This is a genomic window from Variovorax sp. 22077, assembly GCF_052044195.1.
In the GTDB taxonomy this organism is placed as follows: Bacteria; Pseudomonadota; Gammaproteobacteria; order Burkholderiales; family Burkholderiaceae_C; genus Variovorax; species Variovorax atrisoli.
On sequence record NZ_JBQEQC010000020.1, the window covers coordinates 1 to 111,549 of the forward strand.

105 protein-coding genes and 1 tRNA gene (1 of these 106 only partly in view) are annotated in these 111,549 nt (G+C 67.0%); 65 read left to right on the top strand and 41 right to left on the bottom strand.

Annotation, left to right across the window (positions count from 1 at the left end):
* The 6 genes from ACTJLF_RS24875 to ACTJLF_RS24900 form a co-directional block, all read left to right on the top strand.
* A partial coding sequence (locus ACTJLF_RS24875) for a hypothetical protein (protein ID WP_440884085.1) occupies positions 1-368 on the top strand: 368 nt, incomplete at its 5' end.
* Positions 369-466: 98 nt separating this feature from the next.
* Positions 467-718, top strand: a complete 252-nt coding sequence (locus ACTJLF_RS24880; RefSeq protein ID WP_440884086.1) for a hypothetical protein — start codon at positions 467-469, stop codon at positions 716-718.
* Positions 719-973: 255 nt separating this feature from the next.
* Entirely contained in the window at positions 974-2,389 is a 1,416-nt protein-coding gene (locus ACTJLF_RS24885; RefSeq protein WP_440884087.1) for a protein kinase domain-containing protein, read from the top strand.
* An 18-nt stretch (positions 2,390-2,407) separates the two neighbouring features.
* Positions 2,408-3,571, top strand: coding sequence for a UvrD-helicase domain-containing protein (locus ACTJLF_RS24890; RefSeq protein ID WP_440884088.1), 1,164 nt, complete (start codon positions 2,408-2,410; stop codon positions 3,569-3,571).
* Positions 3,568-5,016 carry a hypothetical protein gene (locus ACTJLF_RS24895; protein WP_440884089.1) on the top strand — a complete coding sequence of 483 codons (1,449 nt, stop codon included), beginning with the start codon at positions 3,568-3,570 and terminating at the stop codon, positions 5,014-5,016. The genes ACTJLF_RS24890 and ACTJLF_RS24895 overlap by 4 nt, the downstream gene beginning before the upstream one ends.
* 198 nt (positions 5,017-5,214) lie before the next feature.
* A complete protein-coding gene (locus ACTJLF_RS24900; RefSeq protein WP_440884090.1) occupies positions 5,215-5,808 on the top strand; it encodes a 2'-5' RNA ligase family protein in 594 nt (197 codons plus the stop codon).
* Here ACTJLF_RS24900 and ACTJLF_RS24905 read toward each other — a convergent pair.
* Entirely contained in the window at positions 5,778-6,200 is a 423-nt protein-coding gene (locus tag ACTJLF_RS24905; protein WP_440884091.1) for a VOC family protein, read from the bottom strand. The two genes, ACTJLF_RS24900 and ACTJLF_RS24905, sit on opposite strands and share 31 nt — an antisense overlap.
* Before the next feature lie 59 nt (positions 6,201-6,259).
* Here ACTJLF_RS24905 and ACTJLF_RS24910 point away from each other — a divergent pair, with 59 nt between their 5' ends.
* Positions 6,260-7,072, top strand: coding sequence for a helix-turn-helix domain-containing protein (locus tag ACTJLF_RS24910; RefSeq protein ID WP_440884092.1), 813 nt, complete (start codon positions 6,260-6,262; stop codon positions 7,070-7,072).
* Here the strand turns inward: ACTJLF_RS24910 and ACTJLF_RS24915 are convergent.
* From ACTJLF_RS24915 to ACTJLF_RS24930, 4 genes are all read right to left on the bottom strand, one after another.
* Positions 7,030-7,617 (bottom strand): nucleotidyltransferase family protein, encoded by a 588-nt coding sequence (locus tag ACTJLF_RS24915; RefSeq protein WP_440884093.1) that lies wholly within the window; start codon positions 7,615-7,617, stop codon positions 7,030-7,032. The two genes, ACTJLF_RS24910 and ACTJLF_RS24915, sit on opposite strands and share 43 nt — an antisense overlap.
* 84 nt (positions 7,618-7,701) lie before the next feature.
* Positions 7,702-9,033 carry a sulfatase family protein gene (locus ACTJLF_RS24920; RefSeq protein WP_440884094.1) on the bottom strand — a complete coding sequence of 444 codons (1,332 nt, stop codon included), beginning with the start codon at positions 9,031-9,033 and terminating at the stop codon, positions 7,702-7,704.
* Between the two features lie 133 nt (positions 9,034-9,166).
* On the bottom strand, positions 9,167-10,162 hold the full coding sequence (locus ACTJLF_RS24925; protein ID WP_440884095.1) for a Bug family tripartite tricarboxylate transporter substrate binding protein: 996 nt from the start codon (positions 10,160-10,162) through the stop codon (positions 9,167-9,169).
* A 197-nt stretch (positions 10,163-10,359) separates the two neighbouring features.
* Complete coding sequence (locus ACTJLF_RS24930; RefSeq protein ID WP_440884096.1) at positions 10,360-11,376, bottom strand: Bug family tripartite tricarboxylate transporter substrate binding protein; 1,017 nt, start codon at positions 11,374-11,376, stop codon at positions 10,360-10,362.
* A 131-nt stretch (positions 11,377-11,507) separates the two neighbouring features.
* On the opposite strand from ACTJLF_RS24930, the gene ACTJLF_RS24935 reads away from it, so the two are divergent.
* Together ACTJLF_RS24935 and ACTJLF_RS24940 are read left to right on the top strand one after the other, a co-directional pair.
* Positions 11,508-12,449, top strand: coding sequence for a LysR substrate-binding domain-containing protein (locus tag ACTJLF_RS24935; protein WP_440884097.1), 942 nt, complete (start codon positions 11,508-11,510; stop codon positions 12,447-12,449).
* Positions 12,446-13,678 carry a DUF418 domain-containing protein gene (locus ACTJLF_RS24940; protein WP_440884098.1) on the top strand — a complete coding sequence of 411 codons (1,233 nt, stop codon included), beginning with the start codon at positions 12,446-12,448 and terminating at the stop codon, positions 13,676-13,678. The genes ACTJLF_RS24935 and ACTJLF_RS24940 overlap by 4 nt, the downstream gene beginning before the upstream one ends.
* On the opposite strand, the gene ACTJLF_RS24945 is transcribed toward ACTJLF_RS24940, so the two are convergent.
* Positions 13,651-14,271 carry a LysE/ArgO family amino acid transporter gene (locus ACTJLF_RS24945; protein WP_440884099.1) on the bottom strand — a complete coding sequence of 207 codons (621 nt, stop codon included), beginning with the start codon at positions 14,269-14,271 and terminating at the stop codon, positions 13,651-13,653. The two genes, ACTJLF_RS24940 and ACTJLF_RS24945, sit on opposite strands and share 28 nt — an antisense overlap.
* A 107-nt stretch (positions 14,272-14,378) precedes the next feature.
* Between ACTJLF_RS24945 and ACTJLF_RS24950 the strand changes: the two genes are divergently transcribed.
* Positions 14,379-14,843, top strand: a complete 465-nt coding sequence (locus tag ACTJLF_RS24950) for an Lrp/AsnC family transcriptional regulator (protein ID WP_145761847.1) — start codon at positions 14,379-14,381, stop codon at positions 14,841-14,843.
* Here ACTJLF_RS24950 and ACTJLF_RS24955 read toward each other — a convergent pair.
* The 4 genes from ACTJLF_RS24955 to ACTJLF_RS24970 are packed head-to-tail and all read right to left on the bottom strand — an operon-like array spanning position 14,840 to position 19,665.
* The gene (locus ACTJLF_RS24955) at positions 14,840-15,247 is read right to left on the bottom strand and encodes a YbaN family protein (protein ID WP_440884100.1); all 408 of its coding nucleotides are present in this window, start codon (positions 15,245-15,247) and stop codon (positions 14,840-14,842) included. The genes ACTJLF_RS24950 and ACTJLF_RS24955 overlap by 4 nt on opposite strands.
* Positions 15,248-15,254: 7 nt before the next feature.
* Positions 15,255-16,349 carry a mechanosensitive ion channel family protein gene (locus ACTJLF_RS24960; protein WP_019653452.1) on the bottom strand — a complete coding sequence of 365 codons (1,095 nt, stop codon included), beginning with the start codon at positions 16,347-16,349 and terminating at the stop codon, positions 15,255-15,257.
* Positions 16,349-18,595, bottom strand: coding sequence for an FUSC family protein (locus ACTJLF_RS24965; RefSeq protein WP_440884101.1), 2,247 nt, complete (start codon positions 18,593-18,595; stop codon positions 16,349-16,351). Before ACTJLF_RS24965 ends, ACTJLF_RS24960 begins: the two co-directional genes overlap by 1 nt.
* A 2-nt stretch (positions 18,596-18,597) precedes the next feature.
* A complete protein-coding gene (locus ACTJLF_RS24970) occupies positions 18,598-19,665 on the bottom strand; it encodes an inositol monophosphatase family protein (RefSeq protein ID WP_019653450.1) in 1,068 nt (355 codons plus the stop codon).
* A 111-nt stretch (positions 19,666-19,776) separates the two neighbouring features.
* Between ACTJLF_RS24970 and ACTJLF_RS24975 the strand changes: the two genes are divergently transcribed.
* Both ACTJLF_RS24975 and cysE read left to right on the top strand, forming a co-directional pair.
* On the top strand, positions 19,777-20,535 hold the full coding sequence (locus tag ACTJLF_RS24975) for an RNA methyltransferase (protein WP_019653449.1): 759 nt from the start codon (positions 19,777-19,779) through the stop codon (positions 20,533-20,535).
* 57 nt (positions 20,536-20,592) lie between these two features.
* Complete coding sequence (gene cysE / locus ACTJLF_RS24980; RefSeq protein ID WP_309939305.1) at positions 20,593-21,396, top strand: serine O-acetyltransferase; 804 nt, start codon at positions 20,593-20,595, stop codon at positions 21,394-21,396.
* Between the two features lie 28 nt (positions 21,397-21,424).
* Here cysE and cadR read toward each other — a convergent pair whose 3' ends face one another.
* Entirely contained in the window at positions 21,425-21,895 is a 471-nt protein-coding gene (gene cadR / locus ACTJLF_RS24985; protein WP_019653447.1) for a Cd(II)/Pb(II)-responsive transcriptional regulator, read from the bottom strand.
* Between the two features lie 70 nt (positions 21,896-21,965).
* Between cadR and ACTJLF_RS24990 the strand changes: the two genes are divergently transcribed.
* The gene (locus ACTJLF_RS24990) at positions 21,966-24,311 is read left to right on the top strand and encodes a heavy metal translocating P-type ATPase (protein ID WP_440884102.1); all 2,346 of its coding nucleotides are present in this window, start codon (positions 21,966-21,968) and stop codon (positions 24,309-24,311) included.
* Positions 24,312-24,421: 110 nt separating this feature from the next.
* Positions 24,422-25,675 carry a cation:proton antiporter gene (locus ACTJLF_RS24995; RefSeq protein WP_019653445.1) on the top strand — a complete coding sequence of 418 codons (1,254 nt, stop codon included), beginning with the start codon at positions 24,422-24,424 and terminating at the stop codon, positions 25,673-25,675.
* Between the two features lie 6 nt (positions 25,676-25,681).
* Here the strand turns inward: ACTJLF_RS24995 and ACTJLF_RS25000 are convergent, their stop codons facing one another.
* Together ACTJLF_RS25000 and ACTJLF_RS25005 are read right to left on the bottom strand one after the other, a co-directional pair.
* Positions 25,682-27,028: a heavy metal sensor histidine kinase gene (locus ACTJLF_RS25000; protein WP_440884103.1), complete on the bottom strand. Its 1,347-nt coding sequence runs from the start codon at positions 27,026-27,028 to the stop codon at positions 25,682-25,684.
* A complete protein-coding gene (locus tag ACTJLF_RS25005; RefSeq protein WP_019653443.1) occupies positions 27,025-27,702 on the bottom strand; it encodes a heavy metal response regulator transcription factor in 678 nt (225 codons plus the stop codon). Before ACTJLF_RS25005 ends, ACTJLF_RS25000 begins: the two co-directional genes overlap by 4 nt.
* Positions 27,703-27,863: 161 nt before the next feature.
* Between ACTJLF_RS25005 and ACTJLF_RS25010 the strand changes: the two genes are divergently transcribed.
* From ACTJLF_RS25010 to ACTJLF_RS25035, 6 genes are all read left to right on the top strand, one after another.
* Positions 27,864-28,238, top strand: a complete 375-nt coding sequence (locus ACTJLF_RS25010) for a hypothetical protein (protein WP_019653442.1) — start codon at positions 27,864-27,866, stop codon at positions 28,236-28,238.
* 99 nt (positions 28,239-28,337) lie between these two features.
* Positions 28,338-29,717, top strand: a complete 1,380-nt coding sequence (locus tag ACTJLF_RS25015; RefSeq protein ID WP_440884104.1) for a TolC family protein — start codon at positions 28,338-28,340, stop codon at positions 29,715-29,717.
* A 26-nt stretch (positions 29,718-29,743) separates the two neighbouring features.
* Complete coding sequence (locus ACTJLF_RS25020) at positions 29,744-31,138, top strand: efflux RND transporter periplasmic adaptor subunit (protein WP_440884105.1); 1,395 nt, start codon at positions 29,744-29,746, stop codon at positions 31,136-31,138.
* Positions 31,139-31,148: 10 nt separating this feature from the next.
* Positions 31,149-34,370, top strand: coding sequence for a CusA/CzcA family heavy metal efflux RND transporter (locus ACTJLF_RS25025; RefSeq protein ID WP_440884106.1), 3,222 nt, complete (start codon positions 31,149-31,151; stop codon positions 34,368-34,370).
* Positions 34,360-35,271 carry a cation diffusion facilitator family transporter gene (locus ACTJLF_RS25030; protein ID WP_184605175.1) on the top strand — a complete coding sequence of 304 codons (912 nt, stop codon included), beginning with the start codon at positions 34,360-34,362 and terminating at the stop codon, positions 35,269-35,271. Before ACTJLF_RS25025 ends, ACTJLF_RS25030 begins: the two co-directional genes overlap by 11 nt.
* A gap of 60 nt (positions 35,272-35,331) precedes the next feature.
* On the top strand, positions 35,332-35,730 hold the full coding sequence (locus ACTJLF_RS25035) for a hypothetical protein (RefSeq protein WP_020722989.1): 399 nt from the start codon (positions 35,332-35,334) through the stop codon (positions 35,728-35,730).
* Between the two features lie 27 nt (positions 35,731-35,757).
* Here ACTJLF_RS25035 and mog read toward each other — a convergent pair whose 3' ends face one another.
* Both mog and yjgA read right to left on the bottom strand, forming a co-directional pair.
* Complete coding sequence (gene mog / locus ACTJLF_RS25040; protein ID WP_405054337.1) at positions 35,758-36,327, bottom strand: molybdopterin adenylyltransferase; 570 nt, start codon at positions 36,325-36,327, stop codon at positions 35,758-35,760.
* An 85-nt stretch (positions 36,328-36,412) separates the two neighbouring features.
* The gene (yjgA, locus tag ACTJLF_RS25045) at positions 36,413-37,069 is read right to left on the bottom strand and encodes a ribosome biogenesis factor YjgA (protein ID WP_019653435.1); all 657 of its coding nucleotides are present in this window, start codon (positions 37,067-37,069) and stop codon (positions 36,413-36,415) included.
* A 95-nt stretch (positions 37,070-37,164) separates the two neighbouring features.
* On the opposite strand from yjgA, the gene pmbA reads away from it, so the two are divergent.
* Entirely contained in the window at positions 37,165-38,535 is a 1,371-nt protein-coding gene (gene pmbA, locus ACTJLF_RS25050; protein ID WP_440884107.1) for a metalloprotease PmbA, read from the top strand.
* A 40-nt stretch (positions 38,536-38,575) separates the two neighbouring features.
* The gene (locus tag ACTJLF_RS25055; RefSeq protein WP_132750583.1) at positions 38,576-39,523 is read left to right on the top strand and encodes a helix-turn-helix domain-containing protein; all 948 of its coding nucleotides are present in this window, start codon (positions 38,576-38,578) and stop codon (positions 39,521-39,523) included.
* A gap of 12 nt (positions 39,524-39,535) precedes the next feature.
* On the opposite strand, the gene ACTJLF_RS25060 is transcribed toward ACTJLF_RS25055, so the two are convergent.
* Positions 39,536-40,759 carry an MFS transporter gene (locus ACTJLF_RS25060; protein ID WP_354407700.1) on the bottom strand — a complete coding sequence of 408 codons (1,224 nt, stop codon included), beginning with the start codon at positions 40,757-40,759 and terminating at the stop codon, positions 39,536-39,538.
* Between the two features lie 11 nt (positions 40,760-40,770).
* Positions 40,771-40,947, bottom strand: a complete 177-nt coding sequence (locus ACTJLF_RS25065) for an alpha/beta fold hydrolase (RefSeq protein ID WP_354322519.1) — start codon at positions 40,945-40,947, stop codon at positions 40,771-40,773.
* A 264-nt stretch (positions 40,948-41,211) separates the two neighbouring features.
* Between ACTJLF_RS25065 and ACTJLF_RS25070 the strand changes: the two genes are divergently transcribed.
* The 9 genes from ACTJLF_RS25070 (at position 41,212) to ACTJLF_RS25110 (ending at position 50,680) form a co-directional block, all read left to right on the top strand.
* Positions 41,212-42,498: an ABC transporter substrate-binding protein gene (locus tag ACTJLF_RS25070; protein WP_051127534.1), complete on the top strand. Its 1,287-nt coding sequence runs from the start codon at positions 41,212-41,214 to the stop codon at positions 42,496-42,498.
* Entirely contained in the window at positions 42,498-43,382 is an 885-nt protein-coding gene (locus ACTJLF_RS25075) for a carbohydrate ABC transporter permease (protein ID WP_132797793.1), read from the top strand. The genes ACTJLF_RS25070 and ACTJLF_RS25075 overlap by 1 nt, the downstream gene beginning before the upstream one ends.
* Positions 43,383-43,411: 29 nt before the next feature.
* Positions 43,412-44,224, top strand: a complete 813-nt coding sequence (locus ACTJLF_RS25080) for a carbohydrate ABC transporter permease (protein ID WP_440870876.1) — start codon at positions 43,412-43,414, stop codon at positions 44,222-44,224.
* 35 nt (positions 44,225-44,259) lie between these two features.
* Positions 44,260-45,363 (top strand): ABC transporter ATP-binding protein, encoded by a 1,104-nt coding sequence (locus ACTJLF_RS25085; protein ID WP_354407706.1) that lies wholly within the window; start codon positions 44,260-44,262, stop codon positions 45,361-45,363.
* A 48-nt stretch (positions 45,364-45,411) separates the two neighbouring features.
* A complete protein-coding gene (locus tag ACTJLF_RS25090) occupies positions 45,412-46,461 on the top strand; it encodes an NAD(P)-dependent alcohol dehydrogenase (protein WP_126184511.1) in 1,050 nt (349 codons plus the stop codon).
* 114 nt (positions 46,462-46,575) lie between these two features.
* Positions 46,576-47,421: an SDR family oxidoreductase gene (locus tag ACTJLF_RS25095; protein WP_440884108.1), complete on the top strand. Its 846-nt coding sequence runs from the start codon at positions 46,576-46,578 to the stop codon at positions 47,419-47,421.
* Entirely contained in the window at positions 47,418-48,755 is a 1,338-nt protein-coding gene (locus ACTJLF_RS25100) for a flavin-containing monooxygenase (protein ID WP_440884109.1), read from the top strand. The genes ACTJLF_RS25095 and ACTJLF_RS25100 overlap by 4 nt, the downstream gene beginning before the upstream one ends.
* Positions 48,756-48,782: 27 nt before the next feature.
* Positions 48,783-49,685: a bile acid:sodium symporter family protein gene (locus ACTJLF_RS25105; protein WP_440884110.1), complete on the top strand. Its 903-nt coding sequence runs from the start codon at positions 48,783-48,785 to the stop codon at positions 49,683-49,685.
* A complete protein-coding gene (locus ACTJLF_RS25110; RefSeq protein WP_354407714.1) occupies positions 49,682-50,680 on the top strand; it encodes an SDR family oxidoreductase in 999 nt (332 codons plus the stop codon). Before ACTJLF_RS25105 ends, ACTJLF_RS25110 begins: the two co-directional genes overlap by 4 nt.
* Here ACTJLF_RS25110 and ACTJLF_RS25115 read toward each other — a convergent pair.
* The gene (locus ACTJLF_RS25115; RefSeq protein ID WP_132750593.1) at positions 50,664-51,575 is read right to left on the bottom strand and encodes a LysR family transcriptional regulator; all 912 of its coding nucleotides are present in this window, start codon (positions 51,573-51,575) and stop codon (positions 50,664-50,666) included. The two genes, ACTJLF_RS25110 and ACTJLF_RS25115, sit on opposite strands and share 17 nt — an antisense overlap.
* Before the next feature lie 102 nt (positions 51,576-51,677).
* On the opposite strand from ACTJLF_RS25115, the gene ACTJLF_RS25120 reads away from it, so the two are divergent.
* Positions 51,678-52,436 (top strand): sulfite exporter TauE/SafE family protein, encoded by a 759-nt coding sequence (locus ACTJLF_RS25120; protein ID WP_019653420.1) that lies wholly within the window; start codon positions 51,678-51,680, stop codon positions 52,434-52,436.
* Positions 52,437-52,446: 10 nt separating this feature from the next.
* Here ACTJLF_RS25120 and ACTJLF_RS25125 read toward each other — a convergent pair whose 3' ends face one another.
* The 19 genes from ACTJLF_RS25125 to ACTJLF_RS25215 form a co-directional block, all read right to left on the bottom strand.
* A complete protein-coding gene (locus ACTJLF_RS25125) occupies positions 52,447-52,917 on the bottom strand; it encodes an NUDIX domain-containing protein (protein ID WP_354407716.1) in 471 nt (156 codons plus the stop codon).
* Between the two features lie 2 nt (positions 52,918-52,919).
* On the bottom strand, positions 52,920-53,369 hold the full coding sequence (locus ACTJLF_RS25130; RefSeq protein ID WP_019653418.1) for a GatB/YqeY domain-containing protein: 450 nt from the start codon (positions 53,367-53,369) through the stop codon (positions 52,920-52,922).
* Positions 53,370-53,477: 108 nt separating this feature from the next.
* Positions 53,478-53,690, bottom strand: coding sequence for a 30S ribosomal protein S21 (gene rpsU, locus ACTJLF_RS25135; RefSeq protein WP_007833691.1), 213 nt, complete (start codon positions 53,688-53,690; stop codon positions 53,478-53,480).
* Between the two features lie 237 nt (positions 53,691-53,927).
* Positions 53,928-55,157: an NAD(P)/FAD-dependent oxidoreductase gene (locus ACTJLF_RS25140; RefSeq protein WP_354407718.1), complete on the bottom strand. Its 1,230-nt coding sequence runs from the start codon at positions 55,155-55,157 to the stop codon at positions 53,928-53,930.
* Complete coding sequence (locus tag ACTJLF_RS25145; RefSeq protein ID WP_019653416.1) at positions 55,154-55,942, bottom strand: YaeF family permuted papain-like enzyme; 789 nt, start codon at positions 55,940-55,942, stop codon at positions 55,154-55,156. Before ACTJLF_RS25145 ends, ACTJLF_RS25140 begins: the two co-directional genes overlap by 4 nt.
* Positions 55,942-57,072: a sterol desaturase family protein gene (locus ACTJLF_RS25150; RefSeq protein ID WP_440884111.1), complete on the bottom strand. Its 1,131-nt coding sequence runs from the start codon at positions 57,070-57,072 to the stop codon at positions 55,942-55,944. The genes ACTJLF_RS25145 and ACTJLF_RS25150 overlap by 1 nt, the downstream gene beginning before the upstream one ends.
* 68 nt (positions 57,073-57,140) lie before the next feature.
* Positions 57,141-58,031 (bottom strand): ABC transporter permease, encoded by an 891-nt coding sequence (locus ACTJLF_RS25155; protein WP_354407721.1) that lies wholly within the window; start codon positions 58,029-58,031, stop codon positions 57,141-57,143.
* Between the two features lies 1 nt (position 58,032).
* Complete coding sequence (locus ACTJLF_RS25160; RefSeq protein WP_132750596.1) at positions 58,033-58,950, bottom strand: ABC transporter permease; 918 nt, start codon at positions 58,948-58,950, stop codon at positions 58,033-58,035.
* 152 nt (positions 58,951-59,102) lie between these two features.
* Positions 59,103-60,368, bottom strand: a complete 1,266-nt coding sequence (locus ACTJLF_RS25165; RefSeq protein ID WP_020722987.1) for an ABC transporter substrate-binding protein — start codon at positions 60,366-60,368, stop codon at positions 59,103-59,105.
* A 73-nt stretch (positions 60,369-60,441) separates the two neighbouring features.
* Positions 60,442-61,569 carry an ABC transporter ATP-binding protein gene (locus ACTJLF_RS25170; RefSeq protein WP_019653411.1) on the bottom strand — a complete coding sequence of 376 codons (1,128 nt, stop codon included), beginning with the start codon at positions 61,567-61,569 and terminating at the stop codon, positions 60,442-60,444.
* 86 nt (positions 61,570-61,655) lie between these two features.
* Complete coding sequence (gene cobA, locus ACTJLF_RS25175; protein ID WP_354407723.1) at positions 61,656-62,465, bottom strand: uroporphyrinogen-III C-methyltransferase; 810 nt, start codon at positions 62,463-62,465, stop codon at positions 61,656-61,658.
* The gene (ybiB, locus tag ACTJLF_RS25180; protein ID WP_440884112.1) at positions 62,462-63,373 is read right to left on the bottom strand and encodes a DNA-binding protein YbiB; all 912 of its coding nucleotides are present in this window, start codon (positions 63,371-63,373) and stop codon (positions 62,462-62,464) included. The genes cobA and ybiB overlap by 4 nt, the downstream gene beginning before the upstream one ends.
* A gap of 176 nt (positions 63,374-63,549) precedes the next feature.
* Entirely contained in the window at positions 63,550-66,345 is a 2,796-nt protein-coding gene (locus ACTJLF_RS25185; RefSeq protein ID WP_440884113.1) for a nitrate reductase, read from the bottom strand.
* Positions 66,346-66,348: 3 nt separating this feature from the next.
* Complete coding sequence (gene nirD, locus ACTJLF_RS25190) at positions 66,349-66,747, bottom strand: nitrite reductase small subunit NirD (RefSeq protein WP_132750600.1); 399 nt, start codon at positions 66,745-66,747, stop codon at positions 66,349-66,351.
* A 29-nt stretch (positions 66,748-66,776) separates the two neighbouring features.
* A complete protein-coding gene (gene nirB, locus ACTJLF_RS25195) occupies positions 66,777-69,230 on the bottom strand; it encodes a nitrite reductase large subunit NirB (protein WP_440884114.1) in 2,454 nt (817 codons plus the stop codon).
* 124 nt (positions 69,231-69,354) lie between these two features.
* A complete protein-coding gene (locus tag ACTJLF_RS25200) occupies positions 69,355-70,161 on the bottom strand; it encodes an ABC transporter ATP-binding protein (RefSeq protein WP_019653405.1) in 807 nt (268 codons plus the stop codon).
* Between the two features lie 158 nt (positions 70,162-70,319).
* The gene (gene ntrB, locus ACTJLF_RS25205) at positions 70,320-71,249 is read right to left on the bottom strand and encodes a nitrate ABC transporter permease (RefSeq protein ID WP_354407732.1); all 930 of its coding nucleotides are present in this window, start codon (positions 71,247-71,249) and stop codon (positions 70,320-70,322) included.
* 10 nt (positions 71,250-71,259) lie between these two features.
* Positions 71,260-72,504, bottom strand: a complete 1,245-nt coding sequence (locus ACTJLF_RS25210; RefSeq protein WP_019653403.1) for a CmpA/NrtA family ABC transporter substrate-binding protein — start codon at positions 72,502-72,504, stop codon at positions 71,260-71,262.
* A 358-nt stretch (positions 72,505-72,862) separates the two neighbouring features.
* Positions 72,863-74,128 carry a nitrate- and nitrite sensing domain-containing protein gene (locus ACTJLF_RS25215; RefSeq protein ID WP_440884115.1) on the bottom strand — a complete coding sequence of 422 codons (1,266 nt, stop codon included), beginning with the start codon at positions 74,126-74,128 and terminating at the stop codon, positions 72,863-72,865.
* 128 nt (positions 74,129-74,256) lie between these two features.
* Between ACTJLF_RS25215 and tsaD the strand changes: the two genes are divergently transcribed.
* The gene (tsaD, locus tag ACTJLF_RS25220; RefSeq protein ID WP_019653401.1) at positions 74,257-75,318 is read left to right on the top strand and encodes a tRNA (adenosine(37)-N6)-threonylcarbamoyltransferase complex transferase subunit TsaD; all 1,062 of its coding nucleotides are present in this window, start codon (positions 74,257-74,259) and stop codon (positions 75,316-75,318) included.
* Here tsaD and ACTJLF_RS25225 read toward each other — a convergent pair.
* Together ACTJLF_RS25225 and ACTJLF_RS25230 are read right to left on the bottom strand one after the other, a co-directional pair.
* On the bottom strand, positions 75,254-76,012 hold the full coding sequence (locus ACTJLF_RS25225) for an alpha/beta hydrolase-fold protein (RefSeq protein WP_440884116.1): 759 nt from the start codon (positions 76,010-76,012) through the stop codon (positions 75,254-75,256). The genes tsaD and ACTJLF_RS25225 overlap by 65 nt on opposite strands.
* Before the next feature lie 190 nt (positions 76,013-76,202).
* On the bottom strand, positions 76,203-76,574 hold the full coding sequence (locus ACTJLF_RS25230) for an Hsp20/alpha crystallin family protein (RefSeq protein WP_019653399.1): 372 nt from the start codon (positions 76,572-76,574) through the stop codon (positions 76,203-76,205).
* Positions 76,575-76,696: 122 nt separating this feature from the next.
* Between ACTJLF_RS25230 and ACTJLF_RS25235 the strand changes: the two genes are divergently transcribed.
* The 25 genes from ACTJLF_RS25235 (at position 76,697) to ACTJLF_RS25355 (ending at position 100,726) form a co-directional block, all read left to right on the top strand.
* Positions 76,697-77,998, top strand: a complete 1,302-nt coding sequence (locus ACTJLF_RS25235; protein ID WP_440884117.1) for a branched-chain amino acid ABC transporter substrate-binding protein — start codon at positions 76,697-76,699, stop codon at positions 77,996-77,998.
* A 30-nt stretch (positions 77,999-78,028) separates the two neighbouring features.
* A complete protein-coding gene (locus ACTJLF_RS25240; RefSeq protein WP_019653397.1) occupies positions 78,029-79,189 on the top strand; it encodes a pyridoxal phosphate-dependent aminotransferase in 1,161 nt (386 codons plus the stop codon).
* Between the two features lie 207 nt (positions 79,190-79,396).
* Positions 79,397-79,663, top strand: a complete 267-nt coding sequence (rpsO, locus tag ACTJLF_RS25245; RefSeq protein WP_007837783.1) for a 30S ribosomal protein S15 — start codon at positions 79,397-79,399, stop codon at positions 79,661-79,663.
* Between the two features lie 204 nt (positions 79,664-79,867).
* Complete coding sequence (gene pnp, locus ACTJLF_RS25250) at positions 79,868-82,192, top strand: polyribonucleotide nucleotidyltransferase (RefSeq protein ID WP_440884118.1); 2,325 nt, start codon at positions 79,868-79,870, stop codon at positions 82,190-82,192.
* Positions 82,193-82,297: 105 nt separating this feature from the next.
* On the top strand, positions 82,298-83,296 hold the full coding sequence (locus ACTJLF_RS25255; protein ID WP_019653395.1) for an NAD(P)H-quinone oxidoreductase: 999 nt from the start codon (positions 82,298-82,300) through the stop codon (positions 83,294-83,296).
* A 20-nt stretch (positions 83,297-83,316) separates the two neighbouring features.
* Complete coding sequence (tpiA, locus tag ACTJLF_RS25260; protein ID WP_186475929.1) at positions 83,317-84,081, top strand: triose-phosphate isomerase; 765 nt, start codon at positions 83,317-83,319, stop codon at positions 84,079-84,081.
* A 37-nt stretch (positions 84,082-84,118) separates the two neighbouring features.
* On the top strand, positions 84,119-84,520 hold the full coding sequence (gene secG, locus ACTJLF_RS25265) for a preprotein translocase subunit SecG (RefSeq protein ID WP_019653393.1): 402 nt from the start codon (positions 84,119-84,121) through the stop codon (positions 84,518-84,520).
* 119 nt (positions 84,521-84,639) lie between these two features.
* A tRNA-Leu gene (locus ACTJLF_RS25270) sits at positions 84,640-84,724 on the top strand.
* Positions 84,725-84,791: 67 nt separating this feature from the next.
* Positions 84,792-85,151: an NADH-quinone oxidoreductase subunit A gene (locus ACTJLF_RS25275; RefSeq protein ID WP_026346262.1), complete on the top strand. Its 360-nt coding sequence runs from the start codon at positions 84,792-84,794 to the stop codon at positions 85,149-85,151.
* A 15-nt stretch (positions 85,152-85,166) separates the two neighbouring features.
* The gene (locus ACTJLF_RS25280; protein WP_007837763.1) at positions 85,167-85,646 is read left to right on the top strand and encodes a NuoB/complex I 20 kDa subunit family protein; all 480 of its coding nucleotides are present in this window, start codon (positions 85,167-85,169) and stop codon (positions 85,644-85,646) included.
* Positions 85,647-85,659: 13 nt separating this feature from the next.
* A complete protein-coding gene (locus ACTJLF_RS25285) occupies positions 85,660-86,271 on the top strand; it encodes an NADH-quinone oxidoreductase subunit C (RefSeq protein ID WP_019653391.1) in 612 nt (203 codons plus the stop codon).
* A 5-nt stretch (positions 86,272-86,276) separates the two neighbouring features.
* Complete coding sequence (locus ACTJLF_RS25290; protein WP_019653390.1) at positions 86,277-87,530, top strand: NADH-quinone oxidoreductase subunit D; 1,254 nt, start codon at positions 86,277-86,279, stop codon at positions 87,528-87,530.
* 10 nt (positions 87,531-87,540) lie between these two features.
* Positions 87,541-88,089 carry an NADH-quinone oxidoreductase subunit NuoE gene (locus tag ACTJLF_RS25295; RefSeq protein ID WP_309939251.1) on the top strand — a complete coding sequence of 183 codons (549 nt, stop codon included), beginning with the start codon at positions 87,541-87,543 and terminating at the stop codon, positions 88,087-88,089.
* A complete protein-coding gene (gene nuoF, locus ACTJLF_RS25300) occupies positions 88,089-89,429 on the top strand; it encodes an NADH-quinone oxidoreductase subunit NuoF (protein ID WP_440884119.1) in 1,341 nt (446 codons plus the stop codon). Before ACTJLF_RS25295 ends, nuoF begins: the two co-directional genes overlap by 1 nt.
* A gap of 17 nt (positions 89,430-89,446) precedes the next feature.
* The gene (gene nuoG, locus ACTJLF_RS25305; protein WP_440884120.1) at positions 89,447-91,618 is read left to right on the top strand and encodes an NADH-quinone oxidoreductase subunit NuoG; all 2,172 of its coding nucleotides are present in this window, start codon (positions 89,447-89,449) and stop codon (positions 91,616-91,618) included.
* The gene (gene nuoH, locus ACTJLF_RS25310) at positions 91,615-92,694 is read left to right on the top strand and encodes an NADH-quinone oxidoreductase subunit NuoH (protein ID WP_019653386.1); all 1,080 of its coding nucleotides are present in this window, start codon (positions 91,615-91,617) and stop codon (positions 92,692-92,694) included. Before nuoG ends, nuoH begins: the two co-directional genes overlap by 4 nt.
* A gap of 17 nt (positions 92,695-92,711) precedes the next feature.
* Positions 92,712-93,233, top strand: a complete 522-nt coding sequence (gene nuoI / locus ACTJLF_RS25315) for an NADH-quinone oxidoreductase subunit NuoI (protein ID WP_019653385.1) — start codon at positions 92,712-92,714, stop codon at positions 93,231-93,233.
* Positions 93,234-93,271: 38 nt separating this feature from the next.
* Complete coding sequence (locus tag ACTJLF_RS25320) at positions 93,272-93,922, top strand: NADH-quinone oxidoreductase subunit J (RefSeq protein ID WP_019653384.1); 651 nt, start codon at positions 93,272-93,274, stop codon at positions 93,920-93,922.
* Positions 93,919-94,227: an NADH-quinone oxidoreductase subunit NuoK gene (gene nuoK / locus ACTJLF_RS25325; protein WP_019653383.1), complete on the top strand. Its 309-nt coding sequence runs from the start codon at positions 93,919-93,921 to the stop codon at positions 94,225-94,227. The genes ACTJLF_RS25320 and nuoK overlap by 4 nt, the downstream gene beginning before the upstream one ends.
* A gap of 7 nt (positions 94,228-94,234) precedes the next feature.
* Positions 94,235-96,268 carry an NADH-quinone oxidoreductase subunit L gene (nuoL, locus tag ACTJLF_RS25330; RefSeq protein ID WP_019653382.1) on the top strand — a complete coding sequence of 678 codons (2,034 nt, stop codon included), beginning with the start codon at positions 94,235-94,237 and terminating at the stop codon, positions 96,266-96,268.
* Positions 96,269-96,292: 24 nt separating this feature from the next.
* Positions 96,293-97,771: an NADH-quinone oxidoreductase subunit M gene (locus tag ACTJLF_RS25335; protein WP_019653381.1), complete on the top strand. Its 1,479-nt coding sequence runs from the start codon at positions 96,293-96,295 to the stop codon at positions 97,769-97,771.
* A 24-nt stretch (positions 97,772-97,795) separates the two neighbouring features.
* Entirely contained in the window at positions 97,796-99,283 is a 1,488-nt protein-coding gene (nuoN, locus tag ACTJLF_RS25340; protein ID WP_019653380.1) for an NADH-quinone oxidoreductase subunit NuoN, read from the top strand.
* A 15-nt stretch (positions 99,284-99,298) separates the two neighbouring features.
* Positions 99,299-99,604, top strand: a complete 306-nt coding sequence (locus tag ACTJLF_RS25345) for a DUF2818 family protein (RefSeq protein ID WP_019653379.1) — start codon at positions 99,299-99,301, stop codon at positions 99,602-99,604.
* A 28-nt stretch (positions 99,605-99,632) separates the two neighbouring features.
* Positions 99,633-100,244 (top strand): NUDIX hydrolase, encoded by a 612-nt coding sequence (locus tag ACTJLF_RS25350; RefSeq protein WP_354407750.1) that lies wholly within the window; start codon positions 99,633-99,635, stop codon positions 100,242-100,244.
* Positions 100,245-100,252: 8 nt separating this feature from the next.
* A complete protein-coding gene (locus tag ACTJLF_RS25355) occupies positions 100,253-100,726 on the top strand; it encodes a DUF1178 family protein (RefSeq protein WP_019653377.1) in 474 nt (157 codons plus the stop codon).
* A 43-nt stretch (positions 100,727-100,769) separates the two neighbouring features.
* Here ACTJLF_RS25355 and ACTJLF_RS25360 read toward each other — a convergent pair whose 3' ends face one another.
* Positions 100,770-102,554, bottom strand: coding sequence for an ABC transporter transmembrane domain-containing protein (locus tag ACTJLF_RS25360; RefSeq protein ID WP_126184484.1), 1,785 nt, complete (start codon positions 102,552-102,554; stop codon positions 100,770-100,772).
* A 76-nt stretch (positions 102,555-102,630) separates the two neighbouring features.
* On the opposite strand from ACTJLF_RS25360, the gene ACTJLF_RS25365 reads away from it, so the two are divergent.
* From ACTJLF_RS25365 to ACTJLF_RS25380, 4 genes are read left to right on the top strand one after another with little or no spacing between them, the layout of a single operon-like run.
* Positions 102,631-103,170 carry a MarR family winged helix-turn-helix transcriptional regulator gene (locus tag ACTJLF_RS25365; RefSeq protein ID WP_019653375.1) on the top strand — a complete coding sequence of 180 codons (540 nt, stop codon included), beginning with the start codon at positions 102,631-102,633 and terminating at the stop codon, positions 103,168-103,170.
* Positions 103,163-104,638 (top strand): efflux transporter outer membrane subunit, encoded by a 1,476-nt coding sequence (locus ACTJLF_RS25370; protein ID WP_440884121.1) that lies wholly within the window; start codon positions 103,163-103,165, stop codon positions 104,636-104,638. Before ACTJLF_RS25365 ends, ACTJLF_RS25370 begins: the two co-directional genes overlap by 8 nt.
* A gap of 58 nt (positions 104,639-104,696) precedes the next feature.
* Positions 104,697-106,019, top strand: a complete 1,323-nt coding sequence (locus tag ACTJLF_RS25375; protein ID WP_132750614.1) for an HlyD family secretion protein — start codon at positions 104,697-104,699, stop codon at positions 106,017-106,019.
* A 53-nt stretch (positions 106,020-106,072) separates the two neighbouring features.
* Entirely contained in the window at positions 106,073-107,635 is a 1,563-nt protein-coding gene (locus ACTJLF_RS25380) for a DHA2 family efflux MFS transporter permease subunit (RefSeq protein WP_019653372.1), read from the top strand.
* 115 nt (positions 107,636-107,750) lie between these two features.
* On the opposite strand, the gene ACTJLF_RS25385 is transcribed toward ACTJLF_RS25380, so the two are convergent.
* The gene (locus ACTJLF_RS25385; RefSeq protein ID WP_440884122.1) at positions 107,751-108,974 is read right to left on the bottom strand and encodes an AGE family epimerase/isomerase; all 1,224 of its coding nucleotides are present in this window, start codon (positions 108,972-108,974) and stop codon (positions 107,751-107,753) included.
* Between the two features lie 266 nt (positions 108,975-109,240).
* Between ACTJLF_RS25385 and ACTJLF_RS25390 the strand changes: the two genes are divergently transcribed.
* The 3 genes from ACTJLF_RS25390 to ACTJLF_RS25400 form a co-directional block, all read left to right on the top strand.
* A complete protein-coding gene (locus tag ACTJLF_RS25390) occupies positions 109,241-110,011 on the top strand; it encodes an ABC transporter ATP-binding protein (RefSeq protein ID WP_019653370.1) in 771 nt (256 codons plus the stop codon).
* Between the two features lie 87 nt (positions 110,012-110,098).
* A complete protein-coding gene (locus ACTJLF_RS25395) occupies positions 110,099-110,806 on the top strand; it encodes an ABC transporter ATP-binding protein (RefSeq protein WP_440884123.1) in 708 nt (235 codons plus the stop codon).
* A gap of 80 nt (positions 110,807-110,886) precedes the next feature.
* Positions 110,887-111,549 carry the 5' portion of an ABC transporter substrate-binding protein gene (locus tag ACTJLF_RS25400; protein ID WP_019653368.1) on the top strand. The gene runs 534 nt beyond the window's last position, so only the first 663 of its 1,197 coding nucleotides appear in the window; the start codon lies at positions 110,887-110,889; its stop codon lies beyond the right edge, outside the window.

Consider the following 111,549-nt stretch of genomic DNA (forward strand, 5'->3'; position numbering starts at 1 on the left):
AACCTACGTCAGCGGAGACCGGCCGCTTCGCAAGCAGCGCGACCATGATGTCTAAGCGAATTATGGCCGGGCGTTCTACGCCCCAATCTTCCCGCCGCAGCGGCGGCAGCAGCAACAGCAGCAGCTCCACCACCAACACGCGCGGCACCACCACCAAGCCCACGGCGCCCACCCCGACGCCCGACGAGGCGAGGGAACTACTCGAAATCAAACTGGCGCAGCTGAACTCGCTGCTGTGGTGCTGTTATGGCGACGGCAATGGATGGTTCGACGAGGCGGGGGAGAAGCATCGGGACAACATGCTCTGGATTGCTGCGGATTTGGCGCGGGAGGCGGAGATGTTGTTGGAGGTGAGTAGCGGGGGATAGGGATTCGACCGGGGTCGGCTGACGGGCCCGGGCATCCCACAAAGACGGGATGCTCTAGAACTTTCCTCTCCGCTAATGTCGCGCTGAGGAGGGTTCTCATGCCGATTCCAAACTCGCTCTACGGGCAACAACATGCCCTGATGTGCGGCGCACTGCCAATGGCATTTCCCATGCGCAACTCCTGGTTCTGTTATTCGTTCGGCCGATGGCTGCAATCGTGGCCAAGAGAGGAAGTTCGTGTAAGTCCCCAGTTTGCCGAAATCGACAAACTGCATAGCAAGGACTTTCGACGGCGCGGCCAGCAAGAAATCGTCGCTACTTCCGATGACTTCAGCGGTGACCGCGTGTGACTCGTGGGTCGCATGGTCAGTCATGCCCAAACTGTCGGCGGCTAGATGGCGGCGCGTGCAGCGGGCATGGCGTCCGCAAAGAAGGGCTTATCGGGCTCCACGGCACAAATGGCAGGGAATCGCAAGGGCCGCTAAGCACTGATGACGGTTCCGCATCTGAATTTTGGGGTTCAACGCGATCACGAAGAATTCATGCAGCGGAGTTCCTAATCCTTCAGCTGTCGAAGGCCAATATTTTTAATGCAGGAGTGAGACGTGCCAGCCCTTGAAGAAGAGCTTATTGAAAATCTCAAAGAACGCCTAATCAAGCATCTGGAATCTACCGGTGGCTATGAGTCGGTTGATTTTATTGATGCGGGAGGTTCGGCGGCAATATTCAAAGTTCAAAGAAAGCGCGAACTCAGGGCCGTTAAAATTTTCAATCCTGAACTGTTTGATGGGGGCCACGCCGCTGCGAGCAAGCGACGGCTCGATGTGCAACGGCGGTTAATTGATCACAAATGCCCCAGTCTTATTCAGACCTACTTTGCTGATGAATCGCAGGGCACGGCGATTGTTGAAATGGAATTTAACGATTGGCCACAGCTTTCGAGAAAACTTGGTGATGTCCCAGATGACGCCATCGGTCGGCTTATGGGGCAGCTTGTCGATGCAGTCAAATATCTTGAAGGCATGAATATTGTTCATCGTGACATCAAGCCAGAGAATATTCATGTATCCAGCGACTTCCAAGAGTTAAAGTTACTTGATTTGGGTGTCGCCAGAGATTTTGATAACTCTGACGAGAATAATGCCGCAATAACCGATGCAGGCGTGGGTCGACCTTTTCTTGCAACTGCGCAATATAGTTCGCCGGAGTACTTATTTCGACTCGATGAGCCCACAGAAAAACTATGGAAAGGCTTAAATTTCTATCAGGTTGGCGCGGTTTTGCACGATCTAATTAAGAAGGAGGCGTTATTTCAACATGAAATTCTCCTCGAGAATCGATGGCTGGTTGCTCGCGCGGTTCTCACGAAGCAGCCCAGTTTTTCCGATGCCGATACGAAGCGCCTTGTAGCAGAAAAGGCTCTTGCACTTCGCTGTTTGACCAAGGACCTCGACACTCGTTTATCCTTGGTTGGTTGGGATGAATTTCAATTTAACAAGGTCGAAGATCCATTGGTTGCCCTGAAGAAAAAATTGTCCAAAGGACTGGGGCATTTGGGGGCGGTCTCAAAAACAACTTCTGCTGCGCGACTTTCTTACGAGCGACAGGAGTACTGCACTCGAATATTTGAGAGAGTCCGCACTGAATTAATTGCAGTCTGCGGAACGGAGCTTCCGGTAACCATGATTACCGATTATGCGATCAGTCCAGCGAATATTGCATTCACTGTCAGCCCGGGAAAAACAATTCTCATTCGAATCGATGCTGACATTTCCTGGAAATCTGGGATCTATGAAAAATCTGCCTTAATGGAGATTGGGGCAATGTTTCTTTCGAATTCATCCACAGCTAGGCATCCAGACACTCCGATGAAGGCTTGCTTGGAGATGAGCATCGGAGCTAACGAGGACGAAATAGTAACAGCTATCGCAAACAATATTGCTGAACTGATAGGCCTCGCAATTTCGCGTATTGAGGCGGCGGGCGGAGATGCAAACATGCTTCAAGGCATTTCGATCTAACCAAGGAGAGCGGAAAAAATGAAATCGAGTTGGTGGCGGAAAAAGGATGAGCTGGTTCCGGAGCAAATAGAATTTATTAATTTGCCACCTGAGGGGCGCTATTCGTTGATCGGTCCACCTGGCTCTGGAAAAACTAACTTATTGCTGTTGCGGGCCCAGTTCCTGGCAGGTAATGGTGAAAAAAACGTTTTAATCATTACATTTACAAATTCTCTTTGCGACTTCATTCGATCGGGAATTGGGAAATCAGGGCACATCTCCCCGAAGCAGGTGATGACGTTCCACTCGTGGGCGGGAAATTACATTATTGACCAGTTAGGCGTTAGCAAGAAGCCTAAGGGGAGTTCTTTTGATGAGGCGACTCGAGCCGAAATTTTTGAAAAACTGAAGGAGGCGAACTTAAAGCGACCTTCGGAGAAGATGTATAGCGCGATATTTGTCGACGAGGCTCAGGATCTCTCGGCAGATGAACTGGAGCAATTACTCTGTCTGAGCGATAAAATCTGCATCTGCGGCGATGATAAGCAGGGTATTTATGATCAAAATGGTCTGTCTATTGCGAAGAAATTAAAACTGGAAAAGCATGAGCTGACGAGTCACTTTCGCATCGGTCAGCGAATTGCTCAAGTAGCAGATAGATTGATCCCACCTCCCAGAGGAGCTACGGGGCTTGCCGCTCGAGCGAACTACAATGAAAAGCTACAAGGCAAGTCGACTGCTGAGCTGCATCCAAAGGATAGCCGCGACGAGCAGTTCGCTAAGATGGAAGAGCTAATTCGTGTTCAATTGGTGGCGTTCAACGATGACAATATCGGCGTGTTCGCCGGAACCAATGAGGCGATCGCGGAACTGAAGAAGCGATTCGACAAAACCGACCTTGCCGACTTGGTCGCCTACCACGGCCAGGAAGGGGGGGGGTCATTTTCGTCAGATGCACGAATTCATGTTATGACTCTCCATGGCTCGAAAGGCACAGAGTTCCGGGCGGTGCACATCTTCGCTGCAGAAGAGCTTCATGGGTTTCCCCTTCGCCGAACCAAGTTGGCTTATACAGGTATCACCAGAGCGCGCACGGCGTTGAACGTGTTTCGGACGGGGCCGACTAGTACAGCCATCGAGAACGCCTTTGCGAAACCTGCGCTCATGGACATGGATGCCCTCTTTGAGGAAGACGACGCATGACCGAAGTGATTCGATGGTTCGCCGTCAGTAGGGAAGATTTACTGGATGTGCTTCTCGGCGAAGCATCGCCGAACGGGCTGTCTTTCAGCACCCCGCCTCTGCGGGACCTTCAAGCAGGGAGGCTCGCGCTTGGGTACCTGGATGACGGGGCTGTGTCCCCAATGTCTGGCCCTTCCTTGGTTATTGTTGAGGACGAATCCTCCATCGAAACGATGTCGTGGCTCCGTGCTTTCGCCGACGAAGCCTTTCCCATAAGCCAGTTCGCGCGAGTAGTGAAGCTCAGTGACTGGGTTACGTTCTCGTCGAAGAGAAATAGCTCGACCCAAGTTGGGGACTTTTATCCGGAGCGGTGGGCTTCCGTCTCGGTTGGCGAGGTGCTGGCACAAGCAGAGTCAGACGTCGATTTGCGGAACATGCCGCTGTCCCGCCTCGCAAGCTCACTGACATTGCCTGTTGGACGAGCCTCCCACCTATTTGGCCGCGGCGACGCGACGCAGCAGTGCATGGACAGGCTTCGGACCGTATCGAGCGATTTGAGGTTCGCCCGTAGACCAGTAACCGTTTCTCAACTCACTCCTATCTGGGCTCTATGTAACGCCAAAATTGAGGCCCACTTCGAGGCGCATGAGTCAGTTCTCGCGGTGGCTGATGCGGCGAGCAGATTTTTTCGCGACCAAGTCGACGTGTCTGTAGAAGCAGGCCTTTTCCTAGAGGGATATACGGGGCTCCGAAGCGATTTTGCGGAAGAGCGCGTTATGGCGTTCAACAAACTCGCCGACGATGTTCTCAGATTCCCAGCCCCGCAGTTGGCGTCGTCTGGCGCGTTCGTGCTCGCGGCTGCTGCCTTCATGGTGGGGCGCAGCACGTCTCATGCGTTTCTATTGAATCGCTTTCGAAGGGCAGCGCCTGCGGCATTTGCTTGGTTTGGTCTAGTAGCCGCCTTTGCAGGGTCGCGCTACTGGGATGGTGCTTGGCTGCGCGCCGTCAAAGGTGCGGAGCGTCTTCTCAAGCCACGGTTCGAATGGACCGACACCCCATCAGCTGACATTGGATGGGCGGAGTTTGCATGGCTTGCTGGTTCGCTCGACGACTTGGACCTGCTGATAGAACTGCCCAAGATGCTCCCGCGCACACTTGGGGTCGAGGTCGTACCAGGTGTTGTGCTGCAGGTTCGCTTAGTCCAAGGAAGCGGAGGTGATGATGCGCGCGTTATTCCTGAGACCTCTGCGAGGGAGCGTGCGTTGACGGATGCAATCAACCAAATCTTCGAAGTTGCCCAACAAGTTCGAGGACACGAGGTGCGCAAGGAGTCCTCCGAGCGTGGTCGCTATGTTGTGCGGGACCCAAAATCTCAACAATCACTCGACCTTGAGAACCGCTCAACCGTCACCACGGGCAAAGCGTCCCGAAGCAAAAAGGGCAAGCGCGACGCAGAGAGCACTTAAATTTGATTTCCATGCAGCCCTAACCTAGGCCCTTACTGGGCCACTTCCGGGTGGAAATCAACAGCGCTCGCCATCTGTCCTTCTTCCGAGAGCCGCCGCAGTGGTGGCGTCAGTGCCGTGCAGAAACGCGACGGAATGGGGATGCTGGGGACGCGGTGCCGGCAAGCATTGCCCCTCCACCTAGTGTTCAATGGCGCGATGGACATCGAGCCCTTCACCCCCGCCGACGCCGCACGCCGCGCGCGCTTGGAAATGCCCATGCTCTACGCCTGGCTAAAGCCCGACGAACCAGTGCAGGCCGCCATCGCCGAGCACCGCGCGCAGTGGGTCTGGCGCACGCAGCCCAAGCCCAGCTTGCCTAAGCCGAATCGGTTGCACATGACGCTGTGCCACATCTCGCCGCACGGCGATGCTGCCGTCGAAGGCATCCGGCAGGCATTGGGCGAACTGCGCATGGAAGAGGGCTTCGATCTGCTGCTGGATTGGTCCGGCGTGTGGCCGCACAACGGCATTGCCGTGGTGCGCCCGCAGCCGAACGCCGCGCTCGATCGGTTGCAGCAAGCCGTGGTGCGTCAGCTCGCACCGTGGCTGTCGGGGCGCCATGACGACTGGGCGCCGCACATCACCATCGCCCGCAAGGCATCGGGGGCTGCCGCGCCGCCCATGCCGCCTGTTCGCTGGCCGGTGCGCGAGTTTCTGTTCGTTCGTTCGTGGCTGAAGACGCGGCCCGTGTGGCACGAGGTGCTGGCGTCCTATCCGCTTCAGTCTTCCGGCAGGAATGCCTCGTTGTAGACCACTTCCCACAGATGCCCGTCCAGGTCCTGGAAGTAGCCTGCGAAGCCGCCCCAGAAGGTCTTCTGCGCGGGCTTCACGATGGTCGCGCCGGCGGCCTCGGCCTGCGCCATGGTGGCTCGCACCTCGGCTTCGCTGTGCACGTTGTGGCCGATGGTGAAGTCGGGCGAGGCGCTGCCGCGGCGCGCGATGCCGCTGTCGTGCGTCAGGCTGTCGCGCGGCCACAGCGCCAGCTTCAGGCCGGGCTGCAGGTCGAAGAAGGCGACCGCGCCGTGTTCGAATTCCTGGCCGATGATGCCCGGCGTCGCCAGGCCCAGGCCGTCGCGGTAGAAGCGCAGCGCGCGCTCCAGGTCGTCTACGCAGATGGTGAGAACGGAAATACGGGCTTTCATGCGGGAGGCTCCTGCTTCGCAGTTGTTGTTCAATGGAAGCCCCGAGATTGCTCCACGCCATGTCCGCCGACTTGAACAAAACGGCCACGCCGCCGCTCGCGCAGGAGGTCGGCCGTTATGCCGAAGTCCCGGTGCCGCCTTCCTTGCGCGGCATCTTTGCCTGCCAGTGGATGCATGTGCTGCCCGCTGATGCCGGCAGCATGCCGCCGCTGCTTGTGGTGCCCGATGGCTCGATCGACTTGCAGTGGATCGATGGCGCGGTGCGCGTGGCCGGCCCCGACCGGCAACCGCATGCCGAAGCGCTGCGGCCCGGCGCGCGGGTGCTGGGCCTGCGCTTCCACCCCGGTGCGGCGGCCGCGTGGCTGGGCATCGACATGAGTGCGCTCGCGGATCGCCGCGTTGCTCTGCGCGATCTGTGGGGTGCGCGCGCGGCGGCATGCCTCGCCGCGGATTCGCCCTCCCAGTTCTTGCACAGGGTAGCTGCGCTGTCGCAGCCGACCGCGAATCTCGCGCCCGATGGCGCAATGGCCGAGGCCTTCCGCTTGCTGCAGTCCGGCATGGCCCCTGAAGACTCGCCGCTGCGCTGGCTCTCCGAGCGCCTGCAGCAGCCCGAGCGCACGCTGCGCCGCCGTTTCGTGAAGCACTTCGGCTACGGCCCGCAAACCCTGGCGCGCCTGCTGCGCTACCAGCGCTTCCTGCAGTTGGCGCGCGCGGAGCCATCGACGCCGCTGGCGCAGTTGGCTGCCGAGGCCGGTTACGCCGACCAGCCGCATCTGGCGCGCGAGAGTCGTCGGCTGGCGGGCCGCCCGCCCTCAGCGCTGCCGCGCGATCAGGCTTCCACCACTTTGACCTTCGGCCAGCGGGACGCGTAGTTCTTCTGCAGCACGCGCTGGCGATAGGTGTCCAGGCTCACACGCGCGGGGTTGCGGCGCACGACGCAGCCGAACAGGTCGCCGAGGCCGTGCGGCGCGATGACGGTGATCGAATCGTCTTCATTGAGAGTCAGCCCGACGCAGGTGGCGTATTCCGGCCACGACGCCACCGCATCGTGCAGCGAGCACAGCGGCTCGACGGCATGCCCGAAGTGCCCCTCGAACCAGCAATGCACCGCTGCCTGGTTGGTGACTTCCCAAGGTGTGCCGTGCAGGGCGGAGCGCAAGCGATGTTGAATCTCTGTGTCGCGCTCGGGCGTGAGGTCCGTCGCGTCGAAATACGCGACATCCACGTCGGCCAGGGGTGTGGGTGTCGAGTAGCGGTGCAAGGCGTCCCACACCAGATTGCGTACCGCACCGGCCCCGATGCACCACGAGGCCAGGCCTTGGTCACGCACCGCGCGCAGGGCGGGTGCGAACCACGGGGAGCGTCTCGCAAGTTCGCGAAGGCGCTCCTCCAGTTCTTCGGTTGATGGTGTCGGCATACAGGTCCAGCTTCCCTTGCCGCAGAGATGCCGCTCCGCGTCTCTGAGCAAAGCGCAGAATGGTAGCCCTGCCGCCGTCGCCGATCACCTCTGCGGCATATCCTTGACCGAATACCCCAGGCTCACAGTCGCATCCTCCGGAATCGCCGGCATCGTCGCATTCCAAGCCTGCCAGTCCGCCCGCATCGCAGCCAGCCGCTCCGGCTCCTTCTTCGCCAGGTTCGCCCGCTCGCGTTCGTCGCCGGGGATGTTGAACAGGTACTCGTTGCCGTCGACCTTCAGGTACTTCCAGTCGCCGTCGCGCAGTGCCTCTTGTCCGCGGTGGTTCATGCGCCAATGCAGGGGGCGGCGGAAGGTTTGCTTCGCGTCCTTCAGCACGGGCATGAGCGAGACGCCGTCCAGCGGGTAGTCGGGGTGCGCGGCCACGCCGGCTGCTTCGAGCATGGTGGCCGACCAGTCCATGGTCATGCACAGCTGGGCGCTCTCGCCGCCCTTGCCGATCACTGCGGGCCAGTGCGCGATCCATGGCACGCGGATGCCGCCTTCGGTCAGGTCCATCTTGCCGCCGACGAGCGGCCAGTTGTCGGAGAAGCGTTCGCCGCCGTTGTCGCTGGTGAACACGACCAGGGTGTTGTCGGCCATGCCGTGCTTCTTGAGCGCGTCCATGATCCAGCCGATGCCTTCGTCCATGTGATGGATCATGCGGCGGTACACGTGGATGTTGCCGCCGGCCAGGTCGAACAGGTTGTTCTTGATGTTCGGGGCCTTGGCCGCGTCGTCGCGGGTTTCCCAGGGCCAGTGCGGAGCGGTGTAGTGCAGGCTCAGGAAGAAGGGGGCGTCGTCCTCTTTCTTCTGAAGTTCCGCCATGCGCTCGACGTAGTCGACGGCGCGCTTCGAAAGGATGTCGGTGAGGTAGCCGTCTTCCTGCTTGTCTTCCTCGCCGAACCACAGGTCGTGGCGGCCGGTGGAGTCGCAGTGGGTGAAGTAGTCGACGCCGCCCGACATGGGGCCGAAGAATTCGTCGTACCCCGAGCGCAGGGGGCCGAAGGCGGGCGGGTAGCCCAGGTGCCACTTGCCGATGAGGGCGGTCTGGTAGCCGCTGGCCTTCAGCAGCGAGGGCAGGGTGGGGTGGTCGGTGGGCAGGCCCAGGGTGGTGCTGCCACGGCTGCGGCTGTTGATGGGCTCTTCGGCCGCGCCGCGCAGGCGGTACTGGTAGCGGCCGGTGATCATGCCGAAGCGGGTGGGCGAGCACACGGGCGAGTTGGAGTAGCCCTGGGTGAGCTTCAGGCCGTTGGCGGCCAGGCCGTCGAGCACGGGCGAGACGGGGCCGAACACCGCGTCGCGGCCGCCGTAGCAGCCGAGGTCGGCATAGCCGAGGTCGTCGGCCACGATGAAGATGATGTTGGGTCTGGTCATAAGTTGATCGCGCCTTCGAGGCTCGGGGTCTGTTCGGGGAACACCGCGGAACCGGCTCTGCCGGGCCGCCGGTGTTGCCCCCTGCAAGGGGGTTGGCGAAGCGACACGAAGTGCGCGAAGACTGGGGGTTTGCTTAAGGTTGGTAACCGGACTTCTGCACCACGGGCGCCCACTGCGCGCGGTAGGCCTTGAGCATCGCGGCGGTCTGCGCCTGGGTGCTCACCACGGGCGTCATGCCCGAGTCCTTGAACTTGCGCTGGGTGTCTGCGTCCTGCATGACTTCGCGGATCACCACCGCGAGGCGCTCGACCTTTTCCTTGGGCATGCTGGCCGGCGCGAAGAAGGTGTTCCAGCCGGTGGCGGCGAGGTCGAGGCCGGCCTCCTTGAAGGTGGGCACGTCGGGCACGAAGGGCGAGCGCTTGGTGCCCGAGATGGCGAGGATGCGCGCCTTGCCCGCGGTGTGCTGGGGCACGACGACGTCTTCGGTGTCCACCGCGATAGGGATCTGTCCGCCGATCAGGTCGTTCAGCAGCGGGGCCGAGCCGCGGTAGCCGATCACCTGGGTCTGCACCTTGGCCTTCTCTCCCACCATGAGGCCGAAGAAGTGCGGCAGGCTGCCGGTGGCCGGCACGCCGACGTTGGCCTGGTTGGGGTTGGCGCGCATCCAGGCCAGCAGGTGGTTCAGCTCGCGCACGGGCAGGGTGGGCGACACGGCGAGCGCGAAGTTGTAGTCGTTGACGTACGACACGGGCACGAAGTCGTGGTCGGGGTCGTAGTTGTTGTCCTTGAAGACCAGGGGCGCCACGATCATCACGGCGGGGTTGGCGAGCATCAGCACGTTCTGGCTGGCGGGGGTGGTCTTCACCTGCTGTGCGGCGAGGCGGCCGCCCGCGCCGGGCTTGTTGTCGACCACCACGGGCACGCCCAGGCGGGCGGTGAGCTTGTCGCCCACGATGCGCGCCACGCGGTCGGTGGCGCCGCCGGGGGCGTAGCCCACCACGATGCGCAGGGGCGTGTCAAACTTCACCTCGGCGGCCGTCGCGCCGGTAGCGACAGCCGTCGCGAGGCCGGCGATGGCCAGCAGACCGGCAAGGCGGCGGGTGATGGGGCGGAATGGGGTCGGCAGCATGTTGGGCAGGTCCTTGTGTCGTCGTTCAGGCGATGGCTATCGATGGCAATCGAGTATGGCCGCGGGATCCGCAGTTGCGGACGATTCTGAAGAGGCCGCGCTCGATTGTTCAAATCAACCATTCACCGGAATTACCCTTCCTCCGCAGCTGTTCTGCCTGTGCCTGTCTTCCCTGTCTTCCTTGTCTGCCGCCGTTTTCAGTCGACCTTCATGCCGGTGGCCTTCACGAAGCGGCCGTAGCGCGCCTGGTTGGCGGCCAGGTGCTCGCTGGCGGCGGCGCCGGTTTCTCCGAGCGGCACCATGTCGAGCGTGGCCAGGCGCGACTTGATCTCGGGCAGCGCCATCGCCTTCTGCAGCGCGGTGCGCAGGGTCTGCGCAACCGGCTCGGGCGTGCCGGCCGGCAGCATCGAGACATAGAGCACCTCGAATTCGAGGCCCTTCAGGCCCAGTTCGCCCACGGTCGGCACCTGGGGCAGCAGCGGCGAGCGCTGCTTGCCGGTCACGGCCAGGGCGCGCAGCTTGCCCGACTGCACCTGCGGCAGCAGGCCCGGCGTGGCGAGGATGCCGGCCTGCACCTCGTCGCCCATCAGCGCCAGCACGGCGGGCGCGTTGCCCTTGTAGGGCACGTGCGTGATCTTCGCGCCGGTGTCGCTCGCGAAGATCTCGGCGGCGATGTGGCCCGGGCTGCCGTTGCCGGCCGAGCTGAAGGTGGCGGGCTCGGTCTTGGCCTGTGCAATGAAGTCGGGCAGCGTCTTCGCCTTCACGCCGGGCGCCACGCCGAAGGCCAGGCCCGAGGAGCTGAAGATCATCAGCGGCTTCAGGTCCTTGGCCGCGAAGGGCATCGAGGCGTACAGGTGCGGGTTGATGGTGAAGGTGCTGTCGATGCCCAGCAGCACCGTGTAGCCGTCGGCCGGGCTCTTGGCGACCAGGTCGGCGCCGATGTTGCCGCCCGCGCCGGGTCGGTTGTCGACGATGAAGGGCTGCTTCAGGTCCTTCTGCATCGCGTCGGCCAGCGCACGGGCCAGGATGTCGATGGGCCCGCCCGCCGGGAAGTTGACGAGCAGCCGCACCGCCTTGGTGGGGTAGGGCGCGTCGGCGGCCAGGGCCTGCACGGGCGCGGCGGCGCCGAAGGCAAGGGCGGCGCAGGCCGCCAGGGCAGCGGCGAGGCGGCGGCGCGTGCCGCCGAAGGAGTTGCTGGGCGAACCGGTGGTCATGTCGTCTTGTCTCCGTTGTCCGGGCAACTCTAGGTGCGCGGCGGGGGCGGCACAACTGAAAGCTCTTCTGCCAGCTATTCCAGTTGGTTATATTGAAGCGGCCATTGTCCTGAGGAAACGCCGTGTCAGACATGAACTTTGGGCGCCTGAAGATGCGCCACCTGCAGTGCCTCGTGATGGTGGCGCAGGAGCGCAACCTGGTGCGCGCGGCCAAGGCGCTGTCGCTCACGCAGCCGGCCGTCTCCAAGACGGTCGCCGAGCTGGAAGAGATCGTCGGCCGCCAGTTGCTGCTGCGCCGCCGGCGCGGCGTGGAGCTAACCCCGGCCGCCGAGGTGCTGGTGCGCCATGCCGTCTCGGCGCTGCGCGGTCTGCGCGAAGGGCTGGGCCTGGCCATGGACCAGCCCGAGGCTGACCAGTTGCGCGTCGCCGTCGGTGCGCTGCCGAACATGGTGGCCAACCTGCTGCCCGAGGCCGTGGCCACGCTGCATGAATCGCAGCCCGCGCTGCGTGTGCGCGTGGTGAGCGGCACCAACGCCCAGCTGATGACTCAGTTGCGCCAGGGCGAGATCGACCTCGTGCTCGGCCGCCTCGCGCAGGCCTCGGCCATGGCCGACCTGGCCTTCGAGCAGCTCTACAGCGAGCCGCTGCTGCTGGTGGCGCGGCCGGGGCATCCGCTGGCGGCGCGGCGCAAGCCGCCGCTCGACGCGCTGGCGGGCCATCCGCTGGTACTGCCGGTGTCGGGCACGTTGATACGGCACACGGCCGACGCATTCCTCATCGCGCAGGGCATGGCGCTGCCCGGCCGGCTGGTGGAGGCGACGGACACCAGCTTCGTGCTGGGGCTGCTCCAGCGCTCCGATGCGGTTTGGTTCGCGCCGCAGGGGGCTGTCGAAGGGCTGGTCGAGCGCGGCGAACTCAAGCGGCTGGCCATCGACACCACCAGCACCGAAGGGGCGGTGGGGCTCACCATGCGGCGTGGCGACGAGCCGGCCGAAGGCACGCAGCTGCTGATCGAGACCATCCGCGAGATCGTTGCGGCAAGGCACCGAGCGATCGAGGGAGTGCAGGCATGAGCGGCAGCGAAAAGACGATGCCCGGCGAGCGCCAATCGCTGGTCGACGCCCTGCGCGGCTTCGCGCTGCTGGGCATCCTCGTGGTGAACATCGCGAGCTTCTCCTCTACTTACTACGGGGTTGGCATACCCGACCCGATGGCGCAGTCGGTGCTCGAACGCGCGGCGCTGCTGGTGCGCACGCTGGTGTTCGAGACCAAGTTCTACCTGCTGTTCTCCTTTCTCTTCGGCTACAGCTTCACGCTGCAGATGCAGTCGGCCGAGCGCGGCGGCAAGGCTTTCACGCCGCGCATGGGGCGGCGGCTGGTGGGGCTGTGGGTGCTGGGCCTGGTGCATGCGGTGGTGCTGTACCACGGCGACATCCTCACCACCTACGCGGTGCTGGGAGCGGTGTTGCTGATGCTGCGGCGTCGCAGCGACGTGTTCATGGCACGCGCCGCGGTGTTCCTGGTGCTGGCGACTTCGCTGCTGTGGGCGGGCATCGGCTACCTGCTGGTGAAGGCGGGCGTGTCGAACGACACGCGCACGGCCTATGCGGATGCCGTCGCGGCGCTGGCAGCGTATCGCGGGACGCCCTTCACCGTGATCGTGCAGCACTTGCGCGAGCTCTCGCAGATCTGGTGGATCACCGGGCTGGTGCAGGCGCCGACGGCCCTGGCGATGTTCTTCGCGGGCTTCATCGCGGGGCGGCGCGAGCTGTTCGCCAATGCCGATGCGTATCGGCCGCTGTTCAAGCGCCTGCTGCGCTGGGGGCTGGTCATCGGGCTGCCGGGCGCTGCGGTGTACGCCTTTCCTTCGATCCGGCTGGACAACCCGGTGCGCGAGCTCTACGGCCTCGCGGCCACGCTGCTCACCGCGCCATTCCTCACGGCAGCCTATGCGGCCGGCCTGGTGCTGCTGATGCTGTCGCCGCGCGGCCGAGTGATCGAAGACGTGCTCGCACCGGCCGGCCGCATGGCGCTGACCAACTACCTGATGCAGTCGCTGGTGTGCGCATGGCTCTTCCTGGCCTACGGCCTGCGCTGGATCGGCAACGTGGGGCCGACGGCCGCCACCGGCATCGCCTTCGCGATCTTCGCGGCGCAACTGGTGCTGAGCCGCTGGTGGCTGGGCCGCTTCGTCTACGGGCCGGTCGAGTGGGTGCTGCGCGCGTTTACGAACCTGGACCTTCCGCCGATGGGGCGCAAGCCCGAGGCTCCAGGTCAGCGCGGCAGCAACGTCGACAGCTGATACACCGCGAAGGCCAGCAGGATCGCGCCCGACAGCCGGTTGATCCACTGCATGGTCTTCGCGCTGAGCTTGTGCCGCACCGACGACACCATCGTCGACAGCCCCAGCCACCACAGCGCGGAGCCCAGGAACACGCCGAGCACCATGGTCGCGGCCTGGGTGCCGCCGGCGGTGCTGCCGGTGGAGATGGAAGCGAACACCGCGACGAAGGACAGGATCGTCATCGGGTTCGCCAGCGTCAGCACGAAGACCGAGAGCGTGGCCCTCAGCGGCGTGGTGGCGTCGGCGGCCTGACGGGCCTGCGTGGCGACCGGCGCGCGAAGAAGCTGCACGCCCATCCAAGCGAGAAATGCCGCGCCGCCCAGCGCCAGCGGCACGCGCGCGGCCACCATCGAGGCGATGACGGCCGACACGCCCAGCGCACCGATGGCGCCATAGAACGCGTCGGCCAGCGCGGCGCCGAGCCCGCTGAGAAAGCCGATGGTTCGGCCGTGCGCGAGGGTGCGCTGGATGCAGAGCAGGCCGATGGGGCCGACAGGTGCAGCGATGGAGAGTCCGATGACGAGGGCCTTGAGGAAGAGGGTAGAGTCCATTCGTAAATTGTCTTTACGACGTGGCCTGAAGAGAATGGCGAAGCTCAGGCGGAATGCGCTTTTCGCCTTAAATTCAAGACGAATCGATCGACTGAAGCCTGAAATCCATGGAAATCGACAGCAAGAACTGGCAGATCCTCGAAGTGCTGCAGGCTGATGCGCGCACCTCGCTCACCGCGCTGGCGCGGCAGGTCGGCCTGTCGGTGCCCTCGACCTCGGAGCGCGTGAAGCGGTTGGAAGAAGCCGGCGTGCTCGCCGGCTATCGCGCCGTGGTGCCGCCGCGCCATGTGGGCTACACGGTGATGGCGCTCGTCGGCATCACCACGCCGCAGCCCGACAAGGCGCGGCTGCTGAAGCTGCTGGAGGGCAGGCGCGAGGTGCTCGAATGCTTCCACGTGACGGGGCAGGACTCGTACGTGCTGAAGGTGGCCGCACGCGACATCGAGCACCTGGAAGCCTTCGTGAGCAGCATCAACCACCTGGGCGAGACGCGCACGTCGATCGTGATGTCGGTGCCGATTCCGGCGCGCCCCATCGCCGCGCCCGAACTGGAAAAGCCGCCGCGCCGCTAGGCCGGAGGCAGCGGCCGCGACCAGAGCCACGCCAGCACGCAGGCCATGCACCCGATGGCCAGGCCGGCGAGCCACGCGCGGTGCGCGGTGAACGAGACGATCACCGCGCAAGCCGCCATCGTCACGGTCGCGCTCCACTTGGCGCGCCGGCTCACGGTGCGGCCGTTGGCCCAGTTGTGCAGCAGCGGGCCGAAGAGGTGGTGGTTCAGCAGCCAGGCATGCAGCCGGGGCGAGCTGCGCGCCGCGGCCCAGGCGGCCATCAGGATGAATACCGTGGTCGGCATGCCCGGCACGACCACGCCGATGAGGCCCAGCACCAGGCACAGCACCGCGAAGGCATAGAGCAGCGCTCGCGTGAGCGCGGACTTGCGTTCGGGCGCGGGGGCCGGCTCGGGCTTGTTCAAGGCAGGGTCAGGCCGGGGCCTGTCCCGGTTGCGGTTGCTGCGGCAGCTGCTCGCGCTCGGGCAGCCCGTCAGCCGTGATGCGCATCTTCGGCAGGAACTGCGGGTACTCGCGCTGCATGAAGTCGATGAGGCCTTCGCGCACGGTGCAGCGTAGATCGAAGGTCAGGCCCGAGGTGGCGGCGGTGCAGAGCACGCGGATCTGCATCGTGCGCTCGGTGGCGTCGGTCACACGCAGGTTGAAGAAGCGGCCGTCCCACTCGGGCGCGGCCTTCACGATGCGCTCGACCTCTTCGCGCAGCGGCGCGAGGGGCATGCCGTAGTCGACGTAGATGAACACCGCGCCCAGCAGCTGTGCCGAATGCCGCGTCCAGTTCTGGAAGGGCTTCTCGATGAAGTAGGTGAGCGGCAGGATCAGGCGGCGCTCATCCCAGATCTTCACGACCACGAAGGTGCCGGTGATTTCCTCGACGCGGCCCCATTCGCCTTCGACCACCAGCACGTCGTCGATGCGGATGGGCTGCGCCAGCGCGATCTGCAGGCCGGCGATGAGGTTGCTGAACACCGGCTTGGCCGCCAGACCGGCCACGATGCCGATCACGCCGGCTGAGGCCAGCAGGCTTGCGCCCACCTGGCGCGCGCCCGGGAAGGTCATGAGCATCATCGCGCCGCCGGCCACGACCACCACGGTCATCGCGGTGCGCGCGAGCACGCGCGTCTGGGTGAGCACGCGGCGGGCCTGCAGGTTGTCGGCGACGTCGGAAGGATGCTGCGCCAGCACGCCTTCCGCGAAGCCGCTGATGGCCTTCACTGCCAGCCAGGTGGTGGCGGCGATGAGCAGCAGCCCGGTGAAATGGCGTACGTTGCCGATGAAGCGCAGGTCGTCCGGCGCGCCCTGCCACACCATGGTGAGCGCGACCAGCGGGAACACGAGCCGGGCGGGCGCCCTGCAGTTGACCACCATCGCATGGATGGCCGGCGCGGGGCGGGTGATCCGCCTGAGCACCATGCCGACGATGCGGTGCGCGAGAAGAGAGAGGGGGACTGCGATCAGGGCGGCAAGCCAGGTGCCGAACCAGGGGTGGGCAAGTATCTCTTTGGTCATCAGGCGGGAGTCGTCTTCGCTTGTTCTGTTGTCTCGTTCAGAGGTTGAAGAATGCGCGCTGCGTCGTCGCGCAGCTGCGTGGCGAGTGCCGTGGCCAGGTCGAGCCGGCGAAGCAGCCAGGGGCTGATGTCGTTGTCGAACGGGTCGGGCAGCGGGATCGGGCCGCCGACTGTGGTCGAACCGGCACTCTCGGGGTGGGAGGGACCGGTGGTTGGAATAGTTCCGATGGCGGCCTCGATGCGCTGCGCGGTGCGGCCGATGGGGCCTTCCACCTCGGCGGGCGTGAGGCGGTCGCGCCGCAGCACCAGCATCGACTTCACCGCGCTGAGCTGCGCGAGCAGCTGGTAGCTGTGGGCCTGAAGGTGTTCCAGCGGCTCCAGTGGCGGCTGCACCGCGCGCGGCTCCGACAGCGAGCGCTGCGTGGCCTGCACCAGCGCCGATAGGCTGTCGTAGGCCTCGCGGCGCGCGAGGCGCCATTCGAGCTCGGGGCTGCTGTCGATGGCCTTGAGCTGGCCCAGGCCCAGTGCCAGCCGCGCATGGCGGGCCTGCGCGGTGAGCACGCGTGCGACCAGCGCCGGCAGCTGCGTGCGCTCCCACGAGGGCAGCACGTAGCAGAAGGCCCAGGCGAGCGCGGCGCCGATGAGCGTGTCGGCGATGCGCTCGAACAGCGCGAAGATCGGCGCCACGCCCACGTTCAGCATGTGGGCCTGCACCAGGCCCAGCACGGTGGCGGCCACCGCGGTGATCAGGTAGCGCCGCACGGCGAAGCTGTGCGCGATGGCCTGCGACACCGTGACGATGACCAGCAGCCATAGCGCCGATGGATGCGCCGACAGCAGCCCCACCGCGAGCACGCAGCCCAGCAGCGTGCCGGCCACGCGGGCGTTGCGCCGCTCCAGCGTCTGCGAGAGGCTGCCGCGCAGCACCACCACGATGGTCAGCAGGATCCAGTAGTCGTGCGAGCCCCACGGCATCGACACCGCGATGGCGTAGCCGGCCGCGATGGCGAGGGCGGCGCGGATCGCGTGGCGCAGCGGGGGCTGGTCCCAGCTCCAGAGCGTGAAGAAGGGGCGCAGCGACCAGTCGGTGGGGCTCACGAAGAGCTGCCAGTTGGCACGCACCACGGCCAGGTTGGGCTCGGCGTCGCCGCGCGCCATGGCCGACAGGCGCAGCACCTCGTCGTTGATGTGGCCGATGCGGCTGGCCAGCCCGCGCGCGAGCATCGCGGCGGTGGGGCCGATGTGGCCGCCGCCGGCGGTGCCGTCGTCCGCCGAGACGTGGATGGCCGCCAGGCGCGGGCGGCGGTCGGCCACCGCGTCGGGCTGGCGGCCGAACATGAGCGCGTCGGCCAGGGCGACGGTCTCGTCGGCCAGCTCCTCGAGCACGCGGCGCATCTCGACGAGCGCCTCGGCATGCGCGGGGTGGGCGCGCAGGGTGTCGAGGTCGAGCTCGCTGGCCAGCAGCTGGTCGCGCATCTCGAGCACGATCACCAGCATGGCGGCAAGCCGCTGGCGGCGCGGGGTGCGCGGCGATTCGAGCACGATGTCGCGCGTGGCCTGCAGCTGGTCGGCCAGCGCGGCCTGCTCGCGCAGCAGCCGCCCCAGCATGGGAGCGGGCGTGTCGCGCACGTCGCGGGTCTCGTCCTGCGGCAGGAACTGGCTGGCCTCGGTGCGCATGAGCGCGGCCAGCGAATACAGCACGTCGGCGATCGACTGGGTGCGGAAGCGCCCGTTGAGCGCCAGGTTGGCCAGCGTGGCCCAGATCACGTACAGCCCCGCGCCCAGCCCGAAGTGCCAGGTGCGCTTGATGGCGTCGGCCATGTCGGGCGGCGCCTGCGTGGCCATGGAGAACACCATCGAGAACATCACCGCGATGGCGATCGGGATGCCCCGCTTGCCCCAGGCCATGGCCAGGAAGGCCATGAAGGTGGCGGGCACCAGCAGCAGCCCGAGGCGGATGGGGGCGCTGTGCAGCATCTGCACCGCGAAGAACAGCGGCAGCCCGATGAGCGGCGCGGGCAGCATCTGCAGGAACTTGCCGCGGCGCGGGCCGGGCAGGTCGGGCGGCGCGGTGACGATCACGCCGGTGGCGGCGGCCGAGGCCGCCATGGTGCCCAGCCAGAAATGCATTCCGCCGGAGATGAAGAGCAGGCCCAGCGCGACGGTGAGCCCGCTCGCGACGTAGTGGCTCAGCGCGATGCGCAGAGCAGCACGGACCCGGGGCGCGGCGCTGCTGGGCCCCTGCATCGTCACTTGGCGGAGGAGTTGCCTTCGGAAGGCGCGCCGTTGGCGGGTGCCTCGCGGCGCACGCGCGTGAGCTTGCGCGGAGCGGGTGCCGCCGCCGGCGCGGCCGGGGTTTCGGCTTCGGCTGCCTCGTCGGCGAAGCCCGGCACCGTGCTGCGGGCGTAGAGGTCGGCCGAGGCGTCGGCCGCGGTGCCGGCGCTCGCCTTGGCGGAGGCCGAGACGGCGCGCACGCGGTCGCTGGCGCGCAGCTTCTCGTCGACGGTGGCGAACTTGGAGTACTTGGACAGCAGCGGCACCAGCTGGCCGTACACGCGCGGGGCGCCGGCCAGGCATTCGCGCTGGTCGATGAACTCGGGCTCGCCCGTGAAGTTGCCGATCAGGCCGCCGGCCTCGGTGACCAGCAGCGAGCCCGCGGCCACGTCCCAGGGGTTCAGGCCGGTCTCGAAGAAGGCGTCGGTGAAGCCCGCGGCCACGTAGGCCAGGTCGAGCGCGGCGGCGCCGGGGCGGCGCAGGCCGGCGGCGCGGGGCATCATGTCCGCCATGATGGCCAGGTACTGCTTGAAGTTGTCGCCGGTACGGAAGGGGAAGCCGGTGGAGATCAGGCACTCGTTGAGGCGGGTGCGCTTCGAGACGCGGATGCGGCGCTCGTTCATGTAGGCGCCGCGGCCCTTGGTGGCGGTGAAGAGGTCGTTGCGGGTGGGGTCGTACACCACGGCCTGCTCGATCTTGCCGCGCACCGACAGCGCGATCGACACGCAGTAGACCGGGAAGCCGTGGATGAAGTTGGTGGTGCCGTCCAGCGGATCGATGATCCAGACGTAGTCGGAGTCCTTGGCGCCGTACTGGCTGCCGGATTCTTCCGCGAGGATGCCGTGCCCCGGGTACGCGCCGAGCAGCGTCTCGATGATCGCTTGCTCGCTGGCGTGATCGACTTCGGTGACGAAGTCGTTGACCTGCTTCTGGGAGATGCGCACGGCCTCCACGTCGAGGGCGGCGCGATTGATGATGGCGCCGGCGGCGCGTGCGGCCTTGACGGCCACGTTGAGCATGGGATGCAGGTTGGGGGACGACATTGGATTGTGGGAAGAACGGTGGGGAGGGCCCCCGGAGACGGCCCGGCGATGCGGGCGGCGAGAATCGGGGGATTTTACCGGCTCCGCCCGTTAGTGTCCGCCAACCCCCCCATGCGCACCCGTTTCATCCTGATCCAGACCAGCCACGCCGGCAACGTGGGCGCCGCCGCCCGCGCCATGAAGACCATGGGTTTTTCCGACCTGGTGCTGGTGGCCCCGCGCTGGGCCAACGTGCTGCGGCGCGAGGAAACCATCCAGCGCGCGAGCGGCGCGCTCGACGTGCTGGCCAACGCCCGCATCGTCGAGACGCTCGACGAGGCCCTCGACGGCGTGACCCACATGTGCGCCACCGCCATGATTCCGCGCGACTTCGGTCCGCCCACGCGCTCGCCCCGCGAGCACCTGGAGCCCCTGGCGGAACAGGGCGACCAGCACGTGGCCTTCCTGTTCGGCTCCGAGCGTTTCGGCATGCGCAACGAGGACGTCTACCGCTGCAACGTGGCCCTGAGCATTCCCACCGACCCGAAATTCGGCTCGCTCAACCTGGGCGCGGCCATCCAGGTGATCGCCTACGAATGGCGGCTGGCGCTGGGCGGCTACGAGGTGCGCGAGGCCGTCCAGCCCGTGCAGGCGGCCGACGCGCAGGCCGTGGCCGGCATGCTCGACCACTGGGAGCGCTCGCTGGTGGAGATCGGCTTCCTCGACCCCGGGGCGCCCAAGAAGCTCATGCCCAGGCTGCAGCAGCTCTTCAACCGGGCCCAGCCCACGCCGGAGGAGATCCACATCCTGCGCGGCATCGCCAAGGCGATGAGCGACGCGACCCGGCCGCCCAGGGCGGACAAGGGCGGCAAGACGCCCGAGAGCGACTAAAACCTTATCGTTCGTACGCAAAGACACCCGGCCTTAGACTGCGCGGCCCCTATCGATATAACGACAACAGACAGAAGGCATAAGGCAGCGATGTTCTCCAGACTGCGCGCCGACATCCGGTGCATCCTCGAACGCGACCCGGCCGCTCGAAGCGCCTGGGAAGTGATCACGGTCTACCCCGGCTTCCACGCCGTGGTTCTGCATCGCTGGGCACACGCCTGTTGGACCCATGGCTTCAAGTGGCCCGCGCGCGCCATCGCGCACTGGGCCCGCTGGCTGACCGGCATCGAGATCCACCCCGCCGCCAAGATCGGCGAGCGCGTGTTCTTCGACCACGCCATGGGCGTCGTCGTGGGCGAGACGGCCGAGATCGGCGACGGCTGCACCATCTACCAGGGCGTGACGCTCGGCGGCACCTCGCTCTACAAGGGCACCAAGCGGCACCCGACGCTGGGGCGCGACGTGGTCGTGAGTGCCGGGGCCAAGGTGCTGGGCGGCTTCGTCGTGGGCGACGGCGCCAAGATCGGCAGCAACGCGGTGGTCATCAAGCCGGTGCCGGCCGGTGCCACGGCAGTGGGCATCCCGGCGCGGATCATCCCGTCGAAGGCGGGCGAGAGCGCCGACGTGGCCGCGCCGCAGAAGTTCTCCGCCTACGGCATCACGCAGGACGACGATCCGCTGAGCCAGGCCATGCGCAGCCTGATCGAAAACGCATCGAGCCAGGAGCACCAGATCGCGCTGCTGTGGCAGGCCATCGAGAAGCTCTCGGCCCAGCCCGGCAGCAAGGACTGCGTTCCGGGCGAGGCCGCGCGCGACCAGAGCTTCGAGGCCGACAAGCTCACGCAGCTGATCGGCAAGTAGAAGAAAGAAAGCCGCGCAGGAGTCGCGCTCAGCCGCCGCGCTTGGCCGGGGCGTGCAGCGCGCCGTGCACGTGGCCCGCATGCTGCCCGAAGGTCTCGGGCGCGAGCGCCGCGGTGTCGAGCTCCTGCAGGATGCCGCAGGCGTTCGCCGATTCGGGGCCGCAGCACTGCTGGCGCAGCGCCTTCAGCTGCTTCTCCAGCGTCTTCAGCTCGGCGATGCGCGCGGCCACGTGGCCGATGTGGTCGTCCAGCAGCCGGTTGACCTCGCCGCAGTCTTCCTGGGGCGCATCGCGGAATTTCAGCAGGCTGCGGATCTCGTCGAGCGTCATGTCCAGCGAGCGGCAGCGGCGGATGAAGCCCAGGCGCTGGGCGTGGTCCTCGTCGTAGATGCGGTAGTTGCCCTCGGTGCGCGCGGGCTCGGGCAGCAGTCGTTCGCGCTCGTAGTACCGGATGGTTTCGACCGGCGTGTTCGCGACCTTGGCCAGTTCTCCGATTTTCATGATGCGGCAAATGGACGAGTGGACATGAGCGGTTGACTCTACACCTGCTTCAGGGTTTCCAATCGATTCCATGACGAACCAGAACGCCCTGAATCCGGCCGTGCCGCGCTCGCACGCGCACTCTCATCCGCATGCACACGAGGAGGGGCACGGCCACGATCACGGCCATGGACATGACCACGCCCACGAGCATCCGAAGGCCAAGCCGGCCGACGCCTGCTGCGGCTGCAGCAGCACCGCCGGCCACGGCCCGATTCCGCTGGCGCCCGATGCCGGCGACGTGCCAACGGGCGCCTTGCTCTTTCGGATTCCCACCATGGACTGCGCGGTGGAGGAGTCCGAGATCCGCCGCGCGCTGGAGCCCATCGCGGGCGTCAAGGCGCTGCGCTTCCGCCTCGGCGAGCGCACCATGGCCATCACCACCGACGACGGCGTGCTGCCCGAGGCGCTTGCCGCCATCCGCAAGGCGGGCTTCAAGCCCGAGCCGCTGAATGCGCCGGGCGCGCAGGCCGCTCCTGCAGCACCCGCGAAGATCGCAGGCATGAGCGCCGGGCTCGCGCGGCTGGTCGCGGCGCTGGTGCTGGCCATCGCGGCCGAGTCGGTTTCGTTCATGGGGCTGGAGGGCCGGGGCTTCATGGTGTTCGAGATGGCACTGGCGCTGGGCGCCATCGGCCTCGCGGGCCTCGACACCTACAAGAAGGGCTTCGCGGCGCTGGTGCGCGGGCGCCTGAACATCAACGCGCTGATGGCGGTGGCCGTCACCGGTGCCTTCATCATCGGACAGTGGCCCGAGGCTGCCATGGTGATGGCGCTCTACGCGATTGCCGAACTCATCGAGGCCCGTGCCGTGGACCGCGCGCGAAACGCCATCCAGAGCCTGCTGGCCCTCGCGCCCGAGCAGGCCGAGGTGAAGCAGGCCGACGGCAGCTGGAAGACGGTGATGGCGAGCGAGGTGCCGCTGGAGGCCATCGCGCGCATCCGCCCCGGCGGGCGCGTGCCGCTGGACGGCATCGTCACCGAGGGCACCAGCGCCATCGACCAGGCGCCCGTCACCGGCGAGAGCATTCCGGTCGACAAGACCGTCGGCGACCAGGTGTTCGCCGGCACCATCAACCAGACCGCTGCGCTCGAATTCCGCGTGACGGCCGTGGCCGCCAACACCACGCTCGCGCGCATCATCCACGCGGTCGAGGAGGCGCAGGGCTCGCGCGCGCCCACGCAGCGCTTCGTCGACCGGTTCGCCGCCATCTACACGCCCGCCGTCTTCGTGCTGGCGCTGGCCGTCGCGGTGCTCACGCCGTTCTTCATGGACTGGACCTGGACGCAGGCCATCTACAAGGCGCTGGTGCTGCTGGTCATCGCCTGCCCGTGCGCACTGGTCATCTCCACCCCGGTCACGGTGGTGAGCGCACTGGCCTCGGCTGCGCGGCGCGGCATTCTCATCAAGGGCGGCACGTACCTCGAAGAGGCGCGCAAGCTCAAGGCGGTGGCACTCGACAAGACCGGCACCATCACCGAAGGCAAGCCGAAGCTGGTGGCGTCGTCGCTGGTCGGCGAATCCTCGGCCGGCAACCAGGCGGCGGTGTTCGCCATTGCCGCCAGCATCGCGGGCCGCTCCGACCACCCGGTGTCGAAGGCCATCGCCGAAGGGTTGAAGGGCGGGCAGGGCGAAGTCGCCGACTTCACCGCGCTGCCCGGCCGCGGCGTACAGGCCGTGCACGCGGGGCAGGCGTACGTGCTGGGCAACCATCGCTTGATCGAGGAGCGGGGGCTCTGCACCCCGTCGCTCGAAGCCGAGCTCCAGCGCCACGAGGAGGCCGGCCGCACCGTCACGCTGCTTGCTTCGAACGAGGCCGTGCTCGCGCTCTTCGCCGTGGCCGACACCATCAAGGAATCGTCGCAGGCGGCGGTGGCCGAACTGCGCTCGCTCGGCGTGGTGCCCGTGATGCTCACCGGCGACAACATCGCCACCGCCAGGACCATCGGCGCCCACGCCGGCATCGAGGACGTGCGCGGCAACCTGCTGCCCGAGGAGAAGCTCGACGCCATCAAGGCCATGCAGCAGCGCTACGGCGCGGCGGCGATGACCGGCGACGGCATCAACGACGCCCCCGCGCTCGCGCAGGCCGACATCGGCTTCGCGATGGGCGGCGCCGGCACCGACACCGCGATGGAAGCGGCCGACGTGGTCATCATGAACGACGACCTGCGCCGCATCCCCGAGACCATCCGCCTCTCGCGCCGCGCGCACTCGGTGCTGTGGCAGAACATCACCCTGGCGCTGGGCATCAAGGCCGTGTTCTTCGTGCTCGCGGTGTTCGGCAGCGCGACGATGTGGATGGCGGTGTTCGCGGACATGGGCGCGAGCCTGCTGGTGGTGGCGAACGGGCTGCGGTTGATGCGCACGCCGAAGTGAGCGAGGGGGCGCAGGGGCAGTCCGGGAGGGCCAGGCCCGGCTGGCTGCGCGAGGTGGCTTGGGACTAACATAGGCCGGATATCCCTTCCTTCTCCAGCCAGAGTCCTTCGATGTCCGTCACCTCGCTCCTGCTGCAGCTCATCGTCATCCTGGTCACCGCGCGGCTGTGCGGCTGGGTCCTTCGCCACGTCGGCCAGCCCGGCGTGGTCGGCGAGATGGCGGCGGGGCTGATGCTCGGGCCGGTGGTGATGGGGGCGCTCTTTCCCTCGCTGCATGCGCAGCTCTTCTCGAAGGAGTCGCTTCAGGGGCTGTCTTCTCTTTCCACGCTGGGGCTGGTGCTCTTCATGTTCGTCGTCGGCCTGGAACTGCGGGCTTCCAAGGGGGTGCGCGAGCAACTGCGCTCCGCGGGCTACGTGGGCGTGCTGAGCGTGGTCGTGCCGATGGCGCTGGGCATCGCGATCGCGCCGGCGCTGCATCCCGCGCTGGCGCCGGCCGGCGTGGGCTTCTGGCCCTTCGCGCTTTTCATTGCGGCGGCGCTGTCGATCACCGCCTTTCCGGTGATGGCGCGCATCCTGAAGGACCGCGGCATGACGCGCACGCCCTTCGGGCAGCTCTCGCTGAGCGCGGCGGCCGTGGTGGACGTGTTCGCCTGGATCCTGCTGGCGGTGGTGATCGCGCTGGTCGGCGCGGGAGAGGGCTACCAGGGGCTGCTGAAGACCACGCTGGGCATGGCGGTCGTGCTGGCGGCGTTGTTCCTCGGGCTCAAGCCGGCCTTCGCGTGGCTGCTGCGCGTGAAGGCGCCAGAGGGCGAGCCTTCGACCACCGTGATGGCGGCGCTGATGATCGGCCTGCTGGCGACCTCGCTGGTCACCGAGTGGCTGCACCTGCACGCGGTGTTCGGTGCATTCCTGTTCGGCGCCTGCCTGCCGCGCGACGACCGCCTGCTGAAGTCGCTCACCGAGCGCATCGAGCCGATCTCCATCGTGGTGCTGATGCCGCTCTTCTTCGCGCTCGCCGGGCTGGGCACCACGGCCAACGCCTTCTCGGGTGCGAGCCTGGGTGCGATGCTGCTGATCGTGGGCGTGGCCACCGTGGGCAAGATCGCCGGCGGCGCGGCCGGTGCGCGCATGGCGGGCTACGGATGGCGCGACAGCCTCGCCACCGGTTCGCTAATGAATGCGCGCGGGCTGATGGAACTCATCGTCATGAAGATCGGCCTCGACGCGGGCCTCATCGGCCCGGAGCTCTTCACCATGCTGCTGGTAATGGCGCTGGCCACCACCGCGATGACGGGGCCGCTGATCAACCTTTTCATCGGCCGCAAGCAGGCTGTGGCGGCGGACGCCGCGCACGCGAAGCCCTGAGTTCGGTCAGCGCTTGGCCACAGTGAAGCCAATGCGCGTCTCGCCGCCACGGCTCGCGGCGAACACCCGCCCGCCGTGCATGCGGGCGATGGCTTCCACGATCGACAGGCCCAGGCCGTGGTGGCGCGTGGAGCCGTCGCGGGCCTGCGCGGCGCGATAGAAGCGCTCGAACAGGCGGGGCAGGGCGGCCGGGTCGATGGGCTCGCCCTTGTTGACCACGGCCACGGCGAACTCCGTGGCGCCTTGCTCTGCGACTTCTTTGGCGATCTCTTCGGCGATCTCGATGCGTATGGTCGAGGCGGGCGTGGCGAAGCGGATCGCATTGCCCAGCAGGTTGAAGAGCGCGCGGCGCACGAGTGCTGCGTCCACGTCGGCCATGGCGTCGCCGCGCACTTCTGCGCGCAGGCCGGATTCCTCGAGCATCGCGTCGTAGAAGTCGATCACGTCTGCGGCCTGCGCGGCGAGGCTCGTCACCGCCCGGGTGCGCATGGGCGCGCCGCGCTCGGCCTGCGAGAGGAACAGCATGTCAGTGACGATGCCCGAGAGCCGGCCGACCTCCTCGAGGTTGGAGGCGAGCACGGTCTGCAGCTCCTCGTTGCTGCGCGGGCGAGTGAGCGCGAGTTCGGTGGAGCCGATCAGGTTGGCCAGCGGCGTGCGCAGCTCGTGCGCCACGTCGGCATTGAAGGACTCGAGCTGCACGTAGGCGCGCTGCACCCGCAGCAGCAGTGCGTTGAACTGGGTGATCCAGGGGCGCAGCTCCTGCGCGAAGTCATCGGCGTCGATCGGCTGGTTGGCCTTGTCGGGCGCCATCGCCGCGGTGCGCTCGGTCAGCGTCTTCAGCGGCTTCAGGCCGCGGCGCACCAGCCACATGCCTGTAAGCGAGACCAGCGCGGTGCCCAGCACCACGGCGCCCAGCAGGGTCCACGCGAGGCGGCGCAGCAGCTGGGCTTCCTGCGCGGTGTTCACGCCGATGCGAACGGCGAGCTGGGTGGTGGTGCCGGCCTGCGTCCATAGCACCTGCACGTCGCGCAGCATCCACTTGCCGCCGGCCAGCGGACGCGATTCGAAGAGCTGCCTGCCGCCGGCGGAGATCGACAGGGTCACGTCGTCCTGCATCGAGAAGAAGTCGTCGAGCTTGTGGCGAAGGAAGACGAGGTCGCCGCCTTTTTCCGCCTCCTGCAGCAGGTGCTGCACCAGCACGGCCTTGTTGGAGAGTTCCTCTTCCTGCTTCTGTCCGAAGTTCCAGGCCGTGACGAGATAGATGGCGAAGCAGATCACGCTCAACCCGAACAGGGTCTGCGCGGCGAGCCAGAGCGACAGCCGGCTCTGAAGTGATCGCGGCCGGGGGCTCAATGCCAGGAGCGGTCTTCGAGCACGTAGCCCATGCCGCGCACGGTGTGCAGCAGCTTCACGTCGAAGGGGTCGTCGAGCTTGCTGCGCAGCCGGCGGATGGCCACTTCGACCACGTTGGTGTCGCTGTCGAAGTTCATGTCCCACACCTGCTCGGCGAGCGTGGTGCGCGAGAGGATCTGGCCGCGACGGCGCAGCAGCACCAGCAGCAGCGTGAATTCCTTGGCCGTGAGATCGAGGCGCATGCCGTTGCGCATGCACTTGCGGCTGATCAGGTCGACCTCGAGGTCGGCCAGCCGCAGCACCGTGGATTCCTGCGCCTTGCCCCGGCGCAGGAGGGCCTGCACGCGCGCCAGAAGCTCGGAGAAGGAGAAGGGCTTGACCAGGTAGTCGTCCGCGCCCTGCTGCAATCCGAGCACGCGGTCTTCGACCTTGTCGCGCGCCGTGAGCACCAGCACCGGCACGTTCTTCGTACGGCGAAGGGCCTGGAGAACCGAGAAGCCGTCGATGCCGGGAAGCATCACGTCGAGCAGGATCAGCGCGTAGTCGCCTTCGGTGGCGAGGTACTTCCCCTCGATGCCGTCTCGGGCTACGTCGACGACGTAGCCGTTCTCCTCGAGCCCCTTCTTGAGGTAGTCGCCCAGCTTGGGCTCGTCTTCTATGACCAGGATACGCATTGCCGGATCGTATCGAAGCCCTCATGGAATCAGGGTTACGTTTCGGTAATACGCTTGACGGACAAAGCCTCGCCTTCGCGTCGTACAGTGCGCCGGGCCTGCGCCCCGAAGGGCCATTGCCACGAGGGCCGACGCAGGCCGCCGATATACTTTTTGCCTCCATGCGCCGCTGGTTCCTCATCTTCATGCTTGCCCTGCTGCCGTTCCAGTTCAGCTGGGCGTCGGCGTCGGCGTACTGCCAGCATGAGCGCGATTCGCGGCCCGACCACTGGGGCCACCACGAAAGCGAGACGCGCGGCACCGACCGCAGCCACAGCGGCGAAGGCGCGCAGAAGAACTCCAGCACCCAGCCCAATGCCGTGGTCGGCGACTGCGCCGTCTGCCAGTTCGGCCATGCCCAGCACGCCGATGCGCTGGACGAGCCCGCGCAGTCGCCAGCGCACGAGCCTCAGCCGCTGCGTGCGACGGCCGACGAGCGCTTCGCCTCGCACGTCTCCGACGTTCCGGTGCGCCCCGACTGGTCTCTCGCCGCCTGATTCGGCGAGAGAACACAACCCCTTCCTGATACCCACCATCAGCTAGCCGAGCTCTCGCCGAATTCGTCCGTCCGTTGTTTCGCAACCCAGGAGAATTCGATGCGCACGCTCTTCGTGCCGCTGGCCGTGCTGGCCATGGCGGCGCCCCCGGCTTTTTCACAGGTCGCGCAGGTCGCGCAGGCCTCGTCGGCCGGGCCCCTTCATTCACAGTCTTCAATGTCCGCGCCGTCGGGCACGGCCGCTGCCCGCGTGCAGGAGCCCGCGGGCCCGCTCACGCTTCGCAGCGCCGTTGCCATGGCGCTGCAGGCCAACCCCGGCCTGTCTTCCGCGCTGCGCGAACAGGAGGCGACCGAGGCCGCTATCGTGCAGGCCGGCGCCTGGCCCAATCCCACGCTCGACGCGCAGCTCGAAGACCTGCGCCGCGACAACCGCACCACCACGCTGCAGCTGAGCCAGCCCATCGAGCTGGGCGGCAAGCGCGCGGCCCGCGTCACGGCGGCCGAGCGCGCGCGCGACCAGGCCACTTCGGCCCTGGCAGGGCGCCGCGCGGAGATCCGCGCGGCCACCGTCACCGCCTTCTTCGACGTACTCACCGCGCAGGAGCGCCTGCGGCTCGCGCAGGATTCGGTCGGCCTCGCGCAGGCTGCCACCCGCGCAGCCGCCAACCGCGTGGCGGCGGGCAAGGTCTCGCCGCTGGAGGAAACCAAGGCGCGCGTGGCCGAGGCCGGCATCCGCGTCGAACTGATGCAGGCCGAGGGCACGCTGCGCTCCGCTCGCCAGCAGCTCGCAGCGCTGTGGGGCAACCCGAGCCCGCGTTTCACGCAGGTGGATGGCGCGGTCGACCAGTTGCCCGCGATGGCCTCCGCGCAGGACATCGCCAACCGGCTGGCCGATGCGCCTGTGGTGCGGCAGGCCCGGCTGGAGGTCGAGCGGCGCAAGGCGCTGGCCGAACTGGAGCGCGCCAGGCGCATCCCCGACGTGACCGTCTCGCTCGGCGCCAAGCGCGTGCCGGCCTCCGAGGGCGAGAACGGCGGCAGCCGGCGCAACCAGGTGGTACTGGGCCTGTCGGTGCCGCTGCCGATCTTCGACACGAACCGGGGCAACGTCGCCGAAGCCCTGAGCCGCGAGGAAAAGGCGCGCGACGACCTCGCCGCCGCCGAGCTGCAACTGGGCACCGACGTGGCGCAGGCCACCGAGCGCCTGCGTTCCGCGCATGCCACCGCCGAGACGCTGCAGCGCGACGCGCTGCCCGGCGCCGAGAGCGCCTACAAGGCCGCCACCAAGGGCTTCGAGCTGGGCAAGTTCAGCTTCCTGGAGGCGCTGGATGCGCAGCGCACGCTGTTCCAGGTGCGCGCGCAGTACCTGCTCGCGCTGGCCGATGCGCACCGCGCCGCGGGCGAACTCGACCGGCTGCTGGGCAATGAAGGCGAAGCCATCCCGGCCGCGACGCTGACCACCACCACGCCCGCCGCACGCTGAAAAGCAATCAAGGAATTCCACAGATCATGAACACAGAAGAACGCAAGAACTTCGCCGAGCGCATCGGCAAGAAGCAGCTGATCGCCATCGCGGCCGTGCTCGCACTGGGCGTGGGTGCCGGGGCGCTGATCCTGCGCAGCGCGCCTGCCAAGCCCGAGTCGGCCGGCCATTCGGAAGCCGCCGGCCATGGCGACGGCGAGCACCACGAGGAGGGCGGCCACAAGGAAGAGGGCCACAAGGAGGCCAAGGCGGGCGAAGACCACGACCACAGCCACGGCGAGGCCAAGGGCCACAGCGACAAGGAGCACCACGCCGAGGAGGGCAAGGGCGAAACCAAGGCTGCCGCGGGCGAAGCCAAGGGCGAGGAGAAATCCGCCGCGCACGAGGAAGACGAGGAGAAGATCGCCTTCACCGACGACCAGATCAAGGCCGCCGACATCTCCGTCGAAAGCGCCGGCCCCGCGCGCATCAAGCTGTCGCTGCAGCTGCCCGGCGAGATCAAGTTCAACGAAGACCGCACGGCCCACGTGGTGCCGCGCGTGGCGGGCGTGGTCGACAGCGTCTCGGCCAACCTGGGCCAGGAAGTCCGGCGCGGACAGGTGCTCGCGGTGCTGTCGAGCCCGGGACTTTCGGAGCAGCGCAGCGAGCTGCAGTCGGCGCAGCGCCGGCTGGAGCTGGCCCGCACCACCTACGAGCGCGAGAAGAAGCTGTGGGAGGAAAAGATCTCGCCGCAGCAGGACTACCTGCAGGCCGAGCAGGCCATGCAGGAGGCACGCATCGCCGTGGCCAACGCCAACCAGAAGCTGCTGGCGCTGGGCGCCACGCCCGGCGCGTCGGCGCTGGGCCGCTACGAACTGCGCGCGCCTTTCGACGGGATGGTGGTCGAGAAGCACATCTCGCTCGGCGAATCGGTGGGCGAGGCGGTCAACGTCTTCACCATCTCCGACCTGTCGACTGTGTGGGCCGAGATCAGCGTGGCAGCCAACAACCTGAACCTGGTGCGCATCGGCGAGCAGGTGAAGATCCGCTCGACCGCCTTCGACCAGACCGCGACCGGCAAGGTCTCGTACGTGGGTTCGCTGATCGGCGCGCAGACGCGCACCGCCACCGCGCGCGTCACGCTGACCAACCCCGAGCGCATCTGGCGCCCGGGCCTGTTCGTGAACGTCGAGCTGGTGGCCTCGGAGACCGAGGCGCCGGTGACGGTTGCGGCCGACGCGGTGCAGACGGTGGAAGACAAGCCCACGGTGTTCCTGCGTGTGCCCGGCGGCTTCATGCCGCAGCACGTGCAGACGGGGCGCAGCGACGGCAAGCGCGTCGAGATCGTCGGCGGGCTGAAGCCCGGCGCAGCCTACGCGGCCAGCGGCAGCTTCGTCGTGAAGTCGCAGCAGGGCAAGAGCTCGGCCACGCACACCCACTGAGGAAGCCCGCATGTTCGAACGAATCATCCGCTTCTCCATCGAGCAGCGCTGGCTGGTGCTGCTCGCCGTGTTCGGCATGGCGGCGCTGGGCATCTTCAGCTACCAGAAGCTGCCCATCGACGCCGTGCCCGACATCACCAACGTGCAGGTGCAGATCAACACCGCCGCGCCCGGCTACTCGCCGCTGGAGACCGAGCAGCGCGTGACCTACCCGATAGAGACCGTCATGGCCGGCCTGCCGGGGCTGCAGCAGACGCGCTCGCTCTCGCGCTACGGCCTCTCGCAGGTGACGGTGATCTTCAAGGACGGCACCGACATCTACTTCGCGCGGCAGCTCGTCAACGAGCGCATCCAGTCCGCGCGCGAGAGCATGCCGCGCGGCATCTCGCCGGTGATCGGGCCGATCTCCACCGGCCTCGGCGAGATCTACCTCTGGACCGTCGAGGCCGAGGAGGGCGCCAGGAATGCGGAAGGCAAGCCTTACTCGCCCACCGACCTGCGCGAGATACAGGACTGGATCATCAAGCCGCAGCTGCGCAACGTGCCGGGCGTGACGGAGATCAACTCCATCGGCGGCTTCGCCAAGGAGTTCCAGATCGCACCCGACCCGGCCAAGCTGCTGGCCCATGGCCTGACGATGAGCGACATCGTGCTCGCGCTGGAGCGCAACAACGCCAACGTGGGCGCGGGCTACATCGAGAAGCGCGGCGAGCAGTACCTCATCCGCGCGCCCGGGCAGGTGAAGTCGGCGGAGGACATCGGCAACGTGATCCTGGGCAACGCCAACGGCATCCCGCTGCGCGTGCAGGACGTGGCCGAGGTCGGCATCGGCCGTGAGCTTCGCACCGGCGCTGCCACCGACAACGGCCGCGAGGTGGTGCTGGGCACGGTGTTCATGCTGATCGGCGAGAACAGTCGCACCGTGTCGCAGGCCGTCGACAGGAAGATGCAGGAGATCAACCGCACGCTGCCCGCCGGCGTGAAGGCCGTGACGGTGTACGACCGCACGGTGCTGGTCGACAAGGCCATCGCCACGGTGAAGAAGAACCTGTTCGAGGGCGCGGTGCTGGTCATCGCGATCCTGTTCCTGTTCCTGGGCAACATCCGCGCGGCCATCATCACCGCGCTGGTGATTCCGCTGTCGATGCTCTTCACCTTCACCGGCATGGTGAACCAGAAGGTCAGCGCCAACCTCATGAGCCTGGGCGCGCTGGACTTCGGCATCATCATCGACGGGGCGGTGGTGATCGTGGAGAACTGCGTGCGGCGCCTGGCCCACGCGCAGGCCCACAAGGGACGGCCGCTCACGCGCAGCGAGCGCTTCCACGAAGTGTTCGCTGCCTCGCAGGAGGCGCGGCGCGCGCTGCTGTTCGGCCAGCTGATCATCATGATCGTGTACCTGCCGATCTTTGCGCTCACGGGTGTCGAGGGCAAGCTTTTCCACCCGATGGCCTTCACCGTGGTGATCGCGCTGCTGGGCGCGATGATCCTGTCGATCACCTTCATCCCTGCCGCCGTGGCGCTGTTCATCGGCAACAAGGTCAGCGAGAAGGAGAACCGCCTGATGCTGTGGGCCAGGCGCGCCTACGAGCCGCTGCTGGCGCGCGTGATGTCGGCCAAGCCGCTGGTGATCACCTTCGCGGTGGTGGCGGTGGTGCTGTCGGGGCTGCTGGCCACGCGGCTGGGCACGGAGTTCGTGCCGAGCCTGAGCGAAGGCGACTTCGCCATCCAGGCGCTGCGCATTCCGGGCACCAGCCTCACGCAGTCGGTGGAGATGCAGAAGCAGCTCGAACGCACGCTGAAGCAGAAATTTCCGGAGATCGAGCGCATGTTCGCGCGCACCGGCACGGCGGAGATCGCCTCCGACCCGATGCCGCCCAACATCTCCGACGGCTACATCATGCTCAAGCCCGAGAGCGAGTGGCCCTCGCCGAAGCGTTCGCGCGCCGAGGTGCTCGCGGCAGTGCAGGAAGAAGTGGAGAAGCTGCCGGGCAACAACTACGAGTTCTCGCAGCCCATCCAGCTGCGCTTCAACGAGCTGATCTCGGGCGTGCGAAGCGACGTGGCGGTGAAGATCTTCGGCGACGACATGGACGTGCTGAACAAGACCGCGGCAGAGGTTGCCGGCGTGCTCAATGGCATCGCCGGCGCAGCCGAGGTGAAGGTGGAGCAGACCACCGGCCTGCCGATGCTCACGGTGAACATCGACCGCAGCAAGACCGCGCGCTACGGCCTCAACGTGGGCGACGTGCAGGACGCGATCTCCGCCGCCATCGGCGGGCGCGAGGCGGGCACGCTGTTCGACGGCGACCGGCGCTTCGACATCATCGTGCGCCTGCCCGAGGAACTGCGCACCGACCTCGAAGCCATCAAGCGCCTGCCGGTGGCCCTGCCCAAGGGCGCGGGCGCCGAAACCCTGCGCACCAGCTTCATTCCGCTGGGCGAGGTGGCCACGCTCGACATCGCGCCGGGCCCCAACCAGGTGAGCCGCGAGGACGGCAAGCGCCGCATCGTGGTCAGCGCCAACGTGCGCGGCCGCGACCTGGGCTCCTTCGTTGCCGAGGCCGAGGAGGCGATGGGCAAGGTGAAGATTCCCGCGGGCTACTGGACCGTGTGGGGCGGGCAGTACGAGAACCTGGCCTCGGCCACTCAGCGGCTGCAGGTCGTGGTGCCGGTGTCGCTGCTGCTGGTGTTCACGCTGCTGTTCGCGATGTTCGGCAACATCAAGGACGGGCTGCTGGTGTTCACCGGCATTCCGTTCGCGCTCACGGGCGGCATCGTGGCGCTGTGGATGCGCGGCATTCCGCTGTCGATCTCGGCGGCGGTGGGCTTCATCGCGCTGTCGGGCGTGGCCGTGCTCAACGGGCTGGTGATGATCTCCTTCATCCGCAACCTGCGAGAGGGCGGCCTGCCGCTGGACGCGGCCATCCGCGAGGGCGCGCTCACGCGGCTGCGGCCGGTGCTGATGACCGCGCTGGTCGCCTCGCTGGGCTTCGTGCCGATGGCCATCGCCACCGGCACCGGCGCCGAGGTGCAGCGGCCGCTGGCCACGGTGGTGATCGGCGGTATCCTGTCCTCGACCGCGCTGACGCTGCTGGTGCTGCCGCTGCTCTATCGCATCGCGCACCGGCGCGACGAGGAGGAATTGCAGGTGCAGCAGCAGTCCCACGGCGCACCGCTCGATCCTTCAGGTCCTACAGATCCTTCACTGCGAGGTTCGCATGGCACATGAGCATTCGCACGCCACCGGCGGCAACGAGAAGGCGCTTCGCTGGGCGCTGCTGCTGACCTCGGTCTACCTCGTCGCCGAGGTGGTGGGCGGACTGGTGTCGGGCAGCCTCGCGCTGCTGTCCGATGCGGCGCACATGTTCACCGACACGGTGGCGCTGGCGATATCGCTGGTGGCCATCCGCATCGGCAAGCGGCCGGCCGACAGGCGGCGCACCTTCGGCTACTACCGCTTCGAGATCCTGGCGGCAGTGCTCAACGCGGTGCTGCTCTTCTTCGTGGCGATCTACGTGCTGTACGAGGCGTACAGGCGCATCTCGCAGCCGGCCGAGATCCAGTCGACCATGATGCTGCTGGTGGCCGCGGGCGGCCTCTTGGTCAACTTCATCGGCATGCGGCTGCTGGCGTCGGGCAAGGAAGAGAGCCTCAACGTGAAGGGCGCGTACCTGGAGGTGTGGGCCGACATGCTGGGCTCCGTCGGCGTGATCGTCGGCGCCATCGTGATCCGCTTCACGGGCTGGGGCTGGGTCGACTCGGTGATCGCCGTCGCCATCGGCCTCTGGGTACTTCCGCGCACCTGGCGCCTGTTGCGCGAGAGCCTCAACGTGCTGCTCGAAGGCGTGCCCGACGAGGTGGACCTGCCGGCAGTCGAGAGCGCGCTGCTGGGCAGCGACGGGGTGGCGAGCCTGCACGACCTGCACGTGTGGGCGCTGTCCAGCGGCAAGGTGAGCCTGAGCGTGCACGTGGTCTGCACGCCGGATGTGGGCGACCTCGCGCCGCTCGTGCAGCGGCTGCGCGCGATGCTGGCCGAGCGCTTCGACATCCACCACTCGACCGTGCAGGCCGAGCGGGTGCCCTGCGAGCTGGCGGCGGAGAGCCACGGCTTCGGTCCGGCCCCGGCCTGAACCCGCGACAGCGGGGCGGCGGATATCGGACAATCTGCCCGATTCAGGACACGCAGATCGATGAGCCGCAACCCCAAGTCTTCTTCCGCATCGAACCGAACGGCCGAGGCCCGCGCGCCGCAGCGCCGCGCGATTCATGGGGGATCGTCGACCCGGGTGCCGATGGCTTTCGACGTGGGCGCGGTTGCTGCGCCTGCCGCAGTGTCCGCCTCGCCGCGCAGCACCTGGCGGTCGACCGTGGTCGGTTTCGCGATCGGCTTCGGCGTCGTGCTCGCGTTCGCCATGAAATGGCTCATGAGCTACCAGATCGACACCGCGCAGGAGCGCCAGGAGCAGCACAAGGCGATGCGCGCCGCCGCCGTGCGCTGCTACGAGCTCACGTCGAACTCGGCCATCAACGCCTGCCTGAAGGACATCGAGGCGAAGAGTGCCCAGGCGAGCGTCCAGGCGGCCCGTTGAGGGCGCCGGCAAACCGCTCTTGAAGCCTCAGCGGGCGCGGATCGCCGACTTCGGCCTGAAGGCCTTGCAGACCGAGTCGTCGGTTTCGAGGTAGGGCCCGCCGATCAGGTCGATGCAGTAGGGCACCGCCGCGAAGATGCCCGGCACCACCTGGGCGCCCTCGGCGTCCTTCAGGCCTTCGAGCGTCTCGGCGATCGACTTGGGCTGGCCGGGCAGGTTGATGATCAGGCTCCTGTCACGGATCACCGCCACCTGGCGCGAGAGGATCGCGGTGGGCACGAAGCGCAGGCTGATCTGGCGCATCTGCTCGCCGAAACCCGGCATTTCCTTGTGGGCCACGGCCAGCGTGGCCTCGGGCGTCACGTCGCGCAGGGCGGGTCCGGTGCCGCCTGTGGTCAGCACCAGCGAGCAGCCTGCGTCGACCAGTTCGATCAGCGTGGCGCTGATGCGCTCGGCCTCGTCGGGAATAAGTCGGGGCTCGAATTCGATGGGGTTCTTCAGCGCGCGGCCCAGCCATTCCTTCAGCGAGGGCAGGCCCTTGTCTTCGTAGGTGCCGCTGGAGGCGCGGTCGCTGATGGAGACGATGCCGATGCGCACCGGGTCGAATGCGCCTTCGCTCATTGGAATACCTTCGTTCTTCGCACTGCGGTGCGAGCTTGCTCGGGGCGGCCCGGCGCGGCGCTCATGCGTCTTCCTCGCGGTCCTGCGCGGCGGCAGCGGCTGCGTGGTCGTCGCTGCCGTGCACGGCCAGCTGGGCGCGCACCAGCTGGAAGATCTCGCGGTAGGCCTTGCCCTGGCGGGGGGCTTCGCCGGCGGGGCCGGTCTTCATGTCCTTGCGGGCCTGGCGGACGAGGGCGCGCAGCTGTTGCGAGTCGGTGGCGGGGTGGGTCTCGATCCAGCCGCCCAGCGCGTCGTCGTCGGCGATCAGGCGGTCGCGCCAGCGCTCGGCCTCGTGCAGGGCCGCCACTTCGGCTGCGGGCACGGTGTTCTGCTCCAGCAGGGCCTGCTTCACGGCTTCGAGCACCTCGGGCTCCAGCTTGCGCATGAGCTTGCCGATGTACTGCATCTGGCGGCGCTTGCCCTCGAAATTGGTGATCCGCCTGGCCTCGGCGATGGCTTCGACCAGTTTCTCGTCGAGCTGGAGGGCGTCGAACAGGCCGGCGCGCAGGGTGAGCAGCTCGGCGCCCAGCTTCTGCAGCTCTTCGCTTTCGCGCTTCAGGTCGGTGCGGCTGGCGTCGTCGGAGCCCTTGAGCTCGCGCTTGAGCTCGAGGTCGAGCTCGCTGCCTTCGGCCACGAAATGGCCGCGGACGTAATAGCCTTTTTTGGGTTTGCGGGACATGGGATGGATTCTGGGCCGCGCCGTGCGGCGTTGCAACGCGCGGCGGGAATCTGCTGAAAACGGGAAATGGGGGGCGCAAGTATCATAGCCACCACATGACGACATCCTCCTCGCGCGCCGATTCCGGCTTCGCCTACAGCCGTTCCTTCTTCGAAAACCTGGTCGACACCGCATTGGCGCACGCCAAGAAGCTCGGTGCCACCGACGCCGGGGCCGAGGCCTCCGAGGGCTGCGGCCTGAGCGTCTCGGTGCGCAAGGGCGAGCTCGAGAACGTCGAGCGCAACCGCGACAAGTCGCTGGGCGTCACAGTCTACGTGGGCCACCGCCGCGGCAACGCCAGCACCTCCGACTTCTCCGAGGCGGCCATCGCCCAGACCGTCCAGGCAGCCTACGACATCGCCCGTTTCACGGCCGAAGACCCCGTCAGCGGCCTGCCGGACGAGGAGGACATCGCCAAGGAACACCCCGAGCTCGACCTGTTCCACCCCTGGGACGTGACCAGCGAGCAGGCCGCGAAGCTGGCCCTGGAATGCGAAGAGGCCGCCTTGTCGACCGACAAGCGCATCACCAACAGCGAGGGCGCGGGCGTCTCGGCCCAGCAGAGCCACTTCTTCAGCGCCCACACGCACGGCTTCCGTGGCGGCTATGCCAGCTCGCGGCACTCCATCTCGGTGGCGCCGATCGCCGGCAAGGGCGACGACATGCAGCGCGATGCCTGGTACAGCTCCATGCGCTCGGCCGACGAACTGGCCAGTCCGCAGGCCGTGGGCCGCTACGCCGCCGAGCGGGCGCTCAGCCGCCTGAAGGCGCGCAAGATCAAGACCGTCGAATGCCCGGTGCTGTTCGAGTCGCCGCTGGCCGTGGGCCTGCTGGGCTCGCTGGTGCAGGCCGTGAGCGGCGGTTCGCTCTACCGCAAGAGCAGCTTCCTGCTCGATTCGCTGGGCAAGCCCGTGCTGCCGGCGCACGTCGACGTGGCCGAAGACCCGCACCTGCTTCGCGGCAAGGGCAGCGCCCCCTTCGACGACGAGGGCGTGACCACCCGGGCGCGCAAGGTGGTCGACGCCGGCCGCCTCGAAGGCTATTTCCTCTCGACCTACTCGGCACGCAAGCTGGGCATGAAGACCACCGGCAACGCCGGCGGCTCGCACAACCTGACCCTGAGCTCGCGTCTGACCAAGCACACCGACGACCTCGACGCCATGCTCGCGAAGCTGGGCACCGGCCTCTTCGTGATCGAACTGATGGGGCAGGGCGTGAACTACGTGACCGGCGACTATTCGCGCGGCGCCAGCGGCTTCTGGGTCGAGAAGGGCAGGATCGCCTTCCCGGTGCAGGAGATCACCATCGCCGGCAACCTCAAGGACATGCTGCTGGGTATTGAAGCCATCGGGGCCGATGCCTACACTTTCGGCGCCAAGACCACGGGATCGGTCCTGGTGAGCCGCATGAAGGTCGCCGGCGCCTGAAGGCTGCGCCGCACGGCCTGCGCGCGAAGGCTGGTCGAACATGAGGCACAACACGGCGCGAAAACCCGAACTCGAGCACGAACTGATGCGCGACCCGCGGCTGGGCTTCGAGCCGGCGGGCGGCAGTTCGGTACGGTGCCTGCAGCACGGCGTGCCGTGGCCCTTCGACTGCTGGCACTACCACGACGAATACGAGCTGCAGTGCATCAACCGCAGCAGCGGCGACGCCTTCGTCGGCGACCACATCGGCCGCTTCGAGCCCGGCTATGTCGCGCTCGTGGGAGCGCGGCTGCCCCACACATGGATCTCGCACGACGTGCCGCCGGAGGGCATCGCCGAGCGCAGCATGGTCATCCACTTCCGCGACGAGCCGCTGCGCAAGGGCGCTGACCTCTTCCCCGAGCTCGAGGCGGTGCTGCCGATGCTCGACCGGGCCAAGCTGGGCATCGAGTTCTTCGGCATCGGCGACCTCGTGCGTGACCGCTTCCAGCGGGTGCAGCAGCAGGAGGGCATGGCGCGGCTCTCGGCCTTCATCGGGCTGTTGCACGAACTGGCCCGCTGGCCGGACTGGCGCCAGATTTCGAGCACCGCCGACCCGGCCGGGGAAGACCCGAGCGCCAACACCCGCATGCGCCGCGTGCTCGACTACCTCGACCGGCACCTGACCGAGGAGCTCTCGCTGCCGGCCGTGTGCGCCGTGGCCAACATGGCCGAAAGCAGCTTCTCGCGCTGGTTCCACCGGCACATGGGCGCGACCTTCACCGACTTCGTCACGCGGCTGCGCGTGGCCAAGGCCTGCGAGATGCTGCAGGTGTCCGACCGGCTGGTGAGCGACATCTGCTACGAGGTGGGCTTCGCGAACCTCGCCAACTTCAACCGCCGCTTCCTGCAGCTCAAGGGCATGACGCCCTCGGCCTACCGCCAGCAGGCGCAGGACCGCTTCGGGCTGCGCACCGCGCGCAACACGCCGCTCGCCACCGCGGACTGAGCCGTTCCGGCCTCAGGCGGCCGTGTCCCGCGGCGTCAGGTGCCGGGTCAGCGCCCAGAACAGCAGCGCCGTGCCGCTGACGAGTGCCCCGGCCAGGCAGACGCCGTTCCAGCCCGCATGGGCGTACACCATGGTCGAAGCCATCGATCCGGTGGCGGAGCCGATCGAATAGAAGATCATGTACCCGGCCGTCAGCCGGCTCTGCGCCTCGGGCCGCACGCGGTAGATCAGGCTCTGGTTGGCCACGTGCACCGACTGCAGGCCGAAGTCGATGACGATCACGCCCGCCACCATCGCCCAGATCGACCACGGCAGCATCGCGATGAGCCCCCACGACAGCAGCATCGCGCTCAGGCCGATGAAGGTGGTGTGCTGCGCGCGGCCACGATCCGCCTGCCGGCCGGCACGCGCGGCGCCCAGGGCTCCGGCCGCGCCCGCGAGGCCGAAAAGCCCCACCTGCGTGTGCGACAGCGAGAAGGGCGGTGCGGTCAGCGGCAGCACCATCGGCGTCAGCATCATGGTGATGGACATGAAGATCAGCATCGCGAGCACGGCCCGGATGCGCAGCACCGGCTCCTGCGCGAAAAGGGCGAAGACCGAGCGGATCAGCTGCGGGTACGCAATGCCCGGCACGGGCCGCGTGCTGGCCGGCAGCGCCGTCCACAGCAGGCCGGCGACCACCAGCGTGGCCGCCGCCGATGCCAGGTAGACCGAGCGCCAGCCGAAGAAGTCGGACAGCGTGCCCGACACCGCCCGTGCCAGCAGGATGCCGAGGATGATGCCGCTGGTGACGGTGCCCACCACGCGGCCGCGCTCGCCCGGCGCGGCCAGGCTCGCTGCGTAGGCGACCAGCACCTGCGTCACGACCGCCAGCACGCCCATGACGGCCATGGCCGGCAGCAGCACCGCAGCGCTCGGCGCCAGCGCCACGGCCAGCAGCGCGACCACAGACAGCAGCGACTGCCCGACGATCAGCCTGCGCCGGTCTGCGAGGTCGCCCAGCGGAACCACCAGCAGCAGCCCCAGCCCGTAGCCGATCTGCGTGATGGTGATGACCACGCCGACCGTGGCGGGCCGGATGCCGAAGGTGTGGGCCAGCGTATCCAGCAGCGGCTGGGCGTAGTAGACGTTGGCCACCGCCAGGCCGCAGGCGACGGCGAACAGGAGCGCCAGCGCGTTCGATATCGACGGCGTGGGGCACGGGCGTGCCTTTGCCGCATCGGCGTTCAGTTCCACGGCGGCTCTCCTCAGGCGCTCGGCGCTACGACGTGGAAGCGATGCGCGAGCCGCTCGATCGGCTCCCGGTACATGAAGGACGAGGCCGGAGCGCCGTGCAGCAGGGGCAGGGTGGGCAGCGCCGGGTCGCCTGCCTCGCGATGGAAGATCTTCAGGCCGTCGATGGCGAGGGTGCGGTAGGGGGTCATGGCTGTGCGGCGCGATGCCGATTCTGGTTTCAAAAAAAGACCGAATTGATTCTATCTATCTGGTTTTATCTTGCAACCGACGTGGCGTGGCCGGCACCTTGTACGAATCTGCCTCCGGCAAAACCCCAGGCAGGCTGGTCATCAAAATACCAGTGCCCCGGCTCGCGTGTACGCGGAGCCGCGACGCCGCTGCCTACGCTTCGTCCCACCTGTTCGCGCCGTGATTCCCCGGCGATCCACGACAGGCTCATAGGAGACAAAGCGATGGCTGTTCAAGAAAACCGGTGCCGGCTGAAGCGCTGCGCGATGCTGCTGGCGGCGCTGGCCGCATGGGCCGGCGCGGCCCAGGCCCAGCAGGTCTGCAAGGAGGATCTGCGCGTCCTGTCCCAGCCCCGCGACGGGCTGACCCTGCTCGAGAAGTACAAGGACGAGTTCAAGGCCCTCGGAGGCGCCTCGTTCAACATCGACAACCTCAACGAGAACGACCGCCGCACCAAGACCCGCGCGGACGCCTCCACGGTGGGCAAGTACCACGTGTACTACGTCGACGAGGCCAACGTGCCGCTGTTCGCCCAGTCGAAGTGGATCGTGCCGCTGGCCAAGTACTACCCCGCCGAGTACGACTACGCCGACTTCGACCCCGGCCGCCAGAAGGTCGCCACCTTCGACGGCCAGGTCTGGTTCGCGCCGCTCACCGGCGGCGGCGACCTGCTGGTCTACCGCAAGGACCTGCTCGAGAAGGCCGGCATCAAGCCGCCGACCACGCTCGACGAGTTCGTCGCCGCGGCGAAGAAGCTCAACGACCCGGCCAATGGCGTCTACGGCGTGGCGTTGCGCGGCCAGCGCGGCTCGGGCGCCAACGTGTGGCGCTGGATGCCGTTCTTCCGCGGCTACGGCGGCCAGTGGTTCGACGGCGACAAGCCCGTGTTCGATTCCGCCGCCGCGGTGAAGGCGACGCAGACCTATCTCGACCTGTTCAAGTACTCGGCCCCCGGCACCAAGACCGGCGGCTGGGACGAGTCCACCGGCGCCTTCCTTGCCGGCAAGGTGGCGATGCTTGTCGAATCGACCCCGCTGGCCGGCAACGCGCTCGACCCGAAGATGTCGACCGTGATCGGCAAGATCGCCTACCTGCCGCCGCCCGCGCCTCTGACCGGCGGCGGCTACGGCCACGGCCTGGCCATCGGCGCCAAGGCCAACAAGACCGAGGAGGCGAAGAAGTGCGCCGGCCTCTTCATCGCATGGGCCACCTCGAAGCAGCAGGAGCAGCGCCGCCTCGCGGAAGGCCAGTTCGGCGAACTCAACCGCACCAGCGTGCTGTCGAGTCCCGAGTTCGCCAAGCGCTACGGCGCCGACCTCGGCAAGGCGCTGGCCGACACCGGCAAGGTCACGGCCGTGAACTTCTGGCAGGACCCGGCCTGGCCCGACCTCGGTGACCGCTGGGGGATCATCCTCGAGGAGCTGATCACGGGATCGCGCACCGACATCAAGGCCGGCCTCGACGAACTCGACGGCTACGCGAAGCAACTGGTCGCGCGGCGCAAGAAGTAATGACGCTCAGGGAGAAGAAAAAGAAGACGACGAGGCTCCCTCTCGTCTTCATCGGGCCCGGCCTGCTGGTGCTTGCAGTGCTGGCGCTGGTGCCCACGCTTTTCGCGATCGGCATCTCGCTGCAGGACCGCGAGCTGGGCCAGGCCGACACGGCCTGGGTCTGGCTGTCTAACTACGTCCAGCTCTTCTCGGACCGGCGCTTCCTCAACTCGGTGCGCGTGTCGCTGGTGTGGGAGGTGCTGACGGTCAGCGCCACCATGGGCCTCGCGGTGCTGCTGGGCGTGCTGATGTTCCAGTGCACCACCGCGCGCTGGCGCAATGTGCTGTCGATGCTGTTCATCGTGCCGGTGCTGCTGCCGCGCGTGTCGGCCGCCTTCGTGTGGAAGTTCGCCTTCCATCCGCTCTTCGGCCTGCTGACCTGGCCGTACAAGGCGATCACGGGCGAGCCGCTCGACCTGCTGGCCAGCCCGGTCACAGCGCTGCTCACCGTGGCCTTCGTCGACGTGTGGCAGTGGGGCCTGTTCTTCGCCGTCATCGTGCTCAAGCTGCTCGAGACCCTGCCGCCGCAGCCCTTCGAGGCAGCGCGCATGGACCACGCGAAGACCTGGGAGGTCTACGCCTACGTGGCGCTGCCCATGCTCAAGGCGCCGCTGGTCAGCCTGTGCTTCGTGAAGATGGTGGAGTCGCTGCGCGCCTTCGACCTCATCTACGTGATGACGCGCGGCGGCCCCGGCATCTCGACGGAGACGCTGGACATGTATGCCTTCTCGCAGGGCTTCATCGAGTCGGGCCGCATCTCGTATGCATCGAGCATGGCGGTGCTGATGATGGTCGCCTCGACCGTGGCCTTCACCTACATCTGGAAATGGACGCGGCCCAAATGAGCGCTTCCCCGAAGAAGAACAGGCTCTCCATCGGCACGCTGCTCGCGCGGCTGGTACTGAGCGCGGCCGGGCTGTCGGCGCTGGTGCCGGTGCTGTGGACCTTTCTCAACTCGTTCAAGAACCGGGTCGACATCGTCTCGGCGGTGCCCAGGTTCTTCTTCACGCCCACGCTGGAGAACTACGTCTATGTGCTCAGCCGCGAGGCGGTGGCGCAGGGGCTCGTCAACTCCGTCGTGGTGGTGGGCTCGGCGGTGATCGCCGGCGCGGTGCTCGGGCTGCCCGCGGCCTATGCGCTCGCGCGCTATCCGCTGCGTCGGGCCGACGACATCCAGTTCTTCGTGCTCTCGATGCGCTTCCTGCCGCCGGTGGCGGTAGCCATTCCGCTGATGGTGATCTGGCTGCAGCTGGAGCTGTACGACACGCGCATCGCGCTGATCGTCACCTACACGCTGCTCACGCTGTCTACCGTGATCTGGCTCGCGATTCCTGCCTTCAAGGCGGTGCCCAGGGAAGTGGAGGAGGCCGGCCGCGTCGACGGCTACGGCCCTTACGCAATCTTCTTCAGGGTGTCGCTGCCGATCGCCGCGCGCTCGCTGATCGGTGCCATCGCCTTCGGCTTCGTGCTGGTGTGGAACGAGTTCCTCATCGCGCTGATGCTCACCACCTCGGACGCCAAGACGCTGCCCATCGTGGCCTCGGAGCTGAGCCAGCTCGGGCGCGACGTGCCCTGGGGCATCCTGAACGCGTCCGTCATCCTGCTGTCGCTGCCGCCGCTGCTCATGGTCGGCGTGCTCAGCGGCTTCCTCAACGCCGCGTTCAAGCGCAGGCGCGACGCGGCGTGAGCCCCAAGGCGATCCCTCTTTCCCGGAACAACGAAATGTCCGCAATCAGCTGTCACAAGATCATCAAGCGCTACGGCGACACGCAGGTCGTCCACCAGTTCGACCTCGACGTGTCCGACAACGAGTTCGTCGTGTTCCTCGGCCCCTCGGGCTGCGGCAAGTCGACCATCCTGCGCATGCTCGCAGGGCTGGAGGACATCTCCGACGGCGACCTCATGATCGGCGGCCAGCGCGTGAACGACCTGCCGCCGCAGGATCGCGGCATCGCCATGGTGTTCCAGAACTACGCGCTCTATCCGCACATGAGCGTGCGCGACAACATCGCATTCGGCCTCAAGCGGCTGAAGGTGCCCAAGGCCGAGATCGACGCGCGCATCAAGGAGGTGTCGGACACGCTGGGGCTGGAACGCTACCTGCAGCGCAAGCCCGCCGAGCTGTCGGGCGGGCAGCAGCAGCGCGTGGCGATCGCGCGGGCGATGATCAAGACGCCGAAGGTCTTCCTCTTCGACGAGCCGCTGTCGAACCTCGACGCCAAGTTGCGCAACCACATGCGCATCGAGATCGCCCGGCTGCACCAGGCGCTGAAGACCACCACCGTGTACGTGACCCACGACCAGCACGAAGCGATGACGCTGGCCGACCGCATCGTGCTGCTGCGCGACGGACGCATCGAACAGGTCGGTTCGCCGCGCGAGATCTTCGAGCGGCCGCGCTCGGCCTTCGTGGCCGGCTTCATCGGCACGCCGCCGATGAATCTGGTGGAGATGAGCGTGCGCGAAGCCGGCGGCCATTTCGAACTGACGGGCCGCGAGGGCACGGTGTGGGTGGACCCGCGGCGCTTCGCGCTGGAAGGCCGCGAGCGCGTGACGCTGGGCATCCGGCCGGCGCACCTGCAGGTCGATACGCAGGACGGGCGCGATGGCGGCTTCGCCGGCGAAGTGCAGCTCATCGAATATCTCGGCAACGAGGTGCTGGTGAGCTTCGGCCGGGGCGGCGGCGAGGTCGCCGCGCTCATGCCTGCCGCGCAACGCCCCGGTCTGCGCGATTGCGTGCGCTTCGTTGCCGACCCGGCGCAGGTGCACCTGTTCGACATCGATTCGGGCGCCTCGCTGCTGCGCGCCGAAGCCTCATTGCATTGACGACACATCGACCGCACAACGACAACACTTCTGCAAGGACTCGAAGACATGAAAGCACTGGTTCTGGAAAAGGCTCACGAGCTCAGGCTGCGCGAGCTCGACATTCCGCTTCACGTGGGGCCGCGCGACGTGAAGATCCGCATGCACACCGTGGGCGTGTGCGGCAGCGACGTTCACTACTACCAGCACGGCGGCATCGGCCCGTACGTGGTGCAGGAGCCGATGGTGCTGGGCCACGAGGCATCGGGCACGGTGGTGGAGGTGGGCGCGGAGGTCACGCACCTCAAGCCCGGCGACCGCGTGTGCATGGAGCCCGGCATTCCCGCGGCCGATTCGCGTGCCACGCTCGAAGGCATCTACAACCTGGACCCGGCCGTGCGCTTCTGGGCCACGCCGCCCATCCACGGCTGCCTCACGCCCTTCGTGGTGCACCCGGCGGCCTTCACCTTCCGCCTGCCCGACAACGTGAGCTTCGGCGAGGGCGCGATCGTCGAGCCGCTGTCGATCGGCCTGCAGGCCGCCAAGAAGGCTGCGCTGAAGCCCGGCGACGTGGCGGTGGTCGTCGGCGCCGGCACCATCGGCGCGATGACGGCGCTGGCTGCGCTCGCGGGCGGCGCGGCGCGCGTGATCCTCGCGGACCTCGTGCCCGAGAAGCTGGCGCTCTTCGACGGCAACCCTGCGGTGACGACCGTCGACGTGCGCGGCACCAACCTGGCCGAGGCCGTGAAGTCGCTGACCGAGGGCTGGGGCGCCAACGTGGTCTTCGAGGCCAGCGGCAGCGCGCGCGCCTTCGAGGGCATCGTCGACCTGCTGTGCCCCGGCGGCTGCCTCGTGCTGGTGGGCATGCCCGGCGGCAAGGTGCCGATGGACATCGTCGCGATCCAGTCGAAGGAGGTGCGCATCGAGTCGGTGTTCCGCTACGCCAACATCTTCCCGCGCGCGCTGGCGCTGATCGCCTCGGGCCAGGTCGACGTGAAGCCCTTCATCTCGCGCACCTTCGACTTCGCCGACGGCGTGCGGGCCTTCGAGGAAGCGGCAGCGGCCCGCGCGGGCGACGTGAAGATCCAGATCGAGTTTCCGCAGGGCGCCGAAGCCTGACGCATTCCTGAAGCTCCGTTTCGGCAGCCGCCTGAGCAAGGGGAAATGCCGGGGGGCGCGGCGCGCATGCGCGGCTACAGTGGCCGGGTTTTGCCACCCGGAGTCCGCGAGCCGATGCCCCTGGAGTTTCGCAACGTAGTCCTCACAGGCGCCTGCGGCGGCCTGGGCCAGGCGCTTGCACGCGAGCTGATCGAAGGCGGCGCGCAGGTCGCGCTGGCGGGGCTCGATGCCGGAAAGCTCGAGGCGCTTGCCGCGCGGGCGCCCGGGCGCTGCGCGGTCTATACCCCCGACGTGTCGAACGGGCCGCAGATGCAGGCGTTGGCCGCCGACTGGATGGCCAGGGCCGGCGTGCCCGATCTGGTGGTCGCCAATGCCGGTGTCGCGGGCGGCTACGACACCGCGCAGGCCGACGACCTGGCCGTGTTCCGCCGCATGCTCGAAATCAACCTGCTGGGCGCGGCCACCACCTTTCAGCCCTTCGTGAGCGCGATGCGTGCGCAGCGCCGCGGCGCGCTGGTCGGCATGGCCAGCATCGCGGGCTGGCGCGGCATGCCGGGCAACGGCGCGTATTGCGCGAGCAAGGCCGGGCTGATCCGCTACCTCGAAAGCCTGCGCGCAGAGCTTCGCGAGACCGGGCTCACGGTTCACACGGTGAGCCCCGGCTACATCCGCACCGCGCTCACCGCCGGCAACCGCTTCGCGATGCCGGGGCTGCTCGAAGCCGACGATGCCGCGCACCGGCTGCTGGCGGCCGTGGCCGCGGGGCGCGAGAAGATCGTGCTGCCGCGCCGCATCGGCTGGCTCTCGAAGATGCTCGATCTCCTGCCGGAGAAGCTGCATGACCGCCTGCTGCGCGGCCAGCCGCGCAAGCCGCGCCTGGGCGAGGCGGGCGCCACGGCCATCCCCGGCCTTTCTTCCAGTCTTTCCTCCGATCTCCCCAAGGAGCCTCCGACCCGATGACGACGCCGAACGACGCCGTACCCACCCACGAACAGATCGCGCTCATCGGCGCGGGCCCCTCCGGCCTCGCCGGCGCGCGCAACCTGCAGAAGCACGGCGTGCCGTTCCAGGGCTTCGAGGCGCATGGCGACGTGGGCGGGCTTTGGGACATCTCCAACCCGCGCTCCACCGTCTACCACTCGGCGCACCTGATCTCGAGCAAGTGCACCACCGAGTTCACCGAGTTCCCGATGGCCGACAGCGTGGCCGATTACCCGAGCCACCGCGAACTGCGCCGCTACTTCAGCGACTTCGCCGACAAGTTCGGCCTGCGGGAACACTTCCGCTTCAACACGCGCGTGCTGCGCGTCGAGCCCGTGAGCGATGCTCCCGGCACGCGCTGGCTCGTCACCACCGAGGACGGCGAGGGCACGATCGAGACGGCCGAATACAGGGGCGTGGTCATCGCCAACGGCACGCTCGCCGAGCCCAAGCGGCCGAGCTTCGACGGCAACTTCGACGGCGAACTGCTGCACACCAGCGACTACAAGCACCCGGAGCTCTTCAAGGACAAGCGCGTGCTGATCGTCGGCGCAGGCAATTCGGGCTGCGACATCGCGGTTGATGCGGTGCATTACGCGAGGAGCGTAGACATCTCTGTACGGCGCGGCTACTACTTCGTGCCCAAGTACGTCTTCGGCAAGCCGGCCGATACGCTGGGCGGCAAGCGGCCGCTGCCGCCATGGCTCAAGCAGCGCATCGACTCGACGGTGCTCAAGTGGTTCACCGGCGATCCGGTGCGCTTCGGCTTCCCGAAGCCCGACTACCGGATGTACGAGTCGCACCCCGTCGTGAACTCGCTGGTGCTGCACCACGTGGGCCACGGCGACATCGGCGTGCGCGCCGACGTCGCGCGGCTCGATGGGCATACGGTGCATTTCAGGGACGGCAGCGCGCGCGAGTACGACCTGATCCTCGCGGCGACCGGCTACGCGCTGCACTACCCCTTCATCGACCGCCAACTGCTGAACTGGCAGGGCATGGCGCCGCGGCTGTACCTCAACATCTTCTCGCCGCGCTTCGAGAACATCGCGGTGCTCGGGATGATCGAGGCCAGCGGCATCGGCTGGCAGGGCCGCTACGAGCAGGCCGAGCTGGTAGCGCGCTACTTCCGCGCGCAGGGCAGCGGTTCGCCCAAGGCGGCTGCGCTACGAGCCGCCGCGCAGGGGCCGGCACCCGACCTGTCGGGCGGCTTCAAGTACCTGCAGCTGGAACGCATGGCGTACTACGTGCACAAGGACACCTACCGCGCGGCCGTGCGCAATGCCGCCGCGGCGCTGGCTGACCCTGCCTGAAGACGAAGAAAGAAGGAGGCCCCGCGCATGCTGCCCGTCGACGAGATACGCCTGCACTTCAACCCCGCCTCGCTGGTGTTGCTGAACGTGGTGCTGGGCTTCCTGATGTTCGGCATCGCGCTGGACACGCGCATCGAGGACTTCAGGCGCGTGGCGCGCATGCCCGGCGCGATGGCCGTGGGCATCGGCGCGCAGTTCATCGTGCTGCCGGCGGTGACCTACGCGCTCACGCTGATCCTCAAGCCCGGTCCGAGCATCGCGCTGGGCATGATCCTCGTGGCTTGCTGCCCGCCCGGAAACATCTCGCAGATCCTCACGCACCGCGCAGGCGGGAACGTGGCGCTGTCGGTGTCGATGACGGCGATCTCGAACGCGATCTCCATCGTGGTGATGCCGCTGAACTTCGCGTTCTGGGGCGGCCTGCATCCGACGGCCTCGGCGCTGCTGAAGACCATCGCACTCGATCCGCTGGACATGCTGGGGCACATCGTGGCGATCATCGGCATTCCCTTCGTGCTGGGCGTGGTCTGCGCGCACCGGTTCCCGGCGCTCACGGCGCGCATCAAGAAGCCGGTGGGCGTGCTGAGCTTCGTCGCGCTGATCGTGTTCATCGTCGGCGCCATCGCGGGCAACTGGCACTTCTTCCTCGACTACGTGGGACTGGTGCTGATGGCGGTGGTGATCCACGACGCGCTGGCCTTCGGCACCGGCTACCTGTGCGCGCGGCTCTCGGGGCTGGGCGACTACGACCGGCGGGCGGTGTCCATCGAGGTGGGCATCCGCAATTCGGGGCTCGGGCTGGTGCTGATCTTCAGCTTCTTCGGCGGACTCGGCGGCATGGCCGTGGTGGCGGGCGTGTGGGGCTTCTGGGACATCATCGCCGGCCTCGCGCTGGCGAGCTGGTGGGGGCGCAAGCCCACGCAGCCATGAGCGGCGAAGGATTCGTTGCGCGCCGCGTGCTGGTGACGGGGGCCGATGGTTTCCTGGGGCGAAGCCTGCTCGCCGCGCTGGCGGAGCAGGGCAGGCTGGAGGCGCTGGTCGCGGTCGACGTGCGCGAAGTTCCGCCGGACCGCCGGCTCATGGGCGTGACCTACCGGCAGCTTGACGTGCGCGACTCGCGCATTGCCGAAGCCATCGCCGACCATGCCATCGACACCGTGGTGCATCTCGCATCCATCGTCACGCCGGGCAAGGACTCGAACCGCGCCTTCGAACATTCGGTGGACGTGGGCGGCACGCGCAACGTGCTCGAAGCCTGCGTGGCGAACGGCGTGCGGCACATCGTGGTGTCGTCCAGCGGCGCGGCCTACGGCTACCACGCCGACAACCCGGCGTGGATCACCGAGTCGCAGCCGCTGCGCGGCAACGTGGTGTTCGCCTACGCCGACCACAAGCGGCAGGTGGAGGAGATGCTCGCCGACTACCGCGAGCGGCATCCGTCGCTGGCGCAGACGGTGCTGCGTATCGGCACCATCCTGGGCGAGCGGGTGGACAACCAGATCACTGCGCTGTTCGAGAAGAAGCGGCTCATCGCGATCCGCGGCAGTGCGAGCCCCTTCGTGTTCGTGTGGGACGAGGACGTGACGGGCGCCATCGCCCATGCGCTCGGCGGCGCGCCGTCCGGTTGCTACAACCTCGCGGGCGATGGGGCTCTGACCATCCACGAGATCGCCTCGCGGCTCGGCAAGCATGCGGTCGACTGGCCCGCCGGCGTTCTGAAGGCGGCGCTGGCGGCGGGCTCGGCGCTGGGCGTCAGCCGCTACGGGCCGGAGCAGCTCGACTTCCTGCGCTACCGGCCGGTGCTGCTCAACACCGCGCTGAAGGAGCGCTTCGGCTATGTGCCGCTAAAGACCAGCAGCGAGGCCTTCGATGCGTTCGTGGCGGCGCGGGTGCGGCTGGGGCGGCCGGTCACTGCTTCGTCCTGATCTCGTCGGGCGGCGGCGCGACCAGGTAATCGAGCATGCGCCGAGCGTTGAGCGGCAGGTCTTCCGACGAGCGCACGCAGGCCATCAGCGTGCGCTCGGCCCAGGCGTCGGCCAACGAGGCGCGTGCGATCTTCATCGAGCGGGCGCACCGCTCGGCGGCGGTCTGCGGAACGATGCCGACGCCGATGCCGTACTCGACCATGCGGCAGACCGCCTCGAAGTTGCGCACGCGCACGCGGTAGGCCAGGTGCTTGCCCAGCGCGCGCACGTGCTGCGTGATCAACTGCTGCAGCGCGCTGTCGGCGGGCAGGCCGACGAATTCGCTGTCGACCACTTCGGCCAGCCGCAGGCGCCGGCGCGTGGCCAGCGCATGGCCGCGCGGCATCACCAGCACCAGGTCGTCGCGGCGGAAGGGGTGGCATTCGAGGCCCTCGCTGTCTATGGCGTCGGAGACGATGCCGATGTCGCACAGGCCGGCGCGCAGGGCTTCCACCGTGTCGGGGCTGGGCCGCTCTTCCAGATCGACCGAGATGCGCGGATGCTCCGCGAGGAAGCGGCTCAGCACCTCGGGCAGGTGCTCGGTCAGCGCCGAGGTGCCGCACATGAAGCGGACGTGGCCCTTGAGGCCCTGGCCGTACTCGCCGAGCTCGCCGCGCAGGCGCTCCATCTGCTGCAGCACGACGCGCGCATGGTGCAGCAGCGTGCGGCCGGCCTCGGTGGGGCGCACGCCCTGTGCATGGCGGGTGAGCAGGGGGCTGCCGAGTGCGTCTTCCATGCCGCGCACGCGCTGGCTGGCCGAAGCCAGGGTCATGTGCGAACGCCCCGCACCGGCAGTGAGACTGCCGGCCTCGACGACGTGGATGAAGAGCCGCAGGTCGGTAAGGTCGAATCGCATGATCCGGCGGAGTGTGCACCAGGAGCCTCAGCCGCAGACTGAGGCCCGCTTCGCGAATGCCGCATTTGCGGCGGCGGGCTTCGTTGGCAGAGTCGGCGTTCGATGACGCATCCGATCGACGCAACCGCTTTCTGGGCCGCCGCCACGGCCGTGTACCTGCTCGCCGGGGTGATCAAGGGCGTGGTCGGCCTCGGGCTGCCAACGGTGTCGATGGCGCTGCTCGCGCTGTGGATGACGCCGGCCCAGGCGGCTGCGCTGTTGATCGTGCCCTCGCTGGTCACCAACATCTGGCAGACCGGGCCCCGCGCGACCTTCATGCCGGTGCTGCGCCGCATCGGCGGCATGCAGGTGGGCGTGGTGATCGGCACGCTGGCCGGGGCGCTGTGGCTGGGCGTGCCGGCCGGCGCCTGGGCCTCGTTCGCGCTCGGCGTGGCGTTGATCGTCTATGCGCTGTGGGGGCTGACCGGGCGGCAGCTGCATGTGAGCGATGCGCAGGCGCGCTGGGTGGGGCCGCTGGTGGGCATGAGCACCGGGCTGGTGACGGCCGTGACAGGCGTGTTCGCGGTGCCGGCGGTGCCTTACCTGCAGGCGCTGGGCTTCCAGCGCGATTCGCTGATCCAGGCGATGGGGATCTCGTTCACCACCTCGACGGTGGTGCTGGCCATCGGGCTGGCCGTGAACGGGGGGTATCCGGTGTCGGCGATCGGAGGTTCGGTCGCCATGCTGGCGCCGGCCATCGGCGGCATGGTGCTCGGCACCTGGCTGCGCAAGCGGCTGTCGGTGGAGGTGTTCCGGCGCTGCTTTCTCGTCGGGCTGGCGCTGCTTGGCCTCTACATGGCCGTGCGGGCGGCCGGGGCGTGATGGCGGCGCCTCAGGCCGCCAGCAGCAGGGCCGAACGCACGCGCTCGATGGTCTGGCGGTAGGGCAGGGCGAAGTCGTCGATCGGATCGCCGGCTTCGAGCCAGCTGAAGAGGAAAACCAGCCCTTCTTCCTCGGGGCTGCCCGTGGCCGTGTGCGTGAAGCTCTCGGGCAGGGGGCTCTCGGCGCGCATCAGGAACAGGTGCCACAGCTGCGGGTGGCGGTGCGTGTTGCCTTCGATGCCGGCTTCGCATTCGCGGTCCAGCGTACCCAGCGACTGCAGCTCGCCGGCGTAGTCGATGCCCGATTCCTCGAGCAGCTCGCGGCGCACCGCCGCTTCGGGCGACTCGCCGGGCTCGATGGTGCCCTTGGGCAGCTGCATGTTGCCGTCCTCGGGATGGCGGAACACCAGCAACCGGCCCCGTGCGTCGACCAGGCAGGCACAGGCCTTGGGAATGGCGACGCTTGGGCTGCCGGCGTTCATGCTCAGGCGCCCGTCAGTGCGGCCTTGACCGCTGCGCTGACCTGGCCCATGTCGGCCTTGCCGGCCAGGCGCGTCTTGACCACGCCCATGACCTTGCCCATGTCGCCCGGGCCCTTGGCGCCCAGCTCTGCCACGATGGCCTTCACCTCGGCGGCGACCTCGTCGGCGCCCATGCGCTGGGGCAGGTAGACCTCCAGCACCTTGATCTCGGCGGCTTCCTTGTCGGCGAGGTCGGTGCGGCCGCCGGTGGTGAAGGCGGCGATCGAGTCCTTGCGCTGCTTGACCATCTTGTCGACGATGGCCACGACCATGGCGTCGTCGAGCTCCACGCGTTCGTCGACTTCCTTCTGCTTCATCGCGGCCAGCAGCAGGCGGATGGTGGCCAGGCGCTCGGAGTCCTTGGCGCGCATCGCCGTCTTCATGTCTTCGTTGATCTGTGCTTTGAGAGTCATTCGGCAACCTTTCGGAAAAAACAAAGCCGCGGCAGGTTTCCCTGGCGCGGCTGAGGCAACGAGGCGACCGGGCCGACTTTCGTCTGGGGCCCGCCGCCCGGGTGTCGCTTAGTACAGCTTCTTGGGCAGCTGCATGCTGCGCACGCGCTTGTAGTGGCGCTTGACCGCGGCTGCCTTCTTGCGCTTGCGCTCGGCGGTCGGCTTTTCGTAGAACTCGCGGGCACGCAGGTCGGTCAGCAGGCCGAGCTTTTCGATGGTGCGCTTGAAACGGCGCAGGGCGACGTCGAAGGGCTCGTTTTCTTTAACGCGGATGGTGGTCATTGATGAATCGTTGAAATGGATTTGGCCTGGGGAAGATCGGGCCCCGGGCCGGGGTTCCTCAACTGAAAATTTTTGCGGCCGTTGAGGTAAGGCCAAAAGTTAGCCCGAGAGTATAGCACGCCCCCCAGGCTTCGCGCACTTCGTGTCGCTTCGCCAACCCCCCTCGCCGGGGGGGCGGCACCTGAAGCCCGGCAGAGCCGGTTCTTCGGTGCCCTGGAACAAGGGCCTGTCATTGCCTCAGAGGGCTTGGGCGCATGCATGCGCGCTGGCCCAGGCCCACTGGAAGTTGTATCCGCCCAACCAGCCGGTCACGTCGACCACTTCGCCGATGAAGTACAGGCCCGGCTGCTTCGATTCCATGGTCTGGGAGGACAGGTCGCGGGTGTCGACGCCGCCGGCCGTGACTTCGGCTTTTTTGTAACCTTCGGTGCCGCTGGGGACGATCTGCCAGCGCGAGATGCGCTCCGACAGGGCCGCCAGGGCTTTGTCGGCGGCCTCGTTGACCGGGCGCTGCAGGGCTGGGTCCCGCCCGACCCAGGCGTCCGCCAGCCGGGAGGGGACCAGCGCGGCCAGTTCGTTGGCGATGCGTTTCTTCGATCGCAGCTTGGCTTCGCCCAGTGCCTCGGCCACGTTCACGCCCGGGGCGAAGTCGAGTGTCAGCGGGGCGCCGGGCTTCCAGTAGCTCGAGATCTGCAGCACCGCCGGACCCGAAAGGCCCCGGTGGGTGAAGAGCAGGTCTTCGAGGAAGGCCATCTTTTCCTTCTTGGCGCCGGTCTCGATGCGCACCGGCAGCGCCAGCCCGGCGAGTTCGGCGTAGGGCGCCCACGCCTCGCCGCCGAAGGTCAGGGGCACCAGCGCAGGCCTCGGAGCGACCATCCGCAGGCCGAATTGCTCGGCGATGCGGTAGCCGAAATCGCTGGCGCCGATCTGCGGGATCGACAGGCCGCCGGTGGCGACCACGATCTTCTGCGTCTCAATGGCGCCCCGGCTGCTCTCGATTCGATAGCTGCCTGCGCTGCTACCGTCTGCATTGCCGGCGGAAAACCTGATCTCGCCGATGCTGCACGGCTGCCAGCGCTCGACGCCGCCGGCCTGGCATTCGGCCAGCAGCATGTCGACGATCTGCTGCGAGGAGCCGTCGCAGAAGAGCTGCCCCTTGTGCTTTTCGTGGAAGGCGATGCCGTGCTTCTGCACCAGCTCGATGAACTGCTGCGGCGCATAGCGCGACAGCGCCGAGCGGCAGAAATTCGGGTTGTCGCTGATGAAGTGCCGCTGCGGCGCGCGCACGTCGAGGTCGCGGTTGGTGAAGTTGGCGCGGCCGCCGCCCGAGATGCGGATCTTCTCGCCCACCTTCTCGCTGTGGTCCACCACCAGCACCTTCAGCCCGCGCTGGCCCGCCACGCCGGCGCAGAAGAGCCCAGCGGCGCCGGCGCCGATCACGACGGCGTCGAACTTCGCCGCGCTCAAGGTCCGTCGGCCGCCAGGATCGGCGGCGGGTTGTATTTGAGGTGGCCGACGTAGCGCAGCGGCTGCGTGGCGGCGATGGAGGGCACGTCGCCCTCGCGCATGTGCAGCAGGTCGGCCGGGCTCACCCAGCGCGGGTCGGCGTTGGTGATCGGCATGCCTGCCTGACGGTAGGCCTCCAGAACGAACTGCGAGCAGAAGAACTGGTCGTCGCGGCTTGCGCCCAGCTGCACCATGGCCATGCCGCTCATGCAGTAGTGGCTCACGGCTGAGGGCACCAGCGGCAGCTCGCACAGGCGCCGGTTCAGCACGAAGGGCGCGTTCAACAGCACGCCCACAGTGTTGTAGCTGGTGCCGACCTGCGACAGGGCCCATTCGCGCATGCGCGCAGCGCTCGCGTCGTCCACGCCGGGCACCCGGAAGGCCACGACCATCTGTTCCTCGTCGACCACCTCCGAAAGCGGCCGTGCGCGCACGCCGGTTCCCACGGCCTCGGCGATCTGGCCGTCGCCCAGGTACAGCACGGCGTGGCTCACCGGTGAGAAGGTGCCCAGCCGGATGCCGAAGGAATTCACCGTGGCGATGGAGGTGAGCAGGATGTCTCCCGGCGCCAGCGCGTCGGCGGCGATGAGTTCGCCGCCGTTGCCCGGCGCGATGACCGAGCTCTGCACGCGCAGGCGCAGGCCGTTGTCCTTGGTCGGCAGGTCGAGCCGCGTGGCGCAGGCCGACAGCAGCAGGGCGGCGCCCGCCGCGACGAGGGCCGCGGCGGTGCGGAAAGCGATGCGCATCAGCCCTTCCAGACGAACGGGAACTTCAGCTGCTTGAAGAAGCCGTTGGGCACGTAGTCGCCCAGCACGCCGTACTTCTCGGGCCAGAGCTTGGTGCTCTTCACGGCGGTGCCGAAGATGTAGTCGAGGAAGGCGTAGTGCGCCGCGTAGTTCTTGTCCAGCGCTTCCTGGTCCTGGCTGTGGTGCCAGTGGTGGAAGTTGGGCGTGACGATCAGGTAGCGCAGCGGGCCGAGCCGAACGCTCACGTTGCAGTGGTTGAACACCGCCTGGAAGCCCACCACGACGATGTAGGCGTCGATCACGTCCTTGCTGAAGCCCAGCACGTAGATGGGCGCCAGCACCAGGGTGCGGGTGATCAGCAGCTCCAGGATGTGCTGGCGCGAGCCGGCCATCCAGTCCATGCTCTTCACGCTGTGGTGCACCGCGTGCAGGCGCCACAGCACCGGCACCTCGTGGTAGGCGCGATGCGTCCAGTACTGCACCAGGTCGGCCACCAGGATGATCAGCAGCAGCCCCGCCCAGAAGGGCAGGTTGCTCACCCAGCCCCGGATGCCGTCGTTGGCCGCCCAGCCGAAGAGCTTGTGCACCATCAGGTTGGTGGCCAGCAGCACGAAGCCCACGATCATGTGGTTCACCACGAAGTGGTGGAAGTCGGTCTGCCACTCCTCCCGGAACACCGGCTGGTCATTGCGCAGGGCGAACAGCTTCTCGATGAAGATGAAGATCAGCGAGGAGCCCAGCAGGTCGAGGATGAACCAGTCCAGCCCGATGTAGGGCGTGTTGTCCGCGAAGTCGTGAACAGGCACCTTGTGCCCGCCCAGCAGGGCCGAGGCCGCCACCAGCAGGAACGCGGCCGAGGACAGCCAGCGCGAGCGGTTGAAGATGATGTTGACCAGCGAGAGCCCGCCCGAGATGACCAGCGCAGCCAGCAGGATCATGCGCATCATGTCCACGTTGTAGCTCTTGCGCAGCTCGGGCGTGGTGAGGTACTGCGGGAAGTGGAAGGCCAGCACGCCCAGGAAGCACAGGATGGCCAGGCTCAGCGCGATGGTGCCGGTGACCAGGCCCTGTCCGCGGCGCAGTTCGCCGTGGTTCTGGGTGAATTCGTTGAGTTTGTCGATGTCCAGCATGCCCCGCCTCTCCTTCTTCTTCGGCTCCTGTATGGGTGCGCGATTTTAGAGGGGCGACGGAAAAATGCTCAGCGCCTGCGTGCCGAGCGCCGCCGCAGCAGGGCCGCCGCGCCCAAGGCCACCGCCATCACCAGCAGCGACACCACGGTGGTCACCGTCCCCAGCGCGTAGATCGAAGGCGTCGTCACCGTCGAGGTGAGCCCCTGCAGCTCGAGCGGCAGCGTGTTCACGTCGCCGATGGCCTGCGAGGTGCGGGCGATCTCGTCCCACGACAGCGTGAAGCCGAACATGCCGATGCCCACGATCGACGGGCCAATGAGCGGCAGCACCACGAAGCGGAAGGTCTGCCAGGGGGTGGCGCCCAGGTCGCGCGCGGCTTCCTCGTAGGCGGGGTTGAAGCGGTTGAACACCGCGAACATGATGAGCAGCCCGAAGGGCAGCGTCCACGTCAGGTGCGCGCCCAGCGCGGAGCTGAAGAGGCCGAGCGCGGTGCCGTAGCCTTCGAGCAGCGAGGTGGCGTCCATCGCCGTCAGCACGCTCTTGATGCCGGTGTCGATGAGCCGGAACTGCAGGCCGATGCCCAGCGAGATGATGATCGACGGCATGATCAGGCTGGCGACCGTCACGAAGAAGAGGGCGTTGCTGCCCGCGAGCTTCTTTCGGAACGCGAGCCCGGCGAGCACCGACAGCACCACGGTGAACGCCATCACCACCGCGCCCAGCGCCAGCGAGCGCCTGAAGGCCGCACCGATGTCGACCGTGCCCAGGCCCTCGGCCAGCTTGTGGAACCAGTGCAGCGACACCCCGCGCAGCGGAAACGTCAGTCCGCCTTCGGGGCCCTGGAAGCTCAGCACGAAGATCGTGATCATCGGGCCATAGAGGAAGAGCACGAAGAGCCCGAACACGGTGGCCAGCGGCCAGAAGCCGGGGGAGCGCTGGGCGCCGATGGGTGTCTGCATCTCAGAGCTCCTTGCGGATGTCGACCATCCGGGTCAGGCCCCAGATGATCATCAGCACCACCGCCAGCAGGATCATGGCGTTGGCCGCCGCCAGCGGGAACTGCAGGTACGAGGTCTGCACCTGGATGATCTTGCCGATGGAGGCGATCTGCTGCCCGCCCATCACGCCGATGGTGACGAAGTCGCCCATCACGATGGTGATGACGAAGATCGAGCCGATGAGGATGCCGGTGCGCGACAGCGGCACCACCACGTTCCACAGCGTCTGCCAGCCCGAGGCGCCTGCGTCGCTGGCCGCTTCGAGCAGCGAGCGGTCGATGCGCATCATGCTGTTGAAGATCGGCACGATCATGAACATGGTGTACAGGTGCACGAAGGCCAGCACCACCGAGAAATCGGAAAAGAGCAGCCACTCCAGCGGCCGGTCGACCAGGCCCACGCCCATGAGCGCCTGGTTGACCAGCCCGTTGCGTCCCAGCAGCGGCACCCACGAGATCATGCGGATCACGTTGGAGGTCCAGAAGGGCACCGTGCACAGCACGAACAGCACCGTCTGCATGGTCGAGGAGCGCACGTGGAAGGCCAGGAAGTACGCCACCGAGAAGCCGATCACCAGCGTGATGCCCCACACCAGCAGGCAGAACTTGAAGGTGCTCAGGTAGGTGTTCAGCGTGACGCAGAGGTCGCCGTTGTCGGTGAGCCGCGAGCAGCCCTCGAAGAGGCTGAGGTAGTTGCGCAGCGTGACCGCCGGTATCAGCTCGTACTCGTTGAAATTCCACAGACTGACCATCGCGACCAGCGCCAGCGGAATCAGGAAGAACAGCAGGAACACCAGCGCGAACGGCGCCGCCTGCCACCAGGCCTTCACGGCGTGAACGGGAGCGGTGGCAGCATGGCTGGACGCGATGGGAGTACTCATGGATGGGAGCGAAAGACTGTGTCCAAGGGCGAGCAAGGCGATGCCCGTTCGTGGGACACCGCGGAACCGGCTTTGCCGGGCCGCAGGTGTCGCCCCCGGTCAGGGGGGAGGCGAAGCGACACGCAGTGCGCGAAGCCTTGGGGCGAGCCCCTTTACGCAGCCACGAACTCGTTCCATTTCCGGACCATGTATTCGTTCTCGTCCATGACGGCGTTCCAGCAGGCGATGCCGCCCATGCGCTGTTCGTAGCTGCCGCCGTCGCGCACCGAGCCGGCCTTGGCGATCACGTCGCCCTGCGGGCTCTTGATGTCCTGGGCGGCGGGCTTGCCTTCCATCCAGTAGGCCCACTCATAGGCTTCCATCTTGGTCTTGGCGGTGTCGAGCACGGCGCTGTAGTAGCCCTGGCGGTTGAGGTAGGCGCCGGCCCAGCCGTCGAGGAACCAGTTGATGAACTCGTAGGCGCCGTCGAGCTTCTTGCCCGAGAGCGTGGCCGGCAGGCCGAAGCCCGAGGCCCAGGCGCGATAGCCTTCCTTGAGCGGCTGGAAGGTGCAGTCGATGCCCTTGCTGCGCACGGCGGTGACCGCGGGCGACCACATCGACTGGATCACCACCTCGCCCGAGGACATCAGGTTCACCGATTCGTTGAAGTCCTTCCACAGCGCGCGGAACTGGCCGGCCTTCTTGGCCTCGATCAGGGTCTTGATCGTCAGGTCGATCTCGGCCTTGGTCATGTTGCCCTTGTCCGCGTACTTGTGCAGGCCCTTGGCCTCCACCACCATCGCGGCGTCCATGATGCCGATCGAGGGAATGTTCAGGATCGCGGCCTTGCCCTTGAACTCAGGGTTCAGCAGCTCTGCCCAAGAGCCGATCGGGCGCTTGATGAGGTCGGGTCGGATACCCAGCGTGTCGGCGTTGTAGGTGGTCGGGATCAGCGACATGTACTGCGTGGCCGACTTGGCGAAGGCCTTGCTCTTCTCGCCTTCGAGGTAGATCACCTTCACCGGCGCCGTGCCCTGGTCGCCCACCTTCTTGCCGGCCACTTCGCCCTTGGTGAAGAGCGAGGTGATCTTGTCTGCGTTCTTCACGCGCTTGGTGTCGATGCCCTTGAGGTTGCCCGTGGGCACGATCTTCTTGAGCGAGAAGAACTCGGTGTCGATCAGGTCGAAGCTGTTGGGTGCGGTGACGGCGCGCTTGGTCACGTCGTCGGTGGTCACTGCCACGTACTGGATCTCGATGCCGGTGTCGGCCTTGAACTTCTCGGCGATCGCCTTGTCCTGGTTCACCGCCGTGCCGAGGTAGCGCAGCACGATCTTCTCCTGCGCATGCACGAAGGGTGCGATGCCCGTGGCCAGGATGCCGGCGGTGCCTTGCAGCAGGGTGCGGCGCTTCAGGCCGTTGTTGTCGATGGAATCGGTCATGGGCTGGGTCTCCATTGAAGAAAAAGGAAAGGTGAAGGAAACGAACGCGGAGAAAAGCGGGAGGCGAAGGCGCTCAGAAGGGAACGGCGAGCACGGCTGCGTCGTCCTTCCGGGCGGCTTCGGCGCCGGTGGGCGCCGGTGCTCGCTCGCCCGGCGGCTTGACGCCGGGGCCGAGCACGCGCGCATCGGCTTCGGCCCACGAGAGGTGCACCGCCTCGCCGTGCGCATAGGGCCGCGCGAGGAAGGCGGCTTCGCTCAGCAGCACCGAGACGCCCTGGGGCGCGGCTGCGTCGGCGGTTGCACCCCCGAGCGCCAGCCCGAGCAGGACGTAGGTGCCCTGGTACTCGACGTCGGTGACGGTGGCTGCCAGGGCGCCATCCGCCGCTGCCTGCGTGGCTGCTGCGATCCGCATGCGGTCGTTGCGCACCGCGATCGGCCCGGCGGGCGTATGGAACACGTTGTGGCCGCCCATGAAGCGCGCCACGAACTCGCTCGCCGGGTGGTTGTAGACCGCGTGCGGCGAGCCGACCTGCTCGATCACGCCATGGTTCATGACCACCATGGTGTCTGCCAGCGCCATCGCCTCTTCCTGCGAGTGCGTGACGTGGATGAAGGTCAGGCCCAGCTCCTTCTGCCAGCGCCGCAGTTCGGCGCGCATCTGGATGCGCAGGAAGGGGTCGAGGGCGGAAAGCGGTTCGTCGAGCAGCAGCACGCGCGGCTCGGTGATGAGCGCACGCGCCAGCGCCACGCGCTGCTGCTGGCCGCCGGAAAGCTCACCCGGCTTGCGCGCGGCGAGGTGGCCCATCGCGACGCGCTCCAGCAGATCGTTGGCACGCTTGTGGCGCTCGGCCTTGCCCACGCCTTTCATCTTGAGGCTGAAGGCGACGTTGTCGGTGGCCGAAAGATGGGGGAAGAGCGCGAAGCTCTGGAACATCATCGCCGTGCCGCGGGCGGCGGCGGGCAGGTTCGTGATGTTGCGGTTGTCCAGCAGGATGTCGCCGCTGCTGACCGATTCGTGCCCCGCGATCATGCGCAGGGTCGTGCTCTTGCCGCAGCCCGAGGGCCCCAGCAGGCAGCAGTAGCTGCCGCTGGCGATGCGCAGGTCGATCCGGTCGACGGCGGCCGGCGTACCCGGGGCGTAGCGCTTGGTGAGGGCGACGATCTCGACGGCGGCGGATTCAGGCGTGGCGACGGCATTCATTGCCCATCGCTGAGCACGATCCATGCCACGTTGTGGTGCGCGGCGCCCGCGCTGCCTGCACCTCGGTCGCCCAGGTCAGGCGCGATTCAGGTGCCGAACCTGGTCTCGCCCACGGCCGCCTCGGCAGCGGCCAGCCCGCGCAGCACGTCGCCCACCACGATCACCGCCGGGCTCGCGATGCCCGCTTCGGCGATGCCGTGTTGCAGCCTGCCCAGCGTGGTCGCGATGTGCTTCTGTTGCGGCAGGCTCGCATGCTGGATGACGGCCACCGGCGTGTCGGCCGGCAGGCCTTGCAGCAGTTCGCGCTCGATGTGCGCCGCGCCCGACACGCCCATGTAGATCACCAGCGTGAGCCGGGCGTTGTACGCGGTCGCGGCCAGCGCGCGCCAGTCGGTCGGGTCTTCGGCCGCGCCGGCGCCGGTCTTGGCGTGGCCGGTGACGAACACCACGCCCTGCGCATGGTCGCGGTGCGTGAGCGGCACGCCCAGCGTCGTCACGGCGGCGAGGCCGGCGGTGATGCCGTTGACCACCGCGCATTCGATGCCTGCTTCGCGCAGGTGCTCCACTTCCTCGCCGCCGCGTCCGAAGATGAACGGGTCGCCGCCCTTGAGGCGCACCACCGTCTCGCCCTCGCGCACGGCAGTGATCATCAGCCGCTCGATGAAGGCCTGCGGCGTGCTCTTGCAGCCGCCGCGCTTGCCCACGTGCACGATGCGTGCGCCAGGGCGGGCGTAGGCCTGCACGATCTGGTCGTTCACAAGGTCGTCGACCAGCAGCACTGTCGCGGCCTGGATCGCCTTCACGGCCTTGATGGTCAGCAGCTCCGGGTCGCCGGGTCCTGCGCCCACCAGCGTGCAGCGGCCGGCGATGAGGGAGGTGGGGTTGTCGTTGTTCATGCGTGGGATGCCAATGCCAGTTGCGTGATGTGCCTGACCTGCGCCGCGATCGCCTCCGGCACGGGAAGCTCGCCGTCCAGAACGCGGCGCGTGTAGCCGGCGGTGGTGGCGACGTCGATTTCCTTCGGCAGCCCCGGCACCTCGGAGGCGGTGCCGGCCTGCTGAGACTGCAGCTCGGTGCGCACGCCGCGCACGAAGCCGTCGATCTGCGCGGTGCGCCTCGGGTCGGACACCACTTCGCCTTCGAGGCCGCGCGAGAGCAGGGCGGTCATGCCCGTCAGCTCGAAGGTCTCGGCCATGACGCGCGCGTATTCGGGATGGGTGTAGCTGGCGACCACCACGCTCGGGCCGGCGGTGGGCTGCATCAGCTTCACCACGCTGTGGCCGGGGTTGCGCAGGCCGACCACGCGGCGCACGTCGAGCAGGCGCTTGAGCGCGGGGTTCAGCAGCTCGGTGGGCGCGAAGGCGGCCTCGCCATTGGCGACGGCGCGGATTGCCGTCATCGGCGCATGGCCCAGCGCGGCGAGCACGTTCGACGCCAGAACGCGCGATGTTTCGCTCGCGCTTCCGTGCACCAGCACCGGCAGGCCTTCGCGAGCCAGCAGCAGCGCCAGCAGCGGCGTGAGCACCGGCAGCTTGCGCGCACCGTTGTAGCTGGGCAGCACGATCAGCGGGCGGTCGCCGGCGGGGATCATCTGCAGCCGCGCATGGGTGGCATCGAGGAAGCCAGCCATCTCCTCGGGCGTCTCGCCCTTGATGCGCATGGCCAGGCAGAAGCCGCCGATCTCGAGGTCGGTCACGGTGCCGTCCAGCACCTGGCCGAACAGGTCGGTGGCCTGCTCGCGCGTGAGCGGCCTGGCGCCTCGCGCACCGCGGCCGATTTCCTTGATGTATTGGCTGATTCCCATGGGTAGGGGGATTGTCCTGCAACGCTTATGCCGGAATGTGAGTCGGCTTATGCATGGGTTTGGCCCCTTCCGCTGGGGGAAGGTTGGAATGGGGGCAAGCGGCGCTGGCATGGTGGCGCTGTCGTGCCCCCACCCCAACCCTCTCCCAGAGGGGGAGGGAGCTGGTTGCGGGCGCATCACGACAGCGCCTCCGCCTCGACCGGCGTCGCCCGCACCATCCGCTTGAGCTCCGGAACGCACGAGCCGCAGTTGGTGCCGCATTTCAGCGCACCCTGCAGCCTGGCCAGCCGTTCGTCCGGCGTGCCTGCGCAGCGCGACAGTTCGGTCTGGATCGCCCCGTCCGCCACGTTGAAGCAGGTGCACACCGTCTTTCCGCGCGACTGCACAGCCACCGGCGCCTTCGAGCCCGGCGACAGCAGCAGGCGGCCGTAGGTCTGTGCCGGCAGTTCCTCGCGCAGCAGGGTGGCGATCCATGCCTCGGCGCTGGTGTCGCCGCCCAGCAGGAAGGCTTCGAGGCCCGCGCTGCCGTCCGCGCGGCGCACCAGCCTCGCCGAGCGGCGCTGGCCGCGGCGGCGGTCTGCATAGCGCAGGGTGTCGGGCGTTTGCAGGCCGAGCAGGGCTTCGATCCTTTCGATCAGCGCATCGTCGGGCGCGTCGTGCGCGGCGGCACGAAAGAGGATGCCGCTGCGTTCGGCGCCCTGCGTGCTGCCGGAAAACGGCACGCAGGTCGCGAAAGGAAGGAGCCCCATCATCGGCTGCAGCGCGCGATGCGCCGACAGGGCCTCGTCGCCGGGCAGCCAGGCCACGGCCAGCAGCGACCAGGGCAACTCGGCCTTGAGGATCTTCACCGCCGCGTGCTTCAGCTCCGGCTGCTTCGAGCTCGGGCAGAAAGCCGACGTGGTCAGTGCATTGATGCCCGCCAGCCGTGTGCCGCTCGACGAGCAGCCGCTCAGGTACTCCTCGCCCCAGTGCATGGCGACGAAGGCCTGGCTCAGCCCCACCTCGGCGCTGGCGCGCGCCGGCAGCATGATCGAGCCTCGCTTCGAGGTCAGCTGCACCAGGTCGCCTTCGCCGATCTGTCGGCGCGCCATGTCCTGCGCGTTCATCTGCACCACGGGTTCGGGCATGTGGCCGAACAGTCGGCCCGCCGTGCCGGTGCGGCTCATGCCATGCCACTGGTCGCGCAGGCGGCCGGTGTTCAGCGAGAAGGGGTAGCGTGCCTCCCGCGCCTCGGCCACGGGTTTGTAGACGGTGTCGACGAAGCGGGCGCGGCCATCGGGCGTGGGGAAGACGCCGTCCTCGTAGAGGCGCGCGCGGCCGGTGCTTTCGCCTTCCCTCAGTGGCCATTGCTGCGGGCCGGCGCTCTCCAGCATCGCGTAGCTCAGGCCGGTGATGTCGAGGTCGCGCCCGCGCGTGGACTCGCGGTGCTCGTTCCAGACCGATTCGGCCGTCTCGTAGGGGAACAGCGTGGAGGTGCGGTCCAGCTGCTGCTCGAGCCGGCGCGCGAAGGCGACGGCGATCGACCAGTCGTTGCGCGCCTCGCCCGGCGCCGGCACCGCCGTGCGAACGCGCGAGATGCGGCGCTCGCTGTTGGTGACGGTGCCTTCCTTCTCGCCCCAGGTGGTGGCGGGCAGCAGCAGGTCGGCGAAGGCGCAGGTGGCCGTGGTCGCGAAGGCTTCCTGCACCACCACGAACTCGGCACGCTCCAGGGCGCGGCGCACGGTGGCCTGATCCGGCATCGACTGCGCCGGATTGGTGCATGCGATCCACAGCGCGCGGATCTCGCCGTCGGCCGCCGCCTGGAACATCTCCACCGCCGTCTTGCCCGGCTTCTCGGGCACCGAGGGCACGCCCCAGAGCGCGGCGACCTCGGCGCGGTGGTCGGCGTTGGCCAGGTCGCGGTGAGCGCTCAGCAGGTTGGCGAGGCCACCCACCTCGCGACCGCCCATCGCATTGGGCTGGCCGGTCAGCGAGAAGGGGCCGGCGCCGGCGCGGCCGATCTGGCCGGTCGCCAAGTGCAGGTTGATGAGCGCGGCGTTCTTCGCCGTGCCGCTTGACGACTGGTTCAGGCCCTGGCAGTACAGGCTCAGCGTGGCCGGCGAGGTGGCGAAGAGCCGCGCGGCCTCGAGCAGGTCGTCCCTGGCGATGCCGCAGACCTGCGCCACCTTGTCGGGCGTGCATTCGCGCACCGTGGCCTTCAGCGCGTCGAAGCCGCTGGTGTGCGCGGCGATGTACTTCGCGTCGGTCCAGCCCTCCCACAGCATCAGGTGCAGCATGCCGTTGAAGAGCATCACGTCGGTGCCGGGCTGGATCGGCAGGAACAGGTCGGCGATCTCGACCGTGTCGGTGCGGCGCGGGTCGGCCACCACGATCTTCATCGCCGGGTTGGCCGCCTTCGCGTCCTCGATGCGGCGGAACAGGATCGGGTGCGCCCAGGCCGTGTTGCTGCCCACGATGAAGAGGCATTGCGCATGCTTCAGGTCGTCGTAGCAGGCCGGCGGCGCGTCGGCGCCCAGCGTCTGCTTGTAGCCGGCCACCGCGCTGCTCATGCACAGGCGCGAGTTGGTGTCGATGTTGTTGGTGCCGACCAGGCCCTTGGCGAGCTTGTTGAAGACGTAGTAGTCCTCGGTCAGCAACTGGCCCGACACGTAGAAGCCGACCGCGTCGGGGCCGTGGTCGCGGATCACCTGTGCGAACTTGCCGGCGGCGTTGTCCAGCGCGGTGTCCCAGGCGACGACCGAGGGCGCCTCGCCGCGCGCGAGTCGCTGCATGGGCTGCAGCAGCCGTGTCTGGCGCGTGACCGTGGCGCTGGCCGTGAGATGCAGCGTCGAGCCCTTGGTGCACAGCCGCCCGAAGTTGGCCGGGTGCTCCGGGTCGCCGCGCACGCCGGTGATCTCGTCGCCGCTCGATTCGATGATCACCCCGCAGCCGACGCCGCAGTACGGGCAGGTGGACCGGGTCTCCCGTGTCATCGGTTATTCCAGCGGAAGAACGGACAGCACCGCGAAAGGCTTCGGCCCGGCCGCCGGGCGCTCCAGGTCGATGGCGTGCGTCGCCAGTTCGGCCGCGTCGAGGTGCACCACGCCTTCTTCCACCTTCACCGCGAACCTGGGTGTGCAGCCCTCGTCGGGCGCCTTGGCGCAGCCGTCGTCCAGCCCGATGGCCCAGTTGTGCAGCGGGCAGGCCACGCTGGTGCCGAACACGATGCCCTGGCTCAGCGGGCCGCCCTTGTGCGGGCAGCGGTCGAGCAGCGCGAACACCTGGTCCTCGGCGTTGCGGAACACGGCCACGTCCAGCCCGGCCGGCCGCGCCACGCGGCGCGCGCCGAGCACGGGGATGTCGTCGATGCGGCAGATGACTTTCCAGTCGCTCATGGTGGGCTCTTCCTTCTCTGTGTTCGGTTTCAGGCGGCCGCGGTCAGCGGCGTGAACTGCCGCACGTCCACCGAGGCCTGCGCCGACTCGAACCACGGATCGGGCTCGCCGTCGAGCGCGAACTGCAGTCGCTCCCACAGCGCCTTGCGGCCCTCGGCGTCTTCGAGGATCTTCTTCTTCACGTAGTCGAGGCCCACGCGGCCGATGTAGTGCACCGTGCGCTCCAGGTACCAGCCTTCCTCGCGATAGAGCTGCAGGAAGGCGCCCGAGTACTCCATCACTTCGGCGGCCGTCTTCACCTTCACCAGAAACTGGGCGACCTCGGTCTTGATGCCGCCGTTGCCGCCCACGTAGAGCTCCCAGCCGGAGTCGACGCCGATCACGCCCACGTCCTTGATGCCGGCCTCGGCGCAGTTGCGCGGGCAGCCCGAGACGGCCAGCTTGACCTTGTGCGGCGAGTACATGGCCCACAGCGCGCGTTCCAGGTCCTTGCCCATCTGCGTGCTGTCCTGGGTGCCGAAGCGGCACCACTCGCTGCCCACGCAGGTCTTCACCGTGCGCAGCGACTTGGCGTACGCGAAGCCGCTGGGCATGCCGATGTCCTTCCACACGCCTTCCAGGTCTTCCTTCTTCACGCCCAGCAGGTCGATGCGCTGGCCGCCCGTGACCTTGACGGTCGGGATCTTGTACTTGTCGGCCGCGTCCGCGATGCGGCGCAGCTCGTCGGGCGTGGTGTGGCCGCCCCACATGCGCGGGATGACGGAGTAGGTGCCGTCCTTCTGGATGTTGGCGTGGCTGCGCTCGTTGATGAAGCGGCTCTGCGGATCGTCCTTCGCCTCCTTGGGCCAGGTGCTGATCAGGTAGTAGTTGATGGCCGGGCGGCAGGTGGCGCAGCCGTTGGGCGTGCGCCAGCCGAGGTTGCGGTAGACCTCGTCGTGCGTCAGGTAGTGCTCCTTGCGGATCGCGTCGCGCACGTCCTGGTGGTTCGCGTCGCTGCAGCCGCACACGGCCTTCTTCTTGGGCGTGGCGGAGTAGTCGCCGCCCGCGGTGAACATCAGGATCTGCTCGACCAGCCCGGTGCACGAGCCGCAGCTCGCGCTGGCCTTGGTGTGCTTCTTCACCTCGTCGAGCGTGAACAGGCCCTTCTCCTTGATGGCCTTGCAGATGGTGCCCTTGTTCACGCCGTTGCAGCCGCAGACCTCGGCGTCGTCGGGCATGCTCGCGGCCTTGTTGTGGCCCTCGTGGCCTGTGTCGCCGATGTTCGATTCGCCGAACATCAGCTTGTCGCGGATGTCGTGCACGCTGCGGCCGTCGCGCAGCAGCTTGAAGTACCAGCTGCCGTCCACCGTGTCGCCGTAGAGGCAGGCGCCCACCAGCTTGTCGTCCTTGATGACGAGCTTCTTGTAGACGCCGCCGAAGGGGTCGCTCATGACGATCTCCTCCGTGCCTTCTCCGCCCATGAACTCGCCGGCCGAGAAGAGGTCGATGCCAGTCACCTTCAGCTTGGTGGAAGTGAGCGAGCCCAGGTAGCGGCCGATGCCGAACTGCGCGAGGTGGTTGGCCGCCACCTTGGCCTGCTCGAAGAGCGGCGCCACCAGGCCGTAGGCGATGCCGCGGTGCGCCGCGCATTCGCCCACCGAGTAGATGCGTGCGTCGGTGACGGTCTGCATGGTGTCGGTGACGACGATGCCGCGGTTGCAGTGCAGCCGCATCTTTTCGGCCAGCTCCACGTTGGGACGGATGCCCACGGCCATCACCACCAGGTCGGCGGCGGTCTCGGTGCCGTCCTTGAAGCGGATGGCCTTCACGCGGCCGCTCCTGCCGTCATCCGCGTCGCCGACCAGCTCCTGCGTCTGCGCACCCATCATGAACTTTAGGCCCCGGTCTTCCAGCGACTTCTGCAGCAGCTTGCCTGCCACGTCGTCCAATTGGCGTTCCATCAGCCAGGGCATGACGTGCACCACCGTCACGTTCATGCCGCGCAGCATCAGGCCGTTGGCGGCTTCCAGGCCCAGCAGGCCACCGCCGATGACCACCGCATCCCTGTGCGTGCGCGCGGCCTCGATCATGTAGTCGGTGTCGGCGATGTCGCGGTAGGCGATCACTCCCTTCAGGTCCTTGCCGGGCACCGGCAGCATGAAGGGGTTGGAGCCGGTGCACATCAGCAGGCGGTCGTAGGCGGCCTCGGTGCCATCCTCGGCGCGTACGATGCGCCGGACGCGGTCGACCTCCACCACCTTCTTGCCGGCGTGCAGGGTGATGTTGTTCTCGGCGTACCACTCCCAGCTGTTGAGCACGATCTCGTCGATCGTCTGCTCGCCCGCGAGTACCGGTGACAGCAGAATGCGGTTGTAGTTGGGGTGCGGCTCCGCGCCGAAGACGGTGATGTCGTACAGGTCGGGCGCGATCTTCAGCAGCTCTTCGAGCGTGCGCACGCCGGCCATGCCGTTGCCGACCATCACGAGTTTCATTTTCTTGTCCATGGGAGCCGTCCTTTCCTGGAATCGGGCGTGGGGAGGCGCGCGGCGCATCAGGACTGCGCCACGGGCTTGTCGAACAACGAAACAACCGGCCGCCTGCGCGCTTCGCAGTGCGGCCGCCAAAACCTCAGGCCGCGACCTTCTCCACGTGCGCCTGGCGCGTGTAGAGGAAGTCGATCACCGCCTTGCGCGCATGCACGTAGACCGGGTCTTCCGCCAGCTCCACGCGGTTGCGCGGGCGCGGGATGTCCACCGAAAGAACCTCGCCGATGGTCGCGGCCGGGCCGTTGGTGAGCATCACGATGCGGTCGCTCAGCAACACGGCCTCGTCCACGTCGTGCGTGACCATCACGACGGTGCTCTGCGTCTTCTGCACGATGGCCAGCAGCTCGTCCTGCAGCTTGGCGCGGGTGAGGGCGTCCAGCGCGCCGAAGGGCTCGTCCATCAGCAGCACCTTGGGCTCCATCGACAGCGCGCGTGCAATGCCCACGCGCTGCTTCATGCCGCCGGAGATCTCGCCGGGGCGCTTCTGCGCAGCGTGCGACAGGCCGACCAGCGCCAGCGCCGCGTCGGTGCGCGCCCGAAGCTGGGTCTTGTTCTCCGTTGCCGCGAACACGCGCTCGACCGCGAGGTACACGTTCTCGAAGCAGGTGAGCCAGGGCAGCAGCGAGTGGTTCTGGAACACCACCGCGCGCTCGGGGCCCGGACCCTTGATCTCCTTGTTGGCGCACAGCAGCGAACCCTGCGTGGGCGTGGTGAGCCCCGCGATCAGGTTCAGCAGCGTCGACTTGCCGCAGCCCGAATGGCCGATGAGCGTGATGAACTCGCCCTTGGCCACGTTCAGGTTCACGTCGCGCAGCGCGACGAAGCGGCCCTTGGGCGTCTTGAACGCTTGCTCGACGCCGTGGATCTCGATGTACTTGGTGTCGTTCATGGTGTGTTCTCGCAGAAAAGGATTCGGGGCAGGACGCAGGGGACGCGAAGGATTCGCGAAGGTCGCGAAAGAACAGCCGGGAAAGTCCTTCTCGAATTTCCTTTGGCGAATTTCGCGAATCCTTCGCGCCCTTCGCGTACGGCTGTCCGATCCCGATTTCAGTGCTTGACCTCTTCGAAAGTGAAGGCCGTCGCCAGCTTGATGAGCGCGAACTCCAGCACCAGGCCCACGATGCCGATCACGAAGATCGCGATGATGATGTTGGCGACGTTGAGGTTGTTCCACTCGTCCCACACCCAGAAGCCGATGCCGACGCCGCCGGTGAGCATCTCCGCCGCCACGATCACCAGCCAGGCGGTGCCCACGGCCAGCCGCACGCCGGTCAGCATGTAGGGCAGCACGGCGGGGAAGAGGATCTTGGTGAGGATCTTCCACTCGCTGAGGTTCAGCACCTTGGCCACATTCATGTAGTCGGTGGGCACGCGCTGCACGCCCACTGCGGTGTTGATGATCATCGGCCAGATCGAGCAGATGAAAATGGTCCAGATCGCGGCCGGGTTGGCGCCCTTGAACACCAGCAGGCCGATGGGCAGCCAGGCCAGCGGCGAGACCGGGCGCAGCAGGCTGATCAGCGGGTTGAACATGCGCGAGAGGAACTCGAAGCGCCCGATGGCGAAGCCGGCCGGAATGCCGACCAGCGCCGCGAGGCCGAAGCCCAATGCCACGCGCTGCAGCGAGGAGAGCACGTTCCAGCCCACGCCCTGGTCGTTGGGGCCCTTGCTGTAGAACGGGTCGCTGAACACCGTCACCGCCTGCTGCCAGGTGGCCATCGGCGTGGGGAAGCCCGTGGTGCTCTTCATGGCCACCACCTCCCAGATCAGCAGCAGCAGGCCGAAGCCTGCCAGTGGCGGCAGCACGCGCATCCAGAAGGCGCGCAGGTCGATGGGCGTGCGCTGCCCTTGCTCCTTCTCCTGCTTCTCTGTCGCGGGAAGAAGGCCGGGGTGAGGGGCCGCCTGGGCGCGGCTCTCTCCCGCGCGCGGGACGGGGAGAGATGTATCCAGCGGCGAATGGAAGACTGCGCTGACCATGTCGTTCTCCTTATGCATGGAGCTTGAAGGAGTCGGCGTACTTCTTCGGGTCCTTGCCGTCCCAGACGGAGCCGTCGAAGAGCTTGCTGCTGCGCATCGCGTCCTTGGGCACCGGCGTCTGCGTGGCGGCGGCGGCCTGCTTGTAGATGTCGATGCGGTTGATCTCGGTGGCCACCTTCAGGTAGTCGGGGTGCTCCTTCAGCAGGCCCCAGCGCTTGTGCTGCGTGAGGAACCACATGCCGTCGGAGAGGTAGGGGAAGTTCACGGCGCCGCCGTTGTAGAACTTCATGTGGTTGGGGTCGTCCCAGCTCTTGCCCAGGCCGTTGGTGTAGCGGCCCAGGATGCGCTGGTTGATGGCGTCCACGCTGGTGTTGACGTAGCTCTTGTCGGCGATGGTCTCGGCCATCTTGTTCTTGTTCTGCAGGCCGGTGTCGATCCACTTGCCGGCTTCGAGGATGGCCGCCGTCACGGCGCGCGCGGTGTTGGGGTACTTCTTCGCGAAGTCGGCCGTGGTGCCCAGCACCTTCTCGGGGTGGTCCTTCCAGATGTCCTGCGTGGTGATGGCGGTGATGCCGATGCCGTCCATGATCGCGCGCTGGCCCCAGGGTTCGCCCACGCAGTAGCCGTCCATGTTGCCCACGCGCATGTTGGCGACCATCTGCGGAGGCGGCACGGTGATGTTCTTCACGTCCTTGAACGGATCGATGCCGGCCGATGCGAGCCAGTAGTAGAGCCACATGGCGTGCGTGCCGGTGGGGAAGGTCTGCGCGAAGGTGTATTCGCGCTTTTCGCTGGCGATGAGCTTGGCGAGCGATGCGGCGTCGACCGCGCCCTTGTCGGCCAGCTTTTTCGACAGCGTGATGGCCTGGCCGTTGTTGTTGAGGGTCATGAGCACGGCCATGTCCTTCTTCGGGCCGCTCAGGCCCAGGTGCATGCCGTAGATCAGGCCATAGAGCACGTGGGCGAAGTCGAGCTCGCCGTTGGCCAGCTTGTCGCGCACGCTGGCCCAGCTGGCTTCCTTGCTGGGCACGATCTTCACGCCGTACTTCTTGTCGATCCCCAGCACCGAGGCCATCACCACGCTGGCGCAGTCGGTGAGCGGGATGAAGCCGATCTTCACTTCTTCCTTCTCGGGCTTGTCGGAGCCCTGGGCCCAGACGGCCGCGCGCAGGGCGGGGTCGATGCCGACGGCACCGACGGCGGCGGCTTGCAGGACGCGGCGTCGGCTGAGGCGGGTTTTGAGCAGGTCGGTCATGGCGCGGGGCTCCGGTTGAGGACGAACAACAAAGAAAACGACAAAAACGAAAAGGCGTCCGCACCGCGCAGGGGCTGCTCGAAAACGAGCCCTTGCGGGATGGGGACGCCTTTGTCCGGTTCGGTGGGAAGCACCCGCCGTTGGGTGCCGCCTGCCTGAAGGTCCATCGAGGACCTGTGCGCTCAGTGCATGCAAGCGGTGTGCCAGCTTCGAGATTCGCCGGCCGCTATCAAGAAGGTAGCTGTATGTCGAATGAATCCGCGGCCGACCGCGGGTGAGGGGCGATTCGGGGTGACGATGGGCGATGGCACGATTGTTGTGCGGTGCACCAACTTGAACGCCCCGTGGGGCGCTTGCTTCAGCGCGGCGGTGCGCGGTCGAGCATGGGCAGGTAGTCGGCCATCGCGAGCATCGACTCGGCCACGTCCACCAGCCTGCGCTTCTGGTTCATGGCGGTCTGGCGCAGCATCTTGTGCGCCTCTTCCTCGCTGAGGCGGCGGTGCGCCATCAGCAGGCCCTTGGCGCGCTCGACGAGCTTGCGCTCGTTGAGCGAGGCGCGCACCGTCTCGAGTTCGTCGCTCATGGCCTGCAGGCGCTGGGACTGCTCGCGGACCATGTCGAGCACCGAGCGCTCCAGGTGGCGGCCGAGCTGTGCGGGAGCCGCCGCCTGCGCGTCGGCATCGTCGAAGAAGAGGGCACCGGCCTGGGGTGCGAGCGTGTCCAGTAGCTGGCGGTATTCGCGCAGCTCGCTGCGTGCCTGCGCGGTCTTGTGCTCGCACAGCGCGCGCAGGTCGCTGGCGAGGCGTTCCTCGACGGTCTTCATGGCGTCGATGCGGCGGGTGCAGCAGTCGAACCAGGCCTCGCTGAGCGCCACGTCGGCCGGCCCGGAAGACGCACCGCGCCGACGGATGCGCTCGAGCTCGGCCACTTCCGAGTCGGGCTGGCTCTCGCGCCAGAGGGCGAGCACCGCCTCGCCCGAGAACTCGGTGAACACCTGGAAGCAGCGCTCCTGCGATTCGATCAGGTGCAGCCACTGCAGGCGCTGTGCCTCGTCGCTGCGGCCCAGCGCGAGCGCGGCGGCGCCGAAGGCGCGCTCCTGGCCCGCGAATTCCTTGCCCTGCATGAAGTTGAACATCGCGACCAGCAGGCGCGATATCTCGGGGTCGGTGGCACCGTCGGCCGCCTCGAACACCACCGAGAGCAGGCCCGCGATCAGCTTGGCGAAGGCGGCGGTGGACTGGGCCGGCTTGAGCGCGAGCGCGTCGACGCGGCGGCGCAGGGCGGGCAGGGCATCCAGGCCCGGCAGCACCCAGGCGATGCGGCTGAACAGGCGCGCGTTGTTGCTCGCGTCGGCGCCGCGGTGGTAGTTGTCGGCTTCGAGCTGGTCGAAACCCGCGCGCACCTCCTGCTCCAGCGCGAGGCACTCGGCGATCTGCGGGCCGCGCTGCTCGCCGAAGCGGCTGCCACGCGAGGTGAGGAACATGTTCGACATGCCGCGCTCGCGCTGCAGCGCATGGACCAGGCGGCCGATCACGCCCACCAGCTCGCTGGTTCGGGCGAGCCGGTCCAGCTCGTCGATTTCGCAACGGCGGGCGGCGATGAGGAAGCTCAATCCGGATTTCATGGTGGGGCGCGGTCTCTGCTCAGTGTCGCTGCAACATCCGTGCCTCGCGGGTCGAGGCCAGGGCGCGGAAAGGCCGCCGCTTGCCCCTTCGCAGGCGCCGGGCGGGGGCCGCCGCCTACACTCGCGGCATGCTCTTGTTGGGAATCGAATCATCCTGCGACGAGACCGGCGTGGCGCTGGTCGAGTCGCAAGGCAACGCGCTGCCGGTGCTGCGTTCGCATGCGCTGCACAGCCAGATCGCCATGCACCAGGCCTACGGCGGCGTGGTGCCCGAGCTGGCCAGCCGCGACCACATCCGGCGCGTGCTGCCGCTGACCGAGACGGTCATGGCCGAAGCCGGCCGCTCGCTCGAAGAGATCGACGTGGTGGCGTATACGCGCGGGCCTGGCCTCGCGGGCGCACTGCTGGTGGGGGCGGGCGTGGCCTGCGCACTGGGCGTGGCGCTGGGCAAGCCGGTGCTCGGGGTGCATCACCTCGAAGGGCATCTGCTGTCGCCGTTCCTGAGTGCCGATCCGCCGGAATTTCCGTTCGTCGCGCTGCTGGTGTCCGGCGGCCATACGCAGCTGATGCGGGTGGACGGCGTGGGTCGCTACGAGCTGCTGGGCGAAACCATCGACGACGCGGCCGGCGAGGCCTTCGACAAGAGCGCCAAGCTCATGGGCTTGCCGTACCCCGGCGGTCCTTGGCTCGCGAAGCTGGCCGAAGGCGGCGATGCAGCGGCCTTCAAGCTTCCACGGCCGCTGCTGCACAGCGGCGATCTCGACTTTTCCTTCGCCGGCCTGAAGACGGCGGTGCTCACGCAGGCAAAGAAGCTGGGCGAAGAACTCGAGCCGCGAAAGGCCGACCTGGCGGCGTCGACGCAGGCGGCCATCGTCGAAGTGCTTCTGAAGAAGTCGCTCGCGGCGCTGGAGCAGACCGGCCTCAAGCGGCTGGTGGTGGCCGGCGGCGTGGGCGCCAACAGGAGCCTGCGCGAGCAGTTGAATGCGGCTTGCGCGAAGCGCAAGGTGCGGGTGCACTACCCCGAGCTGCACCTGTGCACCGACAACGGCGCCATGATCGCGATGGCCGCCGCGATGCGACTGCAGTCGGGGCTGTCGCAGGCGAGCGAGCGCTATGCCTTCGACGTCAGACCGCGATGGCCCATGGCGTCGCTTTCGGTGCCTGATCAGCCGCTACCGGAGACTGCGTAATCGTTTGCTTCGACGGCCTGCCGAGTGCGGGCAGCGGCAGAACTTCCAGCACGTTGCGCCAGAGCTGACGCCATTGCGGCCAGTCGTGGCCGCCCTCGGTCGTGAAGACCTGCTCGGGCGGCAGGGCATCGGCCAGCAGCTTGTGGTTGCTAGCGAAACGGTCTTCCAGCCCGAAGCCGAGGTAGAGCCGCGGCAGGTTCTTCGACGACTTGGCCGACAGGTACTGCTGGAAGAAGGGCCACAGCTTGCGGTCCGGCTCCTCGTCGGGCTGCGGCCCGGTGGGCGCCTGCCAGGCGCGCAGGCCGCCGGCCTTCTTGATCTCCGCGCCGAGCACGCGCCGGCCAAGGTAGGGCGCGAGCGCCACGATGCCGTCCACCGAGCCCGGGCGCGCCAGTTCGTGGATCAGCGCGCCGAAGCCGCCGATCGAAATGCCCACTAGCCAGATCGACTTGTAGCCCTTGGCGCGCTGCGGTTCGATGACATCGGTGTGCAGGCTGTCGCACAGCGTCTGCTCGTAGTAGTAGGACACGTCCGCGTCCACCAGCAGCGCATCGGCTGCAAGGTGGCGTTCGCGCACGGCGGCAATGAAGCCTTCGCGCTCGAATTCGTCGGGTTTGAGGTACGCACCCGGCAGGAAAACCAGGAGCGTGTCGGACCGTTCGTCGGGACTGGCGGGCTGGAGATGAGTTTTCATGGTGCCTTGAAGGGGCACCCGAACCGCACCGTCGGGAACTCAGTGCGTTTACAAGACGCCCACGAAGAAGAAAGTTCTAAAAAAACGTCACATCATGTGACGTTAATCCAGCGCTATTGTGAATAAGGTGCTCGTTTAATGTCAAAAAACGAGCCTTACTAACATTTTCCTCTTGTGGGCTTAAGCCTGATTAGTTGATTTGCAACTGAGTCGCCTGGCTCACTGGCACCAGCTTGCCGAGCTTCAGCGTGAGCACGCCGTTCTCGAGCTTCGCTTCGCTGGCGGCCACGTCGATGTCCTGCGGCAGCTCGTAGGCAGCCTTGAACTGGCGCTTGGCTTCGGCCTTGCTCTCGATGCGCAGCACGGCGCCTTCGATGCTGATGGCGAGGTCTTCGCGCGCGAATCCTGGCACGTCGAGCGAGAGGGTCCAGCTCTTGTCGTCCTGCTCCACGAGCGGCGAGCGGCGTGCACCGGCGAAGGCTTCGTTCACGAAGCGTTCGAACGAACGGTCATAGGCGCGGGGTGCGAAGCGGGCGGTGCGAAGGGTGGGGGCGAAAAACATGTGAGAACTCCTGAGTGAACACAATGGGGACAAGGAATGTGTGTCCCTTACACTGCGCGGCCGTTCCATCGTGAGTGCCGCTTGAGACCTCATCTAGGCGCAGCGGCACGCGTTTCAAGACAATGCATCCCCCCTTTAATTTGCGCCGCGAGACCTTGAAATTCGCGGCGCTGGCGCTATGCGCGAAGCCCTTCGCGGGGCTTGCGCAGGCCGCGGCTTCGGCGCCTGTCGCGCCCATCCGGCTCGCACTCATCGAAAGCATGAGCGGGCCCTTCGCCAACACCGGCGAGGCCGTCTTCCGCAACTTGCTGTGGGCCGTGGAGCGCGTGAATGCGCGCGGCGGCATCAGGCTGCCGGGCGTCGCTGGAGGCGCGCGGCCGCTGCAGCTCGACCGCTACGACAGCAAGGGACAGAACGAGGAAGCGCTCTCCGCGCTGCGCGCCGCGCTCGACGACGGCGCGCGCATCGTGCTGCAGGGCAACTCGTCGGCCACTGCTGCGGCGCTGATCGATGCCATCGACAAGCACAACGATCGCGATCCTTCGCGGCGCGCGATCTTCCTCAACTATGCGGCTGTCGACCCGGCGCTCACCAACGAGCGCTGCAGCTTCTGGCACTTCCGGTTCGACGCGCATGCCGACATGCGCATGGCCGCTCTGATGGACGTGATGAAGGACGACGCGTCGCTCAAGCGCGTCTACCTGATCGGTCAGGACTACAGCTTCGGCCAGGCCGTGCTGCGCGAGGCGCGCCGCCAGCTCGGCGCGCAGCGGCCCGACGTGGAGATCGTCGGCGACGAACTGCACCCCATGGGCAAGGTGAAGGACTTCTCGCCCTATGCCACGAAGATCATCGCCAGCGGCGCACAGGCGGTGGTCACCGGCAACTGGGGCAACGACCTCACGCTGCTGGTGAAGGCCGCGCGCGAAGCGGGCTTCGGCGGCAGCTTCTACACCTTCTACGGCAATGCGCTGGGCGCGCCGGCCGCCATCGGCGATGCGGGCATCGGGCGCGTTGTGGCGGTGGCCGACTGGCTGCCCAACGTGCAGACGGCGCAGTCGGAGGCCTTCTACCGGGCCTTCCGCGCGCGTTTCCCGAAGCCCGCCGACGACTACGTGCACATGCGGCTGCAGCTCATGGTCGAGGCGCTCGTGCAGGCCATCGAACGCGCGGGCAGTGCCGATGCCTTGCCCGTGGCGCGCGCCCTCGAGCAGGCCGACGTCGGCATGTACGGCCAGCGCGGGCGCATGCGCGCGGCGGACCACCAGTTCCAGCAACAGCTGGTGGTGGGCGTGATGGACAGGCAGGGCAGGCCCGGCGTGCAGTTCGACGTGGAAGGCTCGGGCTATGGCTTTCGCGTCGTCAAGACCATCGCCCCCGAGCGCGCCGAGCTGCCGACCTCGTGCAAGATGAAGAGACCTTGAATCCGATGACGAACAACAGGAACTGTCGACATGCGTGAAGCCATCCACAACCTCGAAGCATCGAAGATCCGCGAAGTCGCCAATGCCGGCATGGGCCGCAGCGACGTGCTGGCCTTCTGGTTCGGCGAGAGCGACGAAGTCACCCCCGAGGTGGTCCGCCAGGCGGCCATCGAATCGCTGCAGCGCGGCGAGACCTTCTATGCCCACAACCTCGGCCTGCCCGAGCTGCGCGAAGCCATCGCGCGGTATGCCAGCGGGCTGCACCCCAAGGTCGATGCCTCGCGCATCGCCGTCACCTCGGGCGGCGTGAGTGCGCTGATGCTGGCGGTGCAGGCGCTTGTCGATGCGGGCGACGAAGTGGTCGCCGTCACGCCGGTGTGGCCCAACCTGACGGCGCAGCCCGCGATCATGGGCGCGCATGTGCGCACGCTGCCGCTTGTGCCGGTGAACGGGCAGTGGACGCTCGACCTGCAGGCGCTGCGCGAAGCGGTCACGTCGAAGACGAAGCTGCTGATCGTCAATGCTCCGAACAATCCCACCGGCTGGACCATGAGCCGCGACGAGCAGCAGGCCGTGCTCGACCACTGCCGCCAGACCGGCACCTGGATCCTGGCCGACGAGGTGTACGAACGGCTCTACTTCGAGCCCACCCCCAACGCCTGCGCCCCCAGCTTCCTCGACATCTCGAAGCCGGACGACCGGCTCGTGGTGACGCACAGCTTCTCCAAGAGCTTCCTCATGACCGGATGGCGCCTGGGCTGGCTGGTGCTGCCGCCGTCGATGGTGGATGGCATCGGCAAGCTGATCGAGTTCAACACCTCCTGCGCCAGCGTGTTCACGCAGCGCGCCGCCATTGCCGCCATCGAGCACACGGCGGAGATCACACCACGCGTGGTGGCCCACCTGAAGCAGTGCCGCGACACGCTGGTGCCGTTGCTGGCCGCGCTGCCGGGCGTGCAGGTGGCACCGGCCAAGGGCGGCATGTATGCCTTCTTCCGCCTCGAAGGCTTCGGCGATTCGCTCGAGGTGGCCAAGCGGCTGGTGGCCGAGGCTGGCCTGGGGCTCGCGCCGGGCAACGCCTTCGCGCCCGAGGCGCAGGGCTGGCTGCGCTGGTGTTTCGCCTCGAAGGACCCGCAGCGGCTGGTGAAGGGCGTGGAGCGGCTGCGCGACTGGCTGGCGCGGCAGAAGTAGGAAGCAGAAGAAGCAGGCAGGGCAGGACGGCACTCCGGCGCTGCGATCGGGTTCGCTCGACGGGGCCTTCCGGCCACGCGAAGGGGCACAAAAGCCCCGACGGGACGGTCGGGCTATAATTCCAAGGCTTTGCATGCCGCAAGGCGCACGGCGAGGGCAGTTCCAGCCCTTGCCGCAAGTCAAACACCCAGGAACAAGGAAATCAACATGATCGCAGCCTCCATCAAGGCCGAAGTTGTCAAGGACAACGCCCGTGCCGCCAACGACACCGGCAGCCCCGAAGTGCAAGTCGCACTGCTGACCGCCCGCATCAACGAGCTCACCCCCCACTTCAAGACGCACGCCAAGGACCACCACGGTCGCCGCGGCCTGCTGCGCATGGTGAGCCGCCGCCGCAAGCTCCTCGACTACCTGAAGTCCAAGGACGCCGACCGTTACACCGCGCTGATCGCCAAGCTGGGTCTGCGCAAGTAATCCAAATCGCATGAAGAAACGCCTGGGTTAGTCCGCTAGCTCAGGCGTTTTTTACTTCGCGATCCATTTTCGGAGTGCCCAAACAGAGCGAAGCTGTGTCATTCCAATGAAGTTCCGCCGAGCTTCGCTGGAATGGCATCGTGTTCTGAGAAGCCTCCGTCACCTGCGGACTCCGTGTAGTTCGCTATCAAAACAGGAGCAAACATGAGCCTCTTCAACAAAGTCACCAAGTCGTTCCAATGGGGCGGCAAGACCGTCGTCATGGAAACGGGCGAAATCGCCCGCCAGGCCAGCGGCGCCGTGCTCGTCGACATCGAGGGCACCGTCATCCTCGCGACCGTTGTCGCCTCCAAGTCGGCCAAGCCCGGCCAGGACTTCTTCCCCCTGACCGTCGACTACATCGAGAAGACCTATGCCGCCGGCAAGATCCCCGGCAGCTTCTTCAAGCGCGAAGCCAAGCCCAGCGAGCACGAAACGCTGACCAGCCGCCTGATCGACCGCCCGATCCGCCCGCTGTTCCCCGAAGGCTTCCTGAACGAAGTGCACGTGGTCGTGCACACGATCTCGCTGAACCCCGAAGTCGACGCCGACATCGCCGCCATGATCGGCGTGAGCGCCGCGCTGTCGATCTCCGGCGTGCCGTTCAACGGCCCGATCGGCGCTGCGCGCGTGGGCTACATCAACGGCCAGTACGTGCTGAACCCGGGCCAGACCGCCCGCAAGGATTCGCAGATGGACCTGGTGGTGGCCGGCACGCAAGCCGCCGTGCTGATGGTCGAATCCGAAGCCCTGCAGCTGAGCGAAGAGGTGATGCTCGGTGGCGTAGTGTTCGGCCACGAGCAGGCCAACATCGCGATCGACGCGATCCATGAACTCGTGCGCGACGCCGGCAAGCCCGTGTGGGACTGGCAGCCGCCCGCCGAAGACGAAGCCTTCGTCGCCAAGGTCAAGGGCCTGGCCGAGGACAAGCTGCGCGCCGTCTATCAAATCCGCAGCAAGCAGGCCCGTACGCAGGCCCTGCGCGAAGCCAACGCCAGCGTGCTCGAGGCCCTGAAGGCCGAAGGCGTCGAATTCGACTCCGGCAAGGTCTCCGACCTGCTGTTCGCCATCGAATCGAAGATCGTGCGCAGCCAGATCCTGTCGGGCGAGCCGCGCATCGACGGCCGCGACACCCGCACCGTGCGCCCCATCGAGATCCGCAACTCGGTGCTGCCCCGCACCCACGGTTCGGCCCTGTTCACGCGTGGCGAGACGCAGGCGCTGGTCGTGACCACGCTGGGCACCGAACGCGACGCGCAACGCATCGACGCGCTGGCCGGCGAGTACGAAGACCGCTTCCTGTTCCACTACAACATGCCTCCCTTCGCCACCGGTGAAGTGGGTCGCATGGGCTCCACCAAGCGCCGCGAAGTGGGCCACGGCCGCCTGGCCAAGCGCGCGCTGGTCGCAGTGCTGCCGAACAAGGAAGAGTTCCCCTACACGGTCCGCGTGGTGTCGGAGATCACCGAGTCGAACGGCTCGTCGTCGATGGCATCGGTGTGCGGCGGTTGCCTCTCGATGATGGACGCCGGCGTGCCCATGAAGGCGCACGTGGCGGGCATCGCCATGGGCCTGATCAAGGAAGACAACCGCTTCGCGGTGCTGACCGACATCCTGGGCGACGAAGATCACCTGGGCGACATGGACTTCAAGGTGGCAGGCACGACCAACGGCATCACCGCCTTGCAGATGGACATCAAGATCCAGGGCATCACCAAGGAAATCATGCAGGTCGCGCTGGCGCAGGCCAAGGAAGCGCGCATGCACATCCTCGGCAAGATGCAGGAAGCGATGGGCGAGGCCAAGGCCGACGTGTCGCAGTTCGCACCGCGCCTGACCACGCTGAAGATCAACCCCGAGAAGATCCGCGACGTGATCGGCAAGGGCGGGGCGGTCATCCGCGGCCTGCAGGAAGAGACCGGCACGACGATCAACATCGACGAGGACGGCACCATCACCATCGCCTCGACCGATCCGGAAAAGGCCGAGATGGCCAAGAAGCGCATCGAGCAGATCACGGCCGAGGTCGAGATCGGCAAGGTGTACGAAGGCCCGGTCACGAAGATCCTGGACTTCGGTGCGCTCGTGAACCTGCTGCCCGGCAAGGACGGCCTGCTGCACATCAGCCAGATCGCGCACGAGCGCGTCGAGAAGGTGACCGACTACCTGAGCGAAGGCCAGATCGTGAAGGTCAAGGTTCTCGAAACCGACGACAAGGGCCGCGTGAAGCTGTCCATGAAGGCCCTGACCGAGCGTCCGGCCGGCATGGAGTTCAGCGAGCGTCCCCCGCGCGAAGAGCGCGGCGACCGCGGCGAGCGTCGTGAGCGTGGCGACCGCGGAGACCGTGGTGATCGCGGCGAGCGTGGTGGTGACCGCGGCGATCGCGGCGAACGCGCGCCTCGCTTCAACGAACAGCAGCAACAGCCGCGCAGCGAAGCGCCGGCCGGCGAGCAGCCGCAGCAGCAAGCTCCGCGCGAGCCTCAGGAGTAAGAAGGGTGCGAGCGTGGCGGCTGTGCATGCAGCCGCCATTGCCGCCTCTTCATCTTTTGAACGTCAAGCTGCGCCCCATCTGCGGGCGCTGGAGGCCGAAAGACCATGAAAGCCATTGAAATCACTTCGTACGGCGCCCCCGAGGTGCTGCGCGTCGCCGAGCGCCCCGACCCCGTCGCGGGCGCCGGCGAACTGCTGATCCGCGTTGCGGCGAGTGGCGTCAATCGCCCCGACGTGCTGCAGCGCAAGGGGCACTACCCGGTGCCGCCGGGCGCCTCCGATCTGCCGGGCCTCGAAGTGGCTGGCGAGATCGTGTCGGGCGATGCCGCGGCGCTGGCCGAGGCCGGCTTCAAGGTCGGCGACCGCGTCTGCGCACTGATCGCGGGTGGCGGCTATGCCGAGCTGTGCGTGGCGCCCGTGGCCCAGTGCCTGCCGGTGCCCAAGGGCTGGAGCGACATCGAGGCGGCTTCGCTGCCCGAGACCTTCTTCACCGTCTGGAGCAACGTGTTCGAACGCGGTCGCCTCCAGAAGGGCGAGACGCTGCTGATCCAGGGTGGCTCCAGCGGCATCGGCGTCACGGCGATCCAGATCGCCAAGGCGCTCGGTGCGACGGTGATCGTCACCGCCGGCAGCGACGACAAGTGCGATGCCTGCAGGAAGCTCGGCGCCGACCACGCCATCAACTACCGCACCAGCGACTTCGTCGAAGAGGCGAAGAAGCTGACTGGCGGCAAGGGCGTGGACGTGGTGCTCGACATGGTCGCCGGCGACTACGTGGCACGCGAGATCGAATGCCTGGCCGAGGACGGCCGGCTGGTGATCATCGCGGTGCAGGGCGGTGTGAAGAGCGAGATCAATGCGGGCCTCGTGCTGCGCAGGCGTCTCACGATCACCGGCTCGACGCTGCGGCCGCGGCCCGTGGCGTTCAAGGGCGCCATTGCCAAGGCGCTGCGCGAGAAGGTGTGGCCGCTGCTGGAGAGCGGTGCGATCAAGCCCGTGATCCACAGCACCTTTGCTGCAGCGGGCGAGCCCAGCGGCGCGGCCCAGGCTCATGCGCTGATGGAATCGAACCAGCACATCGGCAAGATCGTGCTGACGTGGTGAGCAACGACAAGAAGAATGCGATGACGACCAAGAAGAAATTGATCGCCGGCAACTGGAAGATGAACGGCAGCCTGGCTGCCAACGAGGCGCTGGTGAAGGCCCTCCAGCAGGGCCTGGCCGCGAATCCGGCCGCTTGCGACGTGGCGCTTTGCGCGCCCGCTCCGTATTTCGCGCAGCTGCAGTCGCTGCTGGCCGGCTCGCCGGCCATCGCGCTCGGTGCACAGGACGTCTCTGCGCACCCGCAAGGTGCGTTCACGGGCGAGCAGTCGGCGGCGATGCTGAAGGATTTCGGCGTGCGCTATGCGATCGTCGGCCACTCCGAGCGTCGCCAGTACCACGGCGAGACCGACGAGGTGGTTGCCGCCAAGACCGCAGCGGCGCTGGCCAACGGCATCACGCCGATCGTCTGCGTCGGCGAGACGCTGGCTCAGCGCGAAGCAGGGCAGACCGAAGAGGTGGTGAAGCGTCAGCTGGCTGCCGTCATTCACGTGAACGGCCATTGCATCAGCGAGATCGTGGTGGCCTATGAGCCCGTCTGGGCCATCGGCACCGGCAAGACTGCCACGCCCGAGCAGGCGCAGGCGGTGCACGCGGTGCTGCGTGCGCAGCTGCATCATGCGGCCAGCGAACACGCGGCCGGCATCCGCATTCTCTATGGCGGCAGCATGAACGCGGCGAACGCGGCCCAGTTGCTGGCGCAGGCCGACATCGATGGCGGCCTCATCGGCGGCGCATCGCTCAAGGCGCCCGATTTTCTGCAGATCATTTCCGCCGCTGCGCACTGAGCGCGCAACGGTTGCATCAAGTTAGGAGTAAGAACGAATGAACGTGGTCCTCAACCTTCTGGTCGGCGTGCAGATGCTTGCAGCACTCGCGATGATCGGCCTCATCCTCATCCAGCACGGCAAGGGCGCCGACATGGGCGCGGCCTTCGGCAGCGGCAGTGCGGGCAGCCTTTTCGGTGCCAGCGGCAGTGCCAACTTCCTGTCGCGCACCACCGCAGTGCTTGCGGCCGTGTTCTTCGCGTGCACGCTGCTGCTGGCCTACTTCAGCCATGCACGTCCTGCTGGCGGTGGCAGTCTTCTGGAGCGCGCAGCAGTGGGTGCGCCCGCTGCTCCTGCCTCTGGTGCGGCCAACGAGATCCCCGGTGCGGCAGCTCCGAATGCTCCTGCTTCGGCTCCTGCAGCCCCTGTTTCGGGTGCGGGGCAGATTCCGAGCAAGTAATCAACTCGTTTTCATGAGTTGCCCGTGAGAAATGGCTCCATTTCAGGGTAAACTCTAAATCTGTTCGGAAAGCCAAATTCCTCTTGCAGGTACCTCATGCCATCCGAACAGCAAAAACCGCGGTCGTGGTGAAATTGGTAGACACGCTATCTTGAGGGGGTAGTGGCGAAAGCTGTGCGAGTTCGAGTCTCGCCGACCGCACCAAATCTCATCGGCGGAAAACCTCATTCAGAGGTTCTTCCTGCCGGTGGCAAGCGGTGAAAAACTCTCGATGAATCTCGACTCCTACCTCCCCGTCCTTTTGTTCATTCTGGTCGGAGTCGGCGTAGGCGTCGCCCCTCAGGTCATCGGATACATTCTCGGCCCCAATCGGCCCGACACCGCGAAGAACTCCCCCTACGAGTGTGGCTTTGAGGCCTTCGAGGATGCGCGCATGAAGTTCGACGTGCGCTACTACCTCGTTGCGATTCTCTTCATCCTGTTTGACCTCGAAATCGCATTTCTCTTCCCGTGGGCTATTGCGCTCAAGGAGATCGGTGCCGTCGGCTTCTGGGCCATGATGATCTTTCTCGCCATCCTCGTCGTGGGCTTCGCCTACGAGTGGAAAAAGGGCGCGCTCGACTGGGAATGACAAGGAAGAAACACGATGGCCATTGAAGGCGTTCTCAAAGAAGGTTTCGTCACCACGACCTATGACTCGGTCGTCAACTGGGCGAAAACCGGTTCTCTCTGGCCGATGACTTTCGGTCTCGCATGCTGTGCGGTGGAGATGATGCACGCGGGTGCCGCGCGCTACGACATCGACCGCTTCGGCATGCTGTTCCGGCCGAGCCCGCGCCAGTCCGACCTGATGATCGTGGCGGGCACGCTGTGCAACAAGATGGCGCCGGCGCTGCGCAAGGTCTATGACCAGATGCCCGAGCCGCGATGGGTTCTCTCGATGGGTTCGTGCGCGAATGGCGGTGGCTACTACCACTACAGCTATTCGGTCGTGCGCGGTTGCGACCGCATCGTGCCGGTCGACGTCTACGTGCCGGGTTGCCCGCCCACCGCCGAGGCCTTGCTCTACGGCGTGATCCAGCTGCAGCAGAAGATTCGCCGCACCAACACCATTGCCCGCGCCTGAGGGATTGCCGACGATGACTGACTTTGCAATTTCGCCGGAGGTGCTGCGCGCCACCGTCGCCGAGACGCTCGGCGCCAAGGCCAAGAGCGTGACCGTCGCACTCGACGAGGTGAATGTGGTGGTCGGCGCTGCCGACTACCTCGAAGCCGCATTGCTGCTGCGCGATGCGCCCGGCTGCCGCTTCGAGCAGCTGATCGACCTGTGCGGCATGGATTATTCCGACTACCGTGAAGGCGAATGGCAGGGCGAGCGCTACGGCGTGGTCTCCCATCTGCTGTCGGTGAGCCTCAACCAGCGCGTGCGCCTGACGGTGTTTGCGCCGAGCGACGATTTTCCGGTTGTCGATTCGCTGCAATCGGTGTGGAACTCCGCCACTTGGTTCGAGCGCGAAGCATTCGATCTCTACGGCATCGTTTTCGAAGGCCACGACGACCTGCGTCGCCTGCTGACCGACTACGGCTTCATCGGCCACCCGTTCCGCAAGGATTTCCCGGTGTCGGGTCACGTCGAGATGCGCTACGACGAAGAGCAGAAGCGCGTGGTCTACCAGCCGGTTTCCATCGAGCCGCGTGAAATCACCCCGCGCGTGATCCGCGAAGACAACTACGGCAGCGGCTTGCACTGACTGATATGGCCGAAATCAAGAATTACACACTCAACTTCGGTCCCCAGCATCCGGCGGCGCACGGCGTGCTGCGCCTGGTGCTCGAGCTGGACGGCGAAGTCATCCAGCGCGCCGACCCGCACATCGGCCTGCTGCATCGCGCGACCGAGAAGCTCGCCGAGACGCGGACCTTCATCCAGTCGCTGCCGTACATGGACCGTCTCGACTACGTGTCGATGATGAGCAACGAGCACGCCTACTGCCTCGCCATCGAGCGCATGCTGGGTCTGGAAGTGCCCGAGCGCGCGCAGTACATCCGCGTGATGTTCGCCGAGATCACCCGCCTGCTGAACCACCTGCTGTGGCTCGGCGCGCACGGTCTGGACTGCGGTGCGATGAACATGCTCATCTACTGCTTCCGCGAGCGCGAAGACCTGTTCGACATGTACGAAGCCGTCTCCGGCGCGCGCATGCATGCGGCGTACTTCCGTCCGGGCGGCGTCTACCGCGACCTGCCCGACGCGATGCCGCGCTACAAGGCCAGCAAGATCAAGAATGCGAAGGCGATCGAGAAGCTCAACGAGAACCGCCAGGGCTCGCTGCTCGACTTCGTCGACGACTTCTGCAAGCGCTTCCCGAAGATGGTCGACGAGTACGAGACGCTGCTCACCGACAACCGCATCTGGAAGCAGCGCACCGTGGGCATCGGCGTGGTTTCGCCGGAGCGCGCGCTGAACCTCGGCTTCACCGGCCCCATGCTGCGCGGCTCGGGCATCGAATGGGACCTGCGCAAGAAGCAGCCCTACGACGTCTACGACCGCATGCAGTTCGACGTGCCCGTGGGCAAGACCGGCGACTGCTATGACCGCTACCTGGTCCGCGTCGAGGAGATGCGCCAGGCCAACCGGATCATCCAGCAGTGCGCGGCCTGGCTGCGCGCCAACCCCGGTCCTGTCATCACCGACAACCACAAGGTCGCCGCGCCTGCGCGCGAATCGATGAAGGCGAACATGGAGGAGCTGATCCACCATTTCAAGCTCTTCACCGAAGGCTTCCACGTGCCCGAAGGCCAGGCCTATGCCGCCGTCGAGCATCCGAAGGGCGAGTTCGGCATCTATCTGGTGAGCGACGGCGCCAACAAGCCGTACCGCCTGAAGATCCGCGCCCCTGGTTTCCCGCACCTCGCCGCCCTCGACGAAATGTCGCGCGGTCACATGATCGCCGACGCTGTCGCGGTGATCGGCACGATGGACATCGTGTTCGGCGAGATCGACAGGTGAGAAAGAGCGAATGACGACTTCCTCGACCCACCATGACACGGCGCCCTCGGCGCCGTTGAAGCCTGAGATCCTTGAACGCTTTGCGCGCGAGGTGGCGAAGTACCCCGAAGCGGGCAAGCAGTCGGCCGTGATGGCCTGCCTGTCCATCGTCCAGCAGGACGAGGGCTACGTCAGCCTGCAGCGCGAGCGCGAGATCGCCGAGTACCTCGGCATGGCGCCCATCGCCGTGCACGAGGTGACGACCTTCTACAACATGTACAACCAGCATCCGGTGGGCAAGTTCAAGCTCAACGTGTGCACCAACCTGCCTTGCCAGCTGCGCGACGGCGTCACGGCCCTCGTGCACCTCGAGAAGAAGCTCGGCATCAAGATGGGCGAGACCACGCCCGACGGCCTGTTCACCCTGCAGCAGAGCGAATGCCTGGGCGCCTGCGCCGATTCGCCCGTGATGCTGGTCAACGACCGCACGATGTGCAGCTTCATGAGCAACGAGAAGCTCGACCAGCTGGTCGACGGCCTGCGCAGCGCCGCGCCGGCCACCAAGGGGGAGGCTTCCTGATGTCACCCGAACAAGTGCTCCAGCAGTTCCAGGCGACAGGCGTCCAGACCTGTTTCCATGACCGCCACATCGAGCCGCAGATCTATGCCGGCCTCGACGGCACCAACTGGCGCCTGGCCGACTACGAGGCGCGCGGCGGCTACCAGGCCCTGCGCAAGATCCTGAGCGAGGGCCTCACGCCCGACCAGGTGATCGCCGAGGTCAAGGCCTCCGGCCTGCGCGGCCGCGGCGGTGCGGGTTTCCCGACCGGCCTGAAGTGGAGCTTCATGCCCCGCCAGTTCCCGGGCCAGAAGTACCTCGTCTGCAATTCCGACGAAGGCGAGCCGGGTACGTGCAAGGACCGCGACATCCTGCAGTTCAACCCGCACATCGTGATCGAGGGCATGGCCATCGCCGCCTACGCGATGGGCATCAGCGTGGGCTACAACTACATCCACGGCGAGATCTTCCAGACCTACGACCGCTTCGAGGAAGCCCTCGAAGAGGCGCGCGCCGCGGGCTACCTCGGCGACAAGATCATGGGCAGCACGTACAACTTCCAGTTGCACGCGGCCCATGGCTTCGGTGCCTACATCTGCGGCGAGGAAACCGCGCTGCTCGAATCGCTGGAAGGCAAGAAGGGCCAGCCGCGCTTCAAGCCGCCGTTCCCCGCGAGCTTCGGCCTGTACGGCAAGCCGACCACCATCAACAACACCGAGACCTTCGCGGCGGTGCCCTGGATCATCCGCAACGGCGGCCAGGCCTACCTCGAATGCGGCAAGCCGAACAACGGCGGAACCAAGATCTACTCGGTGAGCGGTGACGTCGAGCTGCCCGGCAACTACGAAGTCCCGATGGGCACGCCGTTCTCCAAGCTCCTGGAGCTGGCCGGCGGCGTTCGCAAGGGCCGCACGCTGAAGGCGGTGATTCCCGGCGGTTCGTCCGCTCCGGTTCTGCCTGCGTCGATCATGATGGAATGCACGATGGACTACGACTCCATCTCCAAGGCCGGCTCCATGCTGGGCTCGGGCGCGGTCATCGTCATGGACGACAGCCGCTCGATGGTCGAGTCGCTGCGCCGCCTGTCGTACTTCTACATGCACGAGTCCTGCGGCCAGTGCACGCCCTGCCGCGAAGGCACGGGCTGGCTCTACCGCGTGGTGGACCGCATCCACAACGGGCAGGGCAGGGCGTCCGACATGGACCTGCTGAACTCGGTGGCCGACAACATCCAGGGCCGCACGATCTGCGCCCTCGGCGACGCGGCGGCGATGCCGGTGCGCGCCATGATCAAGCATTTCCGTCACGAGTTCGAGGCCCTGATCCCGGGCTACGTACCGAAAGCGCCCGTCAAGGCCTGAGCGCGAGAAACACACATATGGTTGAAATCGAACTCGACGGCAAGAAGGTCGAAGTCGCCGAAGGCAGCATGGTCATGCATGCGGCCGACAAGGCCGGCACGTACATTCCGCACTTCTGCTATCACAAGAAACTGAGCATCGCGGCCAACTGCCGCATGTGCCTCGTGGACGTGGAAAAGGCGCCCAAGCCGATGCCGGCCTGCGCCACGCCCGTCACGCAGGGCATGATCGTCCGCACCAAGAGCGAGAAGGCCATCAAGGCGCAGCAGTCGGTCATGGAGTTCCTCCTGATCAACCACCCGCTGGATTGCCCGATCTGCGACCAAGGCGGCGAATGCCAGCTGCAGGATCTGGCCGTCGGCTACGGCGGTTCCTCTTCGCGCTACGAAGAGGAAAAGCGCGTCGTCTTCCACAAGGACGTCGGCCCGCTGATCAGCATGGAAGAGATGAGTCGCTGCATCCACTGCACGCGCTGCGTCCGTTTCGGCCAGGAAGTGGCCGGCGTGATGGAGCTCGGCATGTCGAACCGTGGCGAGCACTCCGAAATCGAAACCTTCGTGGGCGAATCGGTCGACTCCGAGCTCTCGGGCAACATGATCGACATCTGCCCGGTCGGCGCGCTCACGAGCAAGCCCTTCCGCTACAGCGCCCGCACCTGGGAACTCTCGCGCCGCAAGTCGGTGAGCCCGCACGACTCCACCGGCGCCAACCTGATCGTCCAGGTCAAGAACAACCGCGTGATGCGCGTGGTGCCGCTCGAGAACGAAGACGTCAACGAATGCTGGATCGCCGACCGCGACCGCTTCTCGTACGAAGCGCTCAACGGTCCCGAGCGCCTGACGCAGCCCATGCTGAAGCAGGGCGGCCAATGGCAGCAGGTGGACTGGCAGACGGCACTCGAGTACGTCGCCAACGGCCTCAAGCAGATCAAGGCCGACCACGGCGCGCAGAGCATCGGCACGCTGGTCAGCCCGCACAGCACCCTTGAGGAGCTGCAGCTCGCGACCATGCTCACGCGTGAGCTCGGCAGCGACAACATCGACTACCGCCTGCGCAACGCCGAATTCGCGGCCTTCGAAGGCGTGCGCTGGCTCGGCACCTCGATCGCCTCGCTGACGCAAGTGCAGCGTGCGCTGGTCGTGGGCTCGAACCTGCGCAAGGAACACCCGCTGTTCGCGCAGCGCATCCGCCAGGCCGTGCGCAAGGGCGCCGCGCTGTCGGTGATCACCTCGGCCAGCCTGATGGCTGACCGCGACGCCTGGGCCATCAACGTGGCGCAGTCGAGCATCGTCGATGCCGGCCAGTGGGTCGAGGCGCTTGCCGCAGTGGCAGCCGCCATCGGCGAAACCAACGGCGCAGCCTCTCCGCTGGCGCCGAAGAATGCACCCGACGCAGCCGCCAAGGCGATCGCTGCCTCGCTGCTGAGCGGCGAGCGCAAGGCGATCCTGCTCGGCAATGCCGCCGCGCACCATGCCCAGGCCAGCAGCCTGCTGGCGCTGGCGAACTGGATCGGCGCGCAGACCGGCGCGACCGTCGGCTACCTGACCGAAGCCGCCAACACCGTGGGCGCGCAGGTCGTCGGCGCATTCCCGAAGAACGGCGGCCTCGATGCCGGCCGCATGCTCGCCGCCGGTTCCGGACTGAAGGCCGTGATGCTGCTGAACACCGAACCCGTGTTCGACTCGGCAGCCGGCGCCGCTGCTGCCGATGTCATCGGCAATGCGCAGATGGTCGTCACGCTGAGCCCCTTCAAGGCCAACCTCGAGTTCAGCGACGTGCTGCTTCCGATCGCCCCGTTCACCGAAACGCCCGGCACCTTCGTCAATGCCGAGGGCCGCGTCCAGAGTTTCCACGCCGTGGTGAAGCCCCTGGGCGAGACCCGCCCGGCCTGGAAGGTGCTGCGCGTGCTGGCCAACCTGCTGGGCCTGCCTGGCTTCGCGTTCGAATCGACCGCTGAAGTGCTGGCCGCCGTCGGCGAAAACGGCGCGGTGCCCGCGAATGCGCTGAGCAACGCCACGTCCGCGAACGCGGTGGCTTCCGAAGGTGCAGCCGCTGCCCCGGTGGTCGCGAGCATCTACCAGCTGGATTCGATCGTGCGCCGTGCACCGTCGCTCCAACTGACTGCCGACGCGCGCAATGCGCTGGCCGGCTCGAACGTGTCGGCTGGTGCCGAGGAGGCACTGGCATGATCGTCGACACCATTCACGGCTTCGGCCAGGGCCTGGTGGCCGCGGGCTGGTGGACCGGCGTGGTCTGGCCCGTGGTCTGGACGCTGATCAAGATCATCGTCGTGGTCATTCCGCTGATGCTGGCCGTGGCGTATCTCACGCTGTGGGAGCGCAAGGCCATCGGCTTCACGCAGATCCGCATCGGCCCGAACCGCATCGGCCCGCTGGGCCTGCTCCAGCCGATCGCCGACGCGCTCAAGCTGATGACCAAGGAAATCATCCTTCCGACGGTCGCCAACAAGGGCCTGTTCCTGCTCGGCCCGATCATGACCATCATGCCGGCACTGGCCGCATGGGCGGTGATTCCCTTCGGCCCCGACGTGGCGCTGGCCAACATCAACGCCGGCCTGCTGTTCGTGATGGCCATCACCTCGCTCGAGGTGTACGGCGTGATCATCGCCGGCTGGGCATCGAACTCGAAGTACGCCTTCCTGGGCGCGCTGCGTGCCTCGGCACAGATGGTGAGCTACGAAATCGCGATGGGCTTCTGCTTCGTCGTGGTGCTGATGGTCACCGGCAGCCTGAACATGACCGAGATCGTCAACGTTCAGGGCAAGGGCATGTTCGCCAACATGGGCGTCGGCTTCCTGTCGTGGAACTGGCTGCCGCTGCTGCCGATCTTCGTCGTCTACTTCATCTCGGGCCTCGCCGAAACCAACCGCCACCCCTTCGACGTGGTGGAAGGCGAATCCGAAATCGTGGCCGGCCACATGATCGAGTACTCGGGCATGAGCTTCGCGATGTTCTTCCTGGCCGAGTACGCCAACATGTGGCTCGTCTCGATCCTGACCGTGGTGCTGTTCCTCGGCGGGTGGCTGCCGCCGTTCGAGTTCCTGAGCTTCATCCCGGGCTGGATCTGGCTGGGCCTCAAGACCTTCTGCGTGGTCACCATGTTCCTGTGGGTGCGTTCGACGTTCCCGCGCTTCCGCTATGACCAGATCATGCGTCTGGGCTGGAAGATCTTCATTCCCGTCACGCTCGTGTGGCTGGTCGTGGTCGGTGGCTGGATGCAGACGCCGTTCAACATCTGGAAATAACAGGGAGCGCCAACATCATGTCTGCTGCGCACACCGCAACACCATCCGCGCCTTTCTCGCTCAAGGACTTCCTGAGCAGCTTCATGCTGTTCGAGCTGTTCAAGGGCCTGGCCATCACCGGCAAGTACGCCTTCGCCCGCAAGATCACGGTGCAGTTCCCCGAAGAGAAGACGCCGCTGTCGCCGCGCTTCCGCGGCCTGCACGCACTGCGCCGCTATGAGAACGGCGAAGAGCGCTGCATCGCCTGCAAGCTGTGCGAGGCCGTCTGCCCGGCGCTGGCGATCACCATCGAATCGGACGTGCGCGACGACGGCTCGCGCCGCACCACGCGCTACGACATCGACCTGACCAAGTGCATCTTCTGCGGCTTCTGCGAAGAGAGCTGCCCGGTCGACTCGATCGTCGAGACGCACATCTTCGAATACCACGGCGAGAAGCGCGGCGACCTGTACTTCACCAAGGACATGCTGCTGGCCGTGGGCGACCGCTACGAGAAGGAAATCGCAGCGAACAAGGCGGCTGACGCCAAGTACCGCTGACCCGGTTCAGCCCGAAACCCGTACCAATTCGAATTCCAATGGACGTCAAGACCGGTCTGTTCTATCTGTTTGCCGTGGTGCTGCTGTTCGCAGCATTCCGCGTCATCACCGCCCGCAACCCCGTGTACGCAGCGCTGTACCTGGTTCTGGCCTTCTTCCAGGCATCGGCCATCTGGCTGCTGCTGCGCGCCGAGTTCCTCGCGATCTCGCTCGTGCTCGTGTATGTGGGCGCCGTGATGGTGCTGTTCCTGTTCGTGGTGATGATGCTGGACATCAACGTCGACAGCTTGCGGGAGGGCTTCTGGAAGCACTTCCCGCTGGCGGCGGGCGTGGGTGCGCTGATCGCGCTCGAAATGGCGGCCGTGCTCATGGGCGGCTTCCGCCTGGGCGAGCCGCGTGCCGCAGCCGTCGCAGCGGGGGCCAACACTTCCAATACGCTCGAACTGGGCAAGCTGCTCTACTCCGAATATCTCTATCCGCTGGAAATCGCCGCGGTCATCCTGCTCGTGGCCATCGTGGCCGCCATCGCACTGACGCTGCGCACCCGCAAGGACAGCAAGTACGTCAACCCGGCCGACCAGGTCCGCGTGAAGGCGCGCGACCGCGTGCGCATCGTGCAGATGCCGGCAACGCGTGCAGCGGAGCCTGTGGTTGAAGCTGCGGACGCTGCAAAGGAAAACAAGGCATGACGCTCACGCTCGGACACTTTCTTTCGCTCGGCGCGATGCTCTTCGCGCTGTCCGTGATCGGCATCTTCCTGAACCGCAAGAACCTGATCGTGCTGCTGATGGCCATCGAGCTGATGCTGCTGGCGGTCAACATGAACTTCGTGGCGTTCTCGCACTTCCTGGGCGACATGCACGGCCAGATCTTCGTGTTCTTCATCCTGACGGTGGCCGCGGCCGAGTCGGCCATCGGGCTGGCGCTGCTGGTCCTGCTGTTCCGCAACAAGTCGAACATCAACGTCGACGAACTCAACTCGCTCAAGGGTTGACAGCAACATGAGCGCAACCCTTTCCGCATCCACATTGCTGGCCGTGCCGCTGGCACCCCTGGTCGGCGCAGCCGTCGCAGGTCTGTTCGGCACGAAGTTCGGCGGCAATCACATCGGCCGCAAGGTCACGCATTCGCTGACCATCCTGGGCGTGCTGGTCGCCTTCATCATCTCGGCGATGACGCTCAAGAGCGTGATCGCCGACGGCGCCCGCTTCAACCAGACCATCTACGAATGGATGGTGGTCGGCGGCCTGAAGATGGAAGTCGGCTTCATGGTCGACGGCCTCACCGCCATGATGATGTGCGTCGTGACCTTCGTGTCGCTGATGGTCCACATCTACACCATCGGGTACATGGAAGAGGACGACGGCTACAACCGCTTCTTCGCGTACATCTCGCTGTTCACCTTCTCGATGCTGATGCTCGTGATGAGCAACAACATGCTCCAGCTGTTCTTCGGCTGGGAGGCGGTGGGTCTGGTGTCGTATCTGCTGATCGGTTTCTGGTTCAACAAGCCGACCGCGATCTTCGCGAACATGAAGGCCTTCCTGGTCAACCGCGTGGGCGACTTCGGCTTCATCCTCGGCATCGGCCTCATCGCCGCGTATGCCGGCACGCTGAACTACACCGAAGCCTTCGCCAAGGCGGGCACGCTGGCCGGCATTACCTTCCCGGGCACCGAGTGGATGCTCATCACGGTGATCTGCATCTGCCTGTTCATCGGCGCGATGGGCAAGAGCGCCCAGTTCCCGCTGCATGTGTGGCTGCCCGACTCGATGGAAGGCCCGACCCCGATCTCCGCGCTGATCCACGCGGCGACCATGGTGACGGCCGGCATCTTCATGGTGGCGCGCATGTCGCCCCTGTTCGAACTGAGCGACACGGCCCTGAGCTTCATCCTCGTGATCGGCGCCATCACCGCGCTCTTCATGGGCTTCCTGGGCATCATCCAGAACGACATCAAGCGCGTGGTCGCGTACTCGACGCTCTCGCAGCTCGGCTACATGACGGTGGCGCTCGGTGCCTCGGCCTACTCGGTCGCGGTGTTCCACCTGATGACGCACGCGTTCTTCAAGGCGCTGCTGTTCCTCGGTGCCGGTTCGGTCATCATCGGCATGCACCACAACCAGGACATCCGCTGGATGGGCGGCGTGCGCAAGTACATGCCGATCACCTGGATCACCTCGCTGCTGGGTTCGCTCGCGCTGATCGGCACGCCGTTCTTCTCGGGCTTCTACTCGAAGGACAGCATCATCGAGGCGGTGCACGAAAGCCACCTGTGGGGCGCGAACTTCGCCTACTACGCGGTGCTGGCCGGCGTGTTCATCACGGCGTTCTACTCGTTCCGCATGTACTTCCTGGTCTTCCACGGCAAGGAACGCTACGACCAGAACCCCGATGCGCACCATGACGACCATGGCCACGGTCATGACGATCACGGCCATGGCCACGACCACAAGCCGCACGAGTCGCCCTGGGTGGTCTGGCTGCCGCTGGTGCTGCTGGCGATTCCCTCGGTGGTGATCGGCTTCATGACGATCGAGCCGATGCTGTTCGGCGAGTTCTTCAAGAACGCGATCTTCGTGGACGCTTCCAAGCATCACGCCATGAAGGAGCTGGAAGAAGCCTTCCACGGTCCGGTGGCCATGGCCATCCACGGCCTGCAGACGGCGCCGTTCTGGCTGGCGCTGGCCGGCGTGGTCCTGTCCTGGTACATGTACATGATCAACCCGGCGCTGCCGGCGGCGATCAAGCGTGCCTTCGGTCCGATCTATCGCCTGCTCGAGAACAAGTACTACATGGACTGGTTCAACGAGAACGTCATCGCCCGCGCCACGCGCGCCCTGGGTACCGGCCTCTGGAAGGGCGGCGACCAGGCCCTGATCGACGGTGCCGTGGTGAACGGTTCCTGGAAGATCGTGGGTCGTATCTCGGGTGTGGTGCGCTGGATGCAGTCGGGCTACATCTATCACTACGCCTTCGCGATGCTGCTCGGCGTCTTCATCCTGATGACGTACTTCGTCTGGTTCAAACGCTGAGCCTAGCGCTGGAGAAAAAGAAAAATGGGTTTGTTGAGCCTTGCCATCTGGGTGCCGATCGCATTCGGTGCCGTGCTGCTGGCGTTTGGCCGTGACGAGCACGCCAGGGGCGTGCGCTGGGTCGCGCTCGTCGGTTCCATCGTGAGCTTCCTGGTCACGGTGCCGCTGTTCACGCGTTTCCAGAACGGCACCGCCGCGATGCAGTTCGTCGAGAAGACGGGCTGGATCTCGCGCTTCAACGTCAACTACCACCTCGGGGTCGACGGTTTGTCGCTCTGGCTGGTGCTGCTGACGTCGTTCATCACGGTCATCGTGGTGATCTCGGCCTGGGAGGTGATCACCGAGCGCGTGAACCAGTACATGGGCGCGTTCCTGATTCTGTCGGGCCTCATGATCGGCGTGTTCGCCGCGCTCGACGGCGTGCTGTTCTACGTCTTCTTCGAAGCCACGCTGATCCCGATGTACCTGATCATCGGCATCTGGGGCGGCCCGAACAAGATCTACGCGGCCTTCAAGTTCTTCCTCTACACCTTGCTCGGCTCGCTGCTGATGCTGGTGGCGCTGATCTACCTGTACAACAAGTCGGGCGGCAGCTTCGACATCCTGTCGTGGCACAAGCTGCCGCTGGGTGCGACCGCGCAGACCTTCCTGTTCTTCGCCTTCTTCGCCGCCTTCGCGGTGAAGGTGCCGATGTGGCCGGTGCACACCTGGCTGCCCGACGTGCACGTCGAGGCGCCCACGGGCGGTTCGGCCGTGCTGGCCGCGATCATGCTGAAGCTGGGTGCCTACGGCTTCCTGCGCTTCTCGATGCCCATCGCTCCCGACGCCTCGCACGAGTGGGCCTGGCTCATGATCGCGCTGTCGCTGATTGCCGTGATCTACGTCGGCCTGGTGGCGCTGGTGCAGCAGGACATGAAGAAGCTGGTGGCCTACTCGTCGGTGGCCCACATGGGCTTCGTGACGCTGGGCTTCTTCATCTTCAACGAGCTTGGCGTGTCCGGCGGCATCGTGCAGATGATTGCCCACGGCTTCGTCTCGGGCGCCATGTTCCTGGGCATCGGGGTGCTGTACGACCGCGTGCACTCGCGCCAGATCGCCGACTACGGCGGCGTGGTGAACACCATGCCCAAGTTCGCCGCGTTCGCGCTGCTGTTCGCCATGGCCAACTGCGGCCTGCCGGGCACCGCCGGTTTCGTGGGCGAGTGGATGGTGATCCTGGGTGCCGTGAAGGCCAACTTCTGGATCGGCCTGGGTGCGGCCACCGCGCTGATCTTCGGCGCCGCCTATACCCTCTGGATGTACAAGCGCGTGTATCTGGGACCGGTCGGCAACGACCACGTGAAGGAACTCAGCGACATCAATTCGCGCGAATTCCTGATGCTGGCACTGCTGGCCATCGCCGTGCTGTGGATGGGCCTGTTCCCGAAGCCGTTCACCGACGCGATGGACGCCTCCGTGACCGAGCTGCTGCGCCACGTGGCTGTTTCGAAGCTGCCCTCCTGATGCCACGCTGAAGAAGAGAACGAGATGATTGACAAACTCAGCTGGGTCACGATCTACCCCGAAATCGTGTTGCTGGTCATGGCCTGCATCATTGCGCTGGTCGACCTGTCGGACACGAGCCCGCGCCGTACCCGCACGTATGTGCTGACACTGCTCACGCTGGCCGTGGTGGCCGTCCTGTCGGGGCTGCACGCCTCCGCAGGCAAGACCATCTACGGTTTCGGCGGCATGGTGGTCAGCGACCCGATGGGCAACTGGCTCAAGTGCTTCTCCACCGTGGCGCTGATGGTCACGCTGGTCTACGGCCGTCCCTATGCGGCCGATCGCGAGATGCTGCGCGGCGGCGAAATGTTCACCATCAGCATGTTCGCGCTGCTGGGCATGTTCGTGATGATCTCGGGCAGCAACTTCCTGCTGATCTACCTGGGCCTCGAACTGCTGACGCTCTCGAGCTACGCCCTGGTGGCGCTGCGCCGCGACAACGCCGTCGCCAGCGAAGCCGCCATGAAGTACTTCGTGCTCGGCGCCATGGCCAGCGGCTTCCTGCTCTATGGCCTGTCGATGATGTACGGTGCTACCGGCTCGCTCGACGTGAACGAGGTGTTCAAGGCCATCGCCAGCGGCAAGGTGAACCACCAGGTGCTGGTGTTCGGCCTGGTGTTCATCGTCGCCGGCCTGGCTTTCAAGGTGGGTGCTGCGCCGTTCCACATGTGGGTGCCCGACGTCTACCAGGGCGCACCGACGGCGATCACGCTGCTGATCGGCGCCGCGCCGGAGCTGGCCGCCTTCGCGATCATCATCCGCCTGCTGGTCGACGCGCTGCAGCCGCTGGCCATCGACTGGCAGCAGATGCTCGCCGTGCTGGCCATCGCCTCGCTGCTGGTCGGCAACCTGGCCGCCATCGCGCAGAGCAACCTCAAGCGCATGCTGGCCTACTCGACGATCTCGCAGATGGGCTTCATGCTCCTCGGCCTGGTCGCCGGCTCGGACCAGCAGGGCACGTACAACGCCCAGTACGCCTACAGCGCCGCGATGTTCTACATCGTGACCTACGTGCTGACCACGCTGGCGAGCTTCGGCATCATCCTGCTGCTGGCGCGCGAAGGCTTCGAGAGCGAGGAGATCACCGACCTCGCCGGCCTGAACCAGCGCAGCCCGCTGTACGCCGGCGTGATGTCGATCGCGATGTTCTCGCTGGCGGGCCTGCCGCCGCTGGTCGGCTTCTACGCGAAGCTGGCCGTGCTGCAGGCGCTGATCGCCTCGGGCCACGCCATCTACATCGGCCTGGCCGTGTTCGCGGTGATGATGTCGCTGATCGGCGCGTTCTACTACCTGCGCGTGGTCAAGGTCATGTACTTCGACGCGCCCGTCACGGCCACCACCGTGTCGGCACCGCGCGACGTGCGTACCGTGCTGACGATCAACGGCGCGCTGATCCTGATCCTGGGCATCCTGCCCGGCGGGCTGATGACGCTGTGCTACGACGCGATCGTGGCGACGCTGGCCCACTGACGCGGCCGACCTCGGGTGTCGCAAACCGCGTCGGTCTGGGTCGTTCTCCTGGTGGCCCTCCTGGCCGCCAACCTGCCGTTCTTCAACGACCGCCTGCTCGGCGTCGTGCCGCTCGCGACTGCTCCCAAGTCGCTCGCGGTGCGCCTCGCCGAACTGGTGGTCTTGTACTTTCTGGCCGGCGGCGTCGGGCTGCTGTTCGAGCGCAGGGCAGGGCAGATCGCCACGCAGGGCTGGGAGTTCTATGCGGTGACCGGCGCGCTGTTCGTCGTGCTGGCCTTTCCGGGCTTCACCTGGCGCTACTTGATGAAGCACCGGCACTGACATTGGCCTCGAGACTGGCAAGGACGACATGACCACAAAACCCGACACCATCGATTCGCACCTGAAGGAAGAGCTCCTGAGTCGCGAGGAGCTGTTCGAGGGCAAGTTCCTCAAGGCCCGGCGCGACACCATCCGCCTGCCCGACGGCCACAGCGCCACGCGCGAGTACGTGCTGCATCCAGGCGCGGTGGTGGTGATTCCGCTGCTCGACGACGGCCGTGTCGTGCTCGAGCGGCAGTTCCGGTACCCGGTCGGCCACGTGATGATCGAGTTTCCGGCAGGCAAGCTCGATGCGGGCGAGGATCCCTTCGACTGCGGCCGACGCGAGCTGATCGAGGAAACCGGCTACACCGCGCGCGAATGGGCCTACGCAGGCGCGATGCACCTGGCCGTGGCCTACTCGACCGAGATCATCCACATCTATTTCGCGCGCGGGCTCTCGCTCGGCGAGCGGCAACTCGACCACGGCGAGTTCCTCGACGTGTTCACCGCCACGCCCGACGAGCTGGTCGGCTGGTGCCGCGAAGGCAAGGTCACCGACGCCAAGACGCTGACCTGCACGCTGTGGCTGCAGAACGTCCTTTCGGGCGCATGGGCACTGGACTGGCAGGCCGCACCCGCGCAGGGCGGCGCGGGATAATCCGCGCCATGAAGGTTCTCGATCTCCGCTGCACCCATGGCCACGGCTTCGAGGGCTGGTTCGCCTCCAGCGAGGATTTCGAGACCCAGCTGGCCTCCGGCCTGGTCGAATGCCCGGTCTGCGGCGACACCGCCATCGTCAAGCTGCTGAGCGCTCCCCGTCTCAACCTGGGCAATGCCAAGGCGCCGAAAGAGGCGGCCACATCCACATCCGTGACCGCCGCGCCTGCCGCTGCCAGCAATGCGCCCGCCGAACTCTCGCCCGAGGCCCGCTGGATGCGTGCGGTGCGCGAGGTGCTGGCAAAGACCGAGGACGTCGGCGAGCGCTTCGCGGACGAGGCCCGCAAGATGCATTACGGCGAGGCCCCCGAGCGCGGCATTCGAGGGCATGCCACGCCCGAGCAGGCCGAGGCGCTGCTCGATGAAGGCATTCCGGTGATGGCGCTGCCGATTCCGGCTGCGCTGAAAGAGACCCTGCAGTAAACGGGCAGCCGGCGATCAGCCGGTGCCGGCACCGCGGTCCTGCTTAGGCCGTGAATTGAAGCGCGGCCAGCCGCGCGTAAACGCCGCCCTGCGCGACCAGCGCCGCGTGCGTTCCCTGTTCGACGATCCCGCCGTGGTCCAGCACCACGATGCGGTCGGCCTTCTGGACGGTGGCCAGGCGGTGGGCGATCACCAGGGTGGTCCGGTTCTCCATCGCCGACTCCAGTGCGGCCTGCACCATGCGCTCGCTTTCCGCGTCGAGCGCGCTCGTGGCTTCGTCGAGCAGCAGAAGCGGAGGGTTCTTCAGGATCGCGCGCGCGATCGCGATGCGCTGTCGCTGTCCGCCCGAAAGCCGCACGCCTCGCTCGCCGAGGAAGGTGTCGTAGCCCTCGGGCAGCGCCTGCAGGAAGTCGTGGGCGAAGGCGGCGCGGGCGGCTGCCTGCACTTCCTCGGCCGTCGCCTCGGGGTTGCCGTAGCGGATGTTCTCGAATGCGCTGGCCGAGAAGATCACCGCGTCCTGCGGCACGAGGCCGATGCGGGTGCGCAGCTCCGGCAGGGCCAGGGAGGCCAGCGGTGCGCCGTCGAGCAGCACCCTGCCGGTCTGCGGGTCGTAGTAGCGCAGCAGCAGCTGGAACACGGTGCTCTTGCCGGCACCGCTTGACCCCACCAGCGCGACGGTCTCGCCGGGCGCGACTTCAAGGCTGAAGTCGCGCAGGGCCGGCGTGCCGGGGCGGGAAGGGTAGTGGAAGGTCACCGCGTCGAACTTGATCGCGCTGCCCGCCACCGGCACCGGTGCGACCACCGGGTCGGCGGGGGACACGATGGCCGCAGGCGCGTGCAGCAGTTCCATCAAGCGCTCGGTGGCGCCGGCCGCGCGCAGCAGGTCGCCGTACACCTCGCCGAGCACGGCGGTCGCGCTGGCGAGGATGGCGACGTAGACGACGGTCTGGCCCAGATGGCCGGCGGTGATGTCACCGCGCAGCACCGCCTGCGTGCCCTGGTAGAGGCCCCAGAGAAGCGCCGCGGAGGTCGCGATGATGATGAAGGCCACGAGCACCGAGCGGGCGCGGGTACGGCGCACGGCGGTGCGGAAGGCGTTCTCGGTCGAGCCGCTGAAACGCGCGGCCTCGCGGCCTTCGGCCGTGTAGCTCTGCACCACCGGAATGGCATTCAGCACCTCGGCGGCGATGGCGCTCGAATCGGCCACGCGATCCTGGCTGGCGCGGGAGAGCTTGCGCACGCGGCGGCCGAACACCATGCTCGGCAGCACCACCAGCACGAGGATGCCCAGCACCTGCACCATCACATAAGGGTTGGTCCAGATCAGCACCGCCAGGGCGCCCACGCCCATCACGGCGTTGCGCAGGCCCATGCTGAGCGACGAGCCGACGACCGTCTGTACCAGGGTGGTATCGGCCGTCAGGCGCGAGAGCACCTCGCCGGTCTGCGTGGTCTCGAAGAAGGCGGGGCTCTGCTTGAGCACGTGGCCGTAGACGGCGTTGCGGATGTCGGCCGTCACGCGCTCGCCCAGCCAGCTCACGGTATAGAAGCGGGCCGCGGAGAAGACACCCAGCGCCACGGCCACGGCGAAGAGGGCGCCGAAGTGCTCGCGCAGTGCCATGGTCTGGGCGCCCTTGTCGGCGCTGATCAAGCCGTTGTCAATCAGGCTGCGCAAGGCGATAGGAAAAGCCAGCGTCGTGACCGCCGCCATCACCAGGAAGACGCCCGCCAGCACGATCTGCACGCGGTACGGGCGAAGAAAAGGGCCCAGGCCCGAGAGCGATCGGGGCGAGCCCTTGGCCATGGAAGACGGTGGGGATGAAGCCATGAGCCGATTCTACCGATCCCTTGCCTCTACAAAGGTAGCCTTGACAATAATTGCCGAGGCAACTAATATTTGGCCCATGAGCGATGCCAACACCCCTCAAAAGCCGCCGGCTTCCCCCGGCGAGGAGCGTCGTGCGCCCGTCGCCTTCTACAGTCCCGAAACCTATCGCGCGGAGGAGAGCATCGGCTACCTCATGCGCCGCATCGTCACGGCGGTCGGCCAGTCGGTCGAAACCCGCATGTGCGAACCGGGCAGCCCCACCTATCCGCAGTGGGTGCCTCTCTACAAGCTGCATGTCGGCGCGGCCACCACGGTGGCTGAACTGGCCCGCGCCTGCGAGCTCGACACCGGCGCCATGACGCGCCTGCTCGACCGCCTCGAGGCCAAGGGCCTGTGCCGCCGGGTGCGCTCGCTCGAAGACCGGCGCGTGGTCAACATCGAGCTCACCGACGAAGGCCGCGCGGCCGCCAAGGAAGTGCCGCACGTGCTCAGCAGGGTGCAGAACGAGCACCTCGCAGGTTTCACCACCGAGGAATGGGAGCAGCTCAAGGGCTATCTGCGCCGCATCCTCGACAACGCCCAGGCCCTCGCGGCCCGTGGAGATAAAAATGACTGACTCCCTCGCCGTGCGCGCCATGCGTCGCACTCCCGTCGTGGCCGCCGCGCTGCTGGTGGTCGCACTTGCCGGTTGCGCCGACATGGCCGGCATCGGCTCGCAGGCAAAGCTGCGCGACGCCACGTCGCTGGGCATCGCCCCCGATAGCGCCGCCGTGCCGGCATCCCGCCTCGACAGCCAGTGGTGGCTGGCCTTCGGCGATTCGCAGCTCAACTCGCTCATCGACCAGGCCGTGGCCGGCAACCCCAACCTGCAGGTCGCGCAGGCCCGCCTCGCTCGCGCGCAGGCTTCTGCCGACATCGCCGGCGCCGCGCTCAAGCCGCAGGTCAAGGCCGATCTCGACCTGAACCGCCAGAAGTTCAACAGCAACTACATCTATCCGGCGCCGCTGGGCGGCTCCACCCAGAACATCGGCCTGCTGCAGCTGGGCGCGAGCTGGGAGCTCGACTTCTTCGGCAAGAACCGCACCGCGCTCGACACCGCCATCGGCGCCGCCAACGCCGCAGCCGCCGATGCCGACGCCGCCCGCGTGCTGCTCGCGAGCAACGTGGCGCGCAGCTACTTCCAGTGGGCTCGCCTGAACGACCAGCTCACCGTCGCGAAGCGCACGCTGGAGCAGCGTGACGAAACCCTGAAGCTGGTGCGCGACCGCGTGTCCGCCGGCCTGGACACCCGCCTCGAACTGCGCCAGAGCGAAGGCGGCCTGCCCGAGGCACGCCAGCAGATCGAAGCGCTCAACGAGCAGATCGCGTTGCAGCAGCACGCGCTCGACGCGCTGGTGGGCCAGCCGAACGTCACCGCCTCGCTCAAGCCGCCGGTGCTGGCTGGCGTGAAGCCGATGTCCCTGCAGGCGAACATCCCGGCCGATCTGCTCGGCCGCCGCGCCGACATCGCCGCTGCGCGCTGGCGCGTCGAAGCCGCCACCAGCGACGTGGCGAATGCCAAGACCCTCTTCTATCCCAACGTGAACCTCACGGCCTTCGTCGGCTTCCAGAGCCTGGGCTTCGGCAAGCTGCTGAAGTCGGGCAGCGAGCAGTGGGGCGTGGGTCCGGCCATCAGCTTGCCGATCTTCGAAGGCGGCAGGCTGCGCGCCAACCTGCGCGGCAAGTCGGCCGACCTCGACGCCGCCGTCGAGAGCTACAACGCCACGGTCATCGACGCGGTGCGCGACGCGGCCGACCAGGTCACGAGCGCCCAGTCGATCGCACGTCAGCAGGCCGAGCAGCGCGCAGCGCAGACGGCCGCCGAAGGCGCCTACGACATCGCCGTGCAGCGCTACCGCGCGGGCCTCGGCAACTACCTCAACGTGCTGACGGCCGAGACCGCCGTGCTGGCCCAGCGCCGCCTGGCGGTCGACCTCGCCGCCCGCGCGCTCGACACCCAGGTAGGCCTGGCGCGCGCACTCGGCGGCGGCTGGCAGCCGCTGGCCACCGCCACCGCATCGGCTCCCTCGGCCCCGCTGAACTGACAGGCACAGCGCAGATCCAGCCCGGCCCGACCCCTTCGTCTTCGGAAAGAACTTCATCATGAGCGACAACAACACTCCGACGCCCGCTGCAGCCGCAGCTCCCGCAGCCCCCGAGGCGACCGCCGGCAACGGCAAGCGCCGCCGCGCACTCACCGCGCTCGCCGCGGTGGTGATCGTCGCCGGCGGCGGCTGGGGCCTGTACGAATGGCTGGTGGCCAGCCACTACGAGGACACCGACAACGCCTACGTCTCGGGCAACGTCATCCAGATCACGCCGCAGATCGGCGGCACCGTGATGGCCATCAACGCCGACGACACCGACTTCGTGAAGGCCGGCCAGCCGCTGGTGCAGCTCGACCCGGCCGATGCCAAGGTCGCGCTCGAGCAGGCCGAGGCCGCGCTCGCGCAGGCGGTGCGCCAGGTGCGCACGCTGTACGCCAACAACGGCTCGCTGGCCGCGCAGGTCACGCTGCGTCAGGCCGACATCGTCAAGGCGCAGAGCGACATCGCCAAGGCGCAGGACGACCTGCAGCGCCGCCGCGCGCTGTCGGGCAACGGCGCCGTGTCGAAGGAAGAGCTCAACCACGCCGAGACGCAGCTCGAGACGGCCAAGAGTCAGCTCGCCGCGGCGCAGGCCGGCGTGGTGGCCGCCAAGGAGGCGCTGGCCAGCAACCAGTCGCTGACCGAAGGCACCAGCGTGGCCCAGCACCCGAGCGTGCTGGCCGCAGCCGCCAAGGTGCGCGAGGCCTACCTCGCCACGCAGCGCGTGGCCATGCCCGCGCCGGTCGACGGCTATGTCGCCAAGCGCACCGTGCAGCTCGGCCAGCGCGTGGCCGCCGGCACGCCGATGATGTCGATCGTGCCGCTCAACCAGCTTTGGGTCGACGCCAACTTCAAGGAAGTTCAGCTGCGCAACATCCGCATCGACCAGCCGGTGAAGCTCACCGCCGACGTGTACGGCAAGAAGGTCGAATACACCGGCAAGGTCGCCGGCCTGGGCGTGGGCACCGGCAGTGCGTTCGCGCTGCTGCCCGCGCAGAACGCCACCGGCAACTGGATCAAGGTTGTTCAGCGCGTGCCGGTGCGCATCGCGCTCGACCCCGAGCAGCTCAAGGCCAACCCGCTGCGCATCGGCCTGTCGATGGACGCCGAGGTCGACATCTCGCAGAAGGGCGGCAAGATGCTCGCCGACGCCCCGCGCGCCACCGCGCTGGCGCAGACCGCGGTCTACAGCCAGCTCGACCGCGGCGCCGACGCCGAGGTGGAGCGCATCGTCGCCGCCAACATCGGCGGCAAGGGCGGTGCGCCGACGGCAGCTTCGGCTCCCGCCAAGGCGCCCGCCGCGAACACTTCCGTGGCCGTGCAGGGCCAGCCGGGCTGATCGCGCGAGCGTTCGTCCGGACTTTCATTCCGTCCAGGTAAACAGCCCGCCCCATGGCCACCGCTGCTCCTGCATACGTTGCGCATCCGCCGCTCGAGGGCGCAGCCCGCGTCTGGGGCACGGTCGCGCTTTCTGCGGCAACCTTCATGAACGTGCTCGACTCGTCGATCGCGAACGTGTCGCTGCCTGCCATCTCGGGCGACCTGGGCGTGAGCACCACGCAGGGCACCTGGGTCATCACCAGCTTCGCGGTGGCCAACGCCATCGCGGTGCCGCTCACCGGCTTCATGACGCAGCGCTTCGGACAGGTGCGCCTGTTCATGGCCAGCGTGATCCTCTTCATGATCAGCTCGCTGCTGTGCGGCCTGGCGCCGAACATGACGACGCTCATTGCTTTCCGCGCGCTGCAGGGCTTCGTCGCGGGGCCGATGATCCCGCTGTCGCAGGCGCTGCTGCTGTCGAGCTATCCGCGCGCCAAGGCGGGCCTCGCGATGGCCATGTGGTCGATGACCACGCTGGTCGCGCCGGTGATGGGGCCGCTGCTGGGCGGCTGGATCACCGACAACATCTCGTGGCCGTGGATCTTCTACATCAACATCCCGGTGGGCATCGTCGCGGCGGCCATCACCTGGGCGCTGTACCACAAGCGAGAGAGCGCCACGCACAAGGTGCCCATCGACGCCATCGGCCTCGCGCTGCTGGTGCTGTGGGTGGGCTCGCTGCAGCTCATGCTCGACAAGGGCAAGGAGCTCGACTGGTTCCACTCCGCGCAGATCGTCACGCTGGCCGTGGTGTCCGTGGTCGGCTTCGCCTTCTTCCTGGTCTGGGAGCTGACCGACAAGCACCCGGTGGTCGACCTGTCGCTCTTCAAGCGCCGCAACTTCTGGTCGGGCGCGGTCGCGACGGCGGTGGCCTACGGCCTCTTCTTCGGCAACGTGGTGCTGCTGCCGCTGTGGCTGCAGCAGTGGATGGGCTACACCGCCACGCAGGCGGGGATGATCATGGCGCCCGTGGGGCTGCTGGCGATCTTCTTCTCGCCGGTGGTGGGCCTCACGGTGGCCAAGATCGACCCGCGCCGCTATGCGACCTTCTCGTTCCTGGTGTTCGCGCTGGTGCTGTGGATGCGCTCGAACTTCAATACGCAGGCCGACTTCGTGACGATCATCATCCCGACGATCATCCAGGGCATCGCGATGGCGTTCTTCTTCATCCCGCTGGTGACGATCACGCTGTCGGGCCTCACGCCCGACCGCATCCCGGCGGCATCGGGGCTGTCGAACTTCCTGCGGATCACCGCGGGCGCCATGGGCACCTCGATCACGACCACGCTGTGGGACAACCGCGCGACGCTGCACCACGCCCAGTTGGCCGAGACGGTCAACCAGGGCAACAACGCCGCGGCGAGCGCGATGGCCGGGCTCAACGCCAACGGCTTCAGCACCGACCAGGTGCTGGGACAGATCAACCGCATCGTCGACCAGCAGTCGTACATGCTGGCGACCAACGACATCTTCTATGCGTCGGCGGTCCTGTTCCTGCTGCTGATCCCGCTGGTGTGGCTGGCAAAGCCGCAGAAGGGCGGAGCCGGCGGCGACGCCGCTGCGGGCGCGCACTAGTCTCCCCCAGGCTTGGCGCACTTCGTGTTGCTTCGCCGACCCCCTCGCCGGGGGCGACACCTGCGGACCGGCAGAGCCGGTTCCGCGGTGTTCCGCGAAAAAGGGCAGGTGTCCTTCAGACGCCAAGAGCGCGCAGCACGTCGTAGCAGGCGCCCATCGTGTGGTAATCGGTCTTGCCGGCCGGGCTTTTCTCGTCGCTGATCTTTTCGTTCGTCGGCGTGAGGATGCGATACCAGGCGCCGTGCGCGTGGTCGACGAAGTGCTCCCAGCTGTAGGCCCAGATGCTGTCGTACCAGTCCCAGTAGCCCGGCTCGCCGGTGCGCAGCGCGAGCAGGGCTGCGGCGGCGAAGCTCTCGGCCTGCACCCAGAAGTACTTGTCGCCGTCGCACACCTTGCCGTCGGGGCCGAAGCCGTAGACCAGCCCGCCGTTGTCGGCGTCCCAGCCGCGTTGCATGGCGGTGTCGAAGAAGTGGCGCGCGCGCGGCAGCGGCCATTCGGCCTTGCGGTCCTGGGTGGCGAGATGGCCGTCGAGCTGCAGCAGCAGCTTGGCCCACTCGGTCAGGTGGCCGGTCTGGAAGCCCCAGGGCTTGAAGATGTCGGTCTTGTTGCCGCGGTTGTAGTCCCAGTCGACCGACCAGTCCTCGCGGTAGTGCTCCCATACCAGACCTTCGGCCAGCGACGCGAGCCGGCCCGTCACCGATTCGGCCACTGCGAGCGCACGCTCGATGTAGCGTGACTCCTGCGTGGCCTCGAAGGCCGCCATCAGCGCCTCGCAGGCGTGCATGTTGGCGTTCTGCCCGCGATAGCTGCCCACGCGCCAGTCCGTGGTGGCCTCGTCGGCATAGAGCTGGTGCCGCGGTTCCCAGAAATGCGCCTCCATCAACCGCCAGGCGTTCTCCAGCCCGGCGTGCGCTTCCTCGATGCCGGCCATGAGCGCATGCGCGTGCGCGAGCAGCACGAAGTCCAGGCCGTAGCAGCGGTTGGTGCCGTCCTGCACCGCAGCGCGCTGTTCATGCCAGTCGATCTGCCATGCATAGCCGCCATCCTGCTGCCTGTGGGCACGCTCGATGAAGGCCAGCCCATGCCGTGCGGCAGCGAGGTCGGCGGGCTTGCCGAAGCGCCGGTACGCCATCGCATGGTTGAACACGAAGCGCGTGCTGCTCACCAGGTGGCGGGTGCGGCGGTCGTACACCGTGCCGTCGTCCTTGAAGAAATGGAAGAAGCCGCCGCTGGGGTCGATGTTGCGGCCCTCGTAGAAGGCCAGCGTATGCCAGATGTGGTCGGCCAGGAAGTCGGGTGAGCGGAAGTCGGGCATGTGCGGCGATGTCGTTGGTGCCATGGGCGCGATCATGCCCAATCGAGGTCGGTGCCGCGAGTGGTCGATGCGCAGCGTCTTCGCCGGCTCGCGTGCCGCCTTTGTCGTCGGGACGACAGTCGTGCAGCAGGGGCCGGCGGCCCCCTGGAATGGGTGCACTGCAGCATAGGCATTTGCCCCAGTATCCAAGCCCGAGGCACCCACGAACAATCGGTCGGCGCTCGATGGTGGCGCATTGAGATGGACCGCATGACGCACATTCTTTCCACGCAAACGGGCGACCTCGCGAGATGAGCGACGTCATTCTCGAAACACGCCAGCTCACCAAGGAATTCAAGGGGTTCACAGCGGTCAGCAAGGTCGACCTGTCGGTGGTGCGCGGCTCGATCCACGCGCTCATCGGCCCGAATGGCGCGGGCAAGACGACCTGCTTCAACCTGCTGACGAAGTTCCTCGAGCCCACCACCGGCACGATCCTCTTCAACGGCCAGGACATCACGCGCGAGCGCCCCGCGCAGATCGCGCGCCGCGGCATCATCCGCTCGTTCCAGATATCGGCCGTGTTCCCGCACCTCACGCTGCTGGAGAACGTGCGCCTCGGACTGCAGCGCCGCCTGGGCACCTCGTACCACTTCTGGAAGAGCGAGAAGTCGCTCAAGCCGCTTGATGCCAGGGCCCGCGAGCTGCTGGCAGAAGTCGGCCTGGAGGAGCTCGCCGACGAACAGACGGTGAACCTGCCCTACGGCCGCAAGCGCGCGCTCGAGATCGCGACCACGCTGGCCATGGAGCCCGAGCTGATGCTGCTCGACGAGCCCACGCAGGGCATGGGCCATGAAGACGTGCACCGCGTGGCCGATCTCATCAAGCGCGTGTCGGCCGGCCGCACCATCCTCATGGTGGAGCACAACATGAGCGTGGTCTCGACCATCGCCGACACCATCACCGTGCTGCAGCGCGGCGCGGTGCTTGCCGAGGGGCCGTACGCCGTGGTCTCGAAGAACCCGCAGGTGATGGAGGCCTACATGGGCACCACCGAAGGCCAGCTGCAAGGGGCTCATTGACATGAGCCCCCACGTTCATCACTTCGTGTATTCACTGCCCCCCAAGGGGGCGCTGGCCTCCCTTGGGGCGGCCCGGCGGGAGGCCCGATGACTGCCGCACTCGAAATCAAAGGCCTGCAAGCCTGGTACGGCGAATCGCACGTGCTGCACGGCGTCGACATGGTCGTGCAGCCGGGCGAGGTCGTCACGCTGCTGGGCCGCAATGGCGCGGGCCGCACCACTACGCTGCGCGCGATCATGGGCCTGACGGGCGCACGCAAGGGCAGCATCGAGATCAACGGCCGCGAGACCATCAGCCTGCCCACGCACCGCATCGCGCACCTCGGCGTGGGCTACTGCCCGGAGGAGCGCGGCATCTTCGCGAGCCTCTCGTGCGAGGAGAACCTGATGCTGCCGCCCGAGCTGAAGGGCGCGGGCAAGGGCATGTCGGTCGAAGAGATCTATGCCATGTTCCCCAACCTGGCCGAGCGCCGCCACAGCCAGGGCACGCGCCTGTCGGGCGGCGAGCAGCAGATGCTGGCCGTGGCGCGCATCCTGCGCACCGGCGCCAGGCTGCTGCTGCTCGACGAGATTTCAGAAGGCCTCGCACCGGTCATCGTGCAGGCGCTGGCCCGCATGATCACCACGCTGCGCGCCAAGGGCTACACCATCGTGATGGTGGAGCAGAACTTCCGCTTCGCAGCGCCGCTGGCCGACCGCTTCTACGTGATGGAGCACGGCCGCATCGTCGAGAAGTTCGGCGCGGCCGAACTCGAAGCCAAGATGCCCGTTCTCACAGAGCTGCTGGGCGTCTGAGATACAGAACACGACACCGCCGAACCCGTCCACAAGACCTTTCTTCCGTCCCACAAAGATTCCTCCAGGAGACAAACGCCATGATCAAGAAACTCGGCCTCATCGCAACCGCCGTCGGCATCCTCGCCATGAGCGCGGGCGCCGCGCAGGCGCAGGAAAAAGTGAAGATCGGCTTCGTCACCGACCTGTCGAGCCTGTACGCCGACCTCGAAGGCAAGGGCGGCGCCACCGCCATCCAGATGGCCATCGACGACTTCGGCGGCAAGGCGCTGGGCCAGCCCATCGAGCTGCTGACCGCCGACCACCAGAACAAGGCCGACATCGCCGCTTCCAAGGCGCGTGAATGGATCGACACCGCGGGCGTGACCATGGTCTTCGGCGGCACCAACTCGGGCGTGGCGCTGGCCACCGCGAAGGTGGCCGAGGAGAAGAAGCGCGTGTACTTCAACAACGGCGCGGGCAGCTCGGTGCTCACCAACGAGCAGTGCAGCCCCTACACCGTGCACTACGCCTACGACACCGTGGCGCTGGCCAAGGGCACCGGCGCGGCGGTGGTCGACCGCGGCGGCAAGAGCTGGTTCTTCCTGACCGCCGACTACGCCTTCGGCCACGCGCTCGAAGCCGACACCACCAAGGTGGTGAAGGAGAAGGGCGGCACGGTGGTGGGCGCGGTGCGCCATCCGCTGAACGCTTCGGACTTCTCCTCGTTCCTGCTGCAGGCGCAGAACTCCAAGGCGCAGATC

Excerpts from the sequence above, each read along its gene's own strand:
- nuoL (WP_019653382.1), top strand. The coding sequence starts at position 94,235 with ATGAGCGCAACCCTTTCCGCATCCACATTGCTGGCCGTGCCGCTGGCA.
- ACTJLF_RS25255 (WP_019653395.1), top strand. The coding sequence starts at position 82,298 with ATGAAAGCCATTGAAATCACTTCGTACGGCGCCCCCGAGGTGCTGCGC.
- ACTJLF_RS25160 (WP_132750596.1), bottom strand. The coding sequence starts at position 58,950 with ATGAGTACTCCCATCGCGTCCAGCCATGCTGCCACCGCTCCCGTTCAC.
- tpiA (WP_186475929.1), top strand. The coding sequence starts at position 83,317 with ATGACGACCAAGAAGAAATTGATCGCCGGCAACTGGAAGATGAACGGC.
- nuoG (WP_440884120.1), top strand. The coding sequence starts at position 89,447 with ATGGTTGAAATCGAACTCGACGGCAAGAAGGTCGAAGTCGCCGAAGGC.
- ACTJLF_RS25015 (WP_440884104.1), top strand. The coding sequence starts at position 28,338 with ATGCGCACGCTCTTCGTGCCGCTGGCCGTGCTGGCCATGGCGGCGCCC.
- ACTJLF_RS25200 (WP_019653405.1), bottom strand. The coding sequence starts at position 70,161 with ATGAACGACACCAAGTACATCGAGATCCACGGCGTCGAGCAAGCGTTC.
- ACTJLF_RS25055 (WP_132750583.1), top strand. The coding sequence starts at position 38,576 with ATGAGGCACAACACGGCGCGAAAACCCGAACTCGAGCACGAACTGATG.
- ACTJLF_RS25110 (WP_354407714.1), top strand. The coding sequence starts at position 49,682 with ATGAGCGGCGAAGGATTCGTTGCGCGCCGCGTGCTGGTGACGGGGGCC.
- ACTJLF_RS24880 (WP_440884086.1), top strand. The coding sequence starts at position 467 with ATGCCGATTCCAAACTCGCTCTACGGGCAACAACATGCCCTGATGTGC.
- cadR (WP_019653447.1), bottom strand. The coding sequence starts at position 21,895 with ATGAAAATCGGAGAACTGGCCAAGGTCGCGAACACGCCGGTCGAAACC.
- nuoF (WP_440884119.1), top strand. The coding sequence starts at position 88,089 with ATGTCACCCGAACAAGTGCTCCAGCAGTTCCAGGCGACAGGCGTCCAG.
- nirB (WP_440884114.1), bottom strand. The coding sequence starts at position 69,230 with ATGGACAAGAAAATGAAACTCGTGATGGTCGGCAACGGCATGGCCGGC.
- secG (WP_019653393.1), top strand. The coding sequence starts at position 84,119 with ATGAACGTGGTCCTCAACCTTCTGGTCGGCGTGCAGATGCTTGCAGCA.
- ACTJLF_RS25350 (WP_354407750.1), top strand. The coding sequence starts at position 99,633 with ATGACCACAAAACCCGACACCATCGATTCGCACCTGAAGGAAGAGCTC.
- ACTJLF_RS25385 (WP_440884122.1), bottom strand. The coding sequence starts at position 108,974 with ATGGCACCAACGACATCGCCGCACATGCCCGACTTCCGCTCACCCGAC.
- ACTJLF_RS25100 (WP_440884109.1), top strand. The coding sequence starts at position 47,418 with ATGACGACGCCGAACGACGCCGTACCCACCCACGAACAGATCGCGCTC.
- nuoH (WP_019653386.1), top strand. The coding sequence starts at position 91,615 with ATGATCGTCGACACCATTCACGGCTTCGGCCAGGGCCTGGTGGCCGCG.
- ntrB (WP_354407732.1), bottom strand. The coding sequence starts at position 71,249 with ATGGTCAGCGCAGTCTTCCATTCGCCGCTGGATACATCTCTCCCCGTC.
- ACTJLF_RS24990 (WP_440884102.1), top strand. The coding sequence starts at position 21,966 with ATGACGAACCAGAACGCCCTGAATCCGGCCGTGCCGCGCTCGCACGCG.
- pnp (WP_440884118.1), top strand. The coding sequence starts at position 79,868 with ATGAGCCTCTTCAACAAAGTCACCAAGTCGTTCCAATGGGGCGGCAAG.
- ACTJLF_RS24935 (WP_440884097.1), top strand. The coding sequence starts at position 11,508 with ATGAACTTTGGGCGCCTGAAGATGCGCCACCTGCAGTGCCTCGTGATG.
- nuoI (WP_019653385.1), top strand. The coding sequence starts at position 92,712 with ATGTCTGCTGCGCACACCGCAACACCATCCGCGCCTTTCTCGCTCAAG.
- ACTJLF_RS25035 (WP_020722989.1), top strand. The coding sequence starts at position 35,332 with ATGAGCCGCAACCCCAAGTCTTCTTCCGCATCGAACCGAACGGCCGAG.
- ACTJLF_RS25225 (WP_440884116.1), bottom strand. The coding sequence starts at position 76,012 with ATGAAAACTCATCTCCAGCCCGCCAGTCCCGACGAACGGTCCGACACG.
- ACTJLF_RS25165 (WP_020722987.1), bottom strand. The coding sequence starts at position 60,368 with ATGACCGATTCCATCGACAACAACGGCCTGAAGCGCCGCACCCTGCTG.
- ACTJLF_RS25285 (WP_019653391.1), top strand. The coding sequence starts at position 85,660 with ATGACTGACTTTGCAATTTCGCCGGAGGTGCTGCGCGCCACCGTCGCC.
- ACTJLF_RS25235 (WP_440884117.1), top strand. The coding sequence starts at position 76,697 with ATGCATCCCCCCTTTAATTTGCGCCGCGAGACCTTGAAATTCGCGGCG.
- yjgA (WP_019653435.1), bottom strand. The coding sequence starts at position 37,069 with ATGTCCCGCAAACCCAAAAAAGGCTATTACGTCCGCGGCCATTTCGTG.
- ACTJLF_RS24965 (WP_440884101.1), bottom strand. The coding sequence starts at position 18,595 with ATGCAGGGGCCCAGCAGCGCCGCGCCCCGGGTCCGTGCTGCTCTGCGC.
- ACTJLF_RS25210 (WP_019653403.1), bottom strand. The coding sequence starts at position 72,504 with ATGACCGACCTGCTCAAAACCCGCCTCAGCCGACGCCGCGTCCTGCAA.
- ACTJLF_RS25030 (WP_184605175.1), top strand. The coding sequence starts at position 34,360 with ATGGCACATGAGCATTCGCACGCCACCGGCGGCAACGAGAAGGCGCTT.
- ACTJLF_RS24895 (WP_440884089.1), top strand. The coding sequence starts at position 3,568 with ATGACCGAAGTGATTCGATGGTTCGCCGTCAGTAGGGAAGATTTACTG.
- ACTJLF_RS24925 (WP_440884095.1), bottom strand. The coding sequence starts at position 10,162 with ATGCTGCCGACCCCATTCCGCCCCATCACCCGCCGCCTTGCCGGTCTG.
- ACTJLF_RS24890 (WP_440884088.1), top strand. The coding sequence starts at position 2,408 with ATGAAATCGAGTTGGTGGCGGAAAAAGGATGAGCTGGTTCCGGAGCAA.
- rpsU (WP_007833691.1), bottom strand. The coding sequence starts at position 53,690 with ATGACCACCATCCGCGTTAAAGAAAACGAGCCCTTCGACGTCGCCCTG.
- ACTJLF_RS25320 (WP_019653384.1), top strand. The coding sequence starts at position 93,272 with ATGGACGTCAAGACCGGTCTGTTCTATCTGTTTGCCGTGGTGCTGCTG.
- ACTJLF_RS25070 (WP_051127534.1), top strand. The coding sequence starts at position 41,212 with ATGGCTGTTCAAGAAAACCGGTGCCGGCTGAAGCGCTGCGCGATGCTG.
- ACTJLF_RS24915 (WP_440884093.1), bottom strand. The coding sequence starts at position 7,617 with ATGCCGACACCATCAACCGAAGAACTGGAGGAGCGCCTTCGCGAACTT.
- ACTJLF_RS25370 (WP_440884121.1), top strand. The coding sequence starts at position 103,163 with ATGACTGACTCCCTCGCCGTGCGCGCCATGCGTCGCACTCCCGTCGTG.
- ACTJLF_RS24995 (WP_019653445.1), top strand. The coding sequence starts at position 24,422 with ATGTCCGTCACCTCGCTCCTGCTGCAGCTCATCGTCATCCTGGTCACC.
- ACTJLF_RS24905 (WP_440884091.1), bottom strand. The coding sequence starts at position 6,200 with ATGAAAGCCCGTATTTCCGTTCTCACCATCTGCGTAGACGACCTGGAG.
- ACTJLF_RS25215 (WP_440884115.1), bottom strand. The coding sequence starts at position 74,128 with ATGAAATCCGGATTGAGCTTCCTCATCGCCGCCCGCCGTTGCGAAATC.
- ACTJLF_RS25395 (WP_440884123.1), top strand. The coding sequence starts at position 110,099 with ATGACTGCCGCACTCGAAATCAAAGGCCTGCAAGCCTGGTACGGCGAA.
- ACTJLF_RS25105 (WP_440884110.1), top strand. The coding sequence starts at position 48,783 with ATGCTGCCCGTCGACGAGATACGCCTGCACTTCAACCCCGCCTCGCTG.
- ACTJLF_RS25275 (WP_026346262.1), top strand. The coding sequence starts at position 84,792 with ATGAATCTCGACTCCTACCTCCCCGTCCTTTTGTTCATTCTGGTCGGA.
- ACTJLF_RS25075 (WP_132797793.1), top strand. The coding sequence starts at position 42,498 with ATGACGCTCAGGGAGAAGAAAAAGAAGACGACGAGGCTCCCTCTCGTC.
- ACTJLF_RS24910 (WP_440884092.1), top strand. The coding sequence starts at position 6,260 with ATGTCCGCCGACTTGAACAAAACGGCCACGCCGCCGCTCGCGCAGGAG.
- ACTJLF_RS25360 (WP_126184484.1), bottom strand. The coding sequence starts at position 102,554 with ATGGCTTCATCCCCACCGTCTTCCATGGCCAAGGGCTCGCCCCGATCG.
- ACTJLF_RS25375 (WP_132750614.1), top strand. The coding sequence starts at position 104,697 with ATGAGCGACAACAACACTCCGACGCCCGCTGCAGCCGCAGCTCCCGCA.
- ACTJLF_RS24970 (WP_019653450.1), bottom strand. The coding sequence starts at position 19,665 with ATGTCGTCCCCCAACCTGCATCCCATGCTCAACGTGGCCGTCAAGGCC.
- ACTJLF_RS24945 (WP_440884099.1), bottom strand. The coding sequence starts at position 14,271 with ATGGACTCTACCCTCTTCCTCAAGGCCCTCGTCATCGGACTCTCCATC.
- cobA (WP_354407723.1), bottom strand. The coding sequence starts at position 62,465 with ATGAACAACGACAACCCCACCTCCCTCATCGCCGGCCGCTGCACGCTG.
- ACTJLF_RS25380 (WP_019653372.1), top strand. The coding sequence starts at position 106,073 with ATGGCCACCGCTGCTCCTGCATACGTTGCGCATCCGCCGCTCGAGGGC.
- ACTJLF_RS25095 (WP_440884108.1), top strand. The coding sequence starts at position 46,576 with ATGCCCCTGGAGTTTCGCAACGTAGTCCTCACAGGCGCCTGCGGCGGC.
- ACTJLF_RS25085 (WP_354407706.1), top strand. The coding sequence starts at position 44,260 with ATGTCCGCAATCAGCTGTCACAAGATCATCAAGCGCTACGGCGACACG.
- ACTJLF_RS25170 (WP_019653411.1), bottom strand. The coding sequence starts at position 61,569 with ATGAATGCCGTCGCCACGCCTGAATCCGCCGCCGTCGAGATCGTCGCC.
- ACTJLF_RS25390 (WP_019653370.1), top strand. The coding sequence starts at position 109,241 with ATGAGCGACGTCATTCTCGAAACACGCCAGCTCACCAAGGAATTCAAG.
- ACTJLF_RS24960 (WP_019653452.1), bottom strand. The coding sequence starts at position 16,349 with ATGACCAAAGAGATACTTGCCCACCCCTGGTTCGGCACCTGGCTTGCC.
- ACTJLF_RS25065 (WP_354322519.1), bottom strand. The coding sequence starts at position 40,947 with ATGACCCCCTACCGCACCCTCGCCATCGACGGCCTGAAGATCTTCCAT.
- ACTJLF_RS24950 (WP_145761847.1), top strand. The coding sequence starts at position 14,379 with ATGGAAATCGACAGCAAGAACTGGCAGATCCTCGAAGTGCTGCAGGCT.
- ACTJLF_RS25230 (WP_019653399.1), bottom strand. The coding sequence starts at position 76,574 with ATGTTTTTCGCCCCCACCCTTCGCACCGCCCGCTTCGCACCCCGCGCC.
- ACTJLF_RS25335 (WP_019653381.1), top strand. The coding sequence starts at position 96,293 with ATGGGTTTGTTGAGCCTTGCCATCTGGGTGCCGATCGCATTCGGTGCC.
- ACTJLF_RS25355 (WP_019653377.1), top strand. The coding sequence starts at position 100,253 with ATGAAGGTTCTCGATCTCCGCTGCACCCATGGCCACGGCTTCGAGGGC.
- ACTJLF_RS25295 (WP_309939251.1), top strand. The coding sequence starts at position 87,541 with ATGACGACTTCCTCGACCCACCATGACACGGCGCCCTCGGCGCCGTTG.
- ACTJLF_RS24940 (WP_440884098.1), top strand. The coding sequence starts at position 12,446 with ATGAGCGGCAGCGAAAAGACGATGCCCGGCGAGCGCCAATCGCTGGTC.
- ACTJLF_RS25145 (WP_019653416.1), bottom strand. The coding sequence starts at position 55,942 with ATGCGCATCGCTTTCCGCACCGCCGCGGCCCTCGTCGCGGCGGGCGCC.
- ybiB (WP_440884112.1), bottom strand. The coding sequence starts at position 63,373 with ATGGGAATCAGCCAATACATCAAGGAAATCGGCCGCGGTGCGCGAGGC.
- ACTJLF_RS25240 (WP_019653397.1), top strand. The coding sequence starts at position 78,029 with ATGCGTGAAGCCATCCACAACCTCGAAGCATCGAAGATCCGCGAAGTC.
- ACTJLF_RS25115 (WP_132750593.1), bottom strand. The coding sequence starts at position 51,575 with ATGCGATTCGACCTTACCGACCTGCGGCTCTTCATCCACGTCGTCGAG.
- ACTJLF_RS25280 (WP_007837763.1), top strand. The coding sequence starts at position 85,167 with ATGGCCATTGAAGGCGTTCTCAAAGAAGGTTTCGTCACCACGACCTAT.
- ACTJLF_RS25290 (WP_019653390.1), top strand. The coding sequence starts at position 86,277 with ATGGCCGAAATCAAGAATTACACACTCAACTTCGGTCCCCAGCATCCG.
- ACTJLF_RS25155 (WP_354407721.1), bottom strand. The coding sequence starts at position 58,031 with ATGCAGACACCCATCGGCGCCCAGCGCTCCCCCGGCTTCTGGCCGCTG.
- ACTJLF_RS25185 (WP_440884113.1), bottom strand. The coding sequence starts at position 66,345 with ATGACACGGGAGACCCGGTCCACCTGCCCGTACTGCGGCGTCGGCTGC.
- ACTJLF_RS25005 (WP_019653443.1), bottom strand. The coding sequence starts at position 27,702 with ATGCGTATCCTGGTCATAGAAGACGAGCCCAAGCTGGGCGACTACCTC.
- nuoN (WP_019653380.1), top strand. The coding sequence starts at position 97,796 with ATGATTGACAAACTCAGCTGGGTCACGATCTACCCCGAAATCGTGTTG.
- ACTJLF_RS24930 (WP_440884096.1), bottom strand. The coding sequence starts at position 11,376 with ATGACCACCGGTTCGCCCAGCAACTCCTTCGGCGGCACGCGCCGCCGC.
- ACTJLF_RS24920 (WP_440884094.1), bottom strand. The coding sequence starts at position 9,033 with ATGACCAGACCCAACATCATCTTCATCGTGGCCGACGACCTCGGCTAT.
- pmbA (WP_440884107.1), top strand. The coding sequence starts at position 37,165 with ATGACGACATCCTCCTCGCGCGCCGATTCCGGCTTCGCCTACAGCCGT.
- ACTJLF_RS25020 (WP_440884105.1), top strand. The coding sequence starts at position 29,744 with ATGAACACAGAAGAACGCAAGAACTTCGCCGAGCGCATCGGCAAGAAG.
- tsaD (WP_019653401.1), top strand. The coding sequence starts at position 74,257 with ATGCTCTTGTTGGGAATCGAATCATCCTGCGACGAGACCGGCGTGGCG.
- rpsO (WP_007837783.1), top strand. The coding sequence starts at position 79,397 with ATGATCGCAGCCTCCATCAAGGCCGAAGTTGTCAAGGACAACGCCCGT.
- ACTJLF_RS25010 (WP_019653442.1), top strand. The coding sequence starts at position 27,864 with ATGCGCCGCTGGTTCCTCATCTTCATGCTTGCCCTGCTGCCGTTCCAG.
- ACTJLF_RS25125 (WP_354407716.1), bottom strand. The coding sequence starts at position 52,917 with ATGAACGCCGGCAGCCCAAGCGTCGCCATTCCCAAGGCCTGTGCCTGC.
- ACTJLF_RS25120 (WP_019653420.1), top strand. The coding sequence starts at position 51,678 with ATGACGCATCCGATCGACGCAACCGCTTTCTGGGCCGCCGCCACGGCC.
- nirD (WP_132750600.1), bottom strand. The coding sequence starts at position 66,747 with ATGAGCGACTGGAAAGTCATCTGCCGCATCGACGACATCCCCGTGCTC.
- ACTJLF_RS25090 (WP_126184511.1), top strand. The coding sequence starts at position 45,412 with ATGAAAGCACTGGTTCTGGAAAAGGCTCACGAGCTCAGGCTGCGCGAG.
- ACTJLF_RS25365 (WP_019653375.1), top strand. The coding sequence starts at position 102,631 with ATGAGCGATGCCAACACCCCTCAAAAGCCGCCGGCTTCCCCCGGCGAG.
- ACTJLF_RS25130 (WP_019653418.1), bottom strand. The coding sequence starts at position 53,369 with ATGACTCTCAAAGCACAGATCAACGAAGACATGAAGACGGCGATGCGC.
- nuoK (WP_019653383.1), top strand. The coding sequence starts at position 93,919 with ATGACGCTCACGCTCGGACACTTTCTTTCGCTCGGCGCGATGCTCTTC.
- ACTJLF_RS25150 (WP_440884111.1), bottom strand. The coding sequence starts at position 57,072 with ATGCTGGACATCGACAAACTCAACGAATTCACCCAGAACCACGGCGAA.
- ACTJLF_RS24900 (WP_440884090.1), top strand. The coding sequence starts at position 5,215 with ATGGACATCGAGCCCTTCACCCCCGCCGACGCCGCACGCCGCGCGCGC.
- ACTJLF_RS25025 (WP_440884106.1), top strand. The coding sequence starts at position 31,149 with ATGTTCGAACGAATCATCCGCTTCTCCATCGAGCAGCGCTGGCTGGTG.
- ACTJLF_RS24975 (WP_019653449.1), top strand. The coding sequence starts at position 19,777 with ATGCGCACCCGTTTCATCCTGATCCAGACCAGCCACGCCGGCAACGTG.